At 63.3% G+C, this 111,378-nt stretch carries 113 protein-coding genes and 1 tRNA gene (2 of these 114 cut by a window edge); 54 read left to right on the top strand and 60 right to left on the bottom strand.

The window, feature by feature from the left end; genetic code table 11:
• The 4 genes from AC3WS7_RS01590 to AC3WS7_RS01575 form a co-directional block, all read left to right on the top strand.
• On the top strand, positions 1–588 hold the 3' portion of the coding sequence (locus AC3WS7_RS01590) for a CysB family HTH-type transcriptional regulator (protein ID WP_296465885.1). Its footprint begins 378 nt before the window's first position; only the last 588 of its 966 coding nucleotides appear in the window; its start codon lies beyond the left edge, outside the window; it ends in the stop codon at positions 586–588.
• A gap of 118 nt (positions 589–706) precedes the next feature.
• Positions 707–1,867 (top strand): pyridoxal phosphate-dependent aminotransferase, encoded by a 1,161-nt coding sequence (locus tag AC3WS7_RS01585; RefSeq protein ID WP_492655144.1) that lies wholly within the window; start codon positions 707–709, stop codon positions 1,865–1,867.
• Positions 1,868–1,946: 79 nt separating this feature from the next.
• Positions 1,947–3,107: a PQQ-dependent sugar dehydrogenase gene (locus AC3WS7_RS01580; RefSeq protein WP_492655143.1), complete on the top strand. Its 1,161-nt coding sequence runs from the start codon at positions 1,947–1,949 to the stop codon at positions 3,105–3,107.
• Positions 3,108–3,195: 88 nt separating this feature from the next.
• Positions 3,196–3,726: a hypothetical protein gene (locus AC3WS7_RS01575; RefSeq protein ID WP_492655142.1), complete on the top strand. Its 531-nt coding sequence runs from the start codon at positions 3,196–3,198 to the stop codon at positions 3,724–3,726.
• 20 nt (positions 3,727–3,746) lie between these two features.
• Here AC3WS7_RS01575 and cobF read toward each other — a convergent pair whose 3' ends face one another.
• Genes cobF through cbiE form a run of 4 tightly spaced genes read right to left on the bottom strand, consistent with a single transcriptional unit; the run spans position 3,747 to position 6,868 of the window.
• Positions 3,747–4,505 (bottom strand): precorrin-6A synthase (deacetylating), encoded by a 759-nt coding sequence (gene cobF, locus AC3WS7_RS01570; RefSeq protein WP_492655141.1) that lies wholly within the window; start codon positions 4,503–4,505, stop codon positions 3,747–3,749.
• Positions 4,502–5,290: a precorrin-4 C(11)-methyltransferase gene (gene cobM, locus AC3WS7_RS01565; protein ID WP_492655140.1), complete on the bottom strand. Its 789-nt coding sequence runs from the start codon at positions 5,288–5,290 to the stop codon at positions 4,502–4,504. The genes cobF and cobM overlap by 4 nt, the downstream gene beginning before the upstream one ends.
• Positions 5,287–5,676: a cobalamin biosynthesis protein gene (locus AC3WS7_RS01560; protein WP_492655139.1), complete on the bottom strand. Its 390-nt coding sequence runs from the start codon at positions 5,674–5,676 to the stop codon at positions 5,287–5,289. The genes cobM and AC3WS7_RS01560 overlap by 4 nt, the downstream gene beginning before the upstream one ends.
• A gap of 10 nt (positions 5,677–5,686) precedes the next feature.
• Positions 5,687–6,868: a precorrin-6y C5,15-methyltransferase (decarboxylating) subunit CbiE gene (gene cbiE / locus AC3WS7_RS01555; RefSeq protein WP_492655138.1), complete on the bottom strand. Its 1,182-nt coding sequence runs from the start codon at positions 6,866–6,868 to the stop codon at positions 5,687–5,689.
• Here cbiE and AC3WS7_RS01550 point away from each other — a divergent pair.
• The gene (locus AC3WS7_RS01550) at positions 6,867–7,634 is read left to right on the top strand and encodes a cobalt-precorrin-6A reductase (protein ID WP_492655553.1); all 768 of its coding nucleotides are present in this window, start codon (positions 6,867–6,869) and stop codon (positions 7,632–7,634) included. The two genes, cbiE and AC3WS7_RS01550, sit on opposite strands and share 2 nt — an antisense overlap.
• On the opposite strand, the gene cobJ is transcribed toward AC3WS7_RS01550, so the two are convergent.
• From cobJ to hrpA, 5 genes are read right to left on the bottom strand one after another with little or no spacing between them, the layout of a single operon-like run.
• Positions 7,595–8,344 (bottom strand): precorrin-3B C(17)-methyltransferase, encoded by a 750-nt coding sequence (gene cobJ, locus AC3WS7_RS01545; protein WP_492655137.1) that lies wholly within the window; start codon positions 8,342–8,344, stop codon positions 7,595–7,597. The genes AC3WS7_RS01550 and cobJ overlap by 40 nt on opposite strands.
• Positions 8,341–9,072 carry a precorrin-2 C(20)-methyltransferase gene (locus AC3WS7_RS01540; protein ID WP_492655136.1) on the bottom strand — a complete coding sequence of 244 codons (732 nt, stop codon included), beginning with the start codon at positions 9,070–9,072 and terminating at the stop codon, positions 8,341–8,343. Before AC3WS7_RS01540 ends, cobJ begins: the two co-directional genes overlap by 4 nt.
• Positions 9,072–9,704 (bottom strand): precorrin-8X methylmutase, encoded by a 633-nt coding sequence (locus AC3WS7_RS01535; RefSeq protein ID WP_492655135.1) that lies wholly within the window; start codon positions 9,702–9,704, stop codon positions 9,072–9,074. Before AC3WS7_RS01535 ends, AC3WS7_RS01540 begins: the two co-directional genes overlap by 1 nt.
• The gene (gene cobG / locus AC3WS7_RS01530; protein ID WP_492655134.1) at positions 9,688–10,866 is read right to left on the bottom strand and encodes a precorrin-3B synthase; all 1,179 of its coding nucleotides are present in this window, start codon (positions 10,864–10,866) and stop codon (positions 9,688–9,690) included. The genes AC3WS7_RS01535 and cobG overlap by 17 nt, the downstream gene beginning before the upstream one ends.
• Before the next feature lie 3 nt (positions 10,867–10,869).
• On the bottom strand, positions 10,870–14,946 hold the full coding sequence (gene hrpA, locus AC3WS7_RS01525) for an ATP-dependent RNA helicase HrpA (protein ID WP_492655133.1): 4,077 nt from the start codon (positions 14,944–14,946) through the stop codon (positions 10,870–10,872).
• Between the two features lie 73 nt (positions 14,947–15,019).
• On the opposite strand from hrpA, the gene argA reads away from it, so the two are divergent.
• Entirely contained in the window at positions 15,020–16,366 is a 1,347-nt protein-coding gene (argA, locus tag AC3WS7_RS01520) for an amino-acid N-acetyltransferase (RefSeq protein WP_296465851.1), read from the top strand.
• A 456-nt stretch (positions 16,367–16,822) separates the two neighbouring features.
• Here the strand turns inward: argA and AC3WS7_RS01515 are convergent, their stop codons facing one another.
• Positions 16,823–18,376, bottom strand: a complete 1,554-nt coding sequence (locus AC3WS7_RS01515; protein ID WP_492655132.1) for a methyl-accepting chemotaxis protein — start codon at positions 18,374–18,376, stop codon at positions 16,823–16,825.
• Positions 18,377–18,489: 113 nt separating this feature from the next.
• A complete protein-coding gene (locus tag AC3WS7_RS01510) occupies positions 18,490–18,981 on the bottom strand; it encodes a disulfide bond formation protein B (protein ID WP_492655552.1) in 492 nt (163 codons plus the stop codon).
• 172 nt (positions 18,982–19,153) lie between these two features.
• Here AC3WS7_RS01510 and AC3WS7_RS01505 point away from each other — a divergent pair, with 172 nt between their 5' ends.
• Complete coding sequence (locus AC3WS7_RS01505) at positions 19,154–19,426, top strand: oxidative damage protection protein (RefSeq protein WP_087493783.1); 273 nt, start codon at positions 19,154–19,156, stop codon at positions 19,424–19,426.
• 8 nt (positions 19,427–19,434) lie between these two features.
• Complete coding sequence (locus AC3WS7_RS01500; RefSeq protein WP_492655131.1) at positions 19,435–21,174, top strand: FAD-dependent oxidoreductase; 1,740 nt, start codon at positions 19,435–19,437, stop codon at positions 21,172–21,174.
• On the opposite strand, the gene AC3WS7_RS01495 is transcribed toward AC3WS7_RS01500, so the two are convergent.
• The 7 genes from AC3WS7_RS01495 to AC3WS7_RS01465 all read right to left on the bottom strand — a co-directional run bounded on the left by AC3WS7_RS01495 (position 21,171) and on the right by AC3WS7_RS01465 (position 28,767).
• Positions 21,171–21,908, bottom strand: a complete 738-nt coding sequence (locus tag AC3WS7_RS01495; protein WP_492655130.1) for a hypothetical protein — start codon at positions 21,906–21,908, stop codon at positions 21,171–21,173. The genes AC3WS7_RS01500 and AC3WS7_RS01495 overlap by 4 nt on opposite strands.
• A 12-nt stretch (positions 21,909–21,920) precedes the next feature.
• The gene (locus AC3WS7_RS01490; RefSeq protein ID WP_296465838.1) at positions 21,921–22,889 is read right to left on the bottom strand and encodes an ABC transporter permease; all 969 of its coding nucleotides are present in this window, start codon (positions 22,887–22,889) and stop codon (positions 21,921–21,923) included.
• Positions 22,882–23,997: an ABC transporter permease gene (locus AC3WS7_RS01485; protein ID WP_296465836.1), complete on the bottom strand. Its 1,116-nt coding sequence runs from the start codon at positions 23,995–23,997 to the stop codon at positions 22,882–22,884. The genes AC3WS7_RS01490 and AC3WS7_RS01485 overlap by 8 nt, the downstream gene beginning before the upstream one ends.
• The gene (locus AC3WS7_RS01480) at positions 23,994–25,544 is read right to left on the bottom strand and encodes an ABC transporter ATP-binding protein (RefSeq protein ID WP_492655129.1); all 1,551 of its coding nucleotides are present in this window, start codon (positions 25,542–25,544) and stop codon (positions 23,994–23,996) included. The genes AC3WS7_RS01485 and AC3WS7_RS01480 overlap by 4 nt, the downstream gene beginning before the upstream one ends.
• Before the next feature lie 123 nt (positions 25,545–25,667).
• Entirely contained in the window at positions 25,668–26,651 is a 984-nt protein-coding gene (locus tag AC3WS7_RS01475) for a BMP family lipoprotein (protein ID WP_296465832.1), read from the bottom strand.
• Positions 26,652–26,866: 215 nt separating this feature from the next.
• The gene (locus AC3WS7_RS01470) at positions 26,867–27,805 is read right to left on the bottom strand and encodes a pseudouridine-5'-phosphate glycosidase (protein ID WP_492655128.1); all 939 of its coding nucleotides are present in this window, start codon (positions 27,803–27,805) and stop codon (positions 26,867–26,869) included.
• Positions 27,802–28,767 carry a PfkB family carbohydrate kinase gene (locus AC3WS7_RS01465; RefSeq protein WP_492655127.1) on the bottom strand — a complete coding sequence of 322 codons (966 nt, stop codon included), beginning with the start codon at positions 28,765–28,767 and terminating at the stop codon, positions 27,802–27,804. Before AC3WS7_RS01465 ends, AC3WS7_RS01470 begins: the two co-directional genes overlap by 4 nt.
• A 104-nt stretch (positions 28,768–28,871) precedes the next feature.
• Between AC3WS7_RS01465 and AC3WS7_RS01460 the strand changes: the two genes are divergently transcribed.
• The 3 genes from AC3WS7_RS01460 to AC3WS7_RS01450 are packed head-to-tail and all read left to right on the top strand — an operon-like array spanning position 28,872 to position 31,686.
• Positions 28,872–29,795, top strand: coding sequence for a ribokinase (locus tag AC3WS7_RS01460; RefSeq protein WP_492655126.1), 924 nt, complete (start codon positions 28,872–28,874; stop codon positions 29,793–29,795).
• A gap of 33 nt (positions 29,796–29,828) precedes the next feature.
• Positions 29,829–30,815 carry a nucleoside hydrolase gene (locus AC3WS7_RS01455; RefSeq protein WP_492655125.1) on the top strand — a complete coding sequence of 329 codons (987 nt, stop codon included), beginning with the start codon at positions 29,829–29,831 and terminating at the stop codon, positions 30,813–30,815.
• A gap of 25 nt (positions 30,816–30,840) precedes the next feature.
• On the top strand, positions 30,841–31,686 hold the full coding sequence (locus tag AC3WS7_RS01450) for a 2OG-Fe(II) oxygenase family protein (protein WP_296465822.1): 846 nt from the start codon (positions 30,841–30,843) through the stop codon (positions 31,684–31,686).
• A 96-nt stretch (positions 31,687–31,782) separates the two neighbouring features.
• Here the strand turns inward: AC3WS7_RS01450 and AC3WS7_RS01445 are convergent, their stop codons facing one another.
• A complete protein-coding gene (locus AC3WS7_RS01445) occupies positions 31,783–32,700 on the bottom strand; it encodes an HD-GYP domain-containing protein (RefSeq protein ID WP_296465820.1) in 918 nt (305 codons plus the stop codon).
• Between the two features lie 152 nt (positions 32,701–32,852).
• On the opposite strand from AC3WS7_RS01445, the gene AC3WS7_RS01440 reads away from it, so the two are divergent.
• From AC3WS7_RS01440 to AC3WS7_RS01380, 13 genes are all read left to right on the top strand, one after another.
• Positions 32,853–33,644: a sulfite exporter TauE/SafE family protein gene (locus tag AC3WS7_RS01440; RefSeq protein ID WP_296465817.1), complete on the top strand. Its 792-nt coding sequence runs from the start codon at positions 32,853–32,855 to the stop codon at positions 33,642–33,644.
• 15 nt (positions 33,645–33,659) lie between these two features.
• A complete protein-coding gene (locus AC3WS7_RS01435) occupies positions 33,660–35,477 on the top strand; it encodes a nitrite/sulfite reductase (RefSeq protein WP_492655124.1) in 1,818 nt (605 codons plus the stop codon).
• A gap of 28 nt (positions 35,478–35,505) precedes the next feature.
• A complete protein-coding gene (locus AC3WS7_RS01430; RefSeq protein ID WP_492655123.1) occupies positions 35,506–35,895 on the top strand; it encodes a DUF934 domain-containing protein in 390 nt (129 codons plus the stop codon).
• Positions 35,892–36,692, top strand: a complete 801-nt coding sequence (locus AC3WS7_RS01425) for a phosphoadenylyl-sulfate reductase (RefSeq protein ID WP_296465809.1) — start codon at positions 35,892–35,894, stop codon at positions 36,690–36,692. The genes AC3WS7_RS01430 and AC3WS7_RS01425 overlap by 4 nt, the downstream gene beginning before the upstream one ends.
• Positions 36,689–37,621, top strand: a complete 933-nt coding sequence (cysD, locus tag AC3WS7_RS01420) for a sulfate adenylyltransferase subunit CysD (RefSeq protein ID WP_296465806.1) — start codon at positions 36,689–36,691, stop codon at positions 37,619–37,621. Before AC3WS7_RS01425 ends, cysD begins: the two co-directional genes overlap by 4 nt.
• A complete protein-coding gene (locus AC3WS7_RS01415; RefSeq protein WP_492655122.1) occupies positions 37,621–38,952 on the top strand; it encodes a sulfate adenylyltransferase subunit 1 in 1,332 nt (443 codons plus the stop codon). The genes cysD and AC3WS7_RS01415 overlap by 1 nt, the downstream gene beginning before the upstream one ends.
• Positions 38,953–39,060: 108 nt before the next feature.
• On the top strand, positions 39,061–39,390 hold the full coding sequence (fdxA, locus tag AC3WS7_RS01410) for a ferredoxin FdxA (RefSeq protein ID WP_296465801.1): 330 nt from the start codon (positions 39,061–39,063) through the stop codon (positions 39,388–39,390).
• Between the two features lie 13 nt (positions 39,391–39,403).
• On the top strand, positions 39,404–40,468 hold the full coding sequence (locus AC3WS7_RS01405) for an NAD(P)/FAD-dependent oxidoreductase (RefSeq protein WP_296465798.1): 1,065 nt from the start codon (positions 39,404–39,406) through the stop codon (positions 40,466–40,468).
• Positions 40,469–40,534: 66 nt separating this feature from the next.
• Positions 40,535–40,610, top strand: a tRNA-Asn gene (locus AC3WS7_RS01400).
• Positions 40,611–40,704: 94 nt separating this feature from the next.
• Positions 40,705–40,980 (top strand): DnaJ domain-containing protein, encoded by a 276-nt coding sequence (locus AC3WS7_RS01395; RefSeq protein WP_492655121.1) that lies wholly within the window; start codon positions 40,705–40,707, stop codon positions 40,978–40,980.
• A 13-nt stretch (positions 40,981–40,993) separates the two neighbouring features.
• Complete coding sequence (locus AC3WS7_RS01390; protein ID WP_492655120.1) at positions 40,994–41,554, top strand: hypothetical protein; 561 nt, start codon at positions 40,994–40,996, stop codon at positions 41,552–41,554.
• A gap of 16 nt (positions 41,555–41,570) precedes the next feature.
• Positions 41,571–42,320, top strand: coding sequence for a hypothetical protein (locus AC3WS7_RS01385; RefSeq protein ID WP_492655119.1), 750 nt, complete (start codon positions 41,571–41,573; stop codon positions 42,318–42,320).
• A gap of 2 nt (positions 42,321–42,322) precedes the next feature.
• Entirely contained in the window at positions 42,323–43,540 is a 1,218-nt protein-coding gene (locus AC3WS7_RS01380) for a hypothetical protein (RefSeq protein WP_492655118.1), read from the top strand.
• 15 nt (positions 43,541–43,555) lie between these two features.
• On the opposite strand, the gene AC3WS7_RS01375 is transcribed toward AC3WS7_RS01380, so the two are convergent.
• The 9 genes from AC3WS7_RS01375 to AC3WS7_RS01335 form a co-directional block, all read right to left on the bottom strand.
• On the bottom strand, positions 43,556–43,918 hold the full coding sequence (locus tag AC3WS7_RS01375; RefSeq protein WP_492655117.1) for an L-rhamnose mutarotase: 363 nt from the start codon (positions 43,916–43,918) through the stop codon (positions 43,556–43,558).
• Positions 43,915–44,691, bottom strand: a complete 777-nt coding sequence (locus AC3WS7_RS01370; protein ID WP_492655116.1) for an L-fucose dehydrogenase — start codon at positions 44,689–44,691, stop codon at positions 43,915–43,917. Before AC3WS7_RS01370 ends, AC3WS7_RS01375 begins: the two co-directional genes overlap by 4 nt.
• 22 nt (positions 44,692–44,713) lie before the next feature.
• On the bottom strand, positions 44,714–45,601 hold the full coding sequence (locus tag AC3WS7_RS01365) for an L-fucono-1,5-lactonase (protein WP_492655115.1): 888 nt from the start codon (positions 45,599–45,601) through the stop codon (positions 44,714–44,716).
• Positions 45,598–46,890 (bottom strand): L-fuconate dehydratase, encoded by a 1,293-nt coding sequence (locus tag AC3WS7_RS01360; protein WP_492655114.1) that lies wholly within the window; start codon positions 46,888–46,890, stop codon positions 45,598–45,600. Before AC3WS7_RS01360 ends, AC3WS7_RS01365 begins: the two co-directional genes overlap by 4 nt.
• Before the next feature lies 1 nt (position 46,891).
• Positions 46,892–47,746, bottom strand: a complete 855-nt coding sequence (locus AC3WS7_RS01355; protein ID WP_296465772.1) for a fumarylacetoacetate hydrolase family protein — start codon at positions 47,744–47,746, stop codon at positions 46,892–46,894.
• Positions 47,747–47,817: 71 nt separating this feature from the next.
• Complete coding sequence (locus AC3WS7_RS01350) at positions 47,818–48,759, bottom strand: ABC transporter substrate-binding protein (RefSeq protein WP_296465770.1); 942 nt, start codon at positions 48,757–48,759, stop codon at positions 47,818–47,820.
• A 98-nt stretch (positions 48,760–48,857) separates the two neighbouring features.
• Positions 48,858–49,859, bottom strand: a complete 1,002-nt coding sequence (locus tag AC3WS7_RS01345; RefSeq protein ID WP_296465767.1) for an ABC transporter permease — start codon at positions 49,857–49,859, stop codon at positions 48,858–48,860.
• A gap of 23 nt (positions 49,860–49,882) precedes the next feature.
• Complete coding sequence (locus AC3WS7_RS01340; RefSeq protein ID WP_296466458.1) at positions 49,883–51,376, bottom strand: sugar ABC transporter ATP-binding protein; 1,494 nt, start codon at positions 51,374–51,376, stop codon at positions 49,883–49,885.
• Between the two features lie 28 nt (positions 51,377–51,404).
• A complete protein-coding gene (locus tag AC3WS7_RS01335; RefSeq protein WP_492655113.1) occupies positions 51,405–52,166 on the bottom strand; it encodes an SDR family oxidoreductase in 762 nt (253 codons plus the stop codon).
• 147 nt (positions 52,167–52,313) lie between these two features.
• Between AC3WS7_RS01335 and AC3WS7_RS01330 the strand changes: the two genes are divergently transcribed.
• The gene (locus tag AC3WS7_RS01330; protein WP_492655112.1) at positions 52,314–53,162 is read left to right on the top strand and encodes an IclR family transcriptional regulator; all 849 of its coding nucleotides are present in this window, start codon (positions 52,314–52,316) and stop codon (positions 53,160–53,162) included.
• Positions 53,163–53,217: 55 nt separating this feature from the next.
• Here the strand turns inward: AC3WS7_RS01330 and AC3WS7_RS01325 are convergent, their stop codons facing one another.
• The 4 genes from AC3WS7_RS01325 to AC3WS7_RS01310 all read right to left on the bottom strand — a co-directional run bounded on the left by AC3WS7_RS01325 (position 53,218) and on the right by AC3WS7_RS01310 (position 56,609).
• Positions 53,218–53,757 (bottom strand): hypothetical protein, encoded by a 540-nt coding sequence (locus tag AC3WS7_RS01325; protein ID WP_492655111.1) that lies wholly within the window; start codon positions 53,755–53,757, stop codon positions 53,218–53,220.
• Positions 53,758–53,924: 167 nt separating this feature from the next.
• Positions 53,925–54,818, bottom strand: a complete 894-nt coding sequence (locus tag AC3WS7_RS01320; RefSeq protein WP_492655110.1) for a DMT family transporter — start codon at positions 54,816–54,818, stop codon at positions 53,925–53,927.
• A gap of 25 nt (positions 54,819–54,843) precedes the next feature.
• Positions 54,844–55,524, bottom strand: a complete 681-nt coding sequence (locus AC3WS7_RS01315) for a hypothetical protein (RefSeq protein WP_296465732.1) — start codon at positions 55,522–55,524, stop codon at positions 54,844–54,846.
• A gap of 8 nt (positions 55,525–55,532) precedes the next feature.
• On the bottom strand, positions 55,533–56,609 hold the full coding sequence (locus AC3WS7_RS01310) for a 3'-5' exonuclease (RefSeq protein ID WP_492655109.1): 1,077 nt from the start codon (positions 56,607–56,609) through the stop codon (positions 55,533–55,535).
• 93 nt (positions 56,610–56,702) lie between these two features.
• On the opposite strand from AC3WS7_RS01310, the gene AC3WS7_RS01305 reads away from it, so the two are divergent.
• The 5 genes from AC3WS7_RS01305 (at position 56,703) to AC3WS7_RS01285 (ending at position 60,381) form a co-directional block, all read left to right on the top strand.
• Positions 56,703–57,161 carry a flavodoxin domain-containing protein gene (locus AC3WS7_RS01305; protein WP_492655108.1) on the top strand — a complete coding sequence of 153 codons (459 nt, stop codon included), beginning with the start codon at positions 56,703–56,705 and terminating at the stop codon, positions 57,159–57,161.
• 72 nt (positions 57,162–57,233) lie between these two features.
• Positions 57,234–58,151: a CoA transferase gene (locus AC3WS7_RS01300; protein WP_296465724.1), complete on the top strand. Its 918-nt coding sequence runs from the start codon at positions 57,234–57,236 to the stop codon at positions 58,149–58,151.
• Positions 58,152–58,203: 52 nt separating this feature from the next.
• Complete coding sequence (locus AC3WS7_RS01295) at positions 58,204–59,271, top strand: acyltransferase family protein (RefSeq protein WP_492655107.1); 1,068 nt, start codon at positions 58,204–58,206, stop codon at positions 59,269–59,271.
• A 31-nt stretch (positions 59,272–59,302) separates the two neighbouring features.
• A complete protein-coding gene (locus tag AC3WS7_RS01290) occupies positions 59,303–60,016 on the top strand; it encodes a YebC/PmpR family DNA-binding transcriptional regulator (protein WP_296465720.1) in 714 nt (237 codons plus the stop codon).
• Positions 60,013–60,381 carry a DUF1294 domain-containing protein gene (locus AC3WS7_RS01285; RefSeq protein WP_492655106.1) on the top strand — a complete coding sequence of 123 codons (369 nt, stop codon included), beginning with the start codon at positions 60,013–60,015 and terminating at the stop codon, positions 60,379–60,381. Before AC3WS7_RS01290 ends, AC3WS7_RS01285 begins: the two co-directional genes overlap by 4 nt.
• Before the next feature lie 65 nt (positions 60,382–60,446).
• Here the strand turns inward: AC3WS7_RS01285 and AC3WS7_RS01280 are convergent, their stop codons facing one another.
• The 7 genes from AC3WS7_RS01280 to AC3WS7_RS01250 all read right to left on the bottom strand — a co-directional run bounded on the left by AC3WS7_RS01280 (position 60,447) and on the right by AC3WS7_RS01250 (position 72,565).
• Positions 60,447–62,921, bottom strand: coding sequence for a glycogen/starch/alpha-glucan phosphorylase (locus AC3WS7_RS01280; RefSeq protein WP_492655105.1), 2,475 nt, complete (start codon positions 62,919–62,921; stop codon positions 60,447–60,449).
• Positions 62,922–62,948: 27 nt separating this feature from the next.
• On the bottom strand, positions 62,949–64,421 hold the full coding sequence (gene glgA, locus AC3WS7_RS01275; RefSeq protein ID WP_492655551.1) for a glycogen synthase GlgA: 1,473 nt from the start codon (positions 64,419–64,421) through the stop codon (positions 62,949–62,951).
• Positions 64,422–64,461: 40 nt separating this feature from the next.
• Complete coding sequence (gene glgC, locus AC3WS7_RS01270; protein WP_492655104.1) at positions 64,462–65,766, bottom strand: glucose-1-phosphate adenylyltransferase; 1,305 nt, start codon at positions 65,764–65,766, stop codon at positions 64,462–64,464.
• Positions 65,767–65,827: 61 nt separating this feature from the next.
• Entirely contained in the window at positions 65,828–67,459 is a 1,632-nt protein-coding gene (locus AC3WS7_RS01265) for an alpha-D-glucose phosphate-specific phosphoglucomutase (RefSeq protein WP_492655103.1), read from the bottom strand.
• A 20-nt stretch (positions 67,460–67,479) separates the two neighbouring features.
• Positions 67,480–69,567, bottom strand: coding sequence for a glycogen debranching protein GlgX (gene glgX, locus AC3WS7_RS01260; RefSeq protein WP_492655102.1), 2,088 nt, complete (start codon positions 69,565–69,567; stop codon positions 67,480–67,482).
• A gap of 14 nt (positions 69,568–69,581) precedes the next feature.
• Positions 69,582–71,771, bottom strand: a complete 2,190-nt coding sequence (glgB, locus tag AC3WS7_RS01255) for a 1,4-alpha-glucan branching protein GlgB (RefSeq protein WP_492655101.1) — start codon at positions 71,769–71,771, stop codon at positions 69,582–69,584.
• Positions 71,772–71,956: 185 nt separating this feature from the next.
• A complete protein-coding gene (locus tag AC3WS7_RS01250) occupies positions 71,957–72,565 on the bottom strand; it encodes a hypothetical protein (protein ID WP_492655100.1) in 609 nt (202 codons plus the stop codon).
• A 173-nt stretch (positions 72,566–72,738) separates the two neighbouring features.
• On the opposite strand from AC3WS7_RS01250, the gene yiaA reads away from it, so the two are divergent.
• Complete coding sequence (gene yiaA, locus AC3WS7_RS01245; protein WP_296465702.1) at positions 72,739–73,170, top strand: inner membrane protein YiaA; 432 nt, start codon at positions 72,739–72,741, stop codon at positions 73,168–73,170.
• 20 nt (positions 73,171–73,190) lie between these two features.
• Here yiaA and AC3WS7_RS01240 read toward each other — a convergent pair whose 3' ends face one another.
• On the bottom strand, positions 73,191–75,632 hold the full coding sequence (locus tag AC3WS7_RS01240) for a YgiQ family radical SAM protein (protein WP_492655099.1): 2,442 nt from the start codon (positions 75,630–75,632) through the stop codon (positions 73,191–73,193).
• A 269-nt stretch (positions 75,633–75,901) separates the two neighbouring features.
• On the opposite strand from AC3WS7_RS01240, the gene AC3WS7_RS01235 reads away from it, so the two are divergent.
• The 8 genes from AC3WS7_RS01235 (at position 75,902) to AC3WS7_RS01200 (ending at position 84,122) form a co-directional block, all read left to right on the top strand.
• The gene (locus AC3WS7_RS01235; RefSeq protein ID WP_296470661.1) at positions 75,902–76,744 is read left to right on the top strand and encodes an ABC transporter substrate-binding protein; all 843 of its coding nucleotides are present in this window, start codon (positions 75,902–75,904) and stop codon (positions 76,742–76,744) included.
• Between the two features lie 67 nt (positions 76,745–76,811).
• Positions 76,812–77,498 (top strand): ABC transporter permease, encoded by a 687-nt coding sequence (locus AC3WS7_RS01230; RefSeq protein ID WP_296470664.1) that lies wholly within the window; start codon positions 76,812–76,814, stop codon positions 77,496–77,498.
• A complete protein-coding gene (locus AC3WS7_RS01225; protein WP_296470668.1) occupies positions 77,495–78,208 on the top strand; it encodes an ABC transporter permease in 714 nt (237 codons plus the stop codon). The genes AC3WS7_RS01230 and AC3WS7_RS01225 overlap by 4 nt, the downstream gene beginning before the upstream one ends.
• 6 nt (positions 78,209–78,214) lie before the next feature.
• The gene (locus AC3WS7_RS01220; RefSeq protein ID WP_492655098.1) at positions 78,215–79,345 is read left to right on the top strand and encodes a succinylglutamate desuccinylase/aspartoacylase family protein; all 1,131 of its coding nucleotides are present in this window, start codon (positions 78,215–78,217) and stop codon (positions 79,343–79,345) included.
• Between the two features lie 43 nt (positions 79,346–79,388).
• Positions 79,389–80,165: an ABC transporter ATP-binding protein gene (locus AC3WS7_RS01215; protein ID WP_296470675.1), complete on the top strand. Its 777-nt coding sequence runs from the start codon at positions 79,389–79,391 to the stop codon at positions 80,163–80,165.
• Between the two features lie 18 nt (positions 80,166–80,183).
• On the top strand, positions 80,184–82,229 hold the full coding sequence (locus AC3WS7_RS01210; protein WP_492655097.1) for a diguanylate cyclase domain-containing protein: 2,046 nt from the start codon (positions 80,184–80,186) through the stop codon (positions 82,227–82,229).
• A 6-nt stretch (positions 82,230–82,235) separates the two neighbouring features.
• On the top strand, positions 82,236–83,177 hold the full coding sequence (gene yihG, locus AC3WS7_RS01205; protein WP_492655096.1) for a 1-acylglycerol-3-phosphate O-acyltransferase, YihG family: 942 nt from the start codon (positions 82,236–82,238) through the stop codon (positions 83,175–83,177).
• 27 nt (positions 83,178–83,204) lie between these two features.
• Positions 83,205–84,122: a DMT family transporter gene (locus tag AC3WS7_RS01200; RefSeq protein WP_296470685.1), complete on the top strand. Its 918-nt coding sequence runs from the start codon at positions 83,205–83,207 to the stop codon at positions 84,120–84,122.
• 54 nt (positions 84,123–84,176) lie between these two features.
• Here AC3WS7_RS01200 and AC3WS7_RS01195 read toward each other — a convergent pair whose 3' ends face one another.
• Genes AC3WS7_RS01195 through AC3WS7_RS01185 form a run of 3 tightly spaced genes read right to left on the bottom strand, consistent with a single transcriptional unit; the run spans position 84,177 to position 86,444 of the window.
• Positions 84,177–85,088 (bottom strand): OmpA family protein, encoded by a 912-nt coding sequence (locus AC3WS7_RS01195; RefSeq protein WP_492655095.1) that lies wholly within the window; start codon positions 85,086–85,088, stop codon positions 84,177–84,179.
• Positions 85,089–85,141: 53 nt separating this feature from the next.
• Positions 85,142–85,528 carry a DUF4398 domain-containing protein gene (locus AC3WS7_RS01190; RefSeq protein WP_492655094.1) on the bottom strand — a complete coding sequence of 129 codons (387 nt, stop codon included), beginning with the start codon at positions 85,526–85,528 and terminating at the stop codon, positions 85,142–85,144.
• Positions 85,529–85,565: 37 nt separating this feature from the next.
• Entirely contained in the window at positions 85,566–86,444 is an 879-nt protein-coding gene (locus AC3WS7_RS01185) for a transglutaminase-like domain-containing protein (RefSeq protein WP_296470693.1), read from the bottom strand.
• Between the two features lie 292 nt (positions 86,445–86,736).
• Between AC3WS7_RS01185 and AC3WS7_RS01180 the strand changes: the two genes are divergently transcribed.
• From AC3WS7_RS01180 to AC3WS7_RS01170, 3 genes are read left to right on the top strand one after another with little or no spacing between them, the layout of a single operon-like run.
• The gene (locus AC3WS7_RS01180; RefSeq protein WP_492655093.1) at positions 86,737–87,015 is read left to right on the top strand and encodes a hypothetical protein; all 279 of its coding nucleotides are present in this window, start codon (positions 86,737–86,739) and stop codon (positions 87,013–87,015) included.
• 28 nt (positions 87,016–87,043) lie between these two features.
• Complete coding sequence (locus AC3WS7_RS01175) at positions 87,044–87,433, top strand: hypothetical protein (RefSeq protein ID WP_492655092.1); 390 nt, start codon at positions 87,044–87,046, stop codon at positions 87,431–87,433.
• Complete coding sequence (locus AC3WS7_RS01170; RefSeq protein WP_492655091.1) at positions 87,430–87,921, top strand: hypothetical protein; 492 nt, start codon at positions 87,430–87,432, stop codon at positions 87,919–87,921. The genes AC3WS7_RS01175 and AC3WS7_RS01170 overlap by 4 nt, the downstream gene beginning before the upstream one ends.
• 208 nt (positions 87,922–88,129) lie before the next feature.
• On the opposite strand, the gene AC3WS7_RS01165 is transcribed toward AC3WS7_RS01170, so the two are convergent.
• A complete protein-coding gene (locus AC3WS7_RS01165) occupies positions 88,130–88,618 on the bottom strand; it encodes a MarR family winged helix-turn-helix transcriptional regulator (RefSeq protein WP_296470707.1) in 489 nt (162 codons plus the stop codon).
• A gap of 61 nt (positions 88,619–88,679) precedes the next feature.
• Positions 88,680–89,432 (bottom strand): 4-hydroxy-tetrahydrodipicolinate reductase, encoded by a 753-nt coding sequence (locus AC3WS7_RS01160; RefSeq protein WP_492655090.1) that lies wholly within the window; start codon positions 89,430–89,432, stop codon positions 88,680–88,682.
• Between the two features lie 92 nt (positions 89,433–89,524).
• Between AC3WS7_RS01160 and AC3WS7_RS01155 the strand changes: the two genes are divergently transcribed.
• Positions 89,525–90,856, top strand: coding sequence for a chloride channel protein (locus AC3WS7_RS01155; RefSeq protein ID WP_492655089.1), 1,332 nt, complete (start codon positions 89,525–89,527; stop codon positions 90,854–90,856).
• Between the two features lie 9 nt (positions 90,857–90,865).
• On the top strand, positions 90,866–91,378 hold the full coding sequence (locus tag AC3WS7_RS01150) for a universal stress protein (RefSeq protein ID WP_492655088.1): 513 nt from the start codon (positions 90,866–90,868) through the stop codon (positions 91,376–91,378).
• Between the two features lie 95 nt (positions 91,379–91,473).
• On the opposite strand, the gene AC3WS7_RS01145 is transcribed toward AC3WS7_RS01150, so the two are convergent.
• The 4 genes from AC3WS7_RS01145 to AC3WS7_RS01130 form a co-directional block, all read right to left on the bottom strand.
• On the bottom strand, positions 91,474–92,550 hold the full coding sequence (locus AC3WS7_RS01145; RefSeq protein WP_492655087.1) for an alkene reductase: 1,077 nt from the start codon (positions 92,548–92,550) through the stop codon (positions 91,474–91,476).
• A gap of 20 nt (positions 92,551–92,570) precedes the next feature.
• Positions 92,571–93,275, bottom strand: coding sequence for an SDR family oxidoreductase (locus AC3WS7_RS01140; RefSeq protein WP_492655086.1), 705 nt, complete (start codon positions 93,273–93,275; stop codon positions 92,571–92,573).
• 86 nt (positions 93,276–93,361) lie between these two features.
• Positions 93,362–94,363, bottom strand: a complete 1,002-nt coding sequence (locus tag AC3WS7_RS01135; protein WP_492655085.1) for an NADP-dependent oxidoreductase — start codon at positions 94,361–94,363, stop codon at positions 93,362–93,364.
• Positions 94,364–94,470: 107 nt separating this feature from the next.
• Positions 94,471–95,076, bottom strand: a complete 606-nt coding sequence (locus tag AC3WS7_RS01130) for a TetR/AcrR family transcriptional regulator (protein WP_492655084.1) — start codon at positions 95,074–95,076, stop codon at positions 94,471–94,473.
• 217 nt (positions 95,077–95,293) lie between these two features.
• Between AC3WS7_RS01130 and cadR the strand changes: the two genes are divergently transcribed.
• The gene (gene cadR / locus AC3WS7_RS01125; protein WP_296470737.1) at positions 95,294–95,764 is read left to right on the top strand and encodes a Cd(II)/Pb(II)-responsive transcriptional regulator; all 471 of its coding nucleotides are present in this window, start codon (positions 95,294–95,296) and stop codon (positions 95,762–95,764) included.
• On the opposite strand, the gene AC3WS7_RS01120 is transcribed toward cadR, so the two are convergent.
• The 4 genes from AC3WS7_RS01120 to AC3WS7_RS01105 all read right to left on the bottom strand — a co-directional run bounded on the left by AC3WS7_RS01120 (position 95,765) and on the right by AC3WS7_RS01105 (position 97,978).
• Positions 95,765–96,757 carry an aldo/keto reductase gene (locus AC3WS7_RS01120; RefSeq protein WP_296470740.1) on the bottom strand — a complete coding sequence of 331 codons (993 nt, stop codon included), beginning with the start codon at positions 96,755–96,757 and terminating at the stop codon, positions 95,765–95,767.
• On the bottom strand, positions 96,754–97,218 hold the full coding sequence (ybgC, locus tag AC3WS7_RS01115) for a tol-pal system-associated acyl-CoA thioesterase (RefSeq protein WP_296470743.1): 465 nt from the start codon (positions 97,216–97,218) through the stop codon (positions 96,754–96,756). The genes AC3WS7_RS01120 and ybgC overlap by 4 nt, the downstream gene beginning before the upstream one ends.
• On the bottom strand, positions 97,215–97,682 hold the full coding sequence (locus AC3WS7_RS01110) for an SRPBCC family protein (RefSeq protein ID WP_492655083.1): 468 nt from the start codon (positions 97,680–97,682) through the stop codon (positions 97,215–97,217). Before AC3WS7_RS01110 ends, ybgC begins: the two co-directional genes overlap by 4 nt.
• 110 nt (positions 97,683–97,792) lie before the next feature.
• Positions 97,793–97,978, bottom strand: coding sequence for a hypothetical protein (locus tag AC3WS7_RS01105; RefSeq protein ID WP_296470749.1), 186 nt, complete (start codon positions 97,976–97,978; stop codon positions 97,793–97,795).
• Positions 97,979–98,045: 67 nt separating this feature from the next.
• Here AC3WS7_RS01105 and AC3WS7_RS01100 point away from each other — a divergent pair, with 67 nt between their 5' ends.
• Together AC3WS7_RS01100 and AC3WS7_RS01095 are read left to right on the top strand one after the other, a co-directional pair.
• On the top strand, positions 98,046–99,236 hold the full coding sequence (locus AC3WS7_RS01100) for a tetratricopeptide repeat protein (RefSeq protein ID WP_492655082.1): 1,191 nt from the start codon (positions 98,046–98,048) through the stop codon (positions 99,234–99,236).
• Entirely contained in the window at positions 99,233–100,369 is a 1,137-nt protein-coding gene (locus AC3WS7_RS01095) for a HupE/UreJ family protein (RefSeq protein ID WP_492655081.1), read from the top strand. The genes AC3WS7_RS01100 and AC3WS7_RS01095 overlap by 4 nt, the downstream gene beginning before the upstream one ends.
• A gap of 63 nt (positions 100,370–100,432) precedes the next feature.
• Here the strand turns inward: AC3WS7_RS01095 and AC3WS7_RS01090 are convergent, their stop codons facing one another.
• On the bottom strand, positions 100,433–101,596 hold the full coding sequence (locus AC3WS7_RS01090) for an acyl-CoA dehydrogenase family protein (RefSeq protein WP_492655080.1): 1,164 nt from the start codon (positions 101,594–101,596) through the stop codon (positions 100,433–100,435).
• Between the two features lie 122 nt (positions 101,597–101,718).
• Here AC3WS7_RS01090 and AC3WS7_RS01085 point away from each other — a divergent pair, with 122 nt between their 5' ends.
• The 7 genes from AC3WS7_RS01085 (at position 101,719) to AC3WS7_RS01055 (ending at position 108,757) form a co-directional block, all read left to right on the top strand.
• Positions 101,719–102,924 (top strand): acetyl-CoA C-acetyltransferase, encoded by a 1,206-nt coding sequence (locus tag AC3WS7_RS01085; protein WP_296470760.1) that lies wholly within the window; start codon positions 101,719–101,721, stop codon positions 102,922–102,924.
• A gap of 69 nt (positions 102,925–102,993) precedes the next feature.
• Entirely contained in the window at positions 102,994–105,177 is a 2,184-nt protein-coding gene (locus AC3WS7_RS01080) for a 3-hydroxyacyl-CoA dehydrogenase NAD-binding domain-containing protein (protein ID WP_492655079.1), read from the top strand.
• Between the two features lie 12 nt (positions 105,178–105,189).
• Entirely contained in the window at positions 105,190–106,089 is a 900-nt protein-coding gene (locus tag AC3WS7_RS01075; protein ID WP_492655078.1) for an esterase/lipase family protein, read from the top strand.
• A complete protein-coding gene (locus AC3WS7_RS01070; RefSeq protein WP_492655077.1) occupies positions 106,086–106,910 on the top strand; it encodes a metal-dependent hydrolase in 825 nt (274 codons plus the stop codon). The genes AC3WS7_RS01075 and AC3WS7_RS01070 overlap by 4 nt, the downstream gene beginning before the upstream one ends.
• A gap of 9 nt (positions 106,911–106,919) precedes the next feature.
• Positions 106,920–107,534 (top strand): chromate transporter, encoded by a 615-nt coding sequence (locus AC3WS7_RS01065; protein ID WP_492655076.1) that lies wholly within the window; start codon positions 106,920–106,922, stop codon positions 107,532–107,534.
• A complete protein-coding gene (locus AC3WS7_RS01060) occupies positions 107,531–108,127 on the top strand; it encodes a chromate transporter (protein WP_296470772.1) in 597 nt (198 codons plus the stop codon). The genes AC3WS7_RS01065 and AC3WS7_RS01060 overlap by 4 nt, the downstream gene beginning before the upstream one ends.
• A gap of 72 nt (positions 108,128–108,199) precedes the next feature.
• Positions 108,200–108,757, top strand: coding sequence for a dihydrofolate reductase family protein (locus AC3WS7_RS01055; RefSeq protein ID WP_492655075.1), 558 nt, complete (start codon positions 108,200–108,202; stop codon positions 108,755–108,757).
• A 263-nt stretch (positions 108,758–109,020) separates the two neighbouring features.
• On the opposite strand, the gene AC3WS7_RS01050 is transcribed toward AC3WS7_RS01055, so the two are convergent.
• The 6 genes from AC3WS7_RS01050 to rlmB all read right to left on the bottom strand — a co-directional run.
• Positions 109,021–109,398, bottom strand: a complete 378-nt coding sequence (locus AC3WS7_RS01050) for a hypothetical protein (RefSeq protein ID WP_492655074.1) — start codon at positions 109,396–109,398, stop codon at positions 109,021–109,023.
• Positions 109,395–109,712: a hypothetical protein gene (locus tag AC3WS7_RS01045; protein WP_492655073.1), complete on the bottom strand. Its 318-nt coding sequence runs from the start codon at positions 109,710–109,712 to the stop codon at positions 109,395–109,397. Before AC3WS7_RS01045 ends, AC3WS7_RS01050 begins: the two co-directional genes overlap by 4 nt.
• Positions 109,713–109,839: 127 nt before the next feature.
• Positions 109,840–110,223, bottom strand: a complete 384-nt coding sequence (locus AC3WS7_RS01040) for a DUF7674 family protein (RefSeq protein ID WP_492655072.1) — start codon at positions 110,221–110,223, stop codon at positions 109,840–109,842.
• A 189-nt stretch (positions 110,224–110,412) separates the two neighbouring features.
• A complete protein-coding gene (locus AC3WS7_RS01035; RefSeq protein WP_492655071.1) occupies positions 110,413–110,907 on the bottom strand; it encodes a hypothetical protein in 495 nt (164 codons plus the stop codon).
• Positions 110,908–110,918: 11 nt separating this feature from the next.
• On the bottom strand, positions 110,919–111,269 hold the full coding sequence (locus AC3WS7_RS01030; RefSeq protein ID WP_492655550.1) for a hypothetical protein: 351 nt from the start codon (positions 111,267–111,269) through the stop codon (positions 110,919–110,921).
• 30 nt (positions 111,270–111,299) lie between these two features.
• Positions 111,300–111,378, bottom strand: partial view of a 23S rRNA (guanosine(2251)-2'-O)-methyltransferase RlmB gene (rlmB, locus tag AC3WS7_RS01025; protein ID WP_492655070.1) — the final stretch only. It continues 701 nt past the right edge of the window; the window shows 79 of its 780 coding nt (coding positions 702–780); the start codon falls outside the window, past its right edge; its stop codon occupies positions 111,300–111,302.

Raw genomic sequence — 111,378 nt, 5'->3', positions numbered from 1 at the left:
CACCAGGGCGCGCCCGACCAGGTGGCCCGCATGCTGATCGACGACGTGGCCGAAATCGGCATTGCCACCGAGTCGCTGGCCAACTACTCCGAGCTGGTGACCCTGCCCTGCTACGAATGGCAGCACGTACTGGTGCTGCCCACCGACCACCCGCTGGCCAAGAAGGAGCGCGTGACCTTGGAAGAAGTGGCCGCCGAGCCACTGATCACCTACCACCCCTCCTTCACCGGCCGCACCAAGATCGACCAGGCTTTTGCCGCGCGCAAGCTGGAACCCCGCATTTCGCTGGAAGCCATCGACTCTGACGTGATCAAAACCTATGTGCGCCTGGGCCTGGGTATTGGCATTGCCGCCGAAATGGCGGTCACCGATGTGGTGGAAGACATGGAGAAAAATGACGCCAAGGGCGGCCTGGTGGTGCGATCTGCCGGCTACCTGTTTGGCCAGAACATCACCCGCGTGGCCTTCAAGCGAAGCGCCTATCTGCGCAACTTCGTCTTTACCTTTGCCGAACTGCTGAGCAGCCGCCTGGACCGCACTCTGATTGCCAAGGCTATGGAAGGCCATGTGAACGACTATGAGCTTTGAGCCCCCTGAAGCAGCCTTCGGCCGCTGCCCCCCTCAGGAGGGCGCCACCAGCGACCCGGCAAAGCCGGTTCCGCGGTGGCACTGACCAAACCATTTCATTCCTGCATCGTGTGATTTCATGAACGACCCACGCACCCCAAGCATTACCTCCCGCCTGCCCAAGGTGGGCACCACCATCTTTACCGTGATGTCGGCCCTGGCTGCCGAGCACAAGGCGGTGAACCTGGGCCAGGGCTTTCCCGACTTTGCCTGCGATCCCGCGCTGGTGGATGCGGTGACCGCCGCCATGCAGGCCGGCCACAACCAGTACCCGCCCATGACCGGCGTGCCGGTGCTGCGCCAGGCCGTGGCGGCCAAGATCGCCGCCTTGCATGGCAAGCAATACCACCCAGACACCGAGATCACCATCACCGCCGGCGCCACCCAGGCCATCATCACCGCCATCCTGGCCGTGGTGCACCCGGGCGATGAAGTCATTGTGCTGGAGCCCTGCTACGACAGCTATGTGCCCAATATCGAGCTGGCCGGCGGTGTGGTGGTGCGCGTGCCGCTCACACCCGGCACCTTCCGGCCCGACTTTGCCAAGATCAGCGCGGCCATCACGCCCAAAACGCGCGCCCTGCTGATCAACACCCCGCACAACCCCAGCGCCACGGTGTGGAGCAAAACCGACATGCTGGCCCTGCAAGACCTGCTGGCCCCCACCGATGTGCTGCTGATCAGCGATGAGGTGTACGAACACATGGTGTTTGACGACCAGCCGCATGAAAGCGTGTCGCGCTACCCCGATCTGGCAGCACGCGCCTTTGTGGTGTCCAGCTTTGGCAAAACTTTCCATGTCACGGGCTGGAAAGTAGGCACCGTCGCCGCCCCGGCGCCGCTCATGGCCGAGTTCCGCAAGGTGCACCAGTTCAATGTGTTCACCGTAAACACGCCGGTGCAACACGCACTGGCCGCCTATCTGAGCAACCCCGCACCCTACCTGGAGCTGCCCGCGTTCTACCAGCGCAAACGTGACCTGTTCCGCGCCGGACTGGCCCACACCAAGTTCAAGCTGTTGCCCAGCCAGGGCAGCTACTTCCAGTGTGTGGACATCTCGGAGGTGAGCGACCTGGGCGAGGCCGACTTCTGCCAGTGGCTCACGCGCGAGGTGGGCGTGGCGGCGATTCCCCTGTCCGCTTTTTATGGCGACGGTTTCGACCAACGCGTGGTGCGCTTCTGCTTTGCCAAACAAGACGCCACCCTGAACGCGGCGCTGGAGCGCTTGCAAAAACTCTGATTTGCTATCATTTCAGGAGCTGTTTGCGTATATTCTACGGGGGCTAGAGGCCAATTTGTCTTAAAAATGGAGGGCAACCATGGTTCTGAAGCACCTTGTCTGGCGTGGCCTTGGCCTGTGCCTGGCGGCCCTGTGCGCTAGCACCGCGCTGGCGCAGACTGCATCCCCGTTGCGGGTGGAAGTCGTCGCCACCCAATTGCAAAGTCCCTGGGCCCTGGCCTTTCTGCCAGACGGCCGTTTTTTGGTGACCGAACGCCCCGGCACGCTGCGCGTGGTGGAAGCCACCGGGGCCGTATCTGCCCCCTTGCCTGGTGTGCCGGCCGTAGCCGCTGGCGGCCAGGGCGGGCTGCTCGACGTGCTGCTGGACAGCGACTACGCCAACAACCGCACCCTCTACCTCTGCTACGCCGAACCCGGCGCTGGCGGCAACAGCACGGCCTTGGCACGTGCCCAACTGTCCCAAGACCGCAGCCAACTGCAAAACGTGCAGGTGCTCTTCAGCCAACAGCCCAAGGTGGCCAGCAGCGCCCACTTTGGCTGCCGCATCGCCGAAGGCCGCAAGGATGGGCGCCCTGACGGCACCTTGTTTTTGACACTGGGCGAGCGCTTCAGCCGCAAAGACGATGCCCAGCGCCTGGACAACCACCACGGCAAAGTCGTGCGCGTGGGCAAGGACGGCAGCATCCCCGCCGACAACCCCTTCAACACACCCGCCGCACGGCGCGACGGCGCCCTGCCCGAGATCTGGAGCTACGGCCACCGCAACCCCCAGGGCCTGGTGCTGGCCCCTGACGGCGCGCTGTGGGAACACGAGCACGGCCCACAGGGTGGTGACGAGCTCAACCGCATCACCCGTGGCCGCAACTACGGCTGGCCCATCATCACTTATGGCGAAAACTACGGTGGTGGCCGCATTGGCAGCGGTATCACTGCGCAGGCCGGCATGGAGCAGCCGCTGCACTATTGGGTGCCATCCATCGCGCCGTCCGGCATGGCCTTCATCACCAGCGAGCGCTACGGCAAGGCCTGGATGGGCAACTTGGTGGTGGGTTCGCTCAAGTTTGGTTACCTGGCGCGACTGGAACTTGCTGCACCGTTTAGCGGCAAGGTACTGCGTGAAAGCAAGCTGCTGCCCGAGTTGGGCGAACGCGTGCGCGATGTACGCCAGGGCCCCGATGGCCTGCTCTACCTGCTGACCGACAGCCCCAACGGGCGGCTGCTGCGCGTGTTGCCGCGCTAAGCCGGGCGGCGGGCGCCGCTGCGATGCCTGCCCTTCACGCATTTGTCATGTTCCAACGCTGTAATGCGGGCTTCGTTGGAGGCGAGCCATGCAACTTCAAAAAACTGACAAGGCACGTGCGGAATTGCAAAGCGGAAGCCGCACGCTGGGCCAGCGCGAGCGCGCCCTGCTGATCCTGGCCGATGGCAAAACCACGGTGGGCGCGGTGAACCATCTGTTCAATGGCCAAGCCCAAATTCTGGCCCACCAGCTCATTGCAACGGGCTACCTGGTCGGCATCAACCTGGAGCGCCCCAGCCCCCTGCGCACAGAAGTCGCACCCACAGCGCCAGTGCCTGCCTCCACGGCGGCACCCGCGCACGCCGCAGACAACTTTGAGGGGAAACGTTCGCTGGCCACCACGCGCATGTTTTTGTTCGACATCTGCGAACGCATGTTTGTGCGTCGTGCCCCCGGGCAGGCCGAAGCCTTCCGCGAGGCGCTGCGCAACGCCAAGGACCGCGAATCGATGCTGGCCGCAGCACGCGACATGATTGCGGCCGTGGAAACCATTGCCGGCGCCGAGCGGGCCGACTCCATCAGCGAGCGCATCGCCATGCTCCTGCCGCCCGAGTCCTGAGCAGGCAGGGCTGTCGTTGCTCACCCTGCGTGCTTGCGCAGCAAGTAGGTGTCCATGATCCAGCCGTGTGCCGCGCGTGCCACCTCGCGTTGCGCCACGATCTGTGCGCCCACCTCGCCCAGGGGGCCGCTGATGCAGAGCTGGTTGGGCATGCCCAGATAAGCCCCCCACCAGATATGGATGCCCGCGGGCGCCAACTGCTGAAACGCACATTGGCCGTCCAGCATCACGGCCACGGTGCAGGCATCCGCGGGCCAGCCATGGTCGCGCAGCCTGCGGCCGGTGGTGATGGTGACCGGAGCATTGATCTCATTCAAGGCCATGGCATGGGCGGCGGTGAGCGCCTGCAGCGCCGTGATGCCCGGCACCACCGATACCCGCAACGGCAGTTGCGCCGCCAGACGCTCGGCAATACGCAAGGTGCTGTCGTACAAGGATGGGTCGCCCCACACCAGCAGCGCCAAGCGCCCGCCCTGGGGCAGATGGGCCCGGATATGCGCCAGCCACACCTGTGCAATGGCATCGTGCCAGCGGTTCACGCCGCCCTGGTAGTCGGGGTCGGCACTGTCGCGCACCGGCATGTCAAAGCCCAGCACGCGTGTGGCCGGGTTGGTGATCAGCTGCGCGCACAGGCTGGCGCGCACATCGGCCAGGTCGGCCTTGTCCGCGCCCTTGTGGGGCAGCAAGATCAGGTCCGCCGCGTTCAGTGCGGCCACGCCCTGGCGGGTGATGTGGTCCGGGTTGCCGGTGCCCATGCCCACCAGGCAAAGTTCGATCATGGCGTGTCGCCCTCTGGAAAACGGGGGGTGGTGCCCACGGGGCGGTAGCGCCGGTCGTAGTCACCGGCGTACAGACGGCTGGTGGCAAAGTCCTGCGCGCCCAGGGTACGGCCCACCAGAATGATCGCGGTGCGCTCCATGCCCTCACCCACCACGGCTTCCACGGTGGCCAAGGTAGCGCGCACCACGCGCTCGTCGGGCCAGCTGGCGCGCCAGACCACGGCCACCGGGCAATCCGCGCCGTAGTGGGGGGTCAGCTCTTGCACCACGCGGGCCAGCACATGGATGGACAGGTGGATCGCCAGCACCGCCCCGGTCTGTGCGAAGTTGTGCAGGGATTCACTGTCCGGCATGGCCGAGGCGCGCCCCGAGGTGCGGGTCAGCACCACCGACTGGCACAGGCCCGGCAAGGTCAGCTCGGCCTCCAGCGTGGCGGCCGCCGCTGCAAACGCAGGCACGCCCGGTGTGACGGTGTAGGGAATGCCCTCCTCCCGCAAGCAGCGCAGCTGCTCGCCCATGGCGGACCAGACCGACAGATCGCCCGAATGCAGGCGCGCCACGTCTTGCCCCGCGGCATGCGCAGCGCGGATCTCGTCGATGATCTGCTCCAGCGACAGGGGTGCCGTGTTGACGATGCGGGCACCGGCCGGGCAATGCGCCAAAACGCCCTCGGGCACCAGAGAGCCCGCATACAAACACACGGGGCTGGCAGCAATCAGGTCGCGGCCGCGCAGGGTCAGCAGGTCGGGGGCGCCGGGACCGGCGCCAATAAAGTGAACAGTCATGGGAAGGTATTTTCAGGGAGGACAAACGCGATGGCCGCAGTGGCCAGGCGATCCGGGGACACGCAGCGCGGCCCCCGCAGTTGCGCACCGCGGCCTGCGGCCGCCAATGCAGAAGATTCGGCCAGGCTGCCCTGGCCATAACGTGCAGGCACATGGGCACTGCTGTGGGACGGCTGCGCGTGCAAAGCCTCGGCAGGAATGGCCAGCACCGGCAACCCCCACTCGGCGGCAAACTGCACAAACGCCGGCGCGGCCACCTTGTCCCAGGCCGTGGCCAGCGCGGTCAGGGTGATGGGCGCATCCGATTGCGCCAACGCTGCTTGCAAGGCGCCCCGCAAAGAGTCTGCCGTTGCGGCTTCACGAAACCCGAAGCCTGCCACGCTCATGCCAGCCCCTTCACAGCCGGATGCTCCACTGCACCACAGGGCGGCTGGGCTGCCAGCCGCGCATGCGCCCCAGCGGCGCGGCATGTGCCAGCTCGATGCGCAGCAGCGCACCGCCGTGCAGCGCGTGCAGTTGCAGCAGTGCCGACTCGGTCTCCAGCGTCACGGCATTGACCACCAGGCGGCAGCCTTGGGGAGCGGCCGCGCGCAGTGCTTCAAACAGCGGCAGGTCAAATCCGCCACCCACAAACACCGCATCGGGCCGGGGCAGGTTCTGCAGGGTCTGCATGGCCGCCCCATGCACCACCACGAGCGCTGCGGCCACGCCAAAGTGCTGGGCATTGGCCTGGACATGGGCCACCCGCTCCGCATGCTGCTCCACGGCGCTGGCTGTGCCACCGGCCAGGCACCATTCCACGGCAATCGAGCCGGAGCCCGCGCCCAGGTCCCACAGGTGTTCACCCTGGCGTGGCGCCAGCGCGGCCAACGTGATGGCGCGCACGGGTGATTTGGTGATCTGGCCATCGTGGGCAAAGTCGGCGTCGGGCCGCCCGGGCGTGCGCGCCATGCCGCTCAGGCCAGCCACTTCTACGGCGATGGCCACCGGTGCGACGACGTCTGCGAAGTCGCAAGACCGTGCCCTAGCCTCACGCACACGCTCACGCGGGCCACCCAAAGCCTCCAGCACCCAGACGCGGGAATCGCCCGCGCCCTGCGCTGTCAGCCACTGCGCATAGCCTGCGACCGCCGCACCATCGCGCAGCAGGCACAGCAGCCGCTGGCCCGTATGGAGCGTCTGCCGGGTGGTCGCAAAGGGCGTGGCGTGCAACCCAAAACAATGTATGGTTTCCAGCGCCCAGCCCAAGCGAGCCGCTGCCCAGGCAAAGCTGCTGGGTGCGGGAAACGCCTGCCATTCGCCGGGGCCCAGGTGCTTGGCCAGGCTGCCACCAGCGCCAAACCAAAACGGGTCGCCCGAGGCCAGCACCACCGTGGGCTGGCCGCGCAGCGCCAGCACAGGCGCGATGTCAAACGGCACTGGCCAGGCAATGCCACGCGCTCCCGCTTGCGCCAAGGCCAGATGCCTGGGGCCGCCGACCACATGCCGTGCGTTCGCCAGGGCCGAGCGGCTACCATCCGACAGACCATGCAGCCCATCCTCCCCCATGCCAATGATTGAAAGCCAAGGTTCAGCCATACCGCGGGTTCTCGTGTTGGGCGGCACCACCGAAGCCAGCCGACTGGCCCAGGCCTTGGCCGATGCGCAGGTGGACGCCATTTTTTCGTACGCAGGCCGCACCGAATCGCCGCTGCCCCAGCCGCTGCCCCTGCGGGTCGGCGGCTTTGGTGGTGTGGACGGTTTGTGTGCCTGGTTGCAGGACCAGCACATCAGCCATGTGGTGGACGCCACCCACCCCTTCGCAGCCCAGATGAGCCGCAACGCCGTGGCCGCCTGTGCGGTTACTGGCATTCCACTGTTGGCGCTGGAGCGCCCCGCTTGGCAGGCCCAGGCGGGTGACCGTTGGCAACACGTGCCCGATATCGCGTCCGCCGCACAGGCTTTGCCCCATGCGCCGTCCCGCATCTTCCTGGCGATTGGCCGACAGCATGTAGAGCCATTTCTGGCCCTTCAACAACACTGGTTTTTGCTGCGCCTGGTGGACGCCGCGGTGGCGTTGCCGCCCGAGCGCGGGCACATCGTGCTGGCACGGGGCCCCTTCACCGTAGCCGCCGACACGGCGTTGTTGCAGCAGCACCACATCACCCATGTGGTAGCCAAAAATTCGGGCGGCAGTGGCGCCGAGGCCAAGCTCAGCGCCGCCCGTGCCCTGGGCCTGCCCGTCATCCTGATCGACCGTCCGGCCATTCCGCCACGCCCCACCACAGGCCGCGTAGACGAGGTGCTGGCGTGGATTGCGGCCCCTCATGGCAGCACCGGCGTGGCCACTGAACGCGGCGTGTAAACAAAGCGGCCGACCTGCCGGGTCGCACTGTTGCCCACGATGACAACCGTGCGCATGTCCGCCATGTCGGCACGCGCCTGCGCCAGGGTGACGGTGGTCATGCGCTCCTCGGGCGTACTCACCGCCCGGGCAAAGGTAATGAGCCGGTCCGGGCCACACGTCTCCAGTAACACGGCGAGGATGCGCACAAACGTATCCGGGCGGCTGGCGGAGCGCGGGTTGTAAAAGGCCATCGCAAAGTCGGCACCGGCCGCCACGCGCACGCGGGCTTCGATCAGGCTGGCGGGCTTCAGGTTGTCGCTGAGGTTGATGGCACAAAAGTCGTGGCCCAGTGGCGCACCGGCCTTGGCCGCAGCGGCCAGCATGGCGGTAATGCCGGGCAACACCCGGATATCCAGCGCCTGCCAGTGCGCCTGGCCTTCCAGTGCTTCAAACACGGCGGCCGCCATGGCAAACACGCCGGGGTCGCCCGACGACACCACCACCACCTTATGGCCCGCGGCCGCCATCTGCAGGGCCGCACGGGCCCGGTCCATCTCCACCCGGTTGTCCGAGGCATGCAAGGCGAGCCCCGGCCGCGGCGCAATACGCGCCACGTAGGGGATGTAGCCCACGATATCGGTCGCTTCGGCCAGCGCATCGCGCACTTCGGGCGTCACCAACTGCTCGTCACCCGGCCCCAGGCCGGCAATACACAGCCAGCCGCTCATTCCTGCACCTCCGGGCGCCGGCCCTGGCCGTGCACCAGCACGATGGCGAAGTACGGGCAGTCATTGCCATCCACCTCGGCCAGTGGCAGCACACGCTGGCCCGGCATGGTGCCGCGCTCCACCAGCCAGGCCTGCTGCAGCCGACCGGTGGCCTGCAGTGCCCGGCGCACGCGGGGCAGGTTGCGCCCGGTTTTCATGATGACCAGCGCGTCGGCCGATTGCATGTGCCGCTCCAGCTCGGCGTCGGGCAAGGTCCCCATGAGCACGGTCATCACGTCATCACCCCAGGTCATGGGGGTTTGCGTGGCCGACCAGCAACCCACCATGCCGGGAATGCCGGGGATGACATCGACCTGGGCGCGGCCCTGCAGGCGGGTGTAGAGGTGCATGAAGGAGCCGTAGAAAAACGGGTCCCCCTCGCACAGCACCAGCACGTCCTGCGTCTGCGCCAGCGTGGCCAGGCGCTCGGCCCAGTCGTCGTAAAAGGTGGCCAGGCAGTGGATGTACTCGGGGCTGTCAAAGGGCAGCTCGGTGGTCACCGGGTACTCCATGGGGTACTCCACGGCGTGTGGTGCCAGCATGCCTTCCACCATGCGCCGGGCCTGGCCGGGGCGCCCTTTTTTGCGGAAATAGGCCACATGCCCGGCGCTGCGGATGGCGCGGTCCGAGCGCACGCTCATCAGATCGGGGTCGCCAGGCCCCAGGCCGGCACAGACAATGTGGCCCATCAAATCTCCCTCCGGCTGGCCAGCGCATTGATGGCCGCCACGGTGATGGCCGAACCGCCCAGCCGGCCGCTCACCACCATGGAGGGCACGGGTGGCGCCGCCATCAGCGCCGCCTTGGATTCGGCGGCGCCCACAAAACCCACCGGGCAGGCAATGATGGCCGCAGGCTTGGGACAGTCGGGGTCTTGCAGCAGGTTCAGCAGGTGAAACAGCGCGGTAGGCGCATTACCAATGGCCACCACGGCCCCGGCCAGATGCGGGCGCCACAGCTCCACCGCGGCAGCGCTGCGGGTGGTACCCAGGGTCTGCGCCAGTGCACGCACCTCGGGCGCCTGCAAGGTGCAGATCACCGCGTTGTCCGCAGGCAGGCGACTGCGGGTAATGCCTTCGCTCACCATGCGCACGTCACACAAAATGGGGGCGCCAGCCTCCAGTGCGGCCCGGGTAGCCAAGGCCATGCCGGGGGTGAAGTGGATGTGCGACTCCAGACCCACCATGCCCGCCGCGTGCACCATGCGCACCGCGGCCATTTCTTCCACGGAGTCAAAGCGGGCCAGGTCGGCCTCGGCGCGGATGATGGCAAAGGACTGCCGGTAGATGGCCTCGCCATCGGTTTCATAAAGGTGTCGCATGCGCTCGTTCTTGTAGCTGGGTGGCCAGTGCCGCCGGGGTCAGCCCCACCGAGTCGGGAGGGGACGCGGCGTTGCCGTGGTGAATCAGGTTGTACCCGGTGGCGGTGGCCACCACGGTCAGTGTTGGTGCGGGGTGGGCGCAGCCCTTGCTGCAGCCCGATACATGGAGCGTCTGGCCGGCAGGCAGGACGTCTGCCAGCCTGCGGGCCAAGGCACGGGTGACGCCCGCCGCCTGCCCGCAGCCCGGCGCACCGGTGCAGGCGCTGATGCGCAAACGGGTGTCGTCGCTGCGGGTGATGAGCTCTGGCTGCGCAGGCAGGCTCTGCACGCCTTCCATCAGCAGGCTGCGCCAGGGTGTCAGGCGCAGCGAGGCTATTTCAGCCAAGGCGGCCAGCGTGGCCACAGGCAACTGCCCAAACTCCAGCGCAACCAGATAGCCCAGGGGAACGCGCCCCAGTGGCGGCTGGTAAACGGCAACCGGTGGCACGGGCGTGGTGGTGAAGCACGCGGGCAGCGCGCGGCTGGCGAGCAGCGCCGCCATGCGCCGATGTGGGCCTGCCAGCCCGCCCGCCTGCACAAACCATTGCGCCAGTTCCATGGCCAGGGCTACGGCCTCCCCCGCTGGCGCCCACGCACCGGCAGCGCTGCCGTCGGCATAGACCAAAAAACCGGAGCCATGGCGCTCAATGCGAATATCAGCCGAGCTGGCACGCAGCACAGGCGTCGCACCGCTGTCCAGTGCAAAACCAAATTTGCCGGGCAAGTCCGGGGCCTGCGGGCTGGCCAGCGCCTGGGCCAAGGCTTCGGCCAATTCGGTGCTGCCGTCGCCCGCCTGCCAGAACGGCGCCAGCATCAGGTTGCGGCGCGACTCCGTGTGTACATCGGCGTCCACCAGGCCCAGCGCCTGCAGGCCGGCCAGCAGCGGCGGGTAGTTGGCCTCCGTGATGCCGCGCAATTGCAGGTTCGCCCGGCTGGTCAGCTCCACGGTGTGCAGCGCATAGCGGGCTGCCAGTGCCGCAATGCCCGCCGCCTGCGCCTGCGTGAGCCGCCCCAAGGGCGGCCGCACGCGCAGCACCCAGCCGTCCTCGGCCCGCATGGGCCGCAGGGCACCGGGGCACCAGCCCTGGATGCGCGGAGACGGGGATGGCAGTTCAGGCGTCATGGCTTAGCCAATCTGGGCCCAGGCCTTGTCCAGCCGCTTCACGCTCACCGGCTGCGGCGTGCGCAGCTCCTGGGCAAAAAAGCTCACGCGCAACTCTTCCAGCAACCAGCGGAATTCGGCCATGCGCTCGTCCACCGCACCCTTGCGCTCGGCCACCAGGCGCCAGTAGCGTTGTTCCTGCGGGCGCAACTCGCTCAGACGGGCTGTGTCACGGGCCGGGTCGGCGCGGTACTTGTCCAGCCGCAGTGTGATGGCCTTGAGATAACGGGCCAGGTGCTGCAAGCGGTCCCAGGGTGTGGCCTGCAAAAACTTCTTGGGGATCAGGCGGTTGAGCTGCTGCTGGACATCGCCAGTAGCATCCGGCGCGTTCTTGGTGTCCTTGATCTTGCGCGCCGCAGCCGCATACTCCAACAAGATGACCGCCGCCATGCGGGCCACCTCGTTGGCAATCAAGGTCAGGCGCCCGCGCCCTTCTTCGATGCGGCGCTTGAAGGCAAACTCGTCGGTCGGCAACGGGTCCAGCAAAAAGGCGCGGTCCAGCGCTACCGCGATGATTTGCTCGCGCAGCTCTTCAATCGTGCCGCCGCCGCTGCCGTTGTCGGCCTTGCCCACGTTCATGTAGCTCACCGCCATCTTCTGCAGGTCGGGGATGTTCTTTTCCAGGTACTTGAGTGCGTCCTTGATCTGGATGGCAAACAGGCGGCGCAGGCCGGCGCGGTGTTTGGCGGCGGCCACCTCGGGTTCGTCAAACACTTCCACCGTGACTGCATCGCCTGCATCAATGAGTGCGGGGAAGCCAATTAGCGTTTGGCCGCCCTTGCGGATTTCCAGCAGCTCGGGCAGCTCGCCAAAGGTCCAGGCGGTAAAGCGGCCGTCCAAAATGCTGGGCTTTGCTACATTTTCGGTAGCTGCTCGCGCAGATTTGGCGGGGGCTGGGAGCCGATTCGGCAGCACATTCTGCTCCGTGTCCTCCGCCCGCTGTGCGGGCTCCCCCTTTACCTGCGCAGAACGCACTGCCGAACCAGCTCCCGGCAACGCGTTTTGCGCCAGCTTGAGCGAGGCCAGCGCCTGAAACGCCCCACGCGCCTGGCTACCCAGCTCCGCCTTCAGCGCACCCAGATTACGCCCTTGCCCCATCTGCCGCCCATGCTCGTCCACCACGCGGAAGTTCATGAAGAAATGTGGACTCAGCATGTCGACCTTGATATCGGCCTTCACGATGTCCAACGAGGTGGCGTCGCGCACCAGCTTCAGCACCGCCTCCACCAGCCCACCGGAGCCAAACTTCTCGACTGCATTCAGCGCCTCGGCAAACTTGGCGGCGGTGTCGGGCAGCGGCACCAGCCGGCTGCGCGGGCGCTGGTGCAGGGTTTTGAGCAGCGCCTGCACCTTGTCCTTGAGCATGCCGGGCACCAGCCATTCGCAGCGCTCGTCATTCACCTGGTTCAGCACAAACAGTGGCAAGGTCACGGTCAGGCCATCGCGCGCGTCGCCGGGTTCGTGCAGGTAGGTGGCCGCGCAGTCCACACCGCCCAGGCGGATCGTCTTGGGAAAGGACGCGGTGGTGATACCCGCCGCCTCATGGCGCATCAGCTCTTCGCGCGTCAGCTTCAGCAGGTCGGGCTGCTTCTTCACTTCTTCGCGGTACCAGCGCTCAAAGCTGTAGCCGCTGCAGACGTCGGCGGGCAATTGCTGGTCGTAAAAGGCGTAGATCAGCTCATCATCCACCAGCACGTCCTGCCTGCGCGCCTTGTGCTCCAGGTCTTCCACCTGTTTGATGAGTTTCTGGTTCGCGGCCAGGAAGGGCAGTGTGGTTTCCCACTCCTTGCCCACCAGCGCCTCGCGGATAAAGATGTCACGCGCACCGTGCAGGTCCACGCGGCCGTAGTTCACCTTGCGCCCGCTGTAGACCACGATGCCATACAGCGTGGCCCGCTCCAGCGCCACTACCTCGGCCGCTTTCTTTTCCCAGTGCGGATCGAGCAGTTGCTTCTTGAGCAAATGTCCGCCCACATTTTCGAGCCACTGTGGCTCGATATGGGCGATGCCGCGGCTAAACAGGCGCGTGGTTTCCACTAGCTCAGACGCCACGATCCACTTGCCGGGCTTTTTGGTCAGGTGGGCGCCAGGGTGGGCGAAGAACTTGATGCTGCGCGCGCCCAGGTACTCGCCGTTCTGCCCTTCTTCGAGCTTGCAGCCGATGTTGCCCAGCAGGCCGGACAGCATGGACAGGTGCAACTGCTCGTAGCTGGCGGGCTTGGTATTCAGGCGCCATTTGTGCTCGGCCACCACGGTGTGCAGCTGGCTGTGAATATCCTTCCACTCTCGCACGCGGCGGATGTTGACGAAGTTCTGGCGCAGCAGCTGTTCATACTGGCGGTTGGACAACTTGTGCGTATTGGTGGTCGCTGGGAGTTGGGAGCGGTGGGCGCCCTGCTCCGTGTCCCCCGCCCGCTTTGCGGGATCCTCCTTGACCTGCGCAGAACGCCCACCGCTCCCAACTCCCGGGTGTACCGGCGCGCTACCACCCCGCGCGTCATGGATCCACTTCCACAACTTCAGGTAGCCGGTGAACTCGCTCTTTTCGTCGTCAAACTTCACATGTGCCGCATCCGCCTGCTGCTGCGCCTCCATGGGCCGGTCGCGCACATCCTGCACGCTCAACGCCGACGCAATCACCAGCGCCTCATCCAGCGCCTCGCGTGAACGGGCCTCCAGCAACATACGCCCCACGCGCGGGTCCAGCGGCAGGCGACTCAGCTCCTGCCCCAGCGGCGTCAACTCATTGGCATCGTCCACCGCACCCAGTTCATTGAGCAACTGGTAGCCATCGGCAATCGCGCGGCCACTGGGTCGCTCCAGAAACGGAAAGTCTTCCACGATGCCCAGATGCAGCGACTTCATCCGCAGAATGACGCCCGCCAAGGAAGACCGCAGGATTTCAGGATCGGTAAAACGCGGCCTGCCGTCAAAGTCTTTCTGGTCGTACAGACGAATACAGATGCCGTTCGCCACGCGGCCGCAACGCCCCGCGCGCTGGTTGGCCGAACTTTGGCTGATGGGTTCCACCAGCAGCTGCTCCACTTTGCTACGGAAACTGTAGCGCTTGATGCGCGCGGTACCTGCGTCAATGACGTATCTTGTGCCAGGCACGGTCAGCGAGGTTTCGGCCACGTTGGTCGCCAGCACAATGCGCCGGCCCGTGTGGCCATCAAAAATACGGTCCTGCTCGGCGGGACTCAGGCGCGCAAACAGGGGCAACACCTCGGCGTTGCGCATCACCGGCTGGTGGCTCAGGTGCTTGCGCAGGTGGTCGGCGGCCTCGCGGATTTCGCGCTCGCCGGGCAGGAACACCAAGATGTCGCCCTGGTTGTGTGGGTCGCGCCAGAGCTCGTCCACGCCATCGGCAATGGCGTTGTTCATGTCGTACTCGCGCGACTCTTCAAACGGCCGGTAGCGCTGCTCCACCGGGAACATGCGGCCAGACACCATGATGACGGGCGCCGGGCCCTTGCTGGACTTGAAATGGTCCGCAAAGCGCTGCGCGTCGATCGTGGCGGAGGTGACGATGATTTTCAGGTCCGGGCGGCGCGGCAGAATCTGGCGCAGGTAGCCCAGTAGAAAGTCGATGTTCAGCGAACGCTCGTGTGCTTCGTCAATGATGAGGGTGTCGTAGGCGTTGAGCAGCGGGTCGGTCTGCGTCTCGGCCAGCAAGATACCGTCGGTCATCAGCTTCACAGAGGCGTCTTTGCTCAAACGGTCCTGGAACCGCACCTTGAAGCCCACCACATCGCCCAGTGGCGTCTTCAATTCCTCGGCAATGCGCTTGGCCACGCTGGAGGCGGCGATACGCCTTGGCTGGGTGTGCCCAATCAGCTTGCCACGCTGGCCTTCAGGGTAGTTGAGCTTGCCCCGGCCCATGGCCAGCGCGATTTTTGGGAGCTGCGTGGTCTTGCCCGAACCGGTTTCCCCGCAGACGATGACCACCTGGTGCGCCGCAATGGCCTCCATGATTTCGTCGCGTTTGCCCGACACCGGGAGCGACTCTGGGAATTCGATTTGCAAGGGGCTGGCAGTCAAGGGCAGGTCTTCGTAGAGAATTGCGGATTATCCCCGCCCCGCCCCCCATTTATCTGACTGCCACCGCCCCGCAATGACCTCTGTCTTCAACTTCACCTTCGTTCCCTGGTTCCGGTCGGTCGCGCCCTACATTCACAAGTTCCGCAACCAGACCTTTGTGGTGGGTATTGCGGGCGAGGCGATTGCCGCTGGCAAGCTACACAGCCTGGCACAAGACCTGGCCATGATCCAGAGCATGGGGGTGAAGATTGTGCTGGTGCACGGCTTTCGCCCGCAGGTGAACGAACAACTCAAAGCCAAGGGCCACACGCCGAAATACAGCCACGGTATCCGTATTACCGACGAGGTGGCACTGGACTGCGCCCAGGAAGCTGCGGGCCAGCTGCGTTACGAGATTGAAGCCGCGTTCAGCCAGGGCCTGCCCAACACCCCCATGGCCGATTCCACGGTGCGCGTGATTTCTGGCAATTTCATCACCGCGCGCCCGGTCGGCATCGTCGATGGTGTGGACTTCCAGCACAGCGGCCTGGTGCGCAAGGTGGACATTGCCGGCATCACCAAGACGCTGGACATGGGCGCCATGGTGCTGCTGTCGCCGTTTGGCTTCTCGCCCACCGGTGAGGCGTTTAACCTGGCCATGGAAGAAGTTGCGACCAGCGTCGCCACGGCGCTGCAGGCCGACAAGCTGATCTTTTTGACCGAAGTGCCCGGCGTGCGCATGGACCCGACCCTGCCCGCCAGCGAAGACAACCCCATTGATACCGAGCTGCCCCTGGCCGCGGCCGAAAAATTGCTCAAAGCCCTGCCCGCCGCCAACCAGCCGACCGACGTGGCCTTTTACCTGCAGCACTGCGTGAAGGCCTGCAAGGCCGGCGTGGAACGCAGCCACATCATCCCGTTTGCGGTGGATGGCGCGATATTGCTAGAGGTGTATGTGCACGACGGCATTGGCACCATGGTGGTGGACGAAAAGCTGGAGAGCCTGCGCGAGGCCACCGAAGAGGACGTGGGCGGCATCCTGCAACTGATTGAACCGTTTGAGCGCGACGGCACGCTGGTCAAGCGCAGCCGCACCGAAATCGAGCGCGACGCGGGCAACTACACCATCATCGAGCACGACGGCGTGATCTTCGCCTGCGCGGCGCTCTACCCCTACCCCGAAGCCAAAACTGCCGAGATGGCGGCGCTGACGGTGTCGCCCGATGTACAGGGCCAGGGTGACGGTGAACGTGTGTTGAAACGTGTGGAGCAGCGTGCCAAGGCCGCCGGGTTGGATAGCATTTTTGTGCTGACCACGCGCACCATGCACTGGTTCATCAAGCGCGGTTTTGTGCAGGTGGACCCGGACTGGTTGCCCGAAGCCCGCAAGCGCAAGTACAACTGGGACCGCAAGAGCCAGGTGCTGGTCAAGAAGCTCTAGGCGTTTGTTTTTTGGGCTCTTTAGCCCGGCTGCACCGTTTTTTGAACACCCACTCCCCCAAGCCCCTCGCCCCGTCGGCGAGGGGAGCCTTGAACAGCCGATTTGATGGCTGTGCTCCAAATACGGAATCAATTCAGTGAGGTTGCCACCGCGACTTCGCGCCACGGCCAGTGCCAACGGTTGTGGGACTTCGAACATGTTGGCGCTCCCCCACTGGCGGGCGCAGCCGCCAGCATTGAACAACCCATCTCTGCGAGGTCACCCCCAACGCAGGCGCGGGCCGTGGTGCGCCAGCACAGTTCTAAAGCACCGCCAGTAGCCGCTTAGCCGGCGACAAAAAACAAAATATGGCTGTTAAAAGCTCCCCTCGCCGACGGGGCGAGGGGCTTGGGGGAGTGGGTGTTAAAAAAGCGGTGCAGCCCAACAAGCAAATGAGGCAAAAAAGCGTGCCCCAACCTAGAGCTTGAACACCGCCACCGTCTTCACCAGATCCTGCGCCTGAGACCGCAGGCTGGAGGCCGCCGCCGCCATTTCCTCCACCAGCGCCGCGTTTTGCTGCGTGGCCTGGTCCATCTGCGAAACAGCCTCACCCACCTGCGCCACCCCGGCACTCTGCTCGGAGCTGGCCGCGCTGATCTCGCCCATGATGTCGGTGACTCGGCGGATGCTGCTAACCACCTCGGTCATCGTGCTGCCAGCCTGATCCACCAGCACAGAGCCCTGCTCCACGCGCTGCACGCTGTCGCTGATGAGGTTCTTGATTTCTTTGGCAGCATCGGCGCTACGGCCGGCCAAGGACCGCACCTCACTGGCTACCACGGCAAAGCCCCGGCCCTGCTCGCCGGCGCGTGCAGCCTCTACGGCAGCATTCAACGCAAGGATATTGGTCTGGAAGGCAATGCCGTCGATCACACTGATGATGTCGGCAATCTTGCGCGAGCTGTCGTTGATGCCCTTCATGGTGTTGACCACCTGGGCCACCACCTCGCCCCCCTGCATCGCCACCACCGAGGCACTCTGCGCCAGTTGGTTGGCTTGGCTGGCATTGTCGGCGTTTTGCCGTACCGTGGAACCCAGCTCTTCCATGGAAGCGGCCGTCTCTTCCAGCGCACTGGCCTGCGACTCCGTTCGAGAAGACAAATCCTGGTTACCCTGGGCGATCTCGGCACTGGCCGTCGCCACCGACTCGCTGCCCTCGCGCACCTGGGCCACGATGCGGGCCATGTTGTCGCGCATCCCCTTAATGCCATGCATGACGCTGGAGTCATCATCAGGTTTGAGCGGAATCTCCACATTCAATTCGCCCTGAGCCATGCGGTGGGTGATGGCATTGGCCACACCAGGCTCACCACCCAGCTGCTTGGCAATGCTGCGCGTGATGATTACCCCGACCCCCAGCAGTACCGCGGCCAGCACCAGTGCGGCCACACCAGACTGCACGGCCCGACTCATGATGGCGGCGTCCACCGTGTCCACATACACCCCGGAGCCCACAATCCATCCCCAAGGGGCAAACCCCTTGACGTGGGACACCTTGAGCACAGGTTTGTCACTACCCGGCTTGGGCCAGAGGTAGGGTACATCGCCAGCGCCCTTGGCCTTGACCACGTCCACAAAAGCCACGAAGAGGGGTTTGCCCGTGGGATCCTTGTTTTCTGCCAGGTCTTTGCCATCCAGCTCGGGGCGGATCGGGTGCATCACCATCTTGGGCTGCATGTCGTTGATCCAGAAATATTCGGAGCCGCCGTAGCGCAGGGCCTTGAGGGCGGCAATGGCGGCTGTCTTGGCCTCGTCTTCGCTCAACTTACCCTTGGTGGACAGGTCATGGAAATGCGCTACCACTCCATGCGCCACCTCGACCGCATGTCGCACGCTGGTTTGGCGCTCCTGCAACAACATGTTGCGCTCTGAGACCATGAAATAGGTCAGCAAAATGACCAGACCCAGAAGCGCACTGACGGTCAGTAAGCCAAGTCGCCGGGCGACTGAATACGACGCGAGCTGGAACATGGCGGGTCTCCTGTATTTCTTCTGCAAAAGCCCGCCCTGAGCGGACTAGAAAGATACTAGTCACTTTGCGCAGGCAAGTGCAGAGGAAAACCCGAAGTGAAAACCCGCAGCGTTCAGCGTCGGCGGGCGATGCGCCAGGTCATCAGGCTGCCAAAAACCGCAAAGCCGACAAAACACAGGAAAGACCAGTTGGCGATGGTGCCGCCCAGAAAGGTCCAGTCGATCTTGCTGCAATCGCCACCGCCACGGAAGATCATGGGCAGTGCGCGTTTGAGCGGAAAGGTTTCGATCATGCCGTAGAGGTCGCGCCCACAGGACACCACCTCAGGCGGGTACCACTGCAACCAGCTTTGGCGGGCCGCCACATACGCCCCGGCCACCGCAAACACCGTCAACAGCAACGCACCGGTGATTTGCAAGCCTTTTCGGCCACTAGCCCCCGCCAATGCTGCGCCAACAGCTACCAAAATGAGAGCATATCGCTGCACGATGCACATCGGGCAAGGCTCCAGGCCCACCACATGCTGCAGGTACATGCCAAACGCCAGCATGGCCACGCAGGCCAACACCACCCCACCAAACACGCGTCGCGGCGCGTTGTCCATCCAGTTGAAAACCAAATTCAAAATCAATTCCTCGTTCTGTTGCGCGGCCGACGGGCGGCGTTACGGGTTGGTGCCATGCACATCGCCGAAGTTCCCCGGTCTGCAGGGGCTTGGGCCAAAGCGAATAAGATGCGGCCTTCGTTTTCACACCATCGACTAAAAGGTTTTCCCCATGGCACGCACCGTCAACTGTATCAAGCTGGGCAAAGAGGCTGAAGGCCTGGATTTTGCGCCCTACCCTGGTGAGCTGGGCAAGCGCATCTGGGAGAGCGTGAGCAAGGAAGCCTGGGCCGCCTGGCTCAAGCACCAGACCATGCTGGTCAACGAAAACCGCCTGAACCTGGCCGACGCGCGCGCGCGCCAGTACCTGGCCCGCCAGATGGAAAACCACTTTTTCGGCGACGGCGCTGACGCCGCCCAGGGCTACGTTCCCCCCAGCGCCTGAGGCCAGGCATGGACGACGCAGGCACCCTGCCCCAACGCCTGCTTGCGTCTTGCGCACTCCCCCAGGCCTGGGCCGACCGCCCGGCCTGGGCGGTGTTGGACACCGACTTTGCGACCCTCACCCCATTTTTGCACTGCTGGCACACCTGGCAGACTGACACGCAGCGCCCGCGCATGCTGCATTACGTGGGCCTGCTGGCGCCCGCCCAGGCGCAGCAGCTGTCTGTGCTCGCCCGGCAAGCCGCCCAAAACACGCCCCAATGGCGCCCCCTGGCCGATGCACTGGGTGCCGCCTGCGCGGATCTGGGACCAGGCCAACACCGCATCCTGCTCGCACAGGGCCAGCTCTCGCTTACCCTGTGCGTAGGGGACGCCGCTGCGCTTCTGGCCGAGCAGCAATTCCTGGCCCACACCCTGTGGGGGTGCGGCGCCAACATCGCCTGGGACAAGTGGAGCATCAAGGCCCTGGCGCGCTGCAGCCAACGTGGTGCGCGGTTGGTGCTGGACAACGCAGCACCAGAGACCCACGCATGGCTGGCAGAGGCAGGGTATGTGGACGTGCGGCCGGATGGCCATGGCCTGCAAGGACGTTTTGAACCGCACTGGTCTTTGGGTGCACGCGACCAGAGCCCCCCCACCATCGCCCCACAGCGTTGCACGGTGCTGGGTGCCGGCATCTCCGGTGCCAGTGTGGCTTACGCACTGGCAAGGCGCGGCTGGCAGGTCACGGTGTTGGACCAACATGCGGCGGCGGCGGGCGGCGCCTCCGGACTGCCAGCGGGCTTGGTCGTGCCCCATGTATCGGCGGACGACAGCCCCCGCTCCCGCATGTCACGTGTAGGCGCGCGACTCATGCTGCAACATGCAGCGGCCCTGTTGCAGGATGGCACCGACTGGCACGCCAGTGGGGTGCAGGAGCAAGACCTGGAACACAGCACCACCCGCTGGCACCCGCAAGGCGCCTGGATACGCCCCACCCGTCTGGTAGAGGCCTGGCTGCGCCACCCCGGCATTCGCTGCCTGTTTGAAGCCCGTATTACCGGTTTGCAACAGCACCACGGTGTGTGGCAGTTGATCGGCCCGGAGGGCGGTATCCGGGCGGAATCGGAGCTGCTCGTGTTGGCCAATGCCACCGGTTGCGTGCCTCTGATGATGGACCCTGCGCATGTGCATTTTTTGGGCGAGGGATTGGCACAACGGCTGGAGTTTCTGCACGCGGTGCACGGCACGGTGAGTTACGCCATACACGCCACCCTGCCCCTGGCCGCCCACTGGCCCCAACATCCGGTCAACGGCCATGGCAACTTTTTGCCACAAGTGCCGCTGGACGGCGGGTCGGCATGGCTGGCAGGCTCCACATTTGAGCCAGACCGTATTCCCGAAGTGGTGGGCCACCGTCTGGCGCCACTGGCTGAGCAGCACCGGGCCAATGCCCAGCGCCTGGGCGAATTGCTGCCGACCGTGGGGGCGGATGTGGCACCTGCATTTGCACGCCATGAAGTCCTCCATTGGTCCGCCACCCGGTGCGTGACCCACGATCGATTGCCGTGGGTCGGCGCACTCAGCGATGCACCCGATGGGGGGACACCTTCGCTCTGGATTCACGCCGGCATGGGAGCGAGGGGGTTGACGTTTTCGGCACTCGGGGCCGAGTTGCTGGTCGCCCGCTTGTGTGGTGAGCCCTGGCCCCTGGAAAGCAGCCTGGCGCGCAGCCTGGATGTGCGCCGCCCCAAGCGCAAGCGCAGTTAGACTTTCTGTAGCATGCCAATCACTTGCATGGGATTGAACGGAATCTCCAGCAGGCCCATGCAGCCCATGCGCTCGGCCAGATTGGCGGTTTTCCAGCTCGCATTGGTGGACACCCCCACCACGCTGCGCACCGGCTTTTCCAGATCCTGCAAATGTTTCACCAGCATCCAGGGGTCGATGGCATCGTCGTTCACGTACACCAGCACCAGATCGTAGGGGCGGGCCTTCACGCTGTCATCCAGTTGGGCCGCAGTTTGTACCTCGTCCACCGCGGTAATGCCGGCCAGCGCCAAACGTGCACGCAGGTACAGACGCGCCTCCAGGGGCAGACCCGCCAACAGGGCCAGCTTGACCCCCGGCGGCAAAGGCGCAGCCGGTGGGTCCTCCTGGCTGATGTCGATATCCACATCCACCGCAGACACAAACAGCTCATCCAAGAGCCCCACCATGGCGGCCCAATCGACCGGTCGCGGCACGGTGCGCCACGCCAGCGTAGGAGCCTCTGCGCCCACACAGATCATTTTCAAGTTGGGGTTGAAACTGGGTGACACGAGCTCCAGGCCAGCCTCGTAACTGTCAACATCGATCAGGGCGACCTGGGCCGGACCGGCGGCATCCGGCGTCCAAAGGTGGTAATTGGGCCCTTCCCGTCCGGAAAGACGAAACAGGGTGTTGAGCGAATGCCGCTCAACATCACTGAACCCCACCACCTTGACCAATACCGTTGCTGCCATGTTGCCCCGAGTCTAGCGCTCCTTGGTATAGGGCTTGCCCAAGGCCTGGGGCGCTACCGCTTTGCCGATAAAACCCGCCAACAGGATAACTGTGAGCAGGTAAGGCAGTGCCTGGATGAACTGCACCGGCACCTCACCCATCCCCGGCACCCGCACGCCTTGCAGGCGAATGGCAGCAGCATCCAGAAAACCAAACAACAGGCAGGCCCAGAATGCCCCCACAGGATGCCAGCGCCCGAAAATCAGCGCAGCCAGTGCCATGAAGCCACGGCCCGCGGTCATATTGGCCGAGAAGTTGGCACTTTGCGCCAGCACCAAGTAACCACCCGCCAAGCCACACAAAATGCCATTGAGCGTCAGCGCGCTGTAGCGCAAGCGCGCCACAGACACACCCGCGGCATCGACCATCTGGGGATTCTCTCCCACAGCCCGCAGACGCAAACCAAAGCGGGTGCGGAACAGCAGCCACCACGTAGCAGGCACCAGCGCGAACGCCAGGTACACCAGCGCGTTATGGCTCAGCAAGCCCACACCAATGAAGTTGCCCACCACAGGAATGGTTTGCACTGACGCTTGCAAGGCCGGGAACAGCGGCTGGATGCGCACCACATCGCTCACCGGCGGGGTTTGCCCCCCCTGCTCAAACCAGGCTATCCCCAGCACCACCGTCATACCCGCCGCAATGATGTTGATGGCCACGCCAGACACCACCTGGTCGCCTTTGTGGCTCACACAGGCCAAGCCGTGCATCCACGACAGGGCCGTAGACACCAGAATGCCAACCAACAAGGCCAGCGCCGTAGATTGGTACACCGCCCCACACGCACCAGCCGCAAAGGCTGCAAACAGCATCTTGCCTTCCAGACCAATGTCCACCACGCCCGAGCGCTCGGACAACAAACCGGCCAAGGCGCACAGCACCAGCGGGGTCGACACCCGCAGCGTGGATGCCAGCATGGCGTAAATCAGGGAATCATCCATGGCGCACTCCCACCTTGAACACACGCACCAGCACCCAACCCAGGCGCGGCGCAATCACATAGGCCATGGCCCCGGAAAACAGCACGATAAAACCTTGCACCATCACTACCATTTCCCGGCTAAAGCCGGTCACCTCAAATGCCACTTCGGCACCGCCCTGGAACAAGGCACCAAACAGCACGCTGGCAAACACAATGCCCACCGGATGGTTGCGCCCCATCAGCGCCACCGCGATACCAGTGAAGCCCGCACCACTCACAAACTCCAGCAGCAAACGACCGTTCACCCCGGCAATTTCGTTCATGCCCACCAGGCCCGCCAATCCGCCCGAAATGGCCATGGCGATCATGACCTGGTGGCGTGAACGGATACCTGCATATTCGGCCGCGCTGGCACTGGACCCCACGGCCCGCAGGTGGTAGCCGGCGCGTGTGCGCCACAAAAACAGATAAATGAGCAACGCTGCGCCCAAGGCCAGAAACAGGCTCACGTTCAAGGGCGAAGCAGACCATTCAATACCCAGCCACGCCAAGACTTCGTGCATGGACGGCAGCTTGGCCGAGTCGGCAAAGGCCGCACTCTCTACCGACATGGAGCCCGAGGGCCGCAGGTGATTCACCAACAGGTAGACCAACACACTGCTGGCAATGAAGTTGAACATGATGGTGGTGATCACCACATGGCTGCCGCGGTAGGCCTGTAAATACGCGGGCACCGCCGCCCAGGCCGCTCCAAACAAGGCACCAGACAGCACCATGAGTGGCAGCATGATCCACGCTGGCAGTGCGTGCGACAACCACAACGCGACCAGGCCCACACCCAGGCCCCCCAGAATGGCCTGCCCCTCACCACCGATGTTGAACAGCCCGCCATGGAAAGCCACGGCCACCGCCAGCCCGGTGAAGATGAAGGTGGTGGCGTAATACAAGGTGTAGCTGATGCCGCGCTGGGTGCCAAAAGCGCCGTGGATCAGCACTGAAATGACCTCCGCCGGGTCTTGCCCCACCAAGGCCACGACACCGGCAGCAGCCAGCAATGCCACCATGAGGCACACGGCCGGCAATAGCACCAGATCAGCCCAGCGCGGCAAGGAGTAAGACGCGCTCATTGCCCACCTCCGGTCATCAGCAAGCCCAAACCAGCCTCGGTGCAGTCGGCGATCGCCAACTCCCCGGTGACCCGCCCTTGGTTCATCACAATCACCCTGTCCGACAACGCCAAAATTTCATCCAGTTCGCTGGACACCACCAGCACCGCACAGCCCGCATCGCGCATGGCGCGCAACTGGCTGTAAATAAATTCAATCGCTCCAATGTCCACGCCTCGCGTGGGTTGCCCCACCAGCAGCACCTTGGGCGCCTGTCCAATCTCGCGCGCCAGCACCAGCTTTTGCTGGTTGCCGCCCGAGAACTTGCTGCTGACCAACTCCGGGTCGCGCGGGCGCACATCAAAACGCTCCATCATGCGGGCCGTGGCCTGGCGCATGCGGCCATGCGCCATCCAGCCGAGGGAGGCATATTCGGGCAGGCTGTCGTAGCCCAACACGGCCGACTCCCAGGCCACAAAGTCCATCACCATGGCGCGTGCATGCCGGTCTTCGGGCACATGGGCCAGGCCCAGGGCCCGCGCGGTGCGCGGGTCCAGCCAGCGGGCAACACTGAATGTGTGCCCCCCCAATTGCAGGCTGCCCTCTTGCGGTGCCAGCAAACCCGACAACACGTCGAGCAGCTCGCTTTGGCCATTGCCGGACACACCCGCCACACCCACTATCTCTCCAGCGCGCAACTGCAGGTTCAGGCCATGCAGGCGCACCACCTGCATCCCATCGCACACCTTCACATTTTGGGCATCCAGCAGCACCTCGCCCACGGGGCGTGCCTGCTGGTCCAAGCGGCCCATCTGCACTTTGCGGCCCACCATGGCTTCGGCCAGCGTTTCAATCGAAGCTTGTGCAATCGGCAGCTCCTGCACCACGCGGCCGCCACGCATCACGGTCACCTGGTCACACAGGCCCATGACTTCTTTCAGTTTGTGGGTGATCAGCAAAATGGTGGTGTCCTGCTCACGCAGCACGCGCAGCACCTTGAACAAATGTTCGGTTTCCTGGGGCGTCAGCACGGCCGTAGGTTCGTCTAGGATCAGCACCTTGGCACCGCGGTACAGCGCCTTCAATATCTCCAGGCGCTGGCGGTCACCCACCGGCAAATCGCTCACCAAGGCGTCCAGCTTGACCAGCAGACCGGTGGCCTGCATCAGGCTTTCCAGTTTGCTGCGCACCGTGGCATCGGCCTTTTGCAGCAGCCAATGGGGCTCGGCGCCCAGCATCACATTCTCCAGGGCGGTCAAGGTGTCGACCAGCATAAAGTGCTGGTGCACCATGCCAATACCCTGTGCAATGGCATCGTCTGCATTGCGAATCGTCACGCGGCGGCCAGCCACATCCACCGTACCGCTATCGGCCTGGTAGAAGCCATACAAAATCGACATCAAGGTGCTTTTTCCTGCACCGTTTTCGCCCACGATGCCATGCACCGTTCCCATGGCGACGCGCAACTCGACATCGGCGTTGGCGGCCACCGCACCAAAGCGTTTGTTGATGCCTTGCATGTGAATGGCCCAGGGTCCATCACGGGGGCTCAAGCTATCTGCACTCAAATCCTGCTCCTCTTGGGGGCTCTTGCAATGAAGTGAAAAGCCCACGGCGCTGTGCAGCACCGCGGGCTTTCAGGGTTCTGGTCAGCGCTGGGCCATATCTGCCCTGCTCCAACCTGGTTTACATCAGAACTTGCAGGCGTTGTCAGCCATGAAGTCGGCAACCTTGATCTTGCCGCTGATGATGTCGGCCTTGGCAGCTTCCACCTTCTTCTTCATGTCAGCAGTCACCAGCTTGGCATTGTTGGCATCCACTGCGTAGTCCACGCCGCCTTCTTTCAGGCCCAATACCGAGATGCCAGCCTTGTGGCCCTTGGCTACGTTGTACACCGCCACGTCCACACGCTTGAGCATGGAAGTCAACATGGTGCCGGGCTGGATGTGGTTCTGGTTGCTGTCCACACCGATGGCGAACTTGCCGCTGTCTTTGGCGGCCTGGTACACACCAATGCCGGTACCGCCAGCGGCGGCAAACACCACGTCCACGCCTTGCGAGAACTGGGCCTTGGCCAACTCACCGCCGCGGGCGGGGTCGTTCCAGGCAGCGCCGGTAGTGCCAGTCATGTTGCCAATCATTTCGGCCTTGGGGTTGGCCCACATGGCGCCTTGCTTGTAGCCGCACTCAAACTTGCGGATCAAGGGAATGTCCATGCCGCCCACAAAACCGACCTTGCCAGTCTTGCTGGCCATGGCGGCCATGGCGCCCACCAAGAAGCTGCCCTCTTGCTCCTTGAACACCACGGACTGCACGTTAGGCAGGTCCACCACCATGTCGATGATGGCGAATTGCAGCTTGGGGAATTCCTTGGCCACTTTTTCAATGCTGGAGGCCTGGCCAAAACCAATACCGATGATGGGGCTGGCACCGCGCTCAGCCATGCGGCGGATCGCTTGCTCGCGCTGGGACTCGTTGGTGATTTCGAAAGACAGGTACTTTTTGCCCGTTTCCTTCTTCCACTTTTCAATACCGGTGTACGCCGCTTCGTTGAAAGACTTGTCGAACTTGCCACCCATGTCGAACACCACGGCAGGGTCGGCAGCAATTGCCTGGAAGCTCGCGGCCAATGTAGCGGCCAACAGGCTCATGTGGACAGTAGATTTAACGTTCATAACTTCTCTCAGTTCTCTATCAGGTTAAAAAAAACAAACCAGTTTTACCAAAATCAGAGGGCATTGCGGCTCCCTGCAAACTTTTATGCTGTCTACGGGGCAAGCATCCCGCACTGTAGACCAAGAATACCGACCGCCCCGAGTGTGACCATCAGGGCTTATCCGTATATAACGCCGACGTTATACACCTCTTCCACCCCAAACCATCCCGCGGCTCATGCCGCGCTGTTGCGATCCAGCCGCACCAACTCGGCCCCAATGGCGGAGGCCAGACGCGCGTTATTGAGTACCAACTGGATATTGGAGGCCAGGCTGTCTCCACCGGTCAGCTCGCAGACACGAGCCAGCAAAAACGGTGTGGACTCCTTGCCACCAATGCCCTGCGTCTGGGCCTCTTGCAAGGCCTGCTCAATCGCGGACTCAATCGCGTCACGCGGCATCGCATACGTTTCAGGAATGGGATTTGCAATTACCATGCCACCGGCCAGCGCCATGCGCCACTTCACATGCAGTACATGGGCAATCGCCTCAGGCGTATCCACGCGATAGTCCACCGAAAACGCGCTGTCACGGGTGAAAAACGCCGGCAAAGACGAAGTTTGATAGCCCACCACGGGCACCCCATGGGTTTCCAGGTACTCCAGCGTCAGGCGCAGGTCCAGAATCGACTTGGCCCCCGCGCAGACCACCGCCACCGGGGTCTGTGCCAGTTCCTGCAAATCGGCCGACACGTCAAAACTTTGCGGGGCCCCGCGGTGCACACCACCAATGCCGCCGGTAGCAAACACGCGAATGCCGGCCATGGCAGCAATGATCATGGTGGAGGCCACCGTGGTGGCCCCGGTGGCCCCGGCCGCGACGATGAAGGGGATGTCACGGCGACTGACCTTCACCACCTCGCGTCCGCTGCGTCCCAGCTGTTCAATGTCCTGGCCCGACAGGCCGGCCTTGAGCCGCCCGTTGACGATGGCGATGGTGGCCGGTACGGCGCCATGGGCACGCACCTCAGCTTCGACCTGCAAAGCCGTCTGCACATTCTGCGGGTACGGCATGCCGTGCGAAATGATGGTGGACTCCAGCGCCACCACGGGCTGCTGGTTGGCCAGTGCATGCTGCACCTCGGGGGCGATATCCAGATAAGGCAATGCGTTCATAAGGGACTCGGTGTGTGCCGCACTGCGGCGGCGTGGCTCAATTCGGAAGAGTTGGCGAATGTACTGGAAAGTGTGATCTCTGCGCAGGCCATGCCGTAGGCCATGGCGCGCGGCAAGGACATTTGGCGCTGCAAGCCCGCCACCACACCGGCCAACAATGCGTCACCGGCCCCCGTCGTGTTAACAACAAGCACCGGCCGGGCGGCCAGAAAATCGGTGCGGCCATCGGTGTCGCACCAGCCAACGCCATCCCCCCCCAGACTCACCAGGACGCGCGGCACACCCAAGGCATGCAAGGCCTGCGCCGCACGCATCCCGTCGGTCGGCGAGTGCACCGCGATACCGGTCAGCGCCTCTGCCTCCAACCGGTTGACCTTGAGCAGGTGCACCTGGTGCAAATGGTCCTGCACCCGGCGGCACTTGGCCACCGACACGGCATCGACAACCACCGTACGCCCCAGCGACAACAAATGTGCCAGGGTGGTCGCCTGCAGATTGCAGTCCAGCAACAGCCACTCACCCGGTGTGGCCGCTGGCAAATGCTGCACGCAACAGGCCGGTGTGAGCTGCTCCAGGATGGCCATGTCGTTCACGGCCAGCGCCATGTCGCCATCGGGCCCGTGCATGGACAGGTAGGTGGCGGTGCGCTGTCCCGCCAGACGCAGCATGGAGTCCACGTTCACCCCGCTGGCGGCGGTAGAGGTGATCAGCTGTGTGCCGAAGGCATCGTCGCCAACCACGGTGAGCAGGGCCACGGGCACACCCAGTCGGGCCAGGTTCTCGGCAATGTTGCGCCCCACCCCACCCGGTGCGTAATGGATATGCCCGGGTGTGGAATCGCCCGGCAGCAAGGGGGTATCCGTCTGCGCGCCCACATCCATATTGGCGCCGCCCACAACGGTCACCGCAGCAGGCGGCACGGGCGTTTCAGCCACATCGGAGGGAGAGCAGGCAACAGACATGGGCGAATGCATTGGGGTCTATACAACGGGGCTTATTGGGGGCTTGCATTTTCGGCGTCAAAATAGACGCTCTTTGTGCACAGAAAGTAGAACTGATGATACTGGTGGCTGGCTCTGCAAATCTGGACTTTGTGGTCCGCGCCTCTCACATTCCCAGCCCGGGTGAGACGGTGCTGGGCCGCGATTTCAAAACTTTTCCCGGCGGCAAAGGCGCCAACCAGGCCGTGGCCAGCGCCCGCGCCGGTGCGGCCCTCACACACATGCTGCTGGGCCTGGGCGATGACGCCTTTGCCGTACCACTGGAAGCCTCGCTGCATGGCGCCGGTGTGCAACTGCACACCATCCGCACCCCCGACAACCCCACCGGCACCGCCTTCATTTGTGTGTCTGACGACGCAGAGAACGCCATCACCGTCGCCCCCGGTGCCAATGGCCAGTTGCGCCCCGAGCACCTGCCCAGCCTGCAAGGCTTTACACACCTGTTGTTGCAGCTCGAAACACCGATGGAAACGGTGACCGCCTATGCCCAGGCCGCCCGCGCCCAGGGCGTGACCGTGGTGCTGAACGCCGCCCCCGCCCAAAGCCTGCCGGCAGAATTGCTGGCGCACACCGATGTGCTGGTGGTGAACGAGGGCGAGCTGGCCACCGTATCCGGCCATAAAGGCAGCATTGCCGAATGCCTGGCACGCATCGACGTGCCCACGGTTGTTGTCACCTTGGGGCACCACGGCAGCTGCGCGCGCCAGCACGGCGCCCTCACCCTGCAAGGCGCCTACCCCATCACGCCAGTGGACACCACGGGTGCGGGTGACACCTTCTGCGGCAGCCTGGTGGCTGCGCTGAGCCAAGGCAAGTCCTTGCAAGGCGCATTGGAATTTGCCAGCGCTGCCAGCGCCATCGCCTGCACCCGCTGGGGCGCCCAGTCCAGCATTCCCGAAGCAGCGGAGGTCACGGCCTTCATTGCCCAACACCCCAAGACATCCCCTGAAGCCGAGCAGGCACTGCGCGCCTTCTGTGGTCTGGGCTGATTTTTCCAACCGATTACCAACTGAGATATTTGTATGAGCAACACCCCCGCACGCAAAGTAATTTATGACACAGACCCGGGCGTGGATGACGCCATGGCGCTGTACTACGCGCTAGCCCATCCCGGCATTGACGTGGTGGGCATCACCACCACCTTTGGCAACGTGACGGTAGAGCAGGCCGCGATCAACGGTCTGTACCTGACCGAAATCGCCGGCAAAAAAATCCCCGTGACCCTGGGTGTGAAAACCCCCTGGCTCAAAGCCCCTGGCACGCCGCCCGACTTCATCCACGGTGCCGATGGCCTGGGCAACCTGCCCAGCCGCGTCCCCACCACCAGTGCGCTGGATCCCCGCCCCTCGGCACAATTCATCGTCGACATGGCACGCGCCCACCCGGGAGAAATCACACTGGTCGCCGTTGGTCCGCTGGGCAACCTGGCCACCGCGCTGAAGCTGGAACCCAAGCTGCCCCAGCTCCTGCAGGAAGTCATCATCATGGGCGGCACCGTGATGGAACCCGGTAACGTCTCTCCCGTTGCCGAAGCCAATATCTGGAACGACCCACACTCGGCCGACTTCGTCTTCACCGCCGGATGGAAACTCACCATGGTAGGCCTGGATGTGACGCACCAGTTGATCGTGCCACTGGCCCTGTTCAAACGCGTGGCAGAGCACCACAAGCATGTCGCCACCGACGTGCTCCACCACGCGGTGAGCTTTTACGCCGACTTCTACAGCGGGATTTACCCCCACGTGGCCAAAATCCACGGCTGCTTCGGGCACGATGTGCTGGCCTTTGTGGCGCTGACCAATCCCGAGCTGTTTGACATCCAGGCCGGTCGTGTCCGTGTTGCACTGGATGGCCCGGCCAACGGCCAAACCATGATGCGCCGCCGCGACATCTTCTACCCCCAGCCCGGCTGGGGTGACGAGGTGCCCGACACCCAGGTCTGCCTGAACCTGAAGGCCGACGCGGCGCTGCAGCTGATTGACAGCACCCTGATGTCGAACTGGCTCTAATTTTTGGAACGCTGCGAGGACCGCCATGCACTTACCCGTTGTTGACTTCACCAGCCCCACCGCTCCAGAGGAATTTTGCAAGAGCCTGCACGAAACCGGCTTTGGCGTGCTGAAGAACCACCCCCTGAAACAGGACCTGGTGGAAGGCATTTACGCTGAGTGGCTGGGTTTCTTCCAATCCGAGGCCAAAAACCAGTATCCGAACGACCCAGCCAAGCATGACGGTTACTTCTCGCCCAGCGTGTCCGAGACGGCCAAGAACAACACCAAAAAAGACCTCAAAGAGTTCTTCCACATCTACCCCTGGGGCCGCTACCCCGCCGAGGTGAGCGATGCCGCCAAGCGCTATTACGCGCAAGGCGCCAGCCTGGCCGCCACGCTGCTGGGTTGGGTGGAGGACAACTCCCCCCCCGAGGTGAAAGCGCGCTACTCCCTGCCACTGCCCCAGATGATCGAGGGCAGCGACCACACGCTTTTGCGCGTGCTGCATTACCCGCCCCTGCGCGGCGACGAAGAGCCCGGCGCCGTCCGCGCTGCGGCGCATGGCGACATCAACCTGCTGACCATCCTGCCCGCAGCCACCGAGCCCGGCCTGCAGGTGCTGGGCAAAGACCAGGCCTGGCACGATGTGCCTTGCGACTTCGGCCTCTTGATCGTGAACATTGGCGACATGCTGCAGGAAGCCTCGGGCCACTACTACCCCAGCACCGTGCACCGGGTGCTCAACCCCACGGGCGAAGGCGCCAAAAAGTCGCGCATTTCTTTGCCATTGTTTTTGCATCCCCGCCGCGAGGTGGTGCTGTCGGAGCGCTACACGGTGGAGAGCTACTTCAACGAGCGCATGGAAGAACTGCGCGGCAAGAAGTACTGAGCGTTTGAGGCACCGCCACCAGCCCCCGATTTGCTATCAAAACAGGAGCTATTGGCGCAGCATCCACCTGGGCTAGAGCCCTATTTTCTTTGTATTTCAGCCCTGTATCTGTGCTGTCTGCAGGTAGGCGACCTTCTTGTCCAGATCGGCATCGGTGTCTGAAAACGCGATGGCAATCGCGTGGAAGGTGTCTTTCACCGCCATGAAGGCGTCCACCACATCCGGGTCGAAATGGCGTCCCCGCGTCTGGGCAATGATGGCCACCGCGTCCTCATGCGACATGGCGGCCTTATAAACCCGCCGGCTGATCAGGGCGTCATACACATCGGCCACCGCCATCAGGCGGGCTGACACCGGGATCTGCGCCCCCGCCAGCCCTTGCGGGTAGCCGGAGCCGTCCCACTTCTCCTGGTGGGAATAGGCAATTTCCTTGGCAAAGGTGAAGAAGTCCAGCTCCACCCCCACCGCATGCTCCGCCTGCACAATGGCATCGCGGCCCAGGGTGGTGTGGGTCTTCATGATTTCGAATTCCTCCTCCGTCAGCTTGCCGGGTTTGAGCAGCACCCGGTCGGGCAGGCCCACTTTGCCGATGTCATGCAGGGGCACCGATTTGAAGATCATGCCAATGTTTTTGGGCGTGAGGACGGCACTGAAACGCGGATGCGACGAGAGCTTGCGGGCCAGGGCCCGCACATAGTGCTGGGTGCGGCGCAGGTGGTTGCCAGTGTCGGAATCGCGGGTTTCAGCCAAGGCGGCCATGGCCAAAATCGTCACATCCTGGATCGCCGCGGCCTGCGGGTCCACCGCCGTGATGGTCTGTACATCCAGCTCCATCACCACCAGCTGCGATGGCGCGGCCGCTGTGGCCAGGCTCAGCGCCTGGGCCTGGCTGGTGGCCACCTGCAGGCGGTACTCCGCAGCCAAAATGTCCCGCACCCGCGCCAAAACATCGGCAGACGCCACCACCACGAGGCCCGTGGGGGCTTCGGCAAGTGGTGCTGTGTCTAGATCCATGGTGTTCTCCTTCTCGTGCGGGGCGCTCGCGCCCGATGGTAAAGCGTCCGCCCACCGCATCCAAGCAATCCGGGCTTCATATTCTCAATTGGTATATAGGCATAGCTAAAAAATAGTTTTAAAGCTAAGCCAGCCCGCCTACATTCGCTGCCATGCATGATCTGGCGTTTGTATTTGCGGGCTTCTTTGTGGGCTTGGTCGTAGGGCTCACCGGGGTAGGCGGCGGCTCGCTGATGACGCCTATTCTGATCTTCTTCTTTGGCGTGAAACCCTATATGGCCGTGGGCACCGACCTGCTGTTTGCGGCGTTCACCAAAATGGGCGGCACGGTCAAGCTGGCGCGCTCCAAACACATCGACTGGCGCGTGGTGCTCAACCTCTCGGCCGGCAGCATTCCGGCCGCGCTCATCACCCTGTACGTGCTGCACACCTTGGGCGCCACCAGCCCTGAGGTGCAGCGCCTGATGACCAACACCCTGGGCGGCGCGCTGCTGATGACGGCCGCGGCCACACTCTACAAAGCTTTGCGCGGCAAGGCCGCCCCGGTGAGCGTGGCCTCCGGCCAGGAAGCTGCAGCCGCCCGCCCCCGCCACTGGAGCCTGCCCCTGTTGTTCGGCGCCCTCATTGGCACGCTGGTTACACTCACGTCCGTCGGCGCGGGCGCCATTGGCGTCACCGTGTTGATGCTGCTGTACCCCTTGCTGCCCCTGCCGCGCATTGTGGCGGCGGACATTGCGTATGCGGTGCCGCTGACGCTGGTGGCCGGTATGGGCCATGCCTCGCTGGGTTCGGTGGACTGGCCGCTGCTGGCCAAGCTGCTGATGGGCTCCATCCCCGGCATCTGGGTGGGTTCGCACCTGATGTTCAAAACGCCCGAACGCGTGATTCGCTCTTTGCTTTCTATTCTTCTTGCCTATGCCGGCATGAAACTCATTGCCCTCTAAGACCTTCTTAGCACCATGTACCAATACACCGAATTTGACCGCCAGTTTGTCCGTGCCCGTGCCGCCCAGCACCGCGACCAACTGGAACGCAACCTGGCCGGCACGCTGAGCGACGACGAGTTTCGCCCCCTGCGTCTGCAAAACGGCTGGTACATCCAGCGCTACGCCCCCATGCTGCGCGTGGCCGTGCCCTACGGCGAGCTCTCCAGCGCCCAGCTGCGCGTGCTCGCCCGCATCGCCCGCGAGTACGACCACCCCAGCAAAGAGGTGTTTGACAAGGCCATCGGCACCCAGGCCACCTGGGGCACCACCCACCTGCCGGTGGGCTACGGCCACTTCACCACGCGCCAGAATGTGCAGTTCAACTGGATTCCCCTGACCAAGAGCGCCGATGTAATGGACCTGCTGGCCACCGTGAACATGCACGGCATCCAGACCAGCGGCAACTGCATCCGCAACATCACCAGCGACGAGCGGGCCGGTGTGGCACCCGACGAGATTGCCGACCCCCGCCCGTTTGCCGAAATCATGCGCCAGTGGAGCACGCTGCACCCCGAGTTCGCCTTCCTGCCGCGCAAGTTCAAGATCGCCATCACCGGCGCCACGGAAGACCGCGCCGCCGTGCGCTGGCACGACGTGGGCCTGCACCTCATCAAGAATGAGGCGGGTGAACTGGGCTTTCGCGTGTTTGTGGGCGGCGGCATGGGCCGCACCCCGGTGATCAGCACCGAGATCCGCGCGTTCCTGCCCTGGAACCAGATCATGAATTACCTGGAAGCCGTGGTGCGCGTCTACAACCGCTGGGGCCGCCGCGACAACCTCTACAAGGCGCGCATCAAGATCCTGGTGAAGGCCGAAGGCCAGCGTTACATCGACGAGGTCGAGGCCGAGTACGAACAGATCCTCACCCGCGACGGCGCCCCGCACACCATCAGCCAGGCCGAGCTGGACCGCGTTACAGCCTGTTTTGTGCCTCCAGCCCTTGTGGATCGTGCGCCAGCAGCTATCAAAACCGCAGCAATCCCGGCCGAGCGCCAGAAGGATTACGAGCGCTGGTTGCAGCAAAACGTGGCGGAACACCAGAACCCTGCGCTGCGCTGCGTCACCCTGTCGTACAAACGCTTGGGCCAAGCCCCCGGCGATGCCGATGCAGACCAGCTCGACACCGCCGCCGCATTGGCCGACGAGTTTTCCGCCGGTGAAGTGCGCGTGACGCACGACCAGAACCTGCTGCTGCCCTGGGTGCGTGCGGAAGACCTGCCTGCCCTGTGGGTGGCGGCCAGCCACGCGGGCCTGGCACGCAGCAACATCCGCCTGCTGACCGACATGATTGCCTGCCCCGGCGGCGATTTCTGCGCACTGGCCAATGCCCGCTCCATCCCCGTGGCCGCCAGCATCACCGAGCGTTACCAGGACATGGACGAGCTGCACGACCTGGGTGAGATCGACCTGCACATCAGCGGCTGCATCAACAGCTGCGGCCACCACCACAGCGGCCACATCGGCATCCTGGGCGTGGACAAGGATGGCAAGGAGTGGTACCAGGTGTCCCTGGGCGGCTCCGATGGTTCGGCCCTGAGCGGCGACGCCGTGGCCGGCAAGGTGGTGGGCCCCTCCTTCACCGCACTCGAAGTACCCGGTGTGATCGAAGCCCTGCTGGACGCCTTCCGCCTGCACCGCAGCGGCCGCGAGACCTTTATCGACTGCGTCAAGCGCGTGGGCTTCGACACCTTCAAAACCGCAGCCAACAGTGCCCGCTTGGCCGACAAGCACGAAGCGCTGCACGCCATGCCCAAGGCCGCTGGGTACGCCAAAGACGCCCAGGAAGCCTGAGCCGGCCCGTTGACAGAGAGAACTCACTATGAAATTGATAGCTGCTTCCGCACACTCCACGGGCTCTGAGGGCATAAAAGTGCTTGAAATCGCCAATACCGAAGACCCACGCGCGCTGGATCTGACAGGTGTTGCCCGCATCGACCTGCATTTCCCCAAGTTCACCGACGGCCGCGCCTACAGCCAGGCTTTCCTGCTGCGCCGCCGCCTGGGCTTTACCGGCGAAATCCGCGCCACCGGCGATGTGCTGATCGACCAACTGGTACAGATGGAACGCACGGGCTTTGACGTGGCCGTGCTGCGCGAAGACCAGAATGTGGACTTCGCCCAGCGCCAATTCGACCGCTACCGCGGCTTCTACCAGGGTGATGCAGTCACCGTGAAGCCCGTGTTTGCGCGTGAAGGAGCCACCGCATGAGCGCAGAAACATCCAGCCTGGCCGGCCGCTTTGCGCCCCAGGCCCAGCCCGCAGGCAGCGCCATCACACGCAACGCCGCCCCCAGCGGCGAGTACATCATCAAACTGGCCGAAGCCCAGGCCGTGCTGGCCCAGGCCGCAGCCCAGTTTGCCGGTGAAGACGGTGGCCCCGCCAAAGTCACCCAGGCCTCCAGCCTGGGCGCCGAAGACGTGGTCATCAGCCACCTGATCAACAGCCTGAAGCTGGACATCGGTATCTTCGTGCTCGAAACCGGCCGCCTGCACCAGGAAACGCTGGACCTGCTGGAGCGCTTCAAGGCGTCCAGCCGCGCCGCCGTCACCGTCTATACGCCCGTGCAAGAGTCCGTCATCCAGTTTGTGGGCCGCGAAGGCCAAGACGCGATGTACAAGAGCATCGAGCTGCGCAAGGCCTGCTGCGGCATCCGCAAGATGGAGCCACTGGACCGCGCCCTGAAGGGCAAGGATGCCTGGATCACCGGCCTGCGCCGCGAGCAATCCGGCGCGCGCGCCGACGTGCCGTTGGTGGACACGAGCGAGAAACGCACCAAGATCAATCCCCTGGCCAACTGGACCTGGGGCGACGTGTGGCACTACATCCAGGCCAACAAGCTGGACTACAACCCGCTGCACGACCAGTTTTTCCCCAGCATTGGCTGCGAGCCCTGCACCCGCGCCATCAGCCTGGGCGAGGATTTCCGCTCCGGCCGCTGGTGGTGGGAAGACGAGGCCGCCAAGGAATGCGGCCTGCACGTGAAACACGAAGAAGCAAAAGCATGAACGCCATGACAGATACCTCCCATTTCGACCGCCTCTCCAACCAGCACCTCGATGCGCTGGAAGAAGAAACCATCTTCATCCTGCGCGAAGTGGCGGCCGCCTTTGAGCGCCCCGCCCTGTTGTTCTCCGGCGGCAAGGACTCGCTGGTCATGCTCAAGTGCGCCGAAAAGGCCTTTGGCGTAGGCCGCATCCCCTACCCGCTCTTGATGATCGACACCGGCCACAACTTCCATGAAGTGACCGATTTCCGCGACTTCCGCGCCAAAGAGCTTGGCGCTGAGTTGATCGTGCGCAGCGTCGAAGACTCCATGGCACGCGGCACCGTGCGCCTGGCCCACCCGGGTGAAAGCCGCAATGTGCACCAGTCGGTGACACTGCTCGAAGCCATCGACGAATTCCGCTTTGACGCGCTGATCGGCGGCGCCCGCCGCGACGAGGAAAAGGCCCGCGCCAAGGAGCGCATCTTTTCCCACCGCGACAGCTTCGGCCAGTGGCAGCCCAAGGCACAGCGTCCCGAGCTGTGGACGCTGTTCAACACCCGCCTGCAGCCCGGCGAACACTTCCGCGTGTTCCCCATCAGCAACTGGACCGAGCTGGACGTGTGGCAATACATCGAGCGCGAAAAGATCGCGTTGCCAAGCCTGTACTACACGCACAAACGTGATGTGGTGGAGCGCAAGGGCCTGCTGGTGCCGGTGACGGACCTGACCCCCGCCAAGGACGGCGAGCAGATTGAAAGCCGCGATGTGCGCTTCCGCACCGTGGGTGACATCACCTGCACCTGCCCGGTGGAAAGCACGGCCGCAACGGCCGCCGACATCGTGATCGAAACCCTGGCCGCCGACGTGAGCGAACGCGGCGCCACCCGCATGGACGACAAGACTTCTGAGGCTTCGATGGAGAAGCGCAAAAAGGACGGATACTTTTGATGAACGCTACTGTTTCTATAGCTACTCCCGCAACATCGACGGGCGCTAGCGGCATAAATGACACATCTTCCGCCCTGCGCTTCATCACCTGCGGCAGTGTGGACGACGGCAAGAGCACGCTGATTGGCCGCCTGCTGGTGGACAGCCGCTCGGTGCTGCAAGACCAGCTGGCCAACGTCTCCAAGAGCGGCGAGGCCGACCTGGCGCTATTCACCGACGGATTGAGCGCTGAGCGCGAGCAAGGCATCACCATCGACGTGGCCTACCGCTACTTCGCCACCCCCACGCGCAAGTTCATCATTGGCGATGCACCCGGCCATGAGCAGTACACCCGCAACATGGTCACCGCCGCCAGCAGCGCCCACGCCGCCGTGGTGCTGGTGGACGCCACAAAACTCAAGTGGAATGTGGACGGTCTGGTGGAGCTGCTGCCCCAGACCCGCCGCCACAGCCTGCTGGTGAACCTGCTGCGTGTGCCCGGCATCATCTTCGCCGTGAACAAGCTCGACGCGCTGGGCGACGATGCGGCCAAGGCCTTTGCCAAGATCACCGAAGCACTGCAGGCTTTTGCCGCACAAGCGGGCATTGCCATCACCGCCACCATCCCCATGTCTGCCCTCAAGGGCCACAACGTGGTGACGGCCAACCCCGGCTGGTGCGGCTACACCGGCCCCAGCCTGCTGGCGCTGTTGGAAACCCTGCCCGTGACCGCCGCCGAGACTGACGTGCCCTTTGCGTTCCCGGTGCAGTGGGTCGAGAAGTTCCACGACTCGGCGGACACCAGCAAGGGCCGCCGCGTGTTCTGGGGCCGTGTGGCCACCGGCACCGTGCAGCCCGGCGATACCGTCTCCATCCTGCCCAGCGGCAAGACCGCTGTGGTGGCCCAGGTGCTGAACCACGCCCGCGTGGCCAAAAATGTGGGCGCAGGCCATGGTGCCGGCCTGGTGCTGGACCGCGAGGTGGACGTGTCGCGCGGCGACTGGATTCTGGCCTCCAACGACGCCCCCAGCCATTTTGAGACCACGCGCGAGATCAAGGCCACCGTGGCCTGGATGGACGATGAACCCCTGGTGGCTGGCCGCGTGTATCTGGCGCTGCATGGCCACCGCTGGATCAAGGCCAAGGTCAAGCGTATCGTGCACAGCCTGGACATCAACACGCTGGAAGAACACGATGCCAAGGAAATCCTGCCCAACGCCATTGGCCACATTGAAGTGTCCCTGCAAGAGCCGATTGCGGCCCTGCCCTATGCGCAAAGCCGGGTGCTGGGCTCGCTGATTCTGGTGGACACGGCCAGCCACAAAACCTCGGGTGCGTTGCTGCTGGGTTGATACAACGCAAAGGAGTCGCCCCTGTTTTCAGGGGCACCTTCAAAACCCAATAAAATCAAGGGCTTGGCACTTTGATGCCACATTTACTACTACTAGCCGCCAAATAACATGACACACATCGTCACCGAAGCCTGTATCAAGTGCAAATACACCGACTGCGTGGACGTGTGCCCCGTGGACTGCTTCCGCGAAGGCCCCAACTTTCTGACCATCGACCCCGATGAGTGCATCGACTGCGCCGTCTGCATCCCTGAGTGCCCGGTCAACGCGATTTACGCCGAAGAAGACGCGCCCAAGGACCAACAGCACATGATCCAGCTCAACGCCGACCTGGCCAAGCTGCCCGGCTGGAAGAGCATCACCAAGCGCAAAGCCCCGCTGGATGACGCCGAGGAGTGGAAAGACAAAACTGGCAAGTTGTCGCAGTTGATCCGCTGACGCGGTACAGGGCATGGCTACACCCGCCATTGAAGCCGATGCCGTCGTGATAGGCGCAGGCCCGGTGGGCCTGTTCCAGGTTTTCCAGCTCGGCCTGCTCGAAGTCCAGGCCCATGTGATCGATGCCCTGCCCTACGCGGGCGGCCAGTGCGTCGAGCTCTACCCCGACAAACCCATTTACGACATCCCCGCCGTGCCGGTCACCACCGGACGCGGTTTGACTGAGCGCTTGTTGCAGCAAATCGCACCATTTGGTGCACACCTGCATTTCAGCCAACAAGTCGCCTCCGTGCAGCGCCAGGACGACGGCCGTATTCACCTGACCACCACGACGGGTCAGCAGTTCTGTACCAAAGCCCTGTTTGTGGCCGCCGGCGTCGGGGCCTTTGTCGCCCGCAGCCTGCAGCTGGAAGGCATTGCCGCTTTTGAACACACCCAACTGCACTACCGCACCCCCGACCTGCATACGCTGGCCAAACGCCATGTAGTGATCCACGGTGGTGGCGATGCCGCACTGGAGTGCGCCTTGGAGGTGCTGGCCCCCGGCAACACCCACCGCCCGGCCTCGGTCACCCTGCTGCACCGGCGCGATGTGTTCACCGCGGCACCCGATACCCAGGCGCGTGTGCAGGCTTTGCGTGCCAGCGGCGCGTTGCGCTTTGCAGCGGCACAGATCACCGGCTTTGAGGCCCCAGGCGGCAATCTCAAGGCCCTGCAGATTCTGGACGGCGAAGGCGAAAGCCATGCACTGCCCACCGACCAGTTGCTGGTCTTCCTCGGTATCTCGCCCAAGATGGGTCCGATTGCCGAATGGGGCTTGGCCATGGAGCGCAAACAGGTGCAGGTGAATACTGAAGACTTTGGCACCAATGTGCCGGGTGTGTTTGCCGTGGGTGACATCAACCACTACCCCGGCAAGAGGAAATTGATTGTGTGCGGCTTCCATGAAGCTACACTCGCTGCCTACGGCGCCATGCCATTCATCTTTCCCGAGAAGAATGTCATGCTGCAGTACACCACCACCAGTCCGCGTCTGCATGCACTGCTGGGTGTGCAGACGCCGCAAAAAAAATCGTGACTTCTTCGAAAAAATTGGACACTTTCCAAAACACCGAAAAAACCACGCTATAATTCGAGGCTCAATTCCTCAATAGCTCAGTTGGTAGAGCGCCGGACTGTTAATCCGTAGGTCCCTGGTTCGAGCCCAGGTTGAGGAGCCAAATTAACCCGCAAGGGTGCAAGAAACCCTGCTACTTTTTCGGTAGCGGGGTTTTTTCTTTGTCCGCCACAATGCGCTTCGCTGAAAGCCGCTGCATGAAAGACCATTACGCCGCCCTCGGGCTCAACAGCGCAGCCACGCTGGCCGATATCAAGAAGGCATTCCGCCAAAAAGCTGCGCTCTACCACCCAGACCGCAACCCGGCCGCGGACGCGGCACAACGCTTTCGTGAAGTACAGGAAGCCTATGAAACCCTGTCTGATGACAGCAAACGCCAGGCCTACGACGACAACCGCCGCCGTGGCCTGCTGGACAGCCCGATCGACACCGCCCGCGAGATCTGGAACACCTATTTCGCCCGCATTCTGTGAGTAACACCCCTTCATGAGCATTTCCCCGTTTTTTCAGCACCTGCGCAGCGCCTACGAGGCCGAGATCGACGACCTGGCCTCTGACTCCGAGGGCAAACACATGTTGCCCAAAAAGCTGGCCGAGCGCCGCAAGGAACTGGGCTTCCTGATCAGCATGCTGGAGCTCAGCCCCGAGATGGTGGCCGTGGTTTTCCACCAATCCTTCCGCTTCAAGTCCACCACCGCCATGAACCATCTGATCTCGCACGAGTCGGAAGACCTGCCGGAGTGGGACAGCGTGAGCGACACGGTGGAAGTGCTGCCGGCTGCCCGCCCCCTGGTGAGCCAGGTGCTGCAGCAGCCTGCCGGTGCCTGGTTCATGTCGGTGGCAGCAGCCCTGGAGTACATGTATGGCCGCCCCGACAGCCGTGCCGCTGCGCACAGCGACGAAGACGACGAGGACCGTGAAGACGCGGACGATGACACCCGCGAAGGTGAGGACGAGGGCCTGGACGAAGACGAACGTGCAGCCCGCGTGAGCGAAAAAGAAGGCGCCGCCTGGATGGTGGAACAAGGCTTTGACCACAAAGACTGATTGAGCTGAGAACACGATGTCCCAACTTGCCCTGATTGAAAAAACCCAAGCCCTCATCGCCGCTGGCGACATCGTGGGAGCGGAATCCGTGCTGACCGAGCTGGCCGACAGCGAGGGCGATGGTGCCCTGCTGGTGGTACTGGAGCAGCTGCCAGCCAAAGACATTCTGGCCGTGATCCGCGAGTACGACGACTCCAAGGAGTCCATCGTCAACCTGCTGATCACCCCGCCGCAATTTGCCCACGCCGTGGTCATTGAAAAACAATACAAAGACCTCACCCGCACCCATCTGCGCGGCATGATGAACTCGGTCATCTTCCGCGACGAGTCGGCAGAGGCCATCGAGTTTCTGACCGCCATTGGTGACCTGGAAGGCGGCAGCGAGGCCCTGGCCGACTATTTCACCGAAAAGTGGAGCCGTATCGAAGCCTTTGCCCGCACCGGCGTGTTTGATACGGTGGAAGACGATGGCGAGATGCTGTCGGAACAGGCCTTGTACCAGTCCGCCTATGTGCGCCCGCGCGTGGAGCTGGACGAGGTCGCCGACCAGGACTGGATGCAGATGGCCTGGCTGTTGCGCCATGAGCTGCCCGACCTGTTCATTGAAATGTTGCTGGTACTGCGTGCCAAGGCCCGCGCCCACGACCTGGGACTGGACGATGAGGAAGAGACCGAGGAAGACGACGGCAAGGTCGAAACCGGCGACACCGACCGCGGCAAGGCCACACCCGCCGCCCGTGACGACGACGAAGAATCTGCCATCTGACCATGTCTGTGCAGCCGCAAGCCGTCTCCCTGTTTGATGCCCGCCCCTTCTTCGAGAAGGCGCTGGCATTTGGCGCGCAACACGGCCTGATTGACCAGGCCCGGCTGGACACCATCTGCACCGATGCGCCCAAGGGCATGGTGCAAATTGCGCGTTACTTTGGCACCGAATTTTTGCGCCCCGAGCTGGAGCAGGCCAAAGACCGCATGGTCAACCTGGTGAGCCTGTACCTGGAGCACAGCAGCGGTGGCGACCTGCACCGCGCCGCCGAGGCCCTGCGTGACCACAGCTTTCTCTCGCGCTCCAAGGGGGGCTCCGACATGCTCAAGGCGCTGATCGCCATGCCACAGACCACCCACTTCGGCATGAACGAACGCCGAGGCTTTCGCGACGAGCACATTCCGCTGCTGGCCAAATGGACGCTGCGCAGCCTGCCCGACTACCAGGCCGAACTGGCCAGCCGCAGCCGCGTGGCGGCCGTGGTGGACGCAGCCATCTGGATGGCGCAGCAGCTGGGGGTAGACGAAGACGCACTGGAAGAAGCAGGCAAAGACGCAGAGGCAGTGATCCGCACGGGCCTGCTCGCTATGGCACTCAAACGCACCGAGATGCCTGACTGGGTGTTGTTCGAAAAGATGGTGCTGGCGCTGCGCAAGAAGTTTGCGGGCCAGACCGAGAAGTTCAAGATACCGCTGCCCAAAGAACTACCGGACGAATACACCGAAGTGGTGGACACCGTGCGCCAGTCCCTCATGCAAGACGCCCCCAAATGGCTGGAGTCCACCGTCCCCGCGCGCAAGCTGTTTGACCAGACGCCCGCTTTCATGGGTCGCTATTTCTGGCAGGAAGACATGCTGGCCGAGGTGGACCACTTTGAACGCACCAGCAACAAGGTCTGGGACAAGGCCACTGGCGGCAACGACGACGAGAGCTCGCTGCTGACTCTGTTCCTGTGCATGGCGGCGGGCAGCACGCCCAAAACCCTGCTGACCGAAAAAGCTGCAGGTACCCTGGTGCGCAAGATCCGCAAATCAGGCCTGCAGCCCGCGTTGGCCAGCGCCTTCATTGCAGAGCACGCGCCTGCCCAGCACCTGGACGACTACACCAGCCTGTGGGACAACTTCATTGAAGACGCCCGCCCCACGCTGGAAAGCGACCACGACTACACCTTCAACGATGCGGTCGCGCTCTTGCGGCGTGAATGCAATATCTCGGCTTAGAAACCGGGCACGTGCCTACTGTGCGGCCAGGTCAAAAATCTTCGCCATAGGCACCCACTTCTCACCTGCTGGTGTCCACGGTGTGGGTGCCTGGTAGGTCCACATCAGCGTTTCCCAGCGGACTATGGCCGGGTTGTCCAGCGAAGCTTGGGCCATGCGCTCGGCGCTATACACCGCAGGGTCCACCTCCATCACCATGAAGAGGCGTGTGCCGAGCCGGAAAATCTCCATCTGCAGCACCCCCTGCCCGCGCAGGTGTTCACGGACCTCGGGCCAGATTCTTTCGTGGGCTTTTTCGTAGTCCGCAATGCGTTGGGCATCGTCCACCAGGTCCAGTGCCAGCGCGTAACGGGTGATTCCGGGGGCCGCCTCGCTCATGACAGGGCCCGGTCCAGGTGGGTGTAACCACCGTCCACAAACACCCATTGCCCCGTGGTATGGGAGGACGCATCGGACAGCAGGAAGACACACATGCGTGCCATCTCTTCGGAAGTGGTCATGCGGTGGCCCAGGGGAATCTTGGCGGTGATGGCGGCCAATTTTTCCTCCGGTTTGTCAAAGGTCTGGATCCAGCGCTCGTACAAGGGCGTCATCACTTCCGCCGGAATCAGGGCATTCACACGCACGCCGTCGTTCAGCAGCGCGGCGGCCCATTCCCGGGTCAGAGAGAGTTGCGCCCCCTTGGAGGCACAGTACCCGCTGGTGTTGCCCTGGCCCGTCAACGCGGTTTTCGAAGACACGTTGACGATGGCGCCCTTCACGGCCTTGAGGTGGGGCACGCAGTAGTGCGCCATCACGTAGTAATGAATCAGGTTACGCTCCAGCGAGCCGATGAAGGCGTCGCGCCCCGCCTCCAACCCAATGCTGTCGTTCACACCGGCGTTGTTCACCAAGCCATCGATGCGCCCGAATCGGGCCACGGTCTGTTCGACGGCAGCACGGCATGCGGCTTCGTCGGACAGCTCGACCTGGACAAACAGGTGCTGTGCTGTTTTGGCTTGCAACTGCTGCGCAAACTCCGGGGACATGGGGCTTTTGCCCAGAATGACGGGAATCGCTCCCTCTTCGGCCAACGTGAGCGAAATGGCCGCGCCAATACCGCTGGCGCCGCCGGTCACGATGACCACCTTGTCTTTCAAATGCAGATCCATGGAAACTCTCGGTTAAAAAAGGTCAATCGGTCAGTGCCTGCACATTCAGGCCATAACAACGCACGGCGTTGCCGCTCCAGAAGGCATCTTGCTCACGCACGGTCAAGCGGGAGCTGGCCCATTTGTGCGCCAGGCCGTGTACTGCTTCGTAAGGAGCCGCAAGCTGGCACACCGGCCAGTCCGAACCGAACATCAGCCGTTGCGGTCCAAAAGCCTCCAGCGCCTGGTCAAAGCAGGACAAGATGATTTTGGCGTCCTCGGGCGTGATGCCGCGGTGCGCACCCCAGTCCGCTTCGGTCACCGCCCCCGACAGTTTGCACATCACATGCGGCAAGGTAGCCAGTTCGCGGATGCAAGTGCTCCAGCGGCGGGACACCTCGGCGTTGCGCATCCAGTCCCGCACCGCAGGTTTGCCCACATGGTCCAACACCAGCCAATGTTTGTCATGGCGGGCACAAAACTCGGTCACCGCGGGCAACTGGTGGTCAAACACCAGCACGTCATAGACCAGGCCCCGCTGCTGCAAAGCGCGCAGGCCCTGGTTGATGGCCGGCGCATTCACCCAGGCCCCCACGTCTGGCTCATCCTGCAGGATGTGGCGCAGGCCCCTGAAGGCCGCATGCGCGCCCCATTGGTCCAGCCGATGTTCCAGATCTGCCCCCGCCAGGTCGGCCCAACCCACCACACCAATCACCTCAGGGTTGTGGTCGGCCACCCGCAGCAAAAAATCGGTTTCTGCTGCCAGGGTGCGCGCCTGCACCGCCACCACGGCATCCACGCCCGCAGCCCGCATGGCCGCCTCGCAGTCCACCGGCATGCAGTCCCGCTGCAAGGCGGGCATGGCTTCGCTGATCCAGGGAAACTCCTCGGCACGGTAACGCCAGTAGTGCTGGTGGGTGTCGATTTTCATGCCGCTTTGGCTTGGAGTTGGAAGGTGTAGTGCTGGAGCGATTCGGGTTTCATCTCAATCGAGAAGCCCGGTGCCTTGGGCGGCATATACGCCGCATTCTCAATCACACACGGCTCCTTGAAGTGCTCGTGCAGATGGTCCACGTACTCGATCACACGCCCCTCGCGGGTACCAGCGATACACAGGTAGTCGATCATGGACAAATGCTGCACGTATTCACACAGGCCCACGCCCCCGGCGTGCGGGCACACCGGCAAGTTGTATTTGGCAGCCATCAACATCACCGCCAGAATTTCGTTCACCCCCCCCAGGCGGCAGGAGTCGATCTGCACCACGTCAATGGCACCGCGCATGATGAGCTGCTTGAAGATGATGCGGTTCTGGCACATCTCGCCGGTTGCCACCTTCACGGGGGCCACACCCTCGCGGATCACGCGGTGACCTTCGATGTCGTCCGGGCTGGTGGGCTCTTCAATGAACCAGGGCTTGCAGAAGGCCAGGTCCTTGACCCATTCCACCGCCTGTTGCACGTCCCACACCTGGTTGGCGTCGATCATGAGCTGGCGGTTCGGGCCCAGTACTTCGCGGGCGATGGTCAGGCGGCGGATGTCGTCGGCCTTGTCACGGCCCACCTTCATCTTCACGTGGTTGAAGCCCGCGTCAATGGCCTCCTGGCACAGGCGGCGCAGCTTGTCATCGTCGTAGCCCAGCCAGCCGGCGGACGTGGTGTAGCAAGGGTAGCCCTCGCGCTCCAGCGTGGCCCAGCGTTCGGCCTTGCCCACAGCCTGCTTTTGCAACAGGGCCAAGGCTTCTTCGGGCGTGATGCAGTCGGTGATGTAACGAAAGTCGATCAGCTTGACGAGCTCTTCGGGGCTCATGCGCGCCACCAGGGCCCACACCGGCACCCCCTCCTGCTTGGCCCACAGGTCCCACACCGCGTTGACCACCGCGCCCGTGGCCAGGTGGATCGCGCCCTTGTCCGGGCCAATCCAGCGCAGTTGGCTGTCGGACGTGATGTAGCGCCAGAAGCGGCCCATGTCTTCGGCCACCCAGGCCATGTCCAGGCCCACCACCAGATGGCGCATGGCTTCGATGGCGGCGCAGCAGATCTCGTTGCCACGGCCAATCGTGAATGTGAGGCCATGGCCTTCCAGGCCGGGCTGGTCAGTTTCCAGGATCACATACGCCGCAGAATAGTCCGGATCCGGGTTCATGGCATCCGAGCCATCCAGGTGTTGGGACGTGGGAAAGCGCACGTCCACGACGCGCATATGGGTGATCTTGCTCATGTCAGGCCTGGATGGTCTTCTGGGTTTGGGTGCCCAGGCCGTCAATGCCCAGGTGAATCACTTGGCCGGCGCGCAGGTACTGCGGCGGCTTCTGGCCCATGCCCACACCGGGCGGGGTGCCAGTGGAAATCACGTCGCCCGGTTGCAGGCTCATGAATTTGCTCAGGTAGGCAATGAGGAACTTCACGCCGTACACCATGGTGGAGGTGCTGCCGTTCTGAAAGCGTTTGCCATCCACCTCCAGCCACATCTTCAGGGCCTGCGGATCAGGCACTTCATCCGCCGTCACCAGCCAGGGGCCGGTGGGGCCAAAGGTGTCGCAGCCCTTGCCCTTGTCCCAGGTACCACTGCGGTCCAGCTGGTATTCGCGCTCGGACACATCGTTGACCACACAGTAGCCCGCTACATGGGACAGTGCATCGGCTTCCTCGATGTAACGACCGCCCTTGCCAATCACCACGCCCAGTTCCACTTCCCAGTCGGTCTTGACTGAGCCACGCGGAATTTCCACCTGGTCATCGGGGCCGACGATGGCGCTGGTCCACTTGTTGAAGACCACGGGCTCGGGCGGCACCTGCATGCCGCTCTCCGCCGCATGGTCGGAGTAATTCAGTCCGATGCAAATGAACTTGCCGACCTGGCCTACACAGGCTCCGAGGCGCAAGTCTTTCTGCGGAGTGCCTGCCACCAGGGGCAAGCTCTCGATGTTCACGCCACGCAAACGCGCCAGGCTCTCGGGCAGCAGCGCGGCACCAGCCACATCGGCAATCTGTCCCGACAGGTCGCGCACGCGGCCTTGGGCATCCAACACACCGGGCTTTTCCTGACCTGGCAATCCGTAGCGTAAAAGTTTCACAGTCTTATCCTCAAAGTAACAACAAACGGGGCAAGCCAACGCTACGCAGCGGGCTCGCCCCCCGGGAAAAATCAATCGTAAAGAACCGCAGCGATCTTGGGATCGTTCATGTTGCTCTTGTCGTAGTAGTAGAAACCGGTGTCGATGATCTTGGGCAGTTTTTCACCTTTGAGTGTCTTCACAGCGGCTTCCACAGTCTTGTAGCCAATGCCCACGGGGTTCTGGGTGATCGAGCCAGCAATGGTGCCGTCGTTGATCATGTCCTTCTGTGCCTTGCCCGAGTCAAAGCCGATGATGGTCACACCGGTCTTCTTGGCTTCCTTGATGCCTTTGCCAGCACCGATGGCACCCGGCTCATTGGTACCAAAAATGCCCTTCAGCTTGGGGTGGGCCTGCACCAGGGCCTTGGCGATTTCCGCAGACTTCAGCTGGTCACCGCCGTACTGCACGTCCACCACCTTGATCTTGGGGTACTTGGCCTTGATCTGGTTCAGGAAACCGTCGCGGCGGTCCACACCGGTGCGGCTGGTCTGGTCATGGGCAATCACGGCCACTTCGCCTTCGCCACCGATCTTCTCGGCCATCTTGTCAGCTGCCAGTGCAGCGGCAGACACGTTGTTGGTGGTGGCGGTGGTCACCGGGATGTCGCTGTCCACACCCGAGTCAAAGGCGATGACGGGGACTTTGGCGGCCTGTGCCTTCTTCAGCAGCGGAATGGCGGCCTTGCTGTCCAGCGCGGCAAATCCGATGGCAGCGGGCTTCTTGGCCATGGCCGCCGACAGCATGTCGATCTGCTTGTCCACTTGCTGCTCGGTTTCCGGGCCTTCAAAGGTGACCTTCACCTTGTAGTCCTTGGCGGCCTGGTCAGCGCCCTGCTTCACGGCTTGCCAGAACTGGTGCTGGAAGCCTTTGGACACCAGGGGGATGTAAATCTCCTGGGCGGTAGCGAAGCTGGAAAAACCAGCCAGTGCCAAGCCGGCAGTCAAAGCCAGCAGTTGTCGTTTTGCGTTCATGGGTTGTCTCCTGTTAGAAAAAGTTATGTCACACGGAATCACAAGGGGGAAAAGAATCAAAAAGCCGGGGGCTGTGCATGGGGTGTCGTTCGGTCTCCTTACTTCTTGTTGCGGCGCAGGTTGTCGGTGTAAACCGCCAGGATGATGATGAGACCGGTGAGCACCATCTGCCACTCCTGGGCCACCGACATGATGCGCAGGCCGTTGATCAGCACACTCATGATGAAAGCGCCGATGATGGTGCCCAGAATGGTGCCCACACCGCCACTGAGCGAGGTCCCGCCAATCACCACGGCGGCGATGGCGTCGAGTTCATAACCCTGCCCCAGCGCAGGCTGGGCCGAGTTCAGGCGGGAGGCAATCAACAAACCCGAAATGCCGCAAATCCCGCCGGAAAAGGTGTAAATGATGACTTTCCAGCGGTCCACATTCACACCCGAGAGTCGCACCGCTTCTTCATTGCTGCCCAGCGCAAAGGTGTAGCGCCCCAGGGCAGTCTTGTTCAGCACCACGGCACAGACGATGGCCACCAGAAACAGGATCAGCACCCCATTGGGAATCGGCAGCGACGGGAACACGTCACCGATCAGGGACCCCAGGGAGATCTGGTCAAAGCCCTCCACATCGCTAAAGTAAATCGGGCGGGTCTGGGTGATCAGCAAGGACAGGCCCTTGAGCAACATCATCATGCCCAGCGTGGCAATAAAGGGGGGTACCTTGAGCTTGGTGATGGCCAGGCCGGACACACAGCCCGACAAGGCCCCCATGCCCAGCGCACACACCACGCCCAGTGGCATGGGCATCCCCAGGTTCACCATGAACACGCCCGCCATCACGGCACTGAACGTCATCAAAACCCCCACCGAGAGGTCAATACCCGAGGTGATGATGATGAAGGTACTGGCAATGGCCAGCACCCCAATCACGGTGGTGGACTGCAGGATGCCAATGATGTTGTCCTGCGTCATGAAGGCATCGGGCTTGAGCACGGTGAACACCAGGATCAAGGCAATCAGGCTGGCAAAGGCCAAGAGTTTTTGTTTGGCCTGGCCACCCGACAGGCGAGCCAACCAGGAAGAAGAGGAAGTCGTTTGTGTCATTGCTAAACCTTGTATTTTTCTAGTCAGTCGCGCCGGGTTGCCAGGGCCATCAGGCTTTCCTGCGTGGCTTCGTCACCGCGCACCTCACCGGTGATGCGGCCTTCGCACATCACCACAATGCGGTGGCTCAACAGCAGCACCTCGGGCAGTTCGCTGGAGATCACGATGATGGCGCGCCCCTGCGCGGCCAGGTCGTTCAGGAGTTTGTAGATCTCGCTCTTGGCCCCCACGTCAATACCGCGGGTAGGCTCGTCAAAAATCAGCACTTCGCAGTCCTGCACCAGCCACTTGGCAATCACCACCTTCTGCTGGTTGCCACCCGACAGCAGCTTGGCCGTCTGCGTCAGCGATGGTGTCTTGATGCGCAGCTTCTCCACCATCTGCTGCGAGACGGCCTGGATCGCCGGCCGGTTCAGGAACATCCCCCATTTGAGCCAACGCTTCAAGCTGGGCAAGGTGATGTTGGATTCCACATCCATGCCGGTGGCCAGGCCAAAATGCTTGCGGTCTTCCGACAGGTAGCCAATGCCCGCCTCCACCGCATCGGTAGGGGAGGTCAGACGAACCACCTGCCCCCGCACCCGCACTTCGCCGGAGTCAATAGGGTCGGCGCCAAACACCGCACGCGCCACCTCGGTACGGCCAGCGCCCATAAGACCGGCAAAACCCAAAATTTCGCCACGGCGCACGGTGAAACTCACATCGCGGATGGCGCGCCCGCGGTTCACCCCCCGCACATCCAGCAGCACCTCGTTGGCGGAGGTGTCGGGAATCGTCTTCTGCACATGGTCCAGCTTGCGCCCCACCATCATCGCAATCACCTCCGACATGGGCGTGGCAGATGGCACGGTGGCGATGTAGGCACCATCGCGCATCACGGTGATACGGTCGGCAATGCGCTGGATCTCATCCATCTTGTGCGAGATGTAGACAATGCCCACCCCCTCGCTCTTGAGCTGGCGAATGATGCGAAACAGCTCCTCGATCTCGGCGTTGTTCAGCGCAGCCGTGGGCTCATCCATGATCAGCACACGCGACTTGTGGGACAGGGCCTTGGCAATCTCCACCATCTGCTGGCGTGCCACGGTCAAGTCACCAATCGTCGTGGTGGGCGACAACTGCAGGTTCAAGCGGTCAAACAGGGCCTGGGCATCGCGGTTGAGCTGCGCTTCGTCCAACAGCAGGCCCGCGGCCTTGCGCGGCTCACGGCCCAGAAAGATGTTTTGTGCCGCCGTCAGGTGGCCCATCAGATGCAGCTCCTGGTGGATGATGCCGATGGCCAGTGACTGTGCATGGGCCGGGCTCTCGATCTCCACGGGCTTGCCATCCAGCAACACTTCGCCGCTGTCTTTGCGGTACACGCCTGCCAGGATTTTCATCAGCGTGGACTTACCCGCGCCGTTTTCGCCCATCAGGGCATGCACCTCACCGGGCATCAGGTCAAAGCGCACGCCATCGAGCGCACGCACACCCGGAAACGATTTGCTGAGGTTTTGTACGGAAACCAGTGCGGTCACAGTCAGGCCTTTGTAGCAGTGGGCATCATCAGATGGTGACACCACCGTCCACCAGCAGCGTCTGCCCGGTGACAAAACGGGACTCGTCGCTGGCCAAAAACACCACCATGGGCGTGATGTCGTCCACCGAAGCCAGGCGCCCCATGGGCTGGCGCGCAATAAAGTCTTTTTCGGCCTGCACCGGGTCGGCGGCGCTGGCAATGCGTCCGCGCAGGGACGGTGTATCCACCGTGCCCGGGCACAGTGCGTTGGCGCGCACGCCCGCCTTCACGTAGTCAGCTGCGATGGATTTGGTCAGGCCAATGACGGCGGCCTTGGTGGTGCCATAGGCGCAACGGTTGGCAAACCCTTTGATGCTGGACGCCATGGACGCCATATTGATGATGGACACGCTGCCGCCCTGGGTTTGCACCTTGGCCAACATGGCCGGCAGAAAGGCCCGCGTCATGCGGAACATGCTTTTCACGTTCAGGTCAAAGCTCAGGTCCCAGTCGGCCTCGGTGCCGTCGAGCACGCTGCCATTGGCCACCATGCCGGCGCAATTGAACAAGGCGTCCAGCGCAGGCGTGCGCGCTGCCAATGCCGCCACCGCCGCGTCGCTGCGCACATCCAGCAGTTCCACCTGAATGCTGCTGTGCTCTGCGGCCAGGCTGTCCAGAAATGCCTGGTTGATATCGGTGGCGATCACACGTGCACCTTCTGCCGCACAGGCCAGTGCACTGGCCCGGCCAATGCCCTGGGCCGCTGCGGTGATGAGCACTGTTTTACCTTGCAAACGCCCTTGACCCATGCTGCTGACTCCGGTTTAATAATTTAAATATGAACAAACTATTCATGTATGAAGCAGAATGATAGGCAGCTTTGCGCGACCAACGCCTAGTACTTACCCTAGCGCTGCAGGGCTCTGCTATAAAAACCTTCCTCGAAAGTGCCCACCATGACCACGCCCCCTCCCAAAGCCCGCGGCCGCAGCCCCAAGACCAAAGAGCAGGACGAATCCACGCTGCCCCCCGAAGACCGCTACCGCGCACCTGCACTCGACAAAGGCCTGGACATTCTGGAATTGCTGGCCACCCAGCCGCATGGGCTGACACGCGCCGAGATCGTGAAAGAAATGGACCGCAGCGCCAGCGAGATCTACCGCATGCTGGAGCGCCTGGTGGCACGCCAATACGTCATGCGCAACCCGTCTGGCGACCGCTATGCGCTGAGCCTGAAATTGTTTGCGCTGGCCAATATGCATCCGCCCCTGAGCCGGCTCATCAACCAGGCCCTGCCGGTGATGGACGAGTTTGCCCGCAAGGCCGAACAGTCCTGCCACATGGGGGTGTATGACCGCGGCAACGTACTCATCAGCGCCCAGATCAACAGCCCCAGCGGCTGGAGCTTTGCGGTGCAGCGCGGAGCACGTGTGGGCCTGCTGGACACCGCCTCGGGCCACCTGCTGCTGGCCTATGCCGACGAAGGCAGCTACCGCCGCATGCTGGCTGAACACACGCCGCTGGACGGTGAGGTGCCCATCACCGAGGCCGAGCTGCAAGCCACCCTGGCCAGCATCCGCAAACGCGGCTACCTGGAGCGGGACAGTGCACAGACGCTGGGGGTGGTGGATATCTCCTTCCCCATCCTGGGGCCCGACAACACCGCCCTGGCCACCCTCACCTGCCCCTACATCCGCCGTATCGACCGGCACGTGGGCCCGCAAATGGAAGAGGTACGCGAATCCCTGCGCCACGCGGCGCAGGCCCTGTCGCTGACGCAGGGCATGGCGCGGGAGGTGATCTGAATTGCTATAAATTCAATAGCTGTTTGCGCAGTAGCTGCGCGGGCTAGGCAGCGATTTAACTCACAAACACGTACTTGCCAGAAAGCTTCCTGGGCGAAAACGCGAGAAAGTCCGGAAACAGCTTGGAACGCACATACCAGACATAGGCCAGCACCGCGACGCTGATCGCCACCACCACCAAGGTGATGACGGGCTGGGTGCCAAAATCCTTGAAGGCCTTGGGAAGCTGCACGATCTGCAGCAGGAGGTAGGCGTTGTAGTACCCCACCAGGTTTTTGTAAAACCCCCAGGCAAACAGCAGCGGCATGCCGGCGCACAGCGCAATCACCACGCCTTTGCCGACGGGCCCAAACGTAGCGCCCAGACCCCAGCCTATCCACAACCCGAGCAAGGCTTGGGCATACATGATCCACAGCAGCCAGTCGATCTTGCTGGCATGTTCGTCCACCTCAGCGGCCCCCACATGGGATGCGATGTAGTGCGCCAGCACGCTGTCGCGCACGCCGTGGTCAGACAGCAGCCGAAATACGGCCGTTTTGCCCACACCGGAGCCCAGCAGGGTGTTGACCTTGGCTTTGACTTCTTTCTTCTTCATGGCTTGCCACTCTCCCTGAGTGTTGTGTTGCTTGTGTTATCAGCAGGCCAGCCTCTCCTTGTACGCGGGTGTTGGCGACGCAGCCATGCTGCGCGCGAGTCTAGGCAAAGGGCTGGGGTTTGCCCATCCCCCAAACGGGTGAAAACACACCTTGCGCCACGCAATCCCTATTTGCGCGCCAGCCACACACCAAACACCGTCAGCGCCATGCCCAGCAGCGCCAGCCCGGTCAGTGTCTCGCCAAACAGGGCCCAGGCGATCAGCGCGGTGCACGGTGGCACCAGGTAAAACAGGCTGGCCACATTGACCGCGCTGCCACTGCGGATCAACACATTGAGCAGGCTCACCGCGCCCAGCGAGAGCACCAGCACGAGCCACGCCAGCGCAAATACAAACGACCCAGTCCAGTGGATCTGCAGGGTCTCGGTCTGGCTGGCCACCAGCAGCGTGGCCAGCAAGCTGGGCAGGAACTGGATGACCGAGCCGCTGCGCAGGTCAAACGCGTGGCAGTAGCGCTTCTGGTACAGCGTGCCTGCCGTAATGGCCAGCAGCGCCACCACCACAGGCAGCAGCATGCCAAGCAGCGCACCACCGCTCGCACCAGTCACCACCTTGTGCGCCACCACCAGGCCCACGCCCACAAAACCCAGCGCCAGACCCAGCCACTGCGCAGGCCGCACGCGCTCGCCCAGGAACACACCGGCCCCCAGCGCGGTCAACACGGGCTGCAGCCCCACCACCAGCGCCGTCACCCCCGCGGGCAGCCCCTTGCCAATGGCGATGAACACACCGCCCAGGTAGACCGCATGCACCAGCAGACCTGATACGCCGATGTGCAGCCATTCCCGCACCGTGCGCGGCCAGGGCGCACGTGTGGCCCAGGCCAGCGCCCCCATCAGCACCAGCACAATGGCGTAGCGCAGGCTCAAAAAGGTCAGCGGCCCCGCATCGGGCAGGCCAAACTTGGCGCCAATGAAGCCGGTGCTCCACAGCGCCACAAACAACAAGGGAGTGAGAGAGGTAAAGGTGCTGACGGCCTGGGAATGCGGGGAAGAACTCATCCCCGGATCTTATCGGGCCACGCCCTCAGGCCAGCTCGTCTGCCGTGGCAGAAAACGACAAGGTATACAGCCCGCTAAAGGCACCCGGCTGCGCACCCAGCGCCACCAAAGCGTCCGGGCTCAGCGTGCTGGCCGCCAACGCCGTCAAGGCGCCCAGGTCGTAGCCCATCACCAGCAGCACCCAATCGGCATACCGGTCACCACCGCGGATTTTTTGCTCCGTGGTCTGGGCGATGACCGGCGCTTCGTGGCGAAGCAGGTGCCCGCCCACACAGCCGGGCTGGTCTGCCAGCCGGGCCAACACCGCTTTCAAAGACGCCTGCAGCGCTGCATCGGCACCGGACGCTGGCGAGATGCGCAGGGCCAGCGCATGGCGGGCCACCGCACCACCGCTGGACTCCAGCACATGGCACTGGCTGCGCACCATGTTGCGGTGGTGCGGCATCATCTTGGTGGACCAGGGCGACGGCGCATTCAGGTGCGCCAGGTAGGCGGGTGACGACAGCGTGCGGTGGGCATCCAGCTCGTAGACCTGGAGCACGCCCTCCCCGCCGTCGGCGCTGCTCCAGCGGGTGGCGCGGCTGAAACCCGGAATGCCCAAACGCTCCCGGAAATGCTCGTGCGAGTGCCAGTCCTGAAACTCGGCATTCATGTCGGGAGCCATGTCCCACCACATCGCCAATGCTGCGCTGCCCAGAAGTGCCATATAGGTTCCTAAAGTTGCTGGTGTACCGTCACGCCGCTGCGGGCCGAGTACTTGGCCAGCGCATCCAGCGTCTCGATCTGCACTGCAGCGTGGCGGTTGTTGTAGACCTGCTCTTTGAGCCAGGCAAACTCGGCATGCAGCGCGGCGTCGTCAGAGAGGCGGGTGGCCCAGACGCGCTGGTCGGCGTTCCAGCGGTAGCCACGCGCCTTGAGCAAATCCTTGGCCTCAAACGGGGCGTTGGTCGCGCTCAGGCGGTAGCTGGGGTTGCGCGCCGCCTGCAGCAGGTGGGCCAGCGCAGTGCCCGAGCCCTGGGGCAGCGGTGCCGCCAGCACGGCCAAGAGTGCATGGCAGTCCATTTCGGCGCGGTGCGCGTCGTAGAACAGGCCCAGCGCCTGCGCCAGGCTTTCCAGCTTGGCGGAGCCGCGGCCCTGGGCTTTCCAGTCGATATCGGCAAACGAACAGGCCCAGGCCACCTTGGCAAACGCGGGCAAGCGGCTCTCCACAAACGGGCGGTCAAAGCCGGCGTTGTGGGCAATCACCACGTCCACACCCTGCAGCAGCTCCGCCACGCGGGCCTCGTCCAGCGCTTGGCCCTGCACGTCGGCGTCCGTAATGCCGGTGATCTTCACCACCTCGGCCGGAATCGGCTTGCCCGGGTCTTCCAGCCCGTCGTACACCTGCACCGGGCCCACCGGCAAGCCGGTGGCCGTATCCACGTCCACGCGCAGCAGCGCGAGCTCAATGATTTTTTCCCGGGCCTGGTCTAGGCCGGTGGTTTCGGTGTCCAGCACCAGGATGCGTTGGACGGCGCCCTGCGCCGTGCCGGGCCAGTCCAGCCGGGGCACCAGGCGGCGCTGCACACGGTAGTCGGGATGGGCTTCCAGCGCCTGGGCCATGGCTTCGGCGTCCAGCGTGGCGGTGGGTGCGGCGGCAGGTGTGGGCGCCTGCGGCGGGGTGGGCTTGGCGGTTGCAGACTTGGCGGCGGCCTTGGGCGCGCGGGCCGCGCGCTTGGGCGGCGCGAGGTCCAGGGTGGGCAGCTCGGCCAAAAAGGCAAAGCCCAGCTGCGAATCGAGGGGTTGGGTCACGGGGGCACCTGCAAATGACGGGAATCCCGTTGCCGGGTAGGCCGCCATTATTGCCGCTACCATCGGCGCCAATTCCCATTTCCCCCTCTACGTATGCAGACCACCATCCTCGTGGGCACCATGCACGGCAATGCCAGCAGTGTCGCCCAAGCCCTGCAGTTCAGCGCCGACGACATCCAGGCCACCATAGACGTGCTGCCGATGGACGGCCTGGACATCACCGTGTTCGACCAGCCCGGCGCCTTCATCATTTGCACCAGCACCACTGGTAGTGGCGATGTGCCGGACAACGCGCAGGCCCTGTTCCACTCGCTGGACGCGCAAGCCAAGTACCTGGGCCATGTGCGCTTTGGCCTGGTGGCGCTGGGCGACAGCAGCTATGGCGACAGCTTCATGGGCGGTGGCAAACAGTTTGACGAACGCCTGCGCGACCTGGGCGCCCAGCGCGTGGGCGAGATCTGCGTGCTGGACGCCATGGAAACCAGCCAGCCCGAAGAAGACGCCGTGGCCTGGCTCCAGGCCTGGGCAGTCCAACTGGCGACAGCGGCCTAGCCGTTTGGCATCAAAATAGCCTCTAGCCCCCGTAGCCCCTGCGCAAGCAGCTTCTATTTTGATAGCAAACCCATGAGCACCACGCCCCCTGCCCTTGTCGCCAAACCGCTGCGTCCGCTCAAAGGCGTGCGCATCCTCAGCCTGGCGCTGAACCTGCCGGGGCCGGCCGCTTTGATGCGCTGCCGCGACATGGGCGCCACCTGCGTGAAGCTGGAGCCGCCCCCCCACCCCAGCGCGCCCAAGGGCAGCAGCGGCGACCCCATGGGCCTGTACAACCGCGCGGCCTACGAGGTGATGCACGCGGGCATGAAGATCAGCAGCGCCGACCTCAAGACCGAAGCCGGGCAAAAGGTTCTGCACAAGGCCCTGGCCAGCACCGACATCCTGCTGACCTCCTTTCGCCCCTCCGCGCTCAAAAAGCTCGGGCTCGAATGGAAGGCGCTGCACAAGCGCTACCCCCAGCTCAGCGTGGTGGCCATCGTGGGGGCACCCGGCGCCCGTGCCGAAGAGCCCGGCCACGACCTGACCTACCTGGCCGAGAACGCGCTGGTGACCGGCCTGGACCTGCCGCCCACGCTGTATGCCGACATGGCCGGCTCGCTGATGACCTCTGAGGCCGTGCTGCAGGCCCGCCTGCTGCAGTTGCAAAAGGGCAAGGGCGTGTACCAGGAAGTGGCCTTGTCGGTGGCCGCCGGCTACCTGGCCCTGCCGCGCACCTGGGGCCTGACGGCACCCGGCGCTGCCGTGGGTGGCGGCCATGCGGGTTACCGCGTCTACCCCTGCCAAGACGGCCGTGTGGCCCTGGCTGCGCTGGAGCCGCACTTTGCGGCCGCGCTGGCGGCCGAGGTGGGTCTGCGACAATCGCATATCTTGGCCATGTTCGCCCCCGAGACGCACACGGCCATTGCTGCCTATCTGGCTGGAAAAACCCGCCAACAACTGGACGCCCTGGCCACGGCCAAGGACATCCCCCTGTACACCCTGGCCTAGCCCGCCACGGCGCCTGCCACAGCGCAGGCGCGCGCCCTTTGCTATTGAATTGATGCTGCCGCAACGCCCTGCCTACCGCCTGATCGACCTGCTCAAGATTGTTGCTGCCCAGTGCATCGTCCTGCACCACTTCGCACTCTACGGCCCCCTGTCTGACGCCACCGCCCAGGCCGCCCCCGAATTGGCGGCCTGGTTTTACGACTACGCCCGCATGGCGGTGCAGGTGTTTCTGGTGATGGCCGGCTACCTGGCCGCGCGCAGCCTGGGCCAGACGGACTGGAACCGGCAAGGCTTGCTGCGCACACTGTGGCAGCGCTACGAACGGCTGGTGCTGCCCTTTGCCGCTGCCTTGCTGATCACCATGTTGTGCTCGGCCCTGGCCCGCCCGCACCTGGATGGTGACCTAGTGCCCGCCTCGCCCCAGCTTGGCCAGTGGCTGGCCCACGCCAGCCTGTTGCACAGCGTGCTGGGGGTGGATTCGCTGTCGGCCGGAGTCTGGTACGTGGCCATCGACTTCCAGCTTTACGCCCTGATGGCGCTGCTCTTGTGGCTGTCCCGCGGCAACCGCTGGGTGGCCGGTGCACTGGTGGCGGCCATGGCCGTGGCCTCGCTCACCTGGTTCAACCTGGATGCGGACTACGACGTCTGGGCCCTGTACTTCTTTGGCGCCTACGGCTTGGGCGCGCTGGCCTGGTGGGCTGGCCTGCGCGCGCGCCATAGCGGTTATGCGCTGGCGTTGTACCTGGGCACCGTATCCGTCGGACTGGGCGCGCTGGCGCTGGAATTTCGCGAACGTATTGCGCTGGCCATGGGCGTGTCCACCGTGCTGGCCAGCTTTGGCAGCACGCCGCTGCACCTGCCGCGCCGTGTGGACGCCTGGGTGCGCCGCCTGAGCAACAGCTCGTATGCGCTGTTTCTGGTGCATTTCTCGGTGCTGCTGCTGGCCAATGCACTGTGGGCAGTGCTGGACATTGCCGACGCCGACTGGGCCCTGCCCTTCACCGCTTCGGCCTGGGCGCTGAGCCTCTTGGCCAGCTACGCCTTTCACACCCAGGTAGAGCTGCGTATTGCCCAGTGGCGCAATGGCAGCGCGGCGTTGCCGGCACAAGCCGCCAAGTAAAATCCCCCCGAACAACTCAGAAAGACTCGCTATGGGCGCGCAATGGAAAGCAAAGGGCAAAGCCCTGGTGGCCGATGCCAAGGGCCGGCTGTTTACCAAACTGGTGAAAGAAATTACCGTGGCCGCACGCGGCGGTGCCGACCCGGCCGCCAACGCCAAGCTGCGCCTGGTGGTGGAACAGGCCCGCAAGGTCTCCATGCCCAAGGACACGCTGGACCGCGCCATCAAAAAAGGCGCTGGCCTGACCGGTGAAGTGGTGAACTACGAACACGTCATCTACGAAGGTTTTGCCCCGCACCAGGTGGCCGTGATGGTGGAATGCCTGACCGACAACGTGAAGCGCACCGCACCTGAAATGCGCGTGTTGTTCCGCAAGGGCCAGCTGGGCACCAGTGGTTCGGTGGCCTGGGACTTCAACCACCTCGGCATGATCGAAGCCGCGCCCACCGCGCCCGATGCCGACCCCGAAATGGCCGCCATTGAAGCCGGTGCGCAGGACTTTGAACCCGGCGACGAAGAAGGCAACACCGTCTTCTACACCGACCCCACCGACCTGGACCTGGTCAGCCGCGCCCTGCCCAACTTCGGCTTCAACGTGCTGTCCGCCAAGCTGGGCTACAAGGCCAAGAACCCCGTGGACCCCAGCAGCCTGAGCGCCGAAGCGCTGGAAGAAGTTGAAGCCTTCCTGGCCGCCATCGACGGCAACGACGACGTGCAGAACGTGTACGTGGCGCTGGCGGGTTGAAGCAGCCACTCGCCGCCACCCTGGCGGCAATCTGGGTGGCATGGCTGGGTTGGGACATCTTCCAACACCGCCTGCCGCCCTTGGTTTTGGGGCTTGCTGCTGCTCTGAACGCCGCAACCTTTATCGCCTACTGGCTGGACAAGCGCGCCGCCCGCGCCGGGCAATGGCGCATCCAGGAAAACACCTTGCACTTGCTGGCACTTGCGGGTGGCTGGCCCGCTGCGCGTTTGGCACAGCAGGTGCTGCGGCACAAAACCATCAAGCCCAGTTTTCAGACGACGTATTGGGTGACGGTGTGGGTGCACCTGGGTGCCCTGTGCGGCTACTTGTTCTGGGAGCGGCTCAAACCGCTACTGAATTTATAGCTGCTTGCGCAATATCCACGCGGGCTTGAGGCCAATTTCATTAGAAACCAGCCTCTTCCGTCAGCCTAGCTGGTCAGCTCCAGCGGCGTGCTCTTCCAGATCTTGTCGGCGTACTCACCAATCGTGCGGTCGGCCGAGAACGGGCCCATGGCGGCCACGTTGCGCAGGGCCTTGATGGCCCAGGCTTCGCGGTTTTGGTAGGCCGCGTCCACCTGCTCTTGCGCGGCAATGTAGGCAGCGTAGTCGGCCAGCAAGAGGTAGTGGTCGCCCCAGTTCACCAGCAGGTCGTAAATGGCCTGGAAGCGGCCGGGCTCGTCGGGGCTGAAGACGCCGTCACGGATGGACTCCAGCACCGCGGTCAGCTCGGCATTGCCCTCGGCAATGGCACGCGGCTGGTAGCCGGCGGCGCGGGTGGCGGCCACCTGCGGCGTGGTCATGCCGAAGATGAAGATGTTGTCGGCACCCACGTTTTCCAGAATCTCGACGTTGGCACCGTCCAGCGTGCCGATGGTGAGCGCGCCATTCAGCGCGAACTTCATGTTGCCGGTGCCCGAAGCCTCGGTGCCCGCGGTGGAGATTTGCTCGGACAAATCGGCCGCGGGGATGATGCGCTCGGCCAGACTCACGCTGTAGTTGGGGATGAACACCACCTTGAGCAGATGGCCCACGCGCGGGTCATTGTTGACTACGCTGGCCACGTTGTTGATCAGGTGGATGATCTGCTTGGCCATGTGGTAGGCCGATGCGGCCTTGCCCGCAAACACCACCACGCGGGGCACCGTGACGCTGCCGGGGTTGTTGACGATGCGCAGGTAGCGCGTAACCACGTGCAGCACATTGAGCAGCTGGCGCTTGTATTCGTGAATGCGTTTGACTTGCACGTCGTACAGCGCATCGGTGGGAATGGTGAGGCCCATATTGGCCTGAACCCAGGCGGCCAGTCGCTCCTTGTTGGCGAGCTTGGCACCTTGAAAAGCCTCGATCACCTTGGGCTGGGTCAGCACCGCGTTCAGGCCGCCGAGCTGGGTGAGGTCACGGCGCCAGCCGGTGCCTACCTGCTTGTCCAGCACGGCAGACAAGGCTGGGTTGGCCTGCGCCAGCCAGCGGCGCGGGGTGATGCCATTGGTCTTGTTGTTGAAGCGCTCGGGCCAGAGCTTGGCAAAGTCCAGAAAAATGCTTTCCTTCATGAGCTCGGAGTGCAAGGCCGACACGCCGTTCACCGAGTGGCTGGTCACCACCGCCAGGTAGGCCATACGCACGCGGCGCTCGCCCCCCTCGTCCACCAGGCTGACCTTGCGCAGCAGTTCGGCACTGCCGCCGCGCTGCGAAATTTGCGCCAAAAACTGGGCGTTGATGTCGTAAATGATTTGCAGGTGGCGCGGCAGGATGCGGCCCATCATCTCCACCGGCCAGGTCTCCAGCGCCTCGTGCATGAGGGTGTGGTTGGTGTAGCTGAACACGCCTTGGCACAGGCGCCAGGCGTCGGCCCACGGCAGGTGGTGCTCGTCCAGCAACAGGCGCATCAGCTCAGGAATAGCCAGCACCGGGTGCGTGTCGTTGAGGTGGATGCTGACCTTGTTGGGCAGGTTCTCAAAGTTGTCGTGGGTGCGCAGGTAGCGGCGCAGCAAGTCTTGCACGCTGGCGCTGCAGAAAAAGTACTCCTGGTGCAGGCGCAGCTCACGGCCCGAAGGCGTGGAGTCGTCCGGGTACAGCACGCGCGACACGTTTTCGGAATGGTTTTTGGTCTCCACCGCCGCAAAGTAATTGCCGCGGTTGAAGGCGCCCAGGTCAATCTCCTGCGTGGCCTTGGCCGACCACAGGCGCAAGGTGTTGGTGGCCTTGGTGGCGTAGCCGGGGATGATGGTGTCATAGGCCATGGCCTGCACGTCGTGGCTGTCCACCCATTGGTAGGCGTCGCCCTCCTTCACCACATGGCCGCCGAACTGCACCCGGTAGGTCACCTCGGGACGCGGAAACTCCCAGGGGTTGCCGTGCGTCAGCCAGTAGTCGGGCACCTCCACCTGCCGGCCGTCCACAATGGTTTGCTTGAACATGCCGTAGTCGTAACGGATGCCGTAGCCGAAGCCGGGAATGTTCAGCGTGGCCATGGAATCGAGAAAACAGGCGGCCAAGCGGCCCAGGCCCCCGTTGCCCAGGGCGGCGTCGGGCTCCAGCTCGGTCACGGAATCGATGTCCACGCCAAACTCGGCCAGGGCCTGCTTCACGCGCTCGCGCAGGCCCACGGCCAGCATGGCGTTGCTGAAAGTGCGACCGATCAAAAACTCCATGCTGAGGTAGTACACACGCTTGGCGTCCTGGGCGTATTGGGCGCGGGTGGTGGTCATCCAGCGCTCCACCAGTTGGTCACGCACGGCGTAGGCTGCCGCATGCAGCCAGTCTTCGGGGCGGGCGGCTTCAGGGTCTTTGCCGACCACAAACATCAGCTTGTTGGCAATGGACCGTTTGAGCGATTCCAGGTCGCGCCCGGGGGCGTCAAATTCAAAATTGGAAGCGGTGGCAGTGGCTGTCGTTGGGGTCATGGTGTGGGCGTGTGGCGATAAGGGCCATCAGGCCTGGGCAATCAGGTTTTGGTACAGCGCGACATAGTGCTGGGCAGCACTGGCCCAGTCGAAGGCAAGCTTCATGCCCGTCTGGCGCACGCGGTTCCATTCGGCCTTGCGGTGGTACAGCGCAAAGGCGCGGCGCACCGCACGGCGGTATTGGGTTTCGTCCATGTCGTCGAAGACGAAACCGGTGGCGGTGCGGTCGTCCAGGGTTTCCAAGTCACTGTCGACCACGGTGTCTGCCAGACCGCCAACGCGGCGCACCAGCGGCAGGCTGCCGTACTTCAGGCCGTACATCTGGGTCAGGCCACAGGGCTCGAAGCGCGAGGGCACCAGCGTCACATCACTGCCCGCAAAAATGCGGTGGGCAAAGGCCTCGTCGTAGCCCAACTTGACCGCCACGCGGCCCGCATGGGCTTTGGCCTGGGCCACAAAAGCCTGTTCCAGCCCGGTCTCGCCACTGCCCAGCACCAGCAGCTGGCCACCGCGCGACACGATCTCGTCCACCGCGGCCAGCACCAGGGGCAGGCCTTTTTGCTCGGTCAGGCGGCTCACCACGGCAAACAGCGGCGCATCGGGCTCCAGCGCCAAGCCCATCTCGGCCTGTAGCGCCGCCTTGTTCTGCGCCTTGCCGGCCATGTGGCGGGCGTCATAGGCATGGGCAATCAGCGCATCGGTGGACGGGTTCCACACGCTGTCGTCCACAGCGTTCAGGATGCCGCTGAGGTGCTGGTGACGCGCGCGCAGCAGGCCGTCCAGCCCACAGCCCTGCTCTGGCCTCTGAATCTCTTGGGCATAGGTGGGGCTCACGGTGGTGATGTGGTTGGCGTAGAACAGCCCGGCTTTCATGAACGAAAGCTGGCCATGGAACTCCATGCCATGCACGTGGAAGGCACGCCCCGGCAGGCCCAGGTCACCAAAGTGTTCGGGGCCGAACACGCCCTGGTAGGCCAGGTTGTGCACGGTGTAAACCGAGGGCACACGCGGGCCCTGCCCTTCATTCCACAGCGCCAAGCTGGCGGGGGCCAGCGCGGCATGCCAGTCATGGCTGTGCACCAACTGGGGGCGCCACTGCCCATCCAGGCCATGTGCCACATGGGCAGCTGCCAGACCCAGTGCCGCAAAGCGCCGGTGGTTGTCGCCATAGGCCTGCTTGTTCGCATCTTCGTAGGGATTGCCGGGCCGGTCGTACAGGCCAGGCGCTATCAACACATAGGCACCTTGCGTGTGCCCCTCGCGGGCCAGCGCGGGCAAGGTGCCGTAGACCACCTCCACCCGCTCGCCCCAGGGCATGGCAAAGCTGCCCACAGACGCGCCCCCTTCCAGACCCGCGCAGATGGCTGGAAAGCCCGGCAGCATCACACGCACATCGCAGCCCGCCTCCTGCAGGGCGGCCGGCAGCGCACCGGCAATGTCGGCCAACCCCCCGGTTTTGAGCAGCGGAAAAATCTCGGCACTGACTTGCAGGATGCGCATGGAAGAAGGCATTTTTTGGCTTGAATACGGTAGTGAGGGATTACGGTGCTGGGAGGCGGTTCAGCATGTCTTTGGTGACCAGCACCACACCATTGTCGGTGCGCTCAAAACGCGCAGCGTCGGCCATCGGGTCTTCGCCAATCACCAGGCCTTCGGGCACCGTGCAACCACGGTCCACCACCACACGGCTCAGGCGGCAGCCGCGGCCAATCGTCACCTCGGGTAGCAACACGGCCTGGTCGATCACGCAGAAGGAGTGCACCCGCACGCTGCTGAACAGCACCGAGTTGCTGACGATGGAACCCGACACAATGCAGCCGCCCGACACCATGGTGTTGATGGCCTGGCCGTGCTTGCCCTCGGCGTCCTGCACAAACTTGGCCGGTGGCAGCTGGCGCTGGCTGGTCCAGATGGGCCAGTTGGTGTCGTAAATATCCAGCTCGGGGGTCACGGACGCCAAGTCCAGATTAGCCTCCCAGAATGCGTCGATGGTTCCCACATCGCGCCAGTAGGGCACGGCGTCGGGCGTGGACGATACGCAGGACATGGAGAAGGGGTGGGCAATCGCCCGGCCCTCGCGCACCACGCGCGGAATCACGTCCTTGCCAAAGTCATGGCTGGACTCTGGGTTGGCAATGTCGTCTTCGAGCAAGTCGTACAGGTACTTGGAATCGAAGATGTAAATACCCATGCTGGCCAATGACACAGCGTCATTGCCAGGCATGGGCGGTGGGTCGGCCGGCTTTTCCACAAATTCGGTGATCTTGCGCGTGCCATCCACCGCCATGACACCAAAGGCACTGGCTTCGGCGCGTGGCACTTCAATGCAGCCCACCGTGCAACCGGCGCCGCTGTCCACGTGGTCCTTGAGCATCAGCGAGTAGTCCATTTTGTAGACGTGGTCGCCAGCCAGCACCACCACGTACTCGGGCTTGCTGCTCTGGATGATGTCCAGGTTTTGGTAGATCGCATCGGCCGTGCCGCGGTACCAGTGCTCTTCGTCCACGCGCTGCTGCGCAGGCAGCAGGTCCACCATCTCGTTCAGCTCGGCGCGCAAGAAGCTCCAGCCGCGCTGCAGGTGGCGCAGCAGCGAGTGCGATTTGTACTGCGTGATCACGCCAATGCGGCGAATGCCCGAGTTCACGCAGTTGGACAGCGCAAAGTCGACGATGCGGAACTTGCCGCCAAAGTACACCGCGGGTTTGGCACGGCGGTCGGTCAGCTGCTTGAGGCGTGAACCGCGGCCTCCGGCCAGCACCAGCGCGATGGTGCGGCGTACCAGCATGTGGGGCTGCATATGGCGTTCTTGCTGCACAAGGCTGCGTGGGGTCTCTGTCGTGCTCATGCTTGTCTCCTGTTCATTTTTAGTGGTGTCGTTCTGCAAAAAAATCTCGAAATGGATGCTGTCAGGTCATCACCGTGGGCTGGTCCATGCCGGTAAAGGCGCGCACCTTGGCCACGGCCTCGGCCAGCGCTACCATCGGCTGCAAGGCCTCTTGCGCGGGCAGGTCCTGACGGGCAGGGTCGGGTTCATGGCGCTCCAGGTAGACGCGCAGGGTGGCCCCTTCGGTACCCGTGCCGGAGAGGCGGAACACCACGCGCGAACCGTCAGTCAGCACCACACGCACACCCTGCTTCTGGCTCACGCTGCCATCCACGGGGTCGGTGTAGGCAAAGTCGTCGGCCAACGCAATGGGCAAACCCGCCACCGTGGTGCCGCCCAGCGTGGGCAGGGACGCACGCAACTCGCGCATCAGAGCATCGGCTTTATCGGTGGGAATGGCCTCGTAGTCATGGCGCGAGTAGACACAGCGCCCATGCGCCTTCCACAGCGCGCGCACCAGTTGTTCCACCGTCTGGCCCGTGGTGGCCACCAGGTTGAGCCAGAACAGCACGGCCCACAGGCCGTCCTTCTCGCGCACATGGCTGGAACCCGTGCCGTAGCTTTCTTCACCACACAGGGTGACTTTGCCAGCGTCCATCAGGTTGCCAAAAAACTTCCAGCCCGTGGGCGTCTCGAAACACGGAATGCCCAGCACCTTGGCGACGCGGTCCACCGCGGTGCTGGTGGGCATGGAGCGCGCCACACCGGCCAGGCCAGCTTTGTAGCCCGGCACCCGTGTGGCATGCGCCGCCAACACGGCCAAGCTGTCGGACGGCGACACCACAAACTTGCGGCCCACCACCATGTTGCGGTCTGCATCGCCGTCACTCGCCGCGCCCATGTCGGGCGCATCGTCGGCAAACAGGTGGGCGATCAGGTCTTCGGCGTTCACGGGGTTGGGGTCAGGGTGCAGACCCCCAAAGTCTTCCAGCGGCTCGGCATTCACCACGGTGCCCGCGGGCGCCCCCAGCTCGCCTTCGAGCAGGGCCTTGGCGTAGGGCCCACCCACGGCGCACATGGCGTCGTAGCGCAAGCGGAAACCGCCAGCAAACAGGGTGCGAATGGCCGCAAAGTCAAACAGGCCACGCATCACTTCGGCGTAGTCAGTCACGGGGGCAATCACCACAATCTCGGTGCCTTCGAGCCGGCTGCTGCCCAGCGCGTCCAGTGCCACATCGGGCGTGTCGGTGGTGTGCAGTTGGCTGAGCTGCAGGGTGCGTGCGTAGACCGCGTCGGTCACCTTCTCCGGCGCAGGGCCACCATTGGCCACGTTGTACTTGATGCCAAAGTCTCCATCGGGCCCACCGGGGTTATGGCTGGCCGACAGCACAATGCCACCGCTGGCGCCGTGCTTGCGGATCACCGCGCTGACCGCAGGCGTGGACAGGATGCCGCCCTGCCCCACCAGCACGCGGGCATAACCCTTGGCCGCCGCCATGCGCAGAATGGTCTGGATGGCCACACGGTTGTGAAAGCGGCCGTCGCCCCCCACCACCAGGGTCTGGTCTGCCGCGTCGGGCAGCACATCGAACAGTGCTTGGACAAAATTCTCCAAATAGCGCGGCTGTTGGAATACGGTGACTTTTTTGCGCAAGCCAGAGGTACCGGGGCGCTGGCCGTCAAACGGCGTGGTGGGCAGAGTGAGGATGGGCATGGTCGGCTCGTTGAAAAAAACTAAAGGGGAGCAATACTGGCAAGCAGCAGGCTCTGGCCTGGCATCCACAGGCGCATGGTCAAAGTTTGGGGATGGATGTTGCCGCCATCGGTCTCCAGACGTTGCAGCCACTGGGTACCCGGCGGTGGCGCAGGCAACACAAATTCCAGCGTGTGCGGCCTGGGGTTGAGCAGCAACAGACAGCCCGGCGCAGGCTGCGCAGCCTGGGCACCAGAGCTGAGTTGCAGCATCAAGGCGTTGTCCTGTGGGTGATGCCAGTCTGTGTGCGCCAAGGTCTGGCCCTGCGGCCCCCACCACTGCGAGATGGGGCCACGCGCGCTGCCCATGGCGTCCATGCCGCGCCACCAGGCACCGCTTTGCAAGAGCGGCAACTCGGCACGCAGCGCAATCGCGTGCGCCACAAAGGCTGTGAGTGTGGTGTCGGCCTGCTCCCAGTGCAGCCAGGTGGTGGCGTTGTCCTGGCAATAGGCATTGTTGTTGCCGCCTTGGCTCTGCCCAAACTCGTCGCCCGCCAAGAGCATGGGCGTGCCCAGTGACCAGAGCAGGCTGGTCAGAAGTACCCGCTTTTGCCGAAGACGCCGTGCCAGCACATCCGGATCACCACTCGCACCCTCCACGCCGTTATTCACGCTCAGATTGTGGCCATGGCCATCGCGGTTGTTCTCGCCATTGGCCTCGTTGTGACGCTGGGCGTAGCTCACCAGGTCGGTCAGCGTGAAACCATCGTGTGCCGTGATGAGGTTCACACTGCTGTGTGGTGCGCGCCTGGCTGGCGCAAAAGACTCGGCCGAACCGGCCAGGCGCTGCGCCAGATCGGCACGCGTGGCATGGTGCTGCAGCCAGGCACTGCGTTGGGTGTCACGGAAGCGGTCGTTCCACTCCAGCCATCCCGGCGGAAAACTGCCCAACTGGTAACCCCCCGGCCCAATGTCCCAGGGCTCGGCCACCATGGTGCAATCGCGCAGCACCGGGTCTTGCGCCACTGCGAGCAAGAAAGGCGCCTGGATCTCAAAGCGGTTGTGCTGTTCGGCACCTGCACGCGCCAGCACTGGTGCCAAGTCGAAGCGGAAGCCGTCCACACCGAACTCGCGCACCCAACCGCGCAGGCTGTCCATCACCGTGCGCAGCACCAGCGGGTGGGTCAGGTTCACGCAGTTGCCGCAGCCCGTCCAGTTGGCATACAGCGCGGGATTGGCGGCATCCAGGTGGTAGTACATGGCGTTGTCAATGCCGCGCAGGCTCAGCGTGGGGCCCAACTCGTCGGTTTCGCCCGTGTGGTTGTAGACCACATCCAAAATCACTTCCAGCCCTGCTGCATGCAACGCATCCACCAGTGCACGTAATTCGCTGCGCGGGCTGGTGGCTGGGGTGCCGCTCCAATAGCGGTGTTCGGGCGCGTTCCAGGCAATCGGGCTGTAGCCCCAGTAGTTGGACAAGCCCATGCGCAACAGGCGCACCTCATCGGCCCGGTGGGCCACGGGCATCAGGCTCACCGTGGTGATGCCCAGCTTGCGCAAATGTGCGATGGCGGCCGGGTGCGCCAGGCCCGCGTAGGTGCCGCGCAAGGTTTCGGGTACTTCGGGGTGTAAGGCGGTAAAACCCTTGAGGTGCAGTTCGTAGAGCACCCGCTGAGCCGGGTCCACCCGTACCCGCGCCATTGGCGGCAGCAAGTCCTGTACCACGCGGGCCTTGAGGGCCGTGGCAAGGTTGTCGCGTGTATCACGCTGCCCGGGATTGCCGGGTACATGGCCGTTATGGATATCGTCACCGTCGTAGCACCCCACCACCTCGCGCGCTGCCGGGTCCAGCAACAGCTTGGCCGGATTGAAGCGGTGACCCTGCGCGGGGTCCCAGGGACCATGCACGCGCCAGCCGTACACCAGACCGACCTGGGCACCTGGCAGAAACCCATGCCAGAGGCCATCCACCGGGCCCTGCATGACCAGGCGCTGCACTTCCTGCGTGGCGCTGGCGTCAAACAGGCACAGCTCGACCGCCTGCGCATTCGGCGCGGCCAGGCAAAAGTTCACGCCCTGGTCGCACAGCTGCGCGCCCAAGGTGTGCGTTTGGCCGGGTTGCAAGGTCATGCCGACTGAATCCGCTAGATTGATGAGGGGGTTACGTGGGTGAGCACAAGGCATGCCAATGGCGGCAATGTCAGTACCACGGACTGTGCGCGGTGGTGGGCGGCCACCGCATCGGTGTTCAATTCGCCATTGCCCACACCGCTGCCACCGTACACCACGTTGTCGGTGTTGATGAGCTCGCGCCAGGTGCCGGCGCTTGGCATGCCAATGCGGTACCCATAACGTGGCAAAGGCGTGAAGTTGCACACCACCACGGCGCATTCACCACCCCTGCCATGGCGCACAAAGGCCACCACTGACTGGGCTGCATCTTCATGGGCAATCCAGTCAAACCCGCCACTTTGCACATCCTGCTGGTGCAACGCAGGGAAGGCCTTGTACACGCGGTTCAGGTCACGCACCAGGCGCTGCACGCCTTGGTGGGCAGGTTGCTGTTCCAGCGACCAGGACAACTCCGAGCCATCGGCCCATTCGGTGGGCTGGGCCAGTTCGCCGCCCATGAACAGCAGCTTCTTGCCCGGGTAGGTCCACATGAAACCGTAAAGCGCGCGCAGGTTGGCAAAGCGCTGCCACGCATCGCCCGGCATCTTGCCCAAGAGCGAGCCCTTGCCGTGCACCACTTCGTCGTGCGAGAGCGGCAGCACAAAGTTTTCGGTAAAGGCATACATCAGCCCGAAGGTGAGCTGGTTGTGGTGGTGGCGCCGGTGCACCGGGTCCAGTGATGCGTATTTCAGCGTGTCGTGCATCCAGCCCATATTCCACTTGTAGTGAAAACCCAGGCCACCGCTTTGCAGGTCCGGGCTGGGCGGGCGGCTCACGCCGGGGAACGCAGTGGACTCTTCGGCCAGCGTGATCGCGCCAGGCCGCTCGGTGCCGACGGTGTGGTTCATGCGGCGCAGGAATTCGATGGCCTCCAGGTTCTCGCGGCCGCCATGTTTGTTGGGGATCCACTGGCCTTCCTCGCGGCTGTAGTCGCGGTACAGCATGGAGGCCACGGCGTCCACGCGCAGGCCGTCGATGCCGTAGCGCTCCAGCCAGTAGAGCGCGTTGCCGACCAAAAAATTGCGCACCTCGGTACGGCCAAAGTTGTAGATCAGCGTGTTCCAGTCCTGGTGAAAACCTTCCTTGGGGTCGGCGTATTCGTACAGGTGGGTGCCGTCGAACTCGGCTAGGCCATGCGCGTCGCTCGGAAAGTGTGCGGGCACCCAATCCAGAATCACCCCCAGGCCGGCGGCATGCGCAGCATCGACAAAGAACTTGAAGTCTTCTGGCGAACCAAAACGTGAGGTGGGGGCAAACAAACCCAGCGGCTGGTAACCCCAAGAGCCGTCAAACGGGTGCTCGCTGACGGGCAATAACTCCAGGTGGGTGAAGCCCAACTCCTTGGCGTAAGGCACCAGGGTGTCGGCCAGCTCGCGGTAGCTAAGCCAGCGCCAGCCATCGGCCTTGCGCCAGGAACCCAGGTGCACTTCGTAGATGCTGATGGGCTTGTCAAACGCGTTGGCGGCGGCGCGGTCGGCGCGCATGGGCAGACGCGGCGGCAGCGGGTAGACCACGCTGGCGGTGTCAGGCCGCAGCTGGGCATGAAAGGCAAACGGATCGGCCTTGACAGCAATCTGGCCTTGCGCGCCCAGAATCTCGAACTTGTAGAGATCGCCCTGGGCGACGTCGGGGATGAAGATTTCCCACACGCCACACTCCCGCCGAAAGCGCATGGGGTGGCGCCGGCCATCCCACTGGTTAAACGCCCCCACCACCGAGACGCGGCGGGCGTTGGGCGCCCAGACCGCAAAGCTGACACCGGACACGCCGTTGATGCACACCAGGTGGGCCCCCAGGCATTCAAATGGACGCTGGTGCGTGCCTTCGGCCAACAGCCACAGGTCCAGGTCTTGCAGCACCAGGGGGAAGCTGTAGGGGTCTTCAATGACTTGCTCGGGGCCGTCGGCCCACTGCACGCGCAATCGGTAGGAAAACGCTTGGGACTCCGCCAGCACGGCACCAAACACATCGGTCCCCACAAGGCGCACCAGCGTAGCGCGCACCTGGCCCGTGACCTTGTCGATCAGCTCGACCTGCCCAGCCCCCGGCAGTAGCACGTGCACCGCCAAACCGTCGGGGCGGATATGCATGCCCAGCACGCTAAACGGATCGGTGTGCTCTGCCCGCATCAATGCGGATAGATCGTGGTCTTGAAGCGTCATGGTATGGGTGCGCCAACATCCGGGATGCCAGCGCGTGTCTCTTGTTGACGAACAGCTTAGTACATTATCAAGGGAATTTATTTAATCAAAACCCTTGGGCAAACCTTGCAGGCCAATTTGTAACCCGTTTTGTCGGGGGATAAGGACTTCATCACAAGAAGGTATGTGCAATTGCGGCGTGCGTATCAGCGCTCATGGACCTTGCGCACCAGTTTGCGCATGCGCTCATGCAGTGCCAACTGGGCCTCCTGGCAGCTGGCCGGTGTTTGTGGCTTGCCCTCCGCCCACACACGACCGGCCAACTTGGCGTCCTGACAGGCAGGGGGCAGCGGCGTGGCTTGTACCGAGGTGGCCAGGTCCTGCGACTCCTTGCGCAGGCGCTGCATGCGCTGCGCGTCCGATACATAGTTGCGCTCCAAATGCACCACTTCGAGGCGTTCCACGCCCTGCGCATCGCGCACCAGGCGGCAACGGCCGTAGTCACGCGGCAGGGCCAGGCGCAACAACAAACGTCCATTGGGTTTCAGCACCTGCCCGTCCACCAGCGTGAAGCTGCGCTTGTCCTGGTCAAACACAAAAATGGAATACAGGCCGGTTTGCGGGTTCTGCTCAGCCACATCCACATAGCCGTTGCGCAGAGACCGCACTTCTTCAGGCGACTGGTACTGCTCGTTCTTGGTGGCCGTGCAGCGCTCAGTCAGGCTCTCCAGCGTGCTGGCTTCGTACTGTTGCAGCGCCTGCTGGCTGTTATTGAACTGCACCGGTGGCTGCGCCAGCACCGCGCCATGGGCCAAAACAAAGACTGCAAATCGCGTGATTACCCTGATCATTTTTGTAATAAAGCCGTGCAATTTGTTGAGAGAATGGCGACGGCAATTTTTGCCTCCCATAACAATAGCTTAGCGCCTTCCGAGGCAGCGGCAGCCTCGGCTCTTTGTCCATTGCACCCAACTGTCACACCATCACCATGAAAACATCTATCCAGTTTCCACAATCCTCTTCGGGCGCTTACGTGGGCGCCACCTTCGCCTGCCTAGGCCTGGGCACTGCCGGCTTTCTGCTGGGTTTGTGGAATGCTGAAATGCAGCTGAACGAAAAAGGCTATTACTTCACCCTGCTGGCCTTTGGTTTGTTCGCCGCAGTCTCGCTACAGAAATGTGTGCGCGACAAGCTCGAAGGCATCCCGGTGTCCGGGGCTTACTACGGCATTTGCTACGGCGCGGTGGGCCTGTCGCTGCTCTTGCTGGCCACCGGACTGTGGAACGCCACCCTGCTGCTGTCAGAGAAAGGCTACTACGCCATGTCCTTTGTGCTGGCGCTGTATGCCGCCGTCACCGTGCAAAAGAATGTGCGCGACAAGAAGGGCCAGGGCGCCAACGAAAGCAGCGCACTGGAATAAGCAGATCACCTAGGCCGCGCTCAGCGCGGCTTACGGGCCAACCGTGCGGAGGGCTTGACGGCAGCGCCGGTCACGCGCGGTGGCAAGCCGGTGTGCTGGGTCAGCATGCGGCCTTTGACCGGCTTCGCAGGCATAGCGGCCTTGACCGGCGCAGCCGTCGAATTCTTCTTGCGTGCGCTCTGATAACCCCCATCACCCAGCGGCTGGAAGGTGGGAATCAGGTGGTGTTTGCCATTGCCCACCAAATCGGCTCGACCCATGGCCTTCAGTGCCTCGCGCAGCAGCGGCCAGTTGTTGGGGTCGTGGTAACGCAAGAAGGCTTTGTGCAAGCGACGGCGCTTCTCGCCACGCACAATGTCCACCGTCTCGTCATCGCTCTCAGCTGTACGGTGGATCTTGCGCAGCGGGTTGCGGCCGCTGTGGTACATGGCCGTAGCCGTGGCCATGGGGCTGGGGTAGAAGGTCTGCACCTGGTCGGCCCTGAAGCCATTCTTCTTCAGCCAGATGGCCAAGTTCATCATGTCTTCATCGCTGGTACCCGGGTGGGCCGCAATGAAATACGGGATGAGAAACTGCTTCTTGCCGGCTTCGGCGCTGAACTTCTCAAACAGGGTCTTGAATTTGTCGTAGGAGCCGATGCCGGGCTTCATCATCTTGGTGAGCGGGCCCTGCTCGGTGTGCTCGGGCGCAATCTTCAGGTAGCCACCCACGTGGTGCTGCACCAACTCTTTGACGTACTCCGGGCTCTTGACCGCCAGGTCGTAGCGCAGGCCGGAGCCGATCAGGATCTTCTTGATGCCCTTGAGCGCCCGCGCACGGCGGTAGATCTTGATCAGCGGGTCGTGGTTGGTGGTCAAGTTCTGGCAGATGCCGGGGTAGACGCAGCTGGGCTTGCGGCAGGCCGCCTCAATCTCGGGGCTGCGACAGCCCAGGCGGTACATATTGGCCGTGGGGCCGCCCAGGTCGGAAATGGTGCCGGTAAAGCCCTTCACCTTGTCACGGATGTCTTCCACTTCCTTGATGATGGATTCTTCCGAGCGACTCTGGATGATGCGGCCCTCATGCTCGGTGATCGAGCAGAAGGTGCAGCCGCCAAAGCAGCCGCGCATGATGTTGATCGAGAAGCGGATCATCTCCCACGCCGGGATCTTGGTAGCGTGGTCATGGCTGCCGTTTTCGTCGGCATAGCTGGGGTGCGGGCTGCGCGCGTACGGCAGGTCAAACACCATATCCATCTCGGCTGTGGTCAGCGGAATGGGGGGCGGGTTGATCCATACATCGCGCGCCGTGGTGCCCTCCCCGTGCGCCTGCACCAGTGCACGGGCGTTGCCGGGGTTGGTTTCCAGGTGCAGCACGCGGTTGGCGTGTGCATACAGAATGGGGTCGGAGCGCACCTGCTCATAGCTGGGCAGGCGGATCACCGAGCGCTCGCGCGGCGGCACCTTGACCTTGCCCTTGGTACTGGCCAGCGCCGGGTTGGCGAAGAAGGTCAGCGGTGCAATTGCGGCATTCACCTCGGGTTTTGAGCCTTTTTGGCCTGCAGCCCCCGTGGAATCTGCGCGAACAGCTCCTGAATTCATAGCACCACCAGCCTCTGCAGCTTGGGCGACGGCCTTGGCCTCGTCCTCCTTGGCGCAGGTGGCGCCGTTCTCGGCGGCCTGCTCACTGGTCGTCATGTAGGGGTTGACGTGGGCCTCCACACGGCCCGGCTCATCGACCGAGGTCGAGGTGATCTCAAACCATCCCTTGCCGGTTTCATCGTCCGGGCGGCGCACAAAGGCCGTGCCGCGCACATCAGTGATCTGCTCGACCGGCTCTTTGGTGGCCAGGCGGTGGGCAATTTCGACAATCGCACGCTCGGCGTTACCGTACAGCAGCAGGTCGCACTTGGCGTCCACCACGATGCTGCGGCGCACCTTGTCGCTCCAGTAGTCGTAGTGGGCAATGCGGCGCAGCGAGCCCTCGATGCCCCCCAGGATGATGGGGGTGTCTTTGAACGCCTCACGGCAGCGCTGGCTATAAACGATGGCCGCGCGGTCGGGGCGCTTGCCGCCCACATCGCCCGGCGTGTAGGCGTCATCGCTGCGAATCTTGCGGTCCGCGGTGTAGCGGTTAATCATGGAATCCATGTTGCCCGCGGTCACACCCCAAAACAGGTTGGGCTTGCCCAGGGCCTTGAAGGCCTCGGCGCTGGTCCAGTCGGGCTGGGCAATGATGCCAACCCGAAAACCTTGCGCCTCCAGCATGCGGCCGATCACCGCCATGCCAAAACTGGGGTGGTCCACATAGGCATCGCCCGTCACCAGCACGATGTCGCAGCTGTCCCAGCCCAGCTTCTCCATTTCGGCACGGCTCATGGGCAGCACGGGGGCCGTGCCAAAACGGGCCGCCCAGTACTTGCGGTAGCTGGACAGCGGCTTGGCAGCGCGCGCGAAAAAGGAGACGTCGACTGGGGCGTTCATGGGGAATCCGGGGGTAACCCTAGAGTGTAAGGTTTTGCGCTTGCACGCACACGGCCAAGGGACAAGCGGCTTGCCAAGCCCAAAGCGCAATCGGAACTTTGCAAGCGGATCGCCAGCCGAAAGCGCCAAATACCCACATTTCCACGGTAAAAACCCCAATGCACTGGTGTGGGGCGGCATCAATTTTGCTGTAGTTAGCCCGTAGAATGATTTTTCTTACATTTTCAAACCGCCGGAGTACCACCTCCGGTATTTCAAAGGAACTATCCATGAAGAAACTCCTGCTGGCACTGGCAGTGACCTCGGTTTTGGCCGCCTGTGGCAAAAAAGAAGAAGCCGCTCCCGCAGCACCTGCTGCCCCCGCATCGGCTCCCGCTGCTGCCGCACCGGCCCCCGAAGTGGGCCCCCTCAAAGTCGCCATCGACCCGACTTACGAGCCCTTCACCTTCAAGTCCGCCGACGGCCAGCCCACTGGCTTTGACGTGGACATTGCCAACGCCCTGTGCGAACAAATCAAGCGCAAGTGCGAGTTCGTGGAGCAAGTTTGGGACAGCATGATCCCCGGCCTGAACGCCAAGAAGTACGACGTCATCATCTCCTCCATGTCCGCTACGGACGAGCGCAAGAAGGAAATCGACTTCACTGACAAGTACTACCAAACCCCCAGCCGCATCGTGCTGAAGAAGGGCACCAAGTTCACAGACTTGGCATCCTTGAAGGGCAAAAAAATTGGTGTTCTGAAGGGCTCTACCCAAGAAAAATACGCCATGGACACCCTGAAGCCCGTCGGCGTAGTAGTGAACTCCTACGAAGCCCAAGACCAGGTCTACCTGGACATCAAGTCCGGCCGTCTGGACGGTACCGTGGCAGACTTCTTGGAGGTGACTGGTGGCTTCCTGTCCAAGCCTGAAGGAGCCAAGTACGAGTTCGTCGGCCCCGTGCTGAGCGATGTCAAGTATTTCGCTGGTGCTGCAGTTGCGCTGCGCCAAGGTGAAGACAAGCTCAAGGCTGAGTTGAACGAAGCCATCAAGACCATCCGCTCCAACGGCACCTACAAGACCCTGAACGATAAGTACTTTGCCAAGTACAGCATCGACGTTTACGGCGAGTAATCTTGTAACAGCTCAACGCAACGGGGCGCATGTTTGCGCCCCGTTGCGTTAATTGCCTTAGTCCCCCATGAATGCTTATTACGTCGCCATCCTGCAAGGCTCAGTCCTGACAGTCGGCGTATCGCTTTGCGCGCTGCTGGTTGCCATCGTTTTGGGCCTGCTGGGCGCTGCCGCCAAACTCTCGGGACGCCCGGTGCTGGCGTCGATTGCTGCGGTCTACACCACCGTCATCCGCGGCGTGCCAGACCTGGTGGTCATGTTGCTGGTGTTTTACGGTGGCACCATTGGCCTGAACCACCTGCTGGAACTGGCTGGCAGCAAAGCCACCATTGACATCAATCCCTTTGCCGCGGGTGTGCTCACCATCGGTTTCATCTACGGCGCCTACATGACGGAAACCTTCCGCGGCGCCATCCTCTCCATCCCCAAAGGCCAGATGGAGGCTGCCCTGGCGTTCGGCATGGGCCCGGTGCAAGCCTTTTTGCGCATCACCACCCCACAGATGGTGCGTTACGCCCTGCCCGGCTTTACCAACAACTGGCTGGTGTTGATCAAATCCACCGCGCTGGTCAGCCTGATTGGCTTAAAGGAAATGACCTACCTCTCCAAGCAGGCCAGTGCCGCTACACGCTCACCGTTTGCTTTTTTCCTGTTCACTGCAGCCCTCTTTTTGATCTACACCACCATCTCGCTGTACGCACTGCGCAAACTCAATGCGCGCTACAGCCTGGGCGCCAAGCGGGGTGAGCTATGAAATGGCATGTGATTTTTGAGCCCCAAAATCTGGAGCTCTATGCCACTGGCATCCTGACCACGCTGGGGCTGCTGTTCTCGTCACTGGGCATTGGCGCCGTGCTCGCGCTGGTATTCGCCTTGCTGCTGACTGGCCCCTGGGCACCGTTGCGCTGGATCGTCGGGGCCTACACCTATGTGATCCGCGGCACACCGCTGCTGATTCAGGTTTACCTGATTTACTACGGCCTGGGCCAACTGGAGTGGATCCAGGCGCGCTGGGACGATGTTTGGCCCTGGACCCATTTCAAGGAGCCGTTTTTCTGCGCACTGCTGGCTTTCAGCCTCAACACGGCAGGCTACACGGCCGAAATGCTGGCTGGCGCCATCCGCGAGACCTCGGCCGGTGAAATCGAGTCGGCCCAGGCCTTTGGCATGAGCCGCTTTCAGGTCATGCGCCATGTCGTGCTGCCCAGTGCGCTGCGCCGCACCCTGCCGGCCTACAGCAACGAGGTGGTCATGATGCTGCAAAGCACCAGTCTCGCCAGCGCCGTGCCCAGCATGCTGGACGTGACTGCCGCAGCCAGCCGCGTCTACTCGGACTACTACCTGCCGTTTGAGGCCTACATTGCCGCCGCCGCCATTTACTTGGTGGCCTCGTTCTGCCTGATCGGCATCTTCCGCCTGGCAGAAAAACAATTCCTGGCCTACCTCGCGCCCCGCAAGCACTGAACCGCCATGCAACGCATCGACCACCCCCTGCTCTCCAACAGCCTGGGCAGCCACCGCAGCCTCAGCAGCTTTCACTACGGCACGCCCGGCCATGGCCCCAAGGTCTATATCCAGGCCAGCCTGCACGCCGAAGAACTGCCCGGCATGCTGGTGGCCCACCACTTGCGCGCCCTGCTGGATGCCGCCGATGCTGAAAGCCAGATCCGGGGCGAAATCATCCTGGTTCCTGTGGCTAACCCGATTGGTCTGGCCCAGCGCGTGGACCAAAAACCCATGGGCCGCTTTGAGCTGGCCAGCAGCGAAAACTTCAACCGCCACTACCCGGACCTGGCCAAGGCGGTGCTGCCCACCATCAAAACCCAGATGGGCCCGGACGCTGCCGCCAACGTGGCCACGGTACGCCGCGCCATGGGCGACTACCTGCGCCAATGGCAGCCCGACACCGAGCTGCAAAGCCTGCGCCGCACCCTGCTGACGCTGGCCCACGATGCCGACTATGTGCTGGACCTGCACTGCGACTGCGAAGGCGTGCTGCACTTCTACACCGAGGAACCCTGCTGGCCCCAGCTGGCGCCCCTGGCCCACCTGCTCAAAGCCCGCGCGGTGCTGCTGGCCAAGAATTCGGGCAGCGGTCCGTTTGACGAATGCCTTTCCGGTGCCTGGTGGCAGCTGGCCGAGGCGCTGCAGGCGGCGGGCATTGCCGCCCCCCTGCCGCAAGGCTGCAACAGCACCACCGTAGAGCTGCGCGGCGAAGCCGACGTCACCCACGCCTTGGCGCAAGAAGACACGCAGGCGGTGTGGACCTTCTTGCAGCACATCCAGGCCCTGGCCTGTGCCCAGCCACCAGCCATCCCGGCAGCGCTGTGCGCAGCCACGCCTCTGGCGGGGTCTGAAACCCTGCACACCCCGGTACCCGGCGTGGTGGTCTACACCGCCGACGTTGGCCAGACCCTGCGTGTGGGCGATGTGGTGGCCGAAGTGATTGACCCGATCGCCAACCGTGTCCACCGCGTGGTGGCGGGCGTAGACGGTGTTTTCTACGCCCGGGTCCGTGACCGCTACGCCCTGTCCGGCGCCGAAATCGGCAAGATTGCCGGTGCCACCCCTTTCCGAACCGGCGAACTGCTGGGCGCCTGAGCCCGCACAGCCCCCTCCCCTTACGTGCCCGACTGTCCGCACCATGACTACCAAGCCCCTCAAACTCCAGGTCGACAACATCCACAAGCGCTTTGGCAGCAACGAAGTGCTCAAAGGCGTTTCGCTCTCGGCCCACGCGGGTGATGTGATCAGCATCATCGGCAGCTCCGGCTCCGGCAAGAGCACCTTTCTGCGCTGCATCAACATGCTGGAGAAACCCCACCAGGGCCGTATCCAGGTGGCGGGCGAAGAGCTCAAGCTGGTAGCCGCCCCCAATGGCGAACTGTCCGCCCAAGACCCCAAACAGCTGCAACGCCTGCGCACCAAACTGGCCATGGTGTTCCAGCACTTCAACCTCTGGGCCCACATGACGGTGCTGCAAAACATCATCGAAGTGCCAGTACATGTGCTGGGCATTCCCAAGGACCAGGCGGTAGAGACCGCACGCAAATACCTCACCAAGGTGGGCCTCTCCGGCGTGGAAGACCGCTACCCCGCCCACATGAGTGGCGGCCAGCAGCAGCGCGTGGCGATTGCACGCGCGCTGGCCGTGGAGCCCGAGGTGATGCTGTTTGACGAACCCACCAGCGCACTGGACCCAGAACTGGTGTCCGAAGTGCTCAAGGTCATGAAGAACCTGGCTTTGGAGGGGCGCACCATGGTGGTGGTAACCCACGAAATGGGCTTTGCCCGCGAGGTGGCCAACCATCTGGTGTTTCTGCACAAGGGGCTGGTGGAAGAAGAAGGGCGCCCTGCCGACGTGCTGGCAAACCCCAAAAGTGAACGCTTGGCCCAGTTTTTGTCTGGCAGCCTGAAGTAATCCCCAGGGCCACCGCCCATGCCCACCCGCGCAACGTCCAGCCTGTTTGAGCAGTTGCCCATTGGGGCCTACCGCACCAGCTTGGACGGGCAGCTGCTGCAGGTCAACACTGCGTTCCTGCGGATCCATGGCTACCAAAGCCAGGCGGAAATGAAGGCCGACCCGGCGGCCCACCGCAACCCCTACGTGCAGCCGCAGCGGCGCGTACGATTTGCCGAGCTGATGCGCGAGCATGGACAGGTCACCGACTTTGTGTCTGAGATGGTGCGCCTCAAAACAGGCCAGACCATGTGGGTGCGCGAGCATGCCCATGCAGTGCGCGACGAGCAAGGCAAGCTGCAGTTCTACGAAGGCACGGTGGAAGACATCACGCCCGAGCGCGCCTCACGTGCGGCCTTGCGCAAAAGCGAGGCCCTGTTACGCAACCTGCTGCAAACCATTCCCTACCAAGTGTGGCTCAAGGACATTGACGGTGTTTACCTGACCTGCAACGAGGCCTTTGCCGCGACCCTGGGCGTGCCGCCTGAAGACATCGTTGGCACGCGCGATGCACATTGGCTGGAAGACCGCGTTGTCGAGATTTTCTCCATGTCGGACCGCTGGGCCATCCAGGCCGGCAAGGCCGTGACCTTTGAGGAAAACACCCCCACCCTGGTCAACCCGCATGGTGATCTGTTCGAGGTCACCAAAACCCCCATGCGCGACGCCGACGGCAACATCATTGGGGTGCTGGGGGTGGCACGCAACATCCAGGAGCGCAAGGTGGCCGAAGCCCTGCTGCGCGACACCACCGAGCAGTTGGAGCTGGCCATCATGGGTGCCGATCTGGGCCGCTGGGACCATGATCTGACCAGCGAACGCGGCTACTACCTGGACGAGCGCGCCTGCCAGATGCTGGGGCGCGACCCGCAAGAGAGCGAACTGGCTCGCGCCTGGGGGCACCTGGTGCACCCCGACGACCTGGCCTCCGCCATGCAGGCCATGCGCGCCCACCTCACGGGTGTATCTCCGGCCTACCAAGCCGAGTACCGTGCGCGCCACACCGATGGTCGCTGGATGTGGCTCAGCAGCCGCGGCAAAGTGGTGCAGTTCAGCAAAGAGGGCGCGCCCCAGCGCATGGTGGGCACGCTGATGGACATTTCGGGGCGCAAGCAGGCCGAGGCGCAACTGCACGCCACCCAGGCTGAGCTGGAGGCCACCCTCAAGGCCCTGCCCGACCTGTTGTTTGAGTTCAGCACCGAAGGCCACTACCGTGCCGTGCACAGCCAGAACACCGACCTGCTGGACCGCCCGCCGCAAGTGCTGCTGGGCCGCTTGATCACCGAAGTGCTGCCCAAAGATGCAGCCGACACCTTCGTGGCGGCACTGCACGAGGCACGGGCCACGGGGCGCTCCCACGGCAAACAATACAGCCTGGAACTACCGACGGGCAAGCTGTGGTTTGAGCTGTCGGTGGTGCGCAAACCCACCGTGCCGGGGGAAGAGGAGCGCCTGATTGCGATCGCACGCGACATCACCGAACGCAAGACTGCCGAAGAGGCGATTCGCCACCTGGCCTTCCACGACACCCTGACCGGCCTGCCCAACCGCCGCCTGCTGACCGACCGCCTGCAACAGGCCATGGGCACCAGCCATCGCAAGGGCGAACACGGCGCGCTGATGTTCCTGGACCTGGACCAGTTCAAGCAACTGAATGACTCCTATGGCCACGATGTGGGCGACCTGCTGCTTCAAGAGGTGGCACGACGCCTGCAGCAAAGTATTCGCGCGGTGGACACCGTGGCCCGCCTGGGTGGTGATGAATTTGTGGTGCTGATCCAGGACCTGAGCGCCGACGTTGAGGAAGCCCGCCTGCACGCCACCACGGTGGGCCACAAAATTCTGGCCAGCCTGAATGAGCCCTATGTGCTCAAACAGACCCAGCACACCACCACCCCCAGCATCGGCATTACACTGTTCAAAGGCGAAAACGCTGCCCCCAGTGAGCTCCTGAAACAAGCCGACACCGCCATGTACCGAGCCAAGGCCAATGGCAGAAACACGCTGTGTTTCTTTAACCCCTAAACACCCATGCTGAACTTCCTGCCTGCGCCCTTGCTGGGGGCCCTTGCATTTGCCCTGCTGCTGCTCAACATCCTGTTCTGGGTGCCGTTGCTGTTTGTCTTTGCCGCCATCAAGCTGGTGCTGCCATTCAAGGCCGTGCGCCTGCGCCTTGATCCGGTGGTGTTGTCCATCGCGGAGGGCTGGATTAGCTGCAACAGCGCCTGGATGCGGCTGACCCAGCGTACCGAGTGGGATGTGCAAGGGGTTGAAGGCCTGGACCCGCACAGCTGGTACATGGTCAGCAGCAATCACCAGTCGTGGGTGGACATCTTTGCGCTGCAGCACTTGCTGAACCGGCGCATTCCGCTGCTCAAGTTTTTCCTCAAACAGCAGCTCATCTGGGTCCCCATCATGGGGCTGGCCTGGTGGGCGCTCGAATTCCCGTTCATGCGCCGCCACGGCGAGGCCTACCTCAAGAAGCACCCTGAGATGCGTGGCAAAGACCAGGAAACTACACGCAAGGCCTGCGAAAAGTTCTCCTTGATTCCCACCAGCGTGATGAACTTTCTGGAAGGCACCCGTTTCACCGCGGCCAAACATGCTAAACAACAATCGCCCTACCAGTACCTGCTCAAGCCCAAGGCTGGCGGCTTGGCGCTAGCCCTGCAGGCCATGGGCGACAAGTTCCAGTCGATTCTCGACGTGACGATTTATTACCCCGAAGGGGTGCCCACTTTCTGGGGCTTTTTGTGCGGCAAGGTGCACCGCGTGGTGGTGCGCATCCACCCCATTCCGGTTCCACAGGCTTTGCTGGGCGGCGACTACGGGCAAGACCCCGAGTTCCGCGCCGCCTTTTCGGCCTGGGTGGCAGAACTCTGGCGTGCCAAAGATGCCCAACTGGCCGAATTGCACCGGGGGACGGCCCCCACCTCTGCTTCTGACGCGCCCTCCACATCCGTTCGCGGCTAAGCCGCGCACCCACCCTCGCCCTCTGTTGTGTCTTTTTTTACCCGTCCACGTACTGTTTTTTTTCTCGCGGGCCTGTGCTGCCTGCTCTGGGGCAGTGCCTACCCCGCCATCAAACAGGGCTACGCCCTGCTGGAGATCGGGCGCAACGACATTGCGGCACAAATGCTGTTCGCCGGGTACCGCTTTGTCGGCGCCGGGTTGCTGTTGATGGTGTTCGCCAAACTTTCGGGCAAATCGCTCGCACTGCACCGCGCCCAAACCGGGCAGATAGCACTGCTGGGGGTTTTGCAAACCACGCTGCAGTACATCTTTTTCTACATCGGCCTGGCCCACACCACAGGGGTCAAGGCGTCCATCCTCAACGCATCGGGTGTGTTCTTCAGTGTGCTCTTGGCGCATTTTGTCTACCACAACGACACCCTCACCTGGCGCAAGCTCTTGGGTTGCGCGCTGGGCTTTGCCGGGGTGCTGGCAGTGAATATTGGCGGGCTGCTGGGGGGTGCTGCCACTGACGGCGAGTTCACTCTCTTGGGTGAAGGCTTCATTGTGCTGGCGGCGCTGGTGCTGTCGTCCGCCTCACTGTATGGCAAACGCCTCTCCCAGGGCATGGATTCGGTGGTCATGACCGGCTACCAACTTGGCATTGGCGGCGTGGTACTGGTGCTGATTGGCTGGATCGCAGGCGGTCACATTGCGTCGTTCACGCTGGCGCCCAGCCTGCTGCTGGTCTACATGGCGCTGTTGTCAGCCGTCGCCTTTGCGCTGTGGGGGGTGCTGCTCAAGTACAACCGGGTCAGCACCGTGGCGGTTTACAGTTTTTTGATCCCCGTGTTTGGCGCCTGCCTGTCGGCACTCTTCCTGGGGGAATCGCTGCTGGAGTGGAAATACTTGGTGGCCTTGCTGTTGGTCAGCGTGGGCATCTGGTGGGTTACACAAGAAAAGTAGCCACTGCGCCCGTGAATGCTGCGCCAGCAGCTACTAAATTCATAGCAACCTAACTCAGCGCTGCTGGGTCTTTCCGGTTTCGTCCGACAGGACAATCTCCACCCGGCGGTTCAGCTGGCGGTTGGCCGCCGTGTCATTGGCCGCTACCGGGTACGACTCCCCGTAGCCGCGCACGCTGATGCGCTCGCTACCAATCCCCATCTGCAACAGTGCCTCGCGCACCGTCATGCCGCGGCGCTCCGAGAGCTGCTGGTTATAGGCGTCTGCGCCCGTACTGTCGGTGAAGCCTTCTACCAGCACATTGCGGCTGGGGTTTTGCTGCAGCACGTCGGCCAGCTTTTGTGCGCTGCGCGTGCCGCCCGCGGTCAGGCTGGCCTTGTCGCTGCCAAACAGCACATCGCCCAGGGTGATCACCATGCCACGCTCGGTTTTCCTAGCAGACAGGTCGGCCAGCTGGCTTTCCAGCAGCGCGGCGCGGGTGTTGGCGTCGGTCGTGGCCTGGCGGGCTGCATCGGCCGCACGCTGGGCATCGGCGGCTTGGCGCTGTGACGCATCGGCACTGGCCTGCGCCTGCTGCGCGTTGGCATTGGCCTGGTTGGCCTCGTTGGTACGTTGGGTCAATTGCATCTGGTCGCGCTCCCGGGCAGCGCGGGCCACATCGGCCTGCGCAGTTTTTTGTTTCACCACCTCTTGGGTGAGGGCAATTTTTTGCTGGGCCACATAGGCCAGCTGGTCCACCTTGTCGGGGCTGGCGCTCTGTACGGCGGCAATATTGGCCTGCTGCATGGCATCGCTGGCCAGCTTCATCTCCAGCGCGGCATAGTTGCTCACGTCGGGGTTGCTTTGGGCTTGGGCGTAGTCGTTGCGGGCGCTTTCCAGCAGGGTGGTGCTGGTCGGGGCAGAGGCGCACGCACCTAGCAGCACGGCAATGGCCAGTGCGGCGGGGGTCAGGTAGAGGTTTGTCATGGGGTGTTCCTAAAGCGGGTGCAAAAAGTTGTTGGGTGGTGTGAAGCAGCGCGTTACTTGACCGCGTTGGCGCGGTCCAGCTCTTCGCGCAGCACGCGGATGTCGTCTTGCAGCGCATCGGCGACCGCCTGCGCCTTGGCCGACTTGGCTTTGCTCTGGGCCAACTTGGCGTCGGCTTGGGCCTGGGTGGCCAGTTCGGTGGCGGCCTTGTAGTCGCGGGCAGCCATGGCCTTGTTGGCCAGGCTCAGCTTCTCGCGGGCAGCGGCCATCTCCACCGGGGCGAACTGCAGGCCGTCGGCACCGGCAGCGTTGTCCAGCGCCTCTTTGGATACGGCCACGTTGGCGGTGGCATCGGTTTGCGTGCGAGTGGCACAGCCCGCACTGGCCAGAACGGCCAGGGTGCAGGCCAGCAACAGGCGGGGCATGGGGATTTTCTTCATCTTCTTCTCTCCGGTGAACCAGGGACCGGTGGTCCCTTCATTGGTAACTTGCAAGGCCGTCGGTCGACAAGGCGTGGGATACGTGCTGCGGCACCACCAGCACGCCCTGGGCGTTGGGGATGGCCTGGATCTGCATGACCGGGGCTGTGCCCTGCACGCCCCCAAACATGGTGGCAAACGCGGCGTCAGCCGCATCGCGCCCGGTGGCAAAACGCACAAAGCCCATGGGGATGGCGGTGCCCGAAGGGTCGAACAGGTACCAGCGGTTGCCCACAAAGGCCTCCACGTAGGCGTGAAAGTCCGTCGGGCCCAGTGCCGGGTCGGCACCGTAGTCAATGCCAGTGGCAAAACGTGCCGGGATGTTGACCCCACGGCACAGCGCAATCATCAGGTGGGCAAAGTCACGGCACACGCCCACTTCATCCACCAGGGTGTCCAGCGCCGTGGTGTTGCCGTTGGAGGTGTTGGAGCGAAACACCACCCGCTGGGTCACCCAGTTGCTGATGGCCTGCACCCGGGTGTAGCCCTGCGGCAGGTGGCCAAACTCTTTCACCGCCAGACGGTGCAGGCGGTCGGACTCGCAGTAGCGGCTGGGGTAGATGTAGGGCAGCACGGGGCCAGGCAGCTGGGCCACCGTCATCTCGGGCACCTCCAGCGGCGGGGCCACATGGTGGTCCAGGTCCACCACGGCCTCGTAGCGCACGGTCAGCGGGCCCGCCAGGGCCTTGAGGCGCAGGTAGCGGTTGTGCGTCACCGTGTCGGTGTACATCTTGGGCACCACCTGCTGGCTGGTGGTGAGCAACTCGTTGACGACTGTCTGGTGCGCCGTTTGCGCGGCATGGATGTTGAAGATGAAGTCACACCCGGGCGCAGTGATGTTGTAGTTCAACACGATAGAAAAACTCAGTCGCAGCATGGTGGTTCCAGTGGGTCGCAAGAGGCCGTTGCCATACGGAGGGGCATGTGCAACGGGAGTGTGGTTCGAGCATGGGGCTGCCCCACCGTGCCGCGAAGCGGCGCAGGCCGCTACTTGCCGTAGTCGCTGTCCTACGCCCGCCCCCGGTGTCAGCGCCCTCCTACGCCGCCCTGGCGTACGGGCCGACGCGCCCACGGCCCGCTGGCCGATTCCGGCAGCGCACACGCTTGCACACAATGAATTCAGGCCCCGCTCAATCGCGGCTTTATCCATTCACCGCAAGGAATCCCACATGAAAACCGAAGCCATCACTACCCCCATCAACAACGCCGCCAACCAGATCGCCCCCCTGCTGGACCGCGCCACGGACCAAGCCAGCGCACTGGCCCAGCGCGGCCTGCATGCCGTGCAAGACAGCGCCCTGCAACTGCGCGAGAAAGCCGCCAACACCGGCGACGTGACCGTGCGCTACATCCAGAACGAACCTGTCAAGGCGGTGCTGATTGCAGCGGCCACCGGCGCAGCGCTGATGGGTCTGGTCAGCCTGCTGGGCCGTTCACGCTCCCATTAACCCAAGCCCCCTGCAGGACCACCGCACCATGCTGCACCCGCTTTTTCACCTGATCGCCACGCAGCCGCAACTGCTGGGGGACCATGCACAGGCCTATGGCGAACTGATCGGGACCGAACTGGCCACGCAGGCAGCGGCCCTGAAACGCCGCACTCTGCTGGGTGCACTGGCGCTGTGCCTGCTGGGTGTGGCCACCGTACTGGCCGGCGTGGCGCTGATGCTGTGGGTCACACTGGTGCCCGCACCACCGCAGGCCACTCTCTGGGTGCTGGCGCTGGTGCCCGGCATTCCTGCGCTGCTGGCCCTGGTGTGCGGCCTGCTGGCGCGCGCGCCCAGCAACGCTACCGACCCCGCTTTTGCCGAACTGCGCCGCCAGGTGCAGGCCGACATGGCCCTGCTGCGCGGACTGGGCGCATGAGCGCGCCCCCACCGCTCACCCCGGCAGAGCGCCTGGCCCTGTCGCGCGAACGTTTGCGTATCGCTCTGAGCCACAGCGGGGCACGCGCTGGGGTCCGTTCTGCCACGTCGGCCCCCGGCCTGCTCGACATTCTGAAAACCGCCCTGCCCGGCGCCAGCGTGCTGATTGACACACTGAGTCAATGGTGGGCGCGCCACCCCCTGCATTCCAGTGGTGTGTTGGCCGGCAGCGTGGTGCAGACTTTTTTGCGCCCGGCGGCGCAGCGCCACCCCGTAGCCCTGGTGGCAGGCGCCATGGTGCTGGGCGCTGCGCTGGCCTTCAGCCGCCCATGGCGCTGGGCACTCAAACCCCACCTGCTCAGCGCCCTGGGCCCAGCCCTGCTGTCCAGTGTGCTGGCCTCTGCCGCCGTGCAGTCGTGGATTGCAGCCGCCCTGGCCAAAGAGGAACCCGCATCTGACGCGGCGAGCAACAGCGCCCGAACCAACTGAGCACGCACCACGGCACCCTCTGGATAGCGCCGTGTCGTGTGCAGTTCCGCTATTTAATTGATAGCTGCTTACGCAAACTTCACGGGGGCTACAGGCATTTTTTACACTTAAGTAAGGGGGCTTGGTTTGCTGGTAGTTGCGGCGTCAGGGGCACTGGGCAGGTTTCGACGGCGGACTCAACCGGTCGATGCAACACATTCGCTGAACTTTAAAGGTGTGCCAGCGGAATGCTGCCAGCGTCCTCGTCCGCTGCAAGCAGCAGCACCAGTTTTTCCAGGTCACGGTTCAGGTTGGATAGGGTTGCTTCGTCCAACTGCCGCAGCGCGTCGGGCAGCACGCCCTCAAACGGGCCAGGCATCTTCTTGAGCGCCTTCTTGCCTTCGGGCGTCACACGCAGCTCCACCACACGTTTGTCGTGCTCGGACTTGAGCATGGTGATCAGCTCTTTCTTGAGCAAGACCTTGATCAGATTGCTGGCGGTGGACTGGTGAATGTCCATGCGTGTGGCAATCTCCCCCACGCCCAGACCCGGGTGTTTGTGGATCAGGCTCATCGCCCACACCTGGGCGCCCCCCAGGCCCGTGTCTTTCTCCACTTGCCGAAAGTGCGTGCGCACCGCGTTGAACACCACCCGAAACTGCCGCAAGGCCAGCGCGGCAGGTTCGGCGGAGTTGGCAGATGGTTTGGAGACTTGCATGGACACACCGGACTGTGGAGGGTGCCCGGATCATAAATCGCCCTGGCACGTCGGCCGCTGACTAGCCCTCAGCCCCGGCCAGCAATTGCGCGCGCACGCGCTTCATCAACAAATCGTCGAAAGTGTAGAAACCAAGCGGGCCATGGCGTAGCTCGTTCAACGCAAACGCCGCCCCGGTGCCAAAGGCCTCGCGCTTGATGGAGTCGTGGATCAGCCGCACCGTCTGGTAGGGGAACCCAAAAATCACCTCGTGGTGCCCCACGATGCCACCTAGGCGCATGGAAGTGATCTTGTCACCGCCCACGTCCAGGCTCTCGGCGATCTTCTTGGCCGTGCCGGACACCTCGGGCTTATCCCTGAAGTGCTGCTCCAAAATCTCCACATCGGCAAACGGCGCAATCTCGCGCAGCAAGCGCGCGGCCATGATGAGGAAATTGATGCCTACCGTGATGTTGGGTGAGCACAGCACCCGCGCCTGCGCCCCCAGCGACCGGATGTAGGCCAGCTGTGCTTCGTCATACGACGAAATCGCCGTCACCAGCGTCAGCCCGCGGCGCTTCACCTCCTCCCCATACACCGCTGCCGACGCCGCGTTCGAAAAATCCACCAGTGCATCCACCGGGTGTTGGTCCAGCCAATGGGCCAGGCTGGCTTTGGTGAGCGCAGACACGGGAATGCGGGTACCACCCAGCACCACCGATGCGGGCTGGCCACTGCGTGTGGCCACCCACGCCAGCGTATAGCGCGGGTCCTCGCTCAGCACCTGCGCCACCGCACTGCCCGCCTTGCCGTATCCAATCAGTCCTACTTTCATCGGTGTCTCCTCGGGTTGTTGGCCTTGCAAATACATTTGTTCAAATATAACAAAATACATTTGTATCAATGTATGATTTGCAAAACACACCCATGGGCAGCCAGACAATGCGACCCCACCCCCACATCTATTCGGCCTTCCGCAACGAGCTGTACGACACGCACCTCTGGCGGGGCCGCGCCCTCTTCATTGCCTTTGCCGCGCTGGCCGGGCTCACCGTGGTGGCCTTCACCTGGCTCAGCGAACACGCGCTGGCCCTGTTCTTCCGGGTACAAGCTAGCCATTGGTGGGCGCCCCTGCTGTGGACGCCCCTCAGCGCCGCCGCCATCGTGTGGGTGACGCGGCGCTACGCGCCGGGCGCTGCGGGCTCTGGCATTCCCCAGGTGATGGCGGCACAAGATGCGTCCGTCACCGAAGGCACGCGTGGCCTGTTTGTGTCGCTGCGCCTGGCGCTGGCCAAGATGCTGCTCACCGCCTGGGGCCTGCTGGGCGGCCTGTCACTGGGGCGTGAGGGACCCTCGGTGCAAATTGCGGCCGGTGTCATGCACAGCGTGCGCCGCTGGCTGCCCAAGCGCTCGCAGATCAGCGAACACAGTCTGCTGGTGGCGGGCGGCGCGGCGGGCATTGCGGCGGCCTTCAACACCCCGCTGGGCGGCGTAATGTTTGCCATCGAGGAGCTGACCCGCAAGCCCGAGCAGCGCAACCACGGCCTCACGATCGCCGCCATCGTGCTGGCCGGGCTGATGGGCATCTCGGCCTATGGCAACGGCAGCTACTTTGGCATCATCCGGGTGGAAGGGTTTGGCTGGGCCACGCTGTTGCCCGGTGTGTTCGTCTCGCTGGCCTGCGGCCTGCTCGGTGGCCTGTTCGCGCGCCTGCTGGTGGTGTCACTGGCTGGCCATTCACCAGACTGGTTCAGCGCACAGCGCAAGGCGCGACCCGTGGCCTTTGCCGCAGCATGCGGCTTCAGCATTGCCATCATCGGCGTGGTAACGGCGGGTGACACCTTTGGCAGCGGCTACACGCACACCAAGACATCACTGGAGAACTCCGGCGACACCAGCTCTCTGTATGTGTTGCTCAAGTTCGTTACCACCTGGCTCACCGCCTGGGCCGGTGTGCCGGGCGGCATCTTCGCGCCCTCGCTGGCCCTTGGCGGTGCCGTGGGTGGTGACGTGGCGCAGTGGATGGCCTACACCAACCCACCCACCCTTATCGCCCTGGGCATGGCCGCCTTTCTGGCCGCCGTCACCCAGGCCCCGCTCACCGCCTTCATCATCGTGATGGAGATGGTGGACGGCCATGCCCTGGTGCTGAGCCTCATGGCCAGCGCCCTGCTGGCCAGCGCCGTCTCGCGCCTCATCAGCGCGCCCTTGTATGCATCGCTGGCCGAGCTGCAGCTCTTGCGCCTGCCTAAAGCCTGAGGTTTCGCCATGATCCGCAAAATCCTTGTCGTGGTGGACGACAGATCCGTCACCCTATCCGCCATCGACCAAGCCATCGAAATGGCACAGCTTCACCGCGCTGACATTTTTTTCTTGGGTGTGCTGCCCCACTACGACTACCCGGCGGTGGACATGCTCCCTGTGGCCAATATGCCGACCGAAGCCTTTCAAGCCAAGGCCGCCGAAGAGGCCTCACGTCTGCTGGCTGCCGCCAGCGCCTGGGCCGAGCGCTGCGGGGTCCACAGCCACCGGGCTACGTCCACCGCGCCCGACGCGGCCCACGCGGCAGCCGACGCCGCGGTCAAACGCCACTGCGATTTGATCGTGGTGGGCACCGAAGAACACAACGCGGTGGTGCGCTTGCTCAGTGGCAGCATAGTTCCGGGGCTGATATCCAAGGCCACCGTGCCTGTGCTGGTCTGCCGGGAACGCCCCCTGCGCGCCAAACGCAACAGCCACCTGCGTCGCCCCCCCCGCGTTTTAGGCGGGGACCTCGGGTGAAATTGCTACGCTATTGGTAGCTGTTCACGCAATATCCACGGGCTGTCCAACTGGTCCGGTGATGCGTGTTGACCGTGGGCACCATGCGGTCATGGTCAAGCCCTGAGGGTTGGGTAGTCGGTATAGCCCTGGGGGCCGGGCGTGTAGCAGGTGGACATGTCCACGGCGTTCAGCTCCGCTTTGACCCGCAGCCGCTCCACCAAATCGGGGTTCGCAATAAATGGGCGGGCAAAGGCGATCAGGTCCGCGTGGCCAGCACCCAGTGCAGTCTGGGCCGTGGATTTGTCAAAGCCCCCCGCAAGAATGAACAAGCCGTTGAACGCGACGCGAAGCCGGAACTTGAACTCGGCAGGCACCGCCGGAGCGCCCATGGCGGAATGGTCCAAAAGGTGCACATACAAAATGCCCAGCTCCGCCAATTGTTCCGTCAGCGCCAGGTACTGCGCCTCGAGCTCCGGATAGGCACCGGTACTGTTGACCACTCCATAAGGCGACAAGCGGATGCCCACGCGGTGGGCACCGATGGCCGCGACCGTGGCGCGAACGACCTCCAGCGCAAAGCGGTTGCGCCCCTGGATGCTGCCCCCATACCCGTCTACCCGCTGGTTCACCTGGGCGTTCAGAAACTGCTCCATCAAATACCCGTTGGCGGCATGCAGCTCAACGCCGTCAAATCCGGCCTCGATGGCGAGCTGGGCCGATCGTGCGTACTCGGCGACCGCAAGGGCGATGTCGTCGGCCGTCATGGCACGTGGGGTGCTGTGCGCTTGCATGCCCTGGGTGTCGGTGTACATCTCACCGGGGCAGGCAACGGCCATGGGCCCCATCACCTCTGCGCCTGCGGGCAGGTTGGCTGCGTGGCTCACGCGCCCGGTGTGCATGAGCTGGACGAAAATCTTGCCGCCTTTGGCATGCACGGCATCGGTGACCTGCCTCCATCCCGCCACATGCGCCTGGTTGAAGAGCCCCGGAATGCGGGCATAGCCCAGGCCATTGGGCGACGGCGAAGTGCCCTCGGTGATGATCAAGCCGGCGGAGGCACGCTGGGCGTAGTACTCGGCCATCAGGGCATTGGGCGTGTTGGAATCCACCGCGCGGCTGCGCGTCATGGGCGCCATGACGACGCGGTTGCCGAGCTCCAGGGCCAGTGTGGAGAGTGAGGTGAACAACATGGAGATCTTCCTGCGGTGGCTTATTGGGCTTGGGGCAGGTAGACCGGGCGTGGTGCTGTCAGGCCCTGGCGAACCTGCTGCGTCAGCACGTCGGCCAATACCTCGTCGACGCCCTCCTCCAGCCCGTCCAGCGCACGCTGGACGATGTCTTCGGCACTGCTCTTGGGAACCTCGAAGCCCCGCGTGAGATCGGTGTCCACGTAGGCCATGTGCAGACCGACCACCTGGGTTTGTTGCGCGGCCAGCTCGTGGCGCAAGGCATTGGTCAACGACCAGGCCGCGGACTTGCTGGCCGAGTAGGCGGCCAACTCGCCCCCGTTCACCCACGACGCAATCGACAACACATTGAGCAAGGCGCCGCCGCCATTGGCCTTGAGCACCGGCGCAAAGGCCTTGCTCATGTTCAGCACGCCAAAGACATTGGTTTCAAAGATACGGCGTGTCACAGCGTCGCTGTCAGCAGCCAAAAACCCGCCAGGCTGCGCGATGCCCGCGTTGTTGATGACCAGCGTCACGTCCGAAGCGCGCTGAACAGCAGCGGCGATTTCCTGCGGGTTGGTAACGTCGAGCTGCAAGGCCTGGACACCCGGCAGCGTCACGCTGGCGGGATTGCGCGCGGCAGCGTAGACCTTGCGTGCGCCACGGGCGAGCAAGGCTTGCGCAAAAGCCAGACCGATGCCACGGTTAGCGCCAGTGACAAGAACAACAGAATTTTCGATTTTCATAAGGACTCCAGAGGGTTAACTAGGAAATACGCATGACGAACGTCATACAAAAAGACACGCCTTTGCGTGCAAGGCAATGTCACGACTCAACGCACCTTGATCACCACCTTGCCCTTGGCACGTCCGCTTTCGACGTAGGCCAAGGCCTCGTTGGTGGCATCAAACGGGAATACTTTGTCGATGACCGGGCGTATGGCACCCGACTCGATCAGCGCGGTGATTTGCCGCAGCTGGCTGCCGCTGGCTTTCATGAAGAGAAATGAGTAGCCCACATGGAGGCGTTTGGCTTTTCTTTGGGTGCCAAAGCTCAGGGCACGCAAGACCTGCTTCACCAACCATGGCGCTTTTATTTCTTCTGCAAATGCAAGGTCAGGAGGACCAGAGATGGAGATGAGTTGGCCACCCGGTTTGAGCACACCCAGCGACTTCTCCAGCGTCTTGCCGTCCTGGCTATTCAGTACCGCGTCGTAGTCACTCAAGATCGTTTCAAACGCATCTTTTTTGTAGTCCACCACCACATCCGCGCCCAGGTCTTTGACCCACGCCACATTGCCCGTGCCGGTGGTGGTGGCCACGCCGGCGCCCAGGTGCTTGGCCAACTGGATGGCAAACGTGCCCACACCACCGGAACCAGCCTGGATGAAAACCTTCTGTCCTTTTTTGAGCTTGGCCTTCTCGACCAGAGCCTGCCACGCCGTCAGGCCTACCAACGGAATGGAGGCGGCCTCCTCCATGCTGAGGTTGCGTGGCTTGAGCGCCACCGAGTCTTCTTTGACAGCGACAAACTCCGCGAAGGTACCGATGCGGAAATCATCCGGTCGGGAGTACACCTCGTCGCCGGGTTTGAAGTGACGCACGCGCGGGCCGACACGCACCACCACGCCGGCGACGTCATGCCCCAGCACAAAGGGTGTGCGGTACGAAAGGATGAGTTTGAACTCACCGCTGCGAATTTTGGAGTCCAGCAGATTGACGCCCGTGGCATGCACCTCAATCAGGACCTCGTCATCGCGCAGTACAGGCTCTGGCACATCGGTGGCCCGCAAGCTCTCTTTTTTTCCGTAGCGATCCACGGTGAATGCTTTCATGGCTTTCCTCTTTTCAAACGGTCAGTGGTTGGAGAGCAAGAGTTCGATTGACAAAACAATTTGGCATGACGATCATCATATTTAAAGGCAAAAAAAAGCCAAGTGGCTTAGGCCCCGGCAGGGGCCAGGCTTGTCAAGGTGGCGCTGCAAAACGCGTCAGACAAGGCGGAGTCATCGACCGCGCGCGCCAGCATCAGGGTGCCCACCATCGTGGCCACCGTCACCAGTGCGCGCTCGTGCGCACTGGGTTGGCCCCAATCTGGAAACTGGCGGGCGACCAGGTCAATCATTTCTTTGATACGCAGTGTGGCAGCACGCCGCACCTCGGGCGTCTGGCGCGGCATTTCAGAGCCCAAGGCGGAAATGGGACACCCCGTCTCGATGCTTGCAAGATGCTCTTTCGAGAGATAAACCTGCATCAGCGCTTGCAGAGACTGCTCGGGAGGTACCGCGGCAATCACACGCGCCGCGATGGCGTTGGATTCCGCACCCGCACGGTCGGCCGCCTCGGCCAACATGGCTTCACGGGACGCGAAATGGGCGTAGAACGCACCATGCGTGAGGCCCGCTTCTTTCATGATGTCGGCAACGCCCGTGCCGTCATACCCACTACGCCGGATAGCCCGTGCAGCGGCGCTCACGATGCGCTCGTGGGAGGCCTCTTTGGCAGCGGTTCGAATATTGACGGGCGATTTTCGCATGATGCGCATCATACAACATATTTCCCGATACACAAACCTGCTAACGGCCACCATCTGCTGCACGTGCTGGACAAAAAATTCGAGAAAGGCGCGCGTGCGCAACGGCAGAAACCGCCTGCCGGGAAGGGATCCATCTTCCTCTTCAAAAAGCCACCCAATGACCATCCACCAGACCGGAAGACCCTGTATCAACTACAGTGTCTAACCCTGCATGAAAGATGAGTTGACAATGAAAATCGGTGAACTGGCCAAGGCCACCGGCACACAGGTAGAGACCGTGCGTTACTACGAACGCGAGGGCCTGCTGCCCACGCCGCTGCGCACCGAAGGCAACTACCGCATTTACGGTGCCAACCACATCGAGCGGCTGTCCTTCATCCGCCATTGCCGCTCCCTGGACATGACTCTGGACGAAATCCGCACGCTGCTGGGCTTCAAAGATGCGCCCGAAGACAACTGCGCACAGGTCAACGCGCTGCTGGACGAACACATCGGCCATGTGGCCCAGCGCATCCAGGAATTGCGCGCACTGGAGCAGCAGCTCAAAACCCTGCGCGAACAGTGTCTGGTGACACAGGAAGCCGCGCACTGCGGCATCTTGAATGAGCTGTCGGCAACGGCCCGTGCCCAACCGGCGCAGGCACCCCGAGCGCCGGGCCATGTGCACGGCAGCCACGCCCGGGGGCAGCGGGCGCGCTAACTACTCAATCCCCACCATGCCCGCATCCGGGTAGCGCGCCCCGGCCACCTTGTCGGGGGAGAACATCTGGTCCAGCTCGGCCACCTCGTTGGCACTCAGCCTGAGCTCGGTGGCCGCAGCGTTTTGCTCCAGGTAGGCAATGCGCCGTGTGCCGGGGATGGGCAGCACATGCGGGTGTTTGTGCAACAGCCAGGCCAGCGCGATCTGCGCATTGCTGGCCCCACGTGCCGCGGCAAAGCGTCCCAGGGCGTCCACCAGCAGGCGGTTGGCAGCTTCGGCATCACCGTTGATGCGCGGCAGGATTTTGCGAAAGTCGTTGTTGGCCAATGCCGTGGTGTCCAGCGTGCCGGTGAGGAAGGCGCGGCCCAACGGACTGTAGGCCACAAAGCTGGTGCCCAGCTCGGCGCAGGTCTGCAGCAGTTCTTGCTCGGGTTCGCGCGCCCACAGCGAATATTCACTCTGCACCGCCGCAATCGGGTGCACCGCATGGGCCCGGCGCAAGCTGCTGGCTGACACCTCGGACAGGCCAATCTGCCGCACCTTGCCGGCCTGCACCAGCTCGGCCATGGCACCCACCATGTCTTCCATCGGCACCTCCGGGTTACGCCGGTGGCAGTAGTACAGGTCGATGGTGTCTACCTGCAGGCGACGCAACGAGGCCTCGCAGGCGCTGCGGATGTAAGCCGGCGTGTTGTCGATGCGGCGCTCGTATTGCCCCTCCTGGCGCACGATGCCAAATTTGGTGGCGATGACCAGTTGTTGGCGCAGCGCCGACCCGCCTTGGGCGATGAAGCGGCCCAGCAAACTTTCGTTGTGGCCGAAGCCGTAGGTGTCTGCCGTGTCCCAGAAGTTGATGCCCAGCTCCAGCGCGCGCTGCAAGGTTTGCAGCGACTGTGTGTCATCACTGGCGCCATAGAACTCGCTCATGCCCATGCAACCCAGCCCCAGGGCGGCTACGGGGGTGTGGGCCTGGCCCAGGGTGCGATGTTTCATGCGGATGTCCTGTCAATAGTGGAACTGGGGACGGCACCAATGGCTTGCAGCACTTGCGCCGGTATGCGTCGGGGCTTGAGGGTATCGGCCTGCACGCAGCCAATGCGAATGCGGCCCTGGGCCAGCAGCGTGTCGCCACGCCAGGCCTCTTGCACCAGCACCATGCTGGCAGCGCCCTGCTCAGCCACTTGCACCCCCACAGCGATCAGGTCGTCCAGCTTGGCCGGAGCCAGGTAGCGCATCTGCACCTCGGCCACCACAAACATGGCGCCGGTTTCGTCGCGCAGGGACTGCTGGCCCACGCCGGCTGCGCGCAGCCACTCGGTGCGGGCACGCTCAAAGAACTTCAGGTAGTTGGCATAGAACACCACACCGCCGGCGTCGGTGTCTTCCCAGTAGATGCGAATGGGAAAGGCGTTGGGGAGTTGGGGCCCGGCACCCGGGTTGGCAAGAGCACTCACAGCGTTTGCGCCAGCGCTAGCAGTTGGTCGGTGGCCGCGCCCCAACCCACATGAAAGCCCATGGCCTCATGCTGGGCCTTGTCATCGGCGCTCCAGTGCAGCGCACGTGCGATGTAGCGCGTGTGGCCCTCAGCGGTATCTTGCAGCGTGATCTCACCCACCATAAACGGCTTGGCCGGCACCCAGCCCGCCTGGAAAGCATCGGTAAACACCAATTTATGCTCCGCTACCAGCTCCAGAAACACGCCTTCGTTGGGTACCTGCTCGCCGTTGGGGCCCGCCATGTGGGTGAAAAAGCGCCCGCCACTGCGCAGTTCCATGACCGCTTCGCTCACGCCCCAAGGTTTGGGGCCAAACCACTGCACCAAGAGCGCAGGCTCGGTCCAGCAGCGCCAGACTTTGGAACGCGAGACAGGAAGGGTGCGCTCCAGCGTGAGGGCGTGTTCGGCAGTGGCAATGGGCATGGCGGGGCTCCTGGGTTTTGGCCGCAGTGTAGCGGACCCCGCCGCCCGGCCCGGGCATAAAAAAAGCGGGCCGCCAAGCCCGCTTTTTAGGGGGAAGAAAACCCGCAGGTTTACTTCTTTTTCTCCATCATCTTCTTGCATTCCGCCTTCATCTTGTCGTCCGCTTTTTTCTCGTCCATCTTTTTGCATTCTTCCATTTTCTTGTCGTCCATCGCCCCCCCGTGGGAGGCAGCGAATGCACTGAAAGACAGGGTGGCAAAGGCGGCGGCAATTACAACTGACAGTAGCTTGTTCATGGGTAAACTCCAATGACTCGATGGTTAGCTGCCACCACAATAGGTGACAACTCACTCTACAACACCCATGGAAATCGTTTGGTTGACAGGTTCATACCGCACTAGGGTTTTCACGGGTGCCGCCGCCAGCCTACTGCTTGCGCTGGCCGGCGCAGCTCTGGCAGAACCCTACACCCCGCGCAGCGACACCCAGGTGCTGGAGAAACTGCCCACACGCCCCACCGATACCACGGCCCGCGAGCTGGCCGCGCTGCGTGCCGCCTTGGCCCAGTCCCCCAACGAGGCACAAGGGGTAAGCGACTTGGCCCGGCGCTACTTTGCACTGGCCGCCGCCCGGGGAGATCCGCGTTACGTCGGTTACGCCGAGGCGGTGGTAGGCCGTTTTGTCGGCCCCCTGACACCCGATCTGCTCACCTTGCGCGGCATGCTGCGCCAGTACCGCCACGACTTTGCCGGAGCGCTACAGGACTTCGCCAGTGCGCTGCAACGGGACCCGGACTACGCGGTGGCCCACGCCTGGCGCGGTGCCATTTTTTTGGTGCAGGCAGACTACCAGGCCGCACGCCAGGAATGCACAGCCCTGCAGCGCCTGGGGCGGGAGGCACTGGCCGGTGGCTGCCTGGGCTTGGCCCAGGCCTACGGCGGGCAACTGGAGGCGGGCTACGCCACCTTGCAAAACGCACTGCAGCTCAGCCGTGATGCGGGCAACCGCCTGTGGCTGCTTACCCGCCTGGGCGAAGTAGCTGCCTGGCAAGGCCATACGGCCAAGGCCCGCGCACACTACCAAGAAGCCCTGGCGCTAGGTCGGGACGATGTGTACCTGCTGGCGGCGTGGTCCGACTTTCTGCTGGACAACGGACAGACCGCCGACGTGGTGAAGCTGCTGGCCAACTGGGAGACTGCCGACAGCCTGCTGCTGCGCCTGGCCGAGGCTGAAGCGGCCCTCCATTTACCTGCAGCGGAACGCCACCAAGACATGCTGCGCGACCGGTTTAGCGCAGCCCGCGCACGCGGTGACACCACCCACCGCGCCGAAGAAGCCCGTTTTGAGCTGGTGCTGCGCAAAGCCCCACGCACCGCACTGCGCCTAGCACAAGAGAACTACGCCATCCAACGCGAACCCCGCGACGCCCGCGTGCTGCTGGAAGCAGCCCAGGCAGCCCAAGACCCGGCTGGCGCCCAAGCCGCGCGCGACTGGTTGGCGCGCAGCGGCTTTGAAGACAGGCGCCTGCTCCGTCTGGCGGAAGGAAAGCCATGAACTGGCGAACCCTTTGGCACGTTGGCCTGAGCGCCCTGTTGCTGTGCGCCCTGCCCGCCTGGGCCCACAAGGCCAGTGACAGCTACCTGGTGCTCCAGGTCAGCGGCGCAGAGGTGTCGGGCCAATGGGACATTGCCTTGCGCGATATCGACTTTGCTTTGGGGTTGGATGCCGACGGCAACGGCGACATCACCTGGGGCGAGCTGCGTGCCCGCCACGCTGACATTGCGGCCTGGGCCACCAGCGCGCTCACACTGGAGCGCGGTGGTACCTGCCCGCTGCAGGTCACCCAACACCAGGTGGACACCCACACCGATGGCGCCTATGCCGTGCTCACCCTGCAAGGCCAGTGCCCCGCAGCGAAGGGCGATCTGGCCCTGCACTACCGCCTGCTGTTTGAGCAGGACGCGTTGCACCGCGGCCTGCTGCGGCTGGAGCTGGACGGATTGACCCACTCCGCCGTGCTGGCCCCGGACACCGCACAACAGCGCTTTGCCGTGGGCGATGCATCGCGCCTGACACAGTTTGGCCAGTTTCTGGTGCAAGGCGTCTGGCACATCTGGATCGGGTTTGACCACATCCTGTTCTTGCTCTCGCTGCTACTGCCCGTGGTGCTGGTGCGCCGGGCGGGTGTGTGGCAGGGTGTGGGCCGCTTTCGCGATGCACTGCGTGAGGTGCTGTGGGTGGTCACCGCGTTCACGGCAGCCCACTCCATCACGCTGTCGCTGGCGGGGCTGCGTGTGGTGGAGCTGCCTTCGCGCTGGGTGGAGTCGGCGATTGCGCTCTCCGTCGTACTGGCGGCGGCGAACAACCTGTGGCCGGTGGTGGGTGAGCGGCGCTGGATGGTGGCCTTTGGTTTTGGCCTGATTCATGGCTTTGGCTTCGCCAGCGTGCTGGCCGAGCTGGGCCTGCCGCAAGAGACGCTGGTGCTGAGCCTGGTCGGCTTCAACCTGGGTGTGGAGGTGGGGCAACTGGCCATCGTGGCGGTGTTTTTGCCCCTGATCTTTTGGCTGCGCAACACCCCCGCGTACCGCCGTGGCATCTTTGTGGGCGGCTCGCTGCTCACCATGGCGATTGCCCTGGTCTGGCTGGCAGAGCGGACGCTGGACCTGCGACTGATCAGCGCCTCGTGAACCAGGGGGCAGTACAACTGCCCTGCTTGGACAACGCCCCCTGGCGATGCACTGCCCCAAGCCCTACTTGCCGCCCAGGCCCATGGACCGCGTGATCACCTCTTTCATGATCTCGTTGGTGCCGCCGTAGATGCGCTGCACGCGCGCATCGGCATAGGCGCGGGCAATCGGGTATTCCCACATGTAACCGTAGCCGCCAAACAGCTGCACACATTCATCCATCACCTTGCACTGCAGGTCGGTGGTCCAGTACTTGGCCATGCTGGCGGTGGCGGTGTCCAGCTTGTCCTGGCAGACCAGCTCACAGCACTTGTCCACAAACACGCGCGCCACCTGCACCTCGGTCTGCAGTTCGGCCAAGGTAAAGCGGGTGTTCTGGAAGCTGGCCACTGGCTGGCCAAACACCTTGCGTTCCTTCACGTAGTCCACCGTCCAGTCAATGGCGGCCTGCGCAGAAGCCACCGCACCCACGGCAATCTGCAGGCGCTCCCAGGGCAGCTGCTCCATGAGGCAGATAAAGCCCCGGTTCTCATGGGCCTTGCCGCCCAGCAAGTGCTCGGGGCCCAGCTTCACGTTGTCAAAGAACAGCTCCGAAGTGTCTTGCGCCTTCATGCCCACCTTCTTGAGCCGCTTGCCCACGCTAAAGCCCGGCATGCCGCGCTCCACCAGCATCAGGCTGGTGCCTTTGCCGCCCGCGGCCGGGTTGGTCTTGGCCACCACGACCACCAGGTCCGCGTGCCAGCCATTGGTAATGAAGGTTTTGCTGCCGTTGAGCAGGTAGCTGCCGTCGGCCTGCTGGATGGCCGTGGCCTTGATGCCCTGCAGGTCGGAGCCTGCGGCGGGCTCGCTCATGGCGATGGCGCCCACCATCTCGCCGGTCGCCAGCTTGAGCAAGTACTTGGCCTTCTGCTCGGGCGTGCCGTAGTGCAGGATGTAAGGCGCCACGATCTCGCTGTGCAACCCAAAGCCAATGCCGGTAAAGCCACCGCGCGCCAGCTCTTCCATTTGGATCACCGAGTACAGCTTGTCGGCCTCGGAGCCGCCAAATGCTTCGGGCATGGACATGCACAGGTAGCCGTTCTCTCCGGCCTTGTTCCACACCTCGCGCGCCACATAGCCCTGCTCTTCCCAATCGGCGTGGAAAGGGGCTATCTCTTTCTCCATAAAGCGTCGAAAGCTGTCGCGAAAGGATTCGTGTTCGGGGGAAAACAGGGTGCGTTCAATCATGGGGTTTCCTCGGGTCATGTGCATATTTTTACAAAGCGTTTGCTTGGTAAAAAGAATATACTGCATTCCAGTCGAAACCGACAGGCCCCGCCCTGCGCACAAACCACCCGAGGAGACACCCCATGAGCGAAGCATTTGTGTTTGACGCCATCCGCACCCCACGCGGCAAAGGCAAAAAAGACGGCAGCCTGCACGAGGTCAAGCCCGTCACCCTGCTGGCCGGTCTGCTCACCGAGCTGCAGCAGCGCAACGGCTTTGACACCGCGCTGGTGGACGATGTGGTGATGGGTGTGGTGTCACCGGTGGGCGACCAGGGCGCCGTGCTGCCCAAGGTGGCCGCGCTCAAGGCGGGCTGGGACTTCCAGGCCGCGGGTGTGCAGATCAACCGCTTCTGTGCCTCCGGCTTGGAGGCCGTGAACATGGCCGCGCAAAAGGTGCGCTCGGGCTGGGAAGACCTGGTGGTGGCGGGTGGCGTGGAGAGCATGAGCCGCGTGCCGATTGGCTCCGACGGCGGTGCCTGGGCCATGGACCCCGAAACCAATTCGCAAACCCTGTTTGTGCCCCAAGGCATAGGCGCGGATTTGATTGCCACGCTGGAAGGCTTTACCCGTGCCGATGTGGATGCCTACGCGCTGGAGTCGCAGCGCCGCGCCACCAAGGCGCAGGCAGCGGGCTACTTTGATGCGTCAGTGCGCCCGGTGAAAGACACGCTGGGCCTGACGATTCTGGCGCGCGACGAGTTCATCAAGCCCGGCACCACGCTGGAAGGCCTGGCCGGGCTCAAGCCCGCGTTTGCCGACATGGGCGGCATGGGCTTTGACGCCGTGGCGCTGACCCGCTACCCGCAGGTGGAGCGCATCCACCACGTGCACCACGCGGGCAACTCCTCGGGCATTGTGGATGGCGCAGCCGCTGTGCTGGTGGGCAACGAAGCCGCCGCCAAGGCACACAAGCTCACGCCGCGCGCCCGCATCGTGGCCACCGCCCTGAGCGGGGCCGACCCCACCATCATGCTCACCGGCCCCATGCCCGCCACGCGCAAGGCGCTGGCCAAGGCGGGACTGACGGTGGACGACATCGATCTGTTTGAAGTGAACGAAGCCTTCGCCGCCGTGGTGATGCGCTTTATGAAGGAGATGAAGGTGCCGCACGAGAAGGTGAACGTGAACGGCGGCGCCATCGCCTTGGGCCACCCGCTGGGCGCCACGGGCGCGATGATTCTGGGCACCCTGATTGACGAGCTGCACCGCCGCAAGCTGCGCTACGGCCTGGCCACGCTGTGTGTGGGCGGCGGCATGGGCATTGCCACCATTGTCGAGCGGATTTGAAGCCTTTTAGGCCTCTAACCCCCGTACTTATTGCGCGAACAGCTCCTTATTTCATAGCAGGTTAACCCCATGAAAACCATTCGTTATTCCCTGGACACCATCGACGGCAAAGGCATTGCCACCATCACCTTCGACGAGCCGGACTCCCCCGTCAACACCATGTGCCTGCAGTGGCAGGAAGACATGGACGCCGTAGCCACCCGCGTGCTGCAAGACAAGGACGCCATCTCCGGCATCCTGCTGGCGTCGGCCAAGACCACCTTCTTCGCTGGCGCCGACCTCAAGGCCGCCATGCGCCTGACGCCGGCTGACGCGCCGCGCATCTTTGAAGAGATCGAGCGCGTCAAAAAGAACTTCCGCACCATCGAGACCCTGGGCAAGCCGGTGGTCAGCCTGCTCAATGGCACAGCACTGGGCGGCGGCTGGGAGGTGGCGCTGGTGGGCCACTACCGGATTGCCGTGGACGACAAGAAAACCCAGTTCGGCCTGCCCGAGGTGACCCTGGGCCTGCTGCCCGGCGCCAGCGGCGTGACCAAGATGACACGCCACCTGGGCCTGATGGGCGCGCAGCCCTACCTGGTGGAAGGCAAAACATTCACCCCCGCCGAGGCCAAAGGCCTGGGCCTGGTGCATGACTTGGTGGCACCTGGCCCCGATGCTGCCGCCGAGATGCGTACCAAGGCCCTGGCCTGGATTGCCGCCAACCCCACGGCCCAGCATCCTTGGGAGGCCAAGGGCTACAAGGTGCCGGGTGGCCTGCCCTCCTCGCCTGCCGTGGCGGGCATGCTGCCCGTGGCGCCCGCCGTCATCAAGAAGCAGACGCGCGGCCTCTACCCCGCGCCCGAGGCCATCATCGCCTGCATGGTCGAAGGCCTGCAGGTGGACTTGGAGACTGCGCTGCGCATCGAGAGCCGCTACCTGGCCAAGCTCATGTCCGGCCCCCAGGCCAAGGCCATGATCAACACCTTCTTTTTCAACCTCAACGCCATCAAGAGCGGCCAGAGCCGCCCGACCGGCGTGCCACGCTACAAGCCGGCCAAGATAGGCCTGCTGGGCGCCGGCATGATGGGTGCCGGCATTGCCTACAGCCAAGCCAGCAAGGGCATTGCCACCGTGCTGAAGGACGTGAGCCAGGAAAAAGCCGAACTGGGCAAAAGCTACAGCGCCAAAATCACGCAAGGTCGTGTGGACAAGGGCCGCATGAAGCCCGAGGCACAGCAAGCCATCCTCGACCTGATCCACCCCACCGGCAGCGTGGCCGACCTGCAAGGCTGCGACCTGATCATCGAAGCCGTTTTTGAAAACCGCGAGCTCAAGGCCAAGGTCACGCAAGAAGCCGAACCGCTGCTCGCACCCGGCGGCTTCTTCGCCTCCAACACGTCCACCCTGCCCATCACCGGCTTGGCAACGGCCAGCCGCGATGCCAAGAAATTCATCGGCATCCATTTCTTCAGCCCCGTGGACAAGATGAAACTGGTGGAAATCATCAAGGGCAAAGAAACCGACGACGAGACCGTGGCGCGCGCTTACGACTATGTGCAGGCCCTGGGCAAGTTCCCCATCGTGGTGAACGACTCGCGCGGCTTCTTCACCAGCCGCGTGTTTGGCACTTTTGTGATGGAGGGGGCCGCCATGCTGGGCGAAGGCATTCCCGCTGCGGCCATTGAGAACGCCGGCATCCAGTGCGGCATGCCCGTGGGCCCGCTCGCCGTGCTGGACGAAACCGCCCTCACGCTGAGCCTGCACGTGATGGACCAGACCAAAAAAGACTTGGAGGCCGAAGGCAAGACCTATGTGGCCACGCCGGGTGAACGGGTGGTGGAAACCATGGTCAAGCAACACACCCGCCCCGGCCGCGCGGGTGGTGCAGGCTTTTATGAATACCCCACCGAAGAACAAGCCAAGAAAGGCGCCAAGAAACTCCTCTGGCCCCAGCTCAAACCGCTGTTTGAGAAGGCCGACACGCCCTGGACCATCACCGACCTGAAAGATCGCCTGCTGTACCGCCAAGCCGTGGAAACCGCGCGCTGCCTGGCCGAGGGTGTGCTCACCAGCGTGCACGACGCCAACATCGGCTCCATCTTCGGTATTGGCTTTCCGGCCTGGACCGGCGGTGCCCTGCAGTTCATCTACGGCATGGGCATTGAGGCCTTTGAGGCACGCGCTGCCGAATTGGCGTCTCAGTTTGGCCCGGGTTTTGCTGTGAGCGATGATGTCAAGGCGGCCATCCGCCGCCATCAACCCCAGTACTAAGGCCCCTACCCCATGCTCGCCCAACTGCTGCGCCGTATTTTGCTGGTCCAAACCCTGGCCGGTGCAGCGCTGGGGTACTGGCTGTGGGGCTCGGTGCTGGGTACCTTGGCGATGGCGCTACTGGTGCCCGTGGCCGCCACGTTGCTGGCCGATGTGCTGACCGCCCTGATCACCCGCGCCCCCGAGCCCTGGCACGACTGGTGGCGCGCATTGGGCGGCGAAATGGTGGCCGGCGTGGTGGTGTTTTTGCTGCGCCAGCCCTGGGAGCGCCGCGCACCGCGCTACCAGGCGGCCACCAGCAACACGCCGCGCGTGCCGGTGGTGCTGGTGCATGGCTACCTGTGCAACCACCGCATTTGGGATACCACTGCGGCCCAGCTACGCGCCCAAGGCCATGCCGTATTTGCGGTGGACCTGGAGCCGGTGTTTGCCTCCATTGACGACTACGCACCCATCCTCGAATCCGCCGTAACCAGCGCAATGCTTAACAGCGGGCAAACCCAGGTGGCACTGGTCGGCCACAGCATGGGCGGCCTGGCCATTCGCGCCTGGATGCGCAAGCATGGCACCGCCCGCGTGGCCCGGGTGCTCACACTGGGCACCCCGCATGCGGGCACCCAGCTGGCCAAGGGCAGCCGCACGCCCAATGGCCTGCAAATGCGGTGGGGCAGCCCTTGGCTGGCCACGCTGGCCGCGGGGGAAGACGATGCCTTGCGCAACCTGCTGCGGGTGGCCATTACCCCGCAAGACAACATCGTGTACCCGCAGCGGCCGCAGACACTGCCCGGCATCACGCCCACGGTGTTCCCCGGTATCGGCCATTTGCAGATGTGCCTGAACCCGGACGTGAACGCCTGGGTGCGGCGCGAGCTGGCCGACCTGCCGCCCACCCTGGATGGAGCCACCCCATGACCGACCTTGTCGTGCGCAAGCTGCTGATCGACCTGAACACGCCCTTTGCGGTGCGCTGGAACGGCGGCGACGCGTTCCGCTCCGCCTTCTTCAACGCGCTGTCCATGAGTTTTCCGCTGGGCGAGCAGTACTTTATGGATTCGGTGCGCGCCGGGCTCAAGACCCTGCCCGAGGACCAGCGGGCACGCTTTGCCGCCGAGGTGCAAGGTTTTGTGGGCCAAGAGGCCACCCACCGCCGCATCCACAGCCTGTTCAACGGCCACCTGGAAACGCAGGGTTTTACCAACGCACTGGAGCGCCGTGCCGCCAAACGCATGCAGGCCAGCGCCCACATGGATGTGCGTGTACACGTGGGCGCTACCGCGGCCACCGAACACCTCACCGCCATCTTTGCCGACTGGATGCTGGCCCACCCCGAGGCACTGGAGGGCAGCGAAGAGCGACTCCAAACCCTGTGGCTCTGGCACAGCGCCGAAGAGAGCGAGCACCGCAGCACCGCGTTTGACGTGTACCAGGCCATTGGCGGCAACCACGAATGGCGCTTGCGCCTGTTCCGCTACATCACCTTCACGTTCTTCAGCGACGTGACGCGCCAGACCATCCGCAACCTGTGGCACGACAAGGCCCTGTTCCGCTGGAGCACCTGGCGCAGCGCGGGCCACTTCTTGTTTGGCAAAGACGGCTTTATCTCCAGCAACCGGGCGCAGTGGCGCGCCTACCAGCGCGAAGATTTTCATCCGCGCCAGCAAGACGGCGCACGGTCGGAACAGTGGCTGCGCGACAATAGCGCCCAGTTCACTGTGGTGGGGCAACCCACCTAAACCGCCTGCATGTCTCCCAGCACCCCACCCGCCATTCCCCCTGCCCCGCGCCCGGCGCCCCGCTCCAAGACCGACCTGTTTTTCTCGTTTTCGCTGCTGGCCCTGCAGGGCTTTGGCGGCGTGCTGGCTGTGGCCCAGCGGGAGCTGGTGGAGCGCAAACAGTGGCTCACCGCCGAAGAGTTTGTCGAAGACTGGGCCGTGGCCCAAATCCTGCCCGGCCCCAATGTGGTCAACCTCTCGCTCATGCTGGGCGACCGCTACTTTGGCTGGCGCGGTGCGCTGGCCGGTGTGGCCGGCATGCTGAGCTTCCCGCTCATCCTCGTGCTGCTGTTGGCGGCGGCGTTTGCCGGTGTGGCGGACAACCCGCAAGCCCAGGGCGCGCTGCGCGGCATGGGCGCCGTGGCGGCCGGCCTCATCATCGCGGCCGGCCTGCGCCTGGTACCGGCGCTTAAAAGCAATGTGATGGGCTTGGGCGCCTGCCTGGCGCTGATGGCGTCCACCTTTGGGGCCGTGGCCCTGCTGCGCGTGCCCTTGCTGTGGGTGCTGCTGGGCATCGGCGGCTTGGGCTGTGCCTGGGCCTATGTGTGCCTGGGCCGCCTGGCGGCCAAAAAGGAGGCGTCATGAGCATCACCCTGACTGCGGCCCAGTGGCTGGAACTGTTCATGCACTTTGCGTCGCTGTCGCTGCTGGCAGTGGGCGGCGCCATCACCACCGCACCCGACATGCAGCGCTTTCTGGTGGTGGAGCAAGGCTGGCTGGACGCCGAACAGTTCAGCAACAGCATTGCACTGGCGCAGGCCGCACCCGGCCCCAACATTCTGTTTGTGCCCTTGCTGGGCTGGACCATAGGCCTCAATGCTGCAGGTGGCCTGGGCGCGGGTTGGTATGGCCTGGCGCTGGCCATGCTGGGCGTGTTTTTGTCCATGCTGGGCATCATGCTGCCCAGCAGCATCCTCACCTTCACCGCATCACGCTGGGGCCACCGCAACCGCGAGCTGCGCGCCGTGCGCGCCTTCAAACAAGGCATGGCACCGCTGGTGATCGCCCTGCTGGTCGCCACCGGCTGGATCCTGGCCGCCAACCACAAAGCGGACACCCACCACCTGGCCCTGTGGGCCGTGACCGCGGTGAGCACCCTGCTGGTCTGGAAGACCCGCATTCACCTGCTGTGGCTCTTGGGCGCGGGGGCGATTGCGGGATGGATGGGATGGATTTAGGTTGGCGCCAGACAGTTTTTGGCGACGGCGCGAAAGATCATTAAAAATCGCGCCTCTTGAACGGAGGACACCATGGGACTCTTGACCTTCAGTATCAACGTCACTCTGGACGGCTGCATCGACCACCAGGAAGGCATTGCCGACGACGAGACACACGCCTTTTTCACCCGGCTTATGGACGAGAGCGGAGCGATGCTGTGGGGGCGCATCACTTACGAGATGATGGAGAGCTACTGGCCCGCTGTCGCCCGCTGTGATACGGACGCACCATTAGCCATGCGCGAATGGGCGGTCAAGCTGGAGGCCAAACCAAAATACGTGGTGTCCTCGACGCGAAGGGACTTCCCCTGGACCAACAGCCACCACATCGCCGGTGACCTGCGCGGGAGCATAGGAAAACTCAAAGACGCGACCCCTGGCGGCGTGCTCCTCGGCAGTGGCAAGCTTGCGACCGAGCTGGAGAGGCTGGATTTGATCGACGAGTACCAGCTCCTCGTCCACCCCAGGATTGCCGGCCACGGCCCTACCCTGTATGAGAGCGGGCTGCCCAGCACCCGGAAGCTCAAGCTGATTACGGCGAAGCCGCTGCGCTGCGGTGCGGTAGCCATGCACTACCGACGTGCGCGCTGACTCGGAGATTGGTTATTTCGCCTAACGCGGGCGTTGAGCGGCCAATTTTCCGTTCTAGGGATTTTCTCTTTCGATCGACGGCAGCTTGGGGCCAGTTGCGGGCTTCGACGAATGTCCGCTATCAGCCCCCCCGGAGAGAGATTGCCGCAGTTGGAAGCAAGAAGTCATCCCCCAACAATGTTCCGAAAATGGGGGGCACTTCAAGACTCAAACAACGCTACTTGAATTTCTCGTGGAGTGCAAGAAAACAGGTGTTCGCTTGGCTAGGAGGTTGCACAAAATGCTTCAAGGACGTAATTGACTATCTCTTGAAGTTCTTTTGCGTCGTGGGCGAGCACTACGGGATTTGGCAGATGACTGTCGTAAAAGCCGCGGCTGTAGCCCTTTTGCGTAGATAGCTGGTTGAATACATCTTTGCAACTGGAGAAGGCGGCCTCATCCAGTGCTATCCAATAGCCAACGCGGTAATGTGCGGCCTTATCGAAAGTGCTGACTTTGTCTGAAGTCGGCTGCTTTATTGCGGCCAACCAATAGCGAGGCGAAATGCCAGTACCTTGCAGCCCCTCAATATTTTTCAGTTCGGCGAAGGCATCCTCTGTTGCTGCAGCAATGATTACGTTGATGGGGAGTGGCATGCTCATGAGGCACCTTCATTTGAAGGTGTCATGAAAGTGACTAGTGGCGAATGGGAAATGTCCCTCGCCCTCAAAATTTCTGCCTCAAGACGTCGTTTTTCCGACAGGAGAGATTTGATTTTCTCCTCGACTATCAAACGGTCTTTCTTGAGAGCTCCAGATTCCTCGCGAGATTTTCCGAGGTTTTGAATTTCAGCCTCGATTGAAGCAATGCGCTCATAAGCCGGCTGGAGTCCACCTTCCACAGGTTGAATCGTTTCGGCATCTACCAAAGTTGCACAAAGTGCTGCAGCAATCAAAGCGATAAGACGTAGATACATGCGCGGGTTCGGAGTGAATTCGAGACAATTCTGTTTGTTTCCCTGGGATTTGGCTATCCCCCATTCAGGGGATTCGGCTGATGTCCGCTCCTCCCACTTAGTTTGGACGTCTACAGACTGATAGCAGTCATGCCTTCTGTTCATTTTCCGACCAAAAGGCATTCAATCCCTCCCAACTCTGTCTACTTTTTGGAAGTAAGTGTGCGCCGAACACCTCTGGATTTTCACCGCGATTCAACCAACCGTTCTGCACTCCCTCCAAGATGCCAATTGCAGCAAATTCCCTGACCCAAGGAACGCCCTCGGTGAACAGCCGTTCTATTGCAATAGCCACCTTTGGAAATGACGATTCGCCATTGGCTTGATAGACATCGAGTAGGTGAGAAGCAAAATCTCCTGCCGCGCCGTACAGAACTTCGTTACCCCACTCGGATTGGTGCGTTGTCCACTGCGCATGAAAACTGGGGCATGACGCAACCAAAATGTCCATTGCCTGCGATTTTTCAATCATGTCATGAGGAACCTATTTAAACGTTTCTGCAGAGAGTTTCAGCGTCCGCTTCCGCCGCATAGGCGACCTCGGCAGGCGCGCCTCATTTGTATCAGATCGGATGTCTGCTTTCGGGCAGGCATTCCAGGAGTGCGGAGGACCGCTTTGGGTCGCAATAAGCCAATGGAGATCGGCTCACCCAAAGTACAACTAGCGCCGCAACCGTGCGATCAATGCGGCCAACGCAAACACCCCAATCCCCACCCATTTGAACGCGGCACAAAGCCCCGCGGCCAAGTACCAAGCAGCACCCGCAGGCGCAGCCAACGCCTCGCTCCCCGTCAGCCCCCAGTGCAGCAGGTTCTCTCCTGCATCACACAGCGCCGCCACTGGCAACAGCAGTGCCACCCAGCGCAGGGACAGCCATGTCGCCAGGGGTTCAAAGAATCGGGTGCGGACCACGGCCAAATAGCCCACCGCGCCGTAACTCAGCAGCAAGAGCCCGTCCACGGCCAAGTGGTTGCGAAAGCGCTGGACGCCTTCGGGGCCCCAGGCTTGCAGCACCTGGGCAAAGGCGTCGGGGGTGAAGGTGAGCTGCAGCGCCACCACGCTGGGTTGCAGCGGTGCCAGGTACACGCCCAGCCCTATGAACAAGAGTACGCAGGCCACGGCGGCCAGCTTCAGGGGCGCAGTGGATGCGGGCATGGCGGTGGCGTTTAGCGTGGGTTCTCGAAGAACAGGTAGTTGGAGCCGAAGTCGCTGATCTCGAAGTAGACCTTCTTCTCGCCGGAATCGGCCTGCATGTTCAGGTTTTCGTCCAGCACGCCGTAGCCAAATCGGTAGTTGCGGGGCTTGCCGTCGTCGGTGCCCATGGCGGTGCTGAGTTTGTCGATCTTGAGGAAGCGGCGCACCAGCTTGTCGCCGGCATAAAACTCCAGCACGCCGTCGGTGCCGGTCCAGTTCTGGATGTCGCGGCTGATCTTGTTTTGCTGCTCCTGGGTGCAGCCCATCAAGACGAAAGTGGCCACCAAGCCCACCAATCCTGCGCGAACAGCTCCTGATTTCATAGCAATCATGGGCACTCCCTGGGCTTCAAGTTATTTGGCGACGGCCGTGCGCTGGCGCAATGCCTCGTACAGGCAGACGCCGCTGGCCACGGACACGTTCAGGCTTTCC

This window comes from Rhodoferax sp. EU05-FHT12H12 (assembly GCF_058791215.1).
This window is presented reverse-complemented; position numbering and strand designations above follow the sequence as displayed.

Bases quoted from the DNA above. Each gene is read 5' to 3' on its own strand.
- AC3WS7_RS01585 (WP_492655144.1), top strand. From the start codon at position 707: ATGAACGACCCACGCACCCCAAGCATTACCTCCCGCCTGCCCAAGGTG.
- AC3WS7_RS01580 (WP_492655143.1), top strand. From the start codon at position 1,947: ATGGTTCTGAAGCACCTTGTCTGGCGTGGCCTTGGCCTGTGCCTGGCG.
- AC3WS7_RS01575 (WP_492655142.1), top strand. From the start codon at position 3,196: ATGCAACTTCAAAAAACTGACAAGGCACGTGCGGAATTGCAAAGCGGA.
- cobF (WP_492655141.1), bottom strand. From the start codon at position 4,505: ATGATCGAACTTTGCCTGGTGGGCATGGGCACCGGCAACCCGGACCAC.
- cobM (WP_492655140.1), bottom strand. From the start codon at position 5,290: ATGACTGTTCACTTTATTGGCGCCGGTCCCGGCGCCCCCGACCTGCTG.
- AC3WS7_RS01560 (WP_492655139.1), bottom strand. From the start codon at position 5,676: ATGAGCGTGGCAGGCTTCGGGTTTCGTGAAGCCGCAACGGCAGACTCT.
- cbiE (WP_492655138.1), bottom strand. From the start codon at position 6,868: ATGGCTGAACCTTGGCTTTCAATCATTGGCATGGGGGAGGATGGGCTG.
- cobJ (WP_492655137.1), bottom strand. From the start codon at position 8,344: ATGAGCGGCTGGCTGTGTATTGCCGGCCTGGGGCCGGGTGACGAGCAG.
- AC3WS7_RS01540 (WP_492655136.1), bottom strand. From the start codon at position 9,072: ATGGGCCACATTGTCTGTGCCGGCCTGGGGCCTGGCGACCCCGATCTG.
- AC3WS7_RS01535 (WP_492655135.1), bottom strand. From the start codon at position 9,704: ATGCGACACCTTTATGAAACCGATGGCGAGGCCATCTACCGGCAGTCC.
- cobG (WP_492655134.1), bottom strand. From the start codon at position 10,866: ATGACGCCTGAACTGCCATCCCCGTCTCCGCGCATCCAGGGCTGGTGC.
- argA (WP_296465851.1), top strand. From the start codon at position 15,020: ATGACCTCTGTCTTCAACTTCACCTTCGTTCCCTGGTTCCGGTCGGTC.
- AC3WS7_RS01515 (WP_492655132.1), bottom strand. From the start codon at position 18,376: ATGTTCCAGCTCGCGTCGTATTCAGTCGCCCGGCGACTTGGCTTACTG.
- AC3WS7_RS01510 (WP_492655552.1), bottom strand. From the start codon at position 18,981: ATGGACAACGCGCCGCGACGCGTGTTTGGTGGGGTGGTGTTGGCCTGC.
- AC3WS7_RS01505 (WP_087493783.1), top strand. From the start codon at position 19,154: ATGGCACGCACCGTCAACTGTATCAAGCTGGGCAAAGAGGCTGAAGGC.
- AC3WS7_RS01500 (WP_492655131.1), top strand. From the start codon at position 19,435: ATGGACGACGCAGGCACCCTGCCCCAACGCCTGCTTGCGTCTTGCGCA.
- AC3WS7_RS01495 (WP_492655130.1), bottom strand. From the start codon at position 21,908: ATGGCAGCAACGGTATTGGTCAAGGTGGTGGGGTTCAGTGATGTTGAG.
- AC3WS7_RS01490 (WP_296465838.1), bottom strand. From the start codon at position 22,889: ATGGATGATTCCCTGATTTACGCCATGCTGGCATCCACGCTGCGGGTG.
- AC3WS7_RS01485 (WP_296465836.1), bottom strand. From the start codon at position 23,997: ATGAGCGCGTCTTACTCCTTGCCGCGCTGGGCTGATCTGGTGCTATTG.
- AC3WS7_RS01475 (WP_296465832.1), bottom strand. From the start codon at position 26,651: ATGAACGTTAAATCTACTGTCCACATGAGCCTGTTGGCCGCTACATTG.
- AC3WS7_RS01470 (WP_492655128.1), bottom strand. From the start codon at position 27,805: ATGAACGCATTGCCTTATCTGGATATCGCCCCCGAGGTGCAGCATGCA.
- AC3WS7_RS01465 (WP_492655127.1), bottom strand. From the start codon at position 28,767: ATGTCTGTTGCCTGCTCTCCCTCCGATGTGGCTGAAACGCCCGTGCCG.
- AC3WS7_RS01455 (WP_492655125.1), top strand. From the start codon at position 29,829: ATGAGCAACACCCCCGCACGCAAAGTAATTTATGACACAGACCCGGGC.
- AC3WS7_RS01450 (WP_296465822.1), top strand. From the start codon at position 30,841: ATGCACTTACCCGTTGTTGACTTCACCAGCCCCACCGCTCCAGAGGAA.
- AC3WS7_RS01445 (WP_296465820.1), bottom strand. From the start codon at position 32,700: ATGGATCTAGACACAGCACCACTTGCCGAAGCCCCCACGGGCCTCGTG.
- AC3WS7_RS01440 (WP_296465817.1), top strand. From the start codon at position 32,853: ATGCATGATCTGGCGTTTGTATTTGCGGGCTTCTTTGTGGGCTTGGTC.
- AC3WS7_RS01435 (WP_492655124.1), top strand. From the start codon at position 33,660: ATGTACCAATACACCGAATTTGACCGCCAGTTTGTCCGTGCCCGTGCC.
- AC3WS7_RS01430 (WP_492655123.1), top strand. From the start codon at position 35,506: ATGAAATTGATAGCTGCTTCCGCACACTCCACGGGCTCTGAGGGCATA.
- AC3WS7_RS01425 (WP_296465809.1), top strand. From the start codon at position 35,892: ATGAGCGCAGAAACATCCAGCCTGGCCGGCCGCTTTGCGCCCCAGGCC.
- cysD (WP_296465806.1), top strand. From the start codon at position 36,689: ATGAACGCCATGACAGATACCTCCCATTTCGACCGCCTCTCCAACCAG.
- AC3WS7_RS01415 (WP_492655122.1), top strand. From the start codon at position 37,621: ATGAACGCTACTGTTTCTATAGCTACTCCCGCAACATCGACGGGCGCT.
- fdxA (WP_296465801.1), top strand. From the start codon at position 39,061: ATGACACACATCGTCACCGAAGCCTGTATCAAGTGCAAATACACCGAC.
- AC3WS7_RS01405 (WP_296465798.1), top strand. From the start codon at position 39,404: ATGGCTACACCCGCCATTGAAGCCGATGCCGTCGTGATAGGCGCAGGC.
- AC3WS7_RS01395 (WP_492655121.1), top strand. From the start codon at position 40,705: ATGAAAGACCATTACGCCGCCCTCGGGCTCAACAGCGCAGCCACGCTG.
- AC3WS7_RS01390 (WP_492655120.1), top strand. From the start codon at position 40,994: ATGAGCATTTCCCCGTTTTTTCAGCACCTGCGCAGCGCCTACGAGGCC.
- AC3WS7_RS01385 (WP_492655119.1), top strand. From the start codon at position 41,571: ATGTCCCAACTTGCCCTGATTGAAAAAACCCAAGCCCTCATCGCCGCT.
- AC3WS7_RS01380 (WP_492655118.1), top strand. From the start codon at position 42,323: ATGTCTGTGCAGCCGCAAGCCGTCTCCCTGTTTGATGCCCGCCCCTTC.
- AC3WS7_RS01375 (WP_492655117.1), bottom strand. From the start codon at position 43,918: ATGAGCGAGGCGGCCCCCGGAATCACCCGTTACGCGCTGGCACTGGAC.
- AC3WS7_RS01370 (WP_492655116.1), bottom strand. From the start codon at position 44,691: ATGGATCTGCATTTGAAAGACAAGGTGGTCATCGTGACCGGCGGCGCC.
- AC3WS7_RS01365 (WP_492655115.1), bottom strand. From the start codon at position 45,601: ATGAAAATCGACACCCACCAGCACTACTGGCGTTACCGTGCCGAGGAG.
- AC3WS7_RS01360 (WP_492655114.1), bottom strand. From the start codon at position 46,890: ATGAGCAAGATCACCCATATGCGCGTCGTGGACGTGCGCTTTCCCACG.
- AC3WS7_RS01350 (WP_296465770.1), bottom strand. From the start codon at position 48,759: ATGAACGCAAAACGACAACTGCTGGCTTTGACTGCCGGCTTGGCACTG.
- AC3WS7_RS01345 (WP_296465767.1), bottom strand. From the start codon at position 49,859: ATGACACAAACGACTTCCTCTTCTTCCTGGTTGGCTCGCCTGTCGGGT.
- AC3WS7_RS01335 (WP_492655113.1), bottom strand. From the start codon at position 52,166: ATGGGTCAAGGGCGTTTGCAAGGTAAAACAGTGCTCATCACCGCAGCG.
- AC3WS7_RS01330 (WP_492655112.1), top strand. From the start codon at position 52,314: ATGACCACGCCCCCTCCCAAAGCCCGCGGCCGCAGCCCCAAGACCAAA.
- AC3WS7_RS01325 (WP_492655111.1), bottom strand. From the start codon at position 53,757: ATGAAGAAGAAAGAAGTCAAAGCCAAGGTCAACACCCTGCTGGGCTCC.
- AC3WS7_RS01320 (WP_492655110.1), bottom strand. From the start codon at position 54,818: ATGAGTTCTTCCCCGCATTCCCAGGCCGTCAGCACCTTTACCTCTCTC.
- AC3WS7_RS01315 (WP_296465732.1), bottom strand. From the start codon at position 55,524: ATGGCACTTCTGGGCAGCGCAGCATTGGCGATGTGGTGGGACATGGCT.
- AC3WS7_RS01305 (WP_492655108.1), top strand. From the start codon at position 56,703: ATGCAGACCACCATCCTCGTGGGCACCATGCACGGCAATGCCAGCAGT.
- AC3WS7_RS01300 (WP_296465724.1), top strand. From the start codon at position 57,234: ATGAGCACCACGCCCCCTGCCCTTGTCGCCAAACCGCTGCGTCCGCTC.
- AC3WS7_RS01295 (WP_492655107.1), top strand. From the start codon at position 58,204: ATGCTGCCGCAACGCCCTGCCTACCGCCTGATCGACCTGCTCAAGATT.
- AC3WS7_RS01290 (WP_296465720.1), top strand. From the start codon at position 59,303: ATGGGCGCGCAATGGAAAGCAAAGGGCAAAGCCCTGGTGGCCGATGCC.
- AC3WS7_RS01280 (WP_492655105.1), bottom strand. From the start codon at position 62,921: ATGACCCCAACGACAGCCACTGCCACCGCTTCCAATTTTGAATTTGAC.
- glgA (WP_492655551.1), bottom strand. From the start codon at position 64,421: ATGCGCATCCTGCAAGTCAGTGCCGAGATTTTTCCGCTGCTCAAAACC.
- glgC (WP_492655104.1), bottom strand. From the start codon at position 65,766: ATGAGCACGACAGAGACCCCACGCAGCCTTGTGCAGCAAGAACGCCAT.
- AC3WS7_RS01265 (WP_492655103.1), bottom strand. From the start codon at position 67,459: ATGCCCATCCTCACTCTGCCCACCACGCCGTTTGACGGCCAGCGCCCC.
- glgX (WP_492655102.1), bottom strand. From the start codon at position 69,567: ATGACCTTGCAACCCGGCCAAACGCACACCTTGGGCGCGCAGCTGTGC.
- glgB (WP_492655101.1), bottom strand. From the start codon at position 71,771: ATGACGCTTCAAGACCACGATCTATCCGCATTGATGCGGGCAGAGCAC.
- yiaA (WP_296465702.1), top strand. From the start codon at position 72,739: ATGAAAACATCTATCCAGTTTCCACAATCCTCTTCGGGCGCTTACGTG.
- AC3WS7_RS01240 (WP_492655099.1), bottom strand. From the start codon at position 75,632: ATGAACGCCCCAGTCGACGTCTCCTTTTTCGCGCGCGCTGCCAAGCCG.
- AC3WS7_RS01235 (WP_296470661.1), top strand. From the start codon at position 75,902: ATGAAGAAACTCCTGCTGGCACTGGCAGTGACCTCGGTTTTGGCCGCC.
- AC3WS7_RS01230 (WP_296470664.1), top strand. From the start codon at position 76,812: ATGAATGCTTATTACGTCGCCATCCTGCAAGGCTCAGTCCTGACAGTC.
- AC3WS7_RS01225 (WP_296470668.1), top strand. From the start codon at position 77,495: ATGAAATGGCATGTGATTTTTGAGCCCCAAAATCTGGAGCTCTATGCC.
- AC3WS7_RS01220 (WP_492655098.1), top strand. From the start codon at position 78,215: ATGCAACGCATCGACCACCCCCTGCTCTCCAACAGCCTGGGCAGCCAC.
- AC3WS7_RS01215 (WP_296470675.1), top strand. From the start codon at position 79,389: ATGACTACCAAGCCCCTCAAACTCCAGGTCGACAACATCCACAAGCGC.
- AC3WS7_RS01210 (WP_492655097.1), top strand. From the start codon at position 80,184: ATGCCCACCCGCGCAACGTCCAGCCTGTTTGAGCAGTTGCCCATTGGG.
- yihG (WP_492655096.1), top strand. From the start codon at position 82,236: ATGCTGAACTTCCTGCCTGCGCCCTTGCTGGGGGCCCTTGCATTTGCC.
- AC3WS7_RS01195 (WP_492655095.1), bottom strand. From the start codon at position 85,088: ATGACAAACCTCTACCTGACCCCCGCCGCACTGGCCATTGCCGTGCTG.
- AC3WS7_RS01190 (WP_492655094.1), bottom strand. From the start codon at position 85,528: ATGAAGAAAATCCCCATGCCCCGCCTGTTGCTGGCCTGCACCCTGGCC.
- AC3WS7_RS01185 (WP_296470693.1), bottom strand. From the start codon at position 86,444: ATGCTGCGACTGAGTTTTTCTATCGTGTTGAACTACAACATCACTGCG.
- AC3WS7_RS01180 (WP_492655093.1), top strand. From the start codon at position 86,737: ATGAAAACCGAAGCCATCACTACCCCCATCAACAACGCCGCCAACCAG.
- AC3WS7_RS01175 (WP_492655092.1), top strand. From the start codon at position 87,044: ATGCTGCACCCGCTTTTTCACCTGATCGCCACGCAGCCGCAACTGCTG.
- AC3WS7_RS01170 (WP_492655091.1), top strand. From the start codon at position 87,430: ATGAGCGCGCCCCCACCGCTCACCCCGGCAGAGCGCCTGGCCCTGTCG.
- AC3WS7_RS01165 (WP_296470707.1), bottom strand. From the start codon at position 88,618: ATGCAAGTCTCCAAACCATCTGCCAACTCCGCCGAACCTGCCGCGCTG.
- AC3WS7_RS01160 (WP_492655090.1), bottom strand. From the start codon at position 89,432: ATGAAAGTAGGACTGATTGGATACGGCAAGGCGGGCAGTGCGGTGGCG.
- AC3WS7_RS01155 (WP_492655089.1), top strand. From the start codon at position 89,525: ATGGGCAGCCAGACAATGCGACCCCACCCCCACATCTATTCGGCCTTC.
- AC3WS7_RS01150 (WP_492655088.1), top strand. From the start codon at position 90,866: ATGATCCGCAAAATCCTTGTCGTGGTGGACGACAGATCCGTCACCCTA.
- AC3WS7_RS01145 (WP_492655087.1), bottom strand. From the start codon at position 92,550: ATGTTGTTCACCTCACTCTCCACACTGGCCCTGGAGCTCGGCAACCGC.
- AC3WS7_RS01140 (WP_492655086.1), bottom strand. From the start codon at position 93,275: ATGAAAATCGAAAATTCTGTTGTTCTTGTCACTGGCGCTAACCGTGGC.
- AC3WS7_RS01135 (WP_492655085.1), bottom strand. From the start codon at position 94,363: ATGAAAGCATTCACCGTGGATCGCTACGGAAAAAAAGAGAGCTTGCGG.
- AC3WS7_RS01130 (WP_492655084.1), bottom strand. From the start codon at position 95,076: ATGATGCGCATCATGCGAAAATCGCCCGTCAATATTCGAACCGCTGCC.
- cadR (WP_296470737.1), top strand. From the start codon at position 95,294: ATGAAAATCGGTGAACTGGCCAAGGCCACCGGCACACAGGTAGAGACC.
- AC3WS7_RS01120 (WP_296470740.1), bottom strand. From the start codon at position 96,757: ATGAAACATCGCACCCTGGGCCAGGCCCACACCCCCGTAGCCGCCCTG.
- AC3WS7_RS01110 (WP_492655083.1), bottom strand. From the start codon at position 97,682: ATGCCCATTGCCACTGCCGAACACGCCCTCACGCTGGAGCGCACCCTT.
- AC3WS7_RS01105 (WP_296470749.1), bottom strand. From the start codon at position 97,978: ATGAACAAGCTACTGTCAGTTGTAATTGCCGCCGCCTTTGCCACCCTG.
- AC3WS7_RS01100 (WP_492655082.1), top strand. From the start codon at position 98,046: ATGGAAATCGTTTGGTTGACAGGTTCATACCGCACTAGGGTTTTCACG.
- AC3WS7_RS01095 (WP_492655081.1), top strand. From the start codon at position 99,233: ATGAACTGGCGAACCCTTTGGCACGTTGGCCTGAGCGCCCTGTTGCTG.
- AC3WS7_RS01090 (WP_492655080.1), bottom strand. From the start codon at position 101,596: ATGATTGAACGCACCCTGTTTTCCCCCGAACACGAATCCTTTCGCGAC.
- AC3WS7_RS01085 (WP_296470760.1), top strand. From the start codon at position 101,719: ATGAGCGAAGCATTTGTGTTTGACGCCATCCGCACCCCACGCGGCAAA.
- AC3WS7_RS01080 (WP_492655079.1), top strand. From the start codon at position 102,994: ATGAAAACCATTCGTTATTCCCTGGACACCATCGACGGCAAAGGCATT.
- AC3WS7_RS01075 (WP_492655078.1), top strand. From the start codon at position 105,190: ATGCTCGCCCAACTGCTGCGCCGTATTTTGCTGGTCCAAACCCTGGCC.
- AC3WS7_RS01070 (WP_492655077.1), top strand. From the start codon at position 106,086: ATGACCGACCTTGTCGTGCGCAAGCTGCTGATCGACCTGAACACGCCC.
- AC3WS7_RS01065 (WP_492655076.1), top strand. From the start codon at position 106,920: ATGTCTCCCAGCACCCCACCCGCCATTCCCCCTGCCCCGCGCCCGGCG.
- AC3WS7_RS01060 (WP_296470772.1), top strand. From the start codon at position 107,531: ATGAGCATCACCCTGACTGCGGCCCAGTGGCTGGAACTGTTCATGCAC.
- AC3WS7_RS01055 (WP_492655075.1), top strand. From the start codon at position 108,200: ATGGGACTCTTGACCTTCAGTATCAACGTCACTCTGGACGGCTGCATC.
- AC3WS7_RS01050 (WP_492655074.1), bottom strand. From the start codon at position 109,398: ATGAGCATGCCACTCCCCATCAACGTAATCATTGCTGCAGCAACAGAG.
- AC3WS7_RS01045 (WP_492655073.1), bottom strand. From the start codon at position 109,712: ATGTATCTACGTCTTATCGCTTTGATTGCTGCAGCACTTTGTGCAACT.
- AC3WS7_RS01040 (WP_492655072.1), bottom strand. From the start codon at position 110,223: ATGATTGAAAAATCGCAGGCAATGGACATTTTGGTTGCGTCATGCCCC.
- AC3WS7_RS01035 (WP_492655071.1), bottom strand. From the start codon at position 110,907: ATGCCCGCATCCACTGCGCCCCTGAAGCTGGCCGCCGTGGCCTGCGTA.
- AC3WS7_RS01030 (WP_492655550.1), bottom strand. From the start codon at position 111,269: ATGAAATCAGGAGCTGTTCGCGCAGGATTGGTGGGCTTGGTGGCCACT.